At 71.4% G+C, this 113,437-nt stretch carries 108 protein-coding genes and 3 tRNA genes (2 of these 111 cut by a window edge); 39 read left to right on the top strand and 72 right to left on the bottom strand.

The window, feature by feature from the left end:
- The 6 genes from ASG53_RS08150 to ASG53_RS08125 form a co-directional block, all read left to right on the top strand.
- On the top strand, positions 1-385 hold the end of the coding sequence (locus ASG53_RS08150) for an ABC transporter substrate-binding protein (RefSeq protein ID WP_056131325.1). It extends 953 nt beyond the left edge of the window; the window shows 385 of its 1,338 coding nt (coding positions 954-1,338); its start codon lies beyond the left edge, outside the window; it ends in the stop codon at positions 383-385.
- A gap of 116 nt (positions 386-501) precedes the next feature.
- The gene (locus ASG53_RS08145; protein ID WP_056133887.1) at positions 502-1,383 is read left to right on the top strand and encodes a carbohydrate ABC transporter permease; all 882 of its coding nucleotides are present in this window, start codon (positions 502-504) and stop codon (positions 1,381-1,383) included.
- Positions 1,380-2,291 carry a carbohydrate ABC transporter permease gene (locus ASG53_RS08140; protein WP_056131322.1) on the top strand — a complete coding sequence of 304 codons (912 nt, stop codon included), beginning with the start codon at positions 1,380-1,382 and terminating at the stop codon, positions 2,289-2,291. Before ASG53_RS08145 ends, ASG53_RS08140 begins: the two co-directional genes overlap by 4 nt.
- Positions 2,288-3,307, top strand: coding sequence for a LacI family DNA-binding transcriptional regulator (locus ASG53_RS08135; protein ID WP_056131319.1), 1,020 nt, complete (start codon positions 2,288-2,290; stop codon positions 3,305-3,307). Before ASG53_RS08140 ends, ASG53_RS08135 begins: the two co-directional genes overlap by 4 nt.
- Before the next feature lie 12 nt (positions 3,308-3,319).
- Entirely contained in the window at positions 3,320-4,774 is a 1,455-nt protein-coding gene (locus ASG53_RS08130) for a glycoside hydrolase family 32 protein (RefSeq protein ID WP_056131316.1), read from the top strand.
- Between the two features lie 166 nt (positions 4,775-4,940).
- Positions 4,941-6,503, top strand: coding sequence for a glycoside hydrolase family 32 protein (locus ASG53_RS08125; protein WP_056131313.1), 1,563 nt, complete (start codon positions 4,941-4,943; stop codon positions 6,501-6,503).
- A gap of 55 nt (positions 6,504-6,558) precedes the next feature.
- On the opposite strand, the gene ASG53_RS08120 is transcribed toward ASG53_RS08125, so the two are convergent.
- The 3 genes from ASG53_RS08120 to ASG53_RS08105 all read right to left on the bottom strand — a co-directional run bounded on the left by ASG53_RS08120 (position 6,559) and on the right by ASG53_RS08105 (position 9,122).
- Positions 6,559-7,509, bottom strand: a complete 951-nt coding sequence (locus ASG53_RS08120; RefSeq protein ID WP_056131311.1) for an alpha/beta fold hydrolase — start codon at positions 7,507-7,509, stop codon at positions 6,559-6,561.
- Between the two features lie 310 nt (positions 7,510-7,819).
- Positions 7,820-8,254 carry a VOC family protein gene (locus ASG53_RS08110; protein WP_056131305.1) on the bottom strand — a complete coding sequence of 145 codons (435 nt, stop codon included), beginning with the start codon at positions 8,252-8,254 and terminating at the stop codon, positions 7,820-7,822.
- Positions 8,255-8,330: 76 nt separating this feature from the next.
- Positions 8,331-9,122 carry an SDR family NAD(P)-dependent oxidoreductase gene (locus ASG53_RS08105; RefSeq protein ID WP_156382721.1) on the bottom strand — a complete coding sequence of 264 codons (792 nt, stop codon included), beginning with the start codon at positions 9,120-9,122 and terminating at the stop codon, positions 8,331-8,333.
- Between the two features lie 91 nt (positions 9,123-9,213).
- Here ASG53_RS08105 and ASG53_RS08100 point away from each other — a divergent pair, with 91 nt between their 5' ends.
- Both ASG53_RS08100 and ASG53_RS08095 read left to right on the top strand, forming a co-directional pair.
- Complete coding sequence (locus ASG53_RS08100) at positions 9,214-9,702, top strand: MarR family winged helix-turn-helix transcriptional regulator (protein WP_056131298.1); 489 nt, start codon at positions 9,214-9,216, stop codon at positions 9,700-9,702.
- A 109-nt stretch (positions 9,703-9,811) separates the two neighbouring features.
- Positions 9,812-10,855 carry an arsenic resistance protein gene (locus ASG53_RS08095; protein ID WP_056131295.1) on the top strand — a complete coding sequence of 348 codons (1,044 nt, stop codon included), beginning with the start codon at positions 9,812-9,814 and terminating at the stop codon, positions 10,853-10,855.
- A gap of 14 nt (positions 10,856-10,869) precedes the next feature.
- On the opposite strand, the gene ASG53_RS08090 is transcribed toward ASG53_RS08095, so the two are convergent.
- On the bottom strand, positions 10,870-11,418 hold the full coding sequence (locus ASG53_RS08090; protein ID WP_056131292.1) for a TetR/AcrR family transcriptional regulator: 549 nt from the start codon (positions 11,416-11,418) through the stop codon (positions 10,870-10,872).
- A gap of 89 nt (positions 11,419-11,507) precedes the next feature.
- Between ASG53_RS08090 and ASG53_RS08085 the strand changes: the two genes are divergently transcribed.
- Complete coding sequence (locus tag ASG53_RS08085) at positions 11,508-12,464, top strand: SDR family NAD(P)-dependent oxidoreductase (RefSeq protein ID WP_056131289.1); 957 nt, start codon at positions 11,508-11,510, stop codon at positions 12,462-12,464.
- Positions 12,465-12,477: 13 nt separating this feature from the next.
- Here the strand turns inward: ASG53_RS08085 and ASG53_RS08080 are convergent, their stop codons facing one another.
- Entirely contained in the window at positions 12,478-13,509 is a 1,032-nt protein-coding gene (locus ASG53_RS08080; protein WP_056131286.1) for an aldo/keto reductase, read from the bottom strand.
- 259 nt (positions 13,510-13,768) lie between these two features.
- Between ASG53_RS08080 and ASG53_RS20510 the strand changes: the two genes are divergently transcribed.
- Positions 13,769-13,903, top strand: a complete 135-nt coding sequence (locus tag ASG53_RS20510; protein ID WP_268793419.1) for a hypothetical protein — start codon at positions 13,769-13,771, stop codon at positions 13,901-13,903.
- 58 nt (positions 13,904-13,961) lie between these two features.
- The gene (locus ASG53_RS08075) at positions 13,962-15,002 is read left to right on the top strand and encodes a DNA polymerase Y family protein (protein WP_056131284.1); all 1,041 of its coding nucleotides are present in this window, start codon (positions 13,962-13,964) and stop codon (positions 15,000-15,002) included.
- An 18-nt stretch (positions 15,003-15,020) separates the two neighbouring features.
- Here ASG53_RS08075 and ASG53_RS08070 read toward each other — a convergent pair whose 3' ends face one another.
- Both ASG53_RS08070 and ASG53_RS08065 read right to left on the bottom strand, forming a co-directional pair.
- Complete coding sequence (locus ASG53_RS08070; protein WP_056131282.1) at positions 15,021-15,203, bottom strand: hypothetical protein; 183 nt, start codon at positions 15,201-15,203, stop codon at positions 15,021-15,023.
- 68 nt (positions 15,204-15,271) lie between these two features.
- Positions 15,272-16,237, bottom strand: coding sequence for a manganese catalase family protein (locus ASG53_RS08065; protein WP_056131279.1), 966 nt, complete (start codon positions 16,235-16,237; stop codon positions 15,272-15,274).
- Between the two features lie 384 nt (positions 16,238-16,621).
- Here ASG53_RS08065 and ASG53_RS08060 point away from each other — a divergent pair, with 384 nt between their 5' ends.
- Complete coding sequence (locus ASG53_RS08060; protein ID WP_056131276.1) at positions 16,622-17,464, top strand: NAD-dependent epimerase/dehydratase family protein; 843 nt, start codon at positions 16,622-16,624, stop codon at positions 17,462-17,464.
- A 69-nt stretch (positions 17,465-17,533) separates the two neighbouring features.
- Here the strand turns inward: ASG53_RS08060 and ASG53_RS08055 are convergent, their stop codons facing one another.
- Positions 17,534-18,229, bottom strand: coding sequence for an SOS response-associated peptidase (locus ASG53_RS08055; RefSeq protein WP_056131274.1), 696 nt, complete (start codon positions 18,227-18,229; stop codon positions 17,534-17,536).
- A gap of 93 nt (positions 18,230-18,322) precedes the next feature.
- On the opposite strand from ASG53_RS08055, the gene ASG53_RS08050 reads away from it, so the two are divergent.
- Positions 18,323-18,814, top strand: coding sequence for a DUF4406 domain-containing protein (locus ASG53_RS08050; RefSeq protein WP_235533874.1), 492 nt, complete (start codon positions 18,323-18,325; stop codon positions 18,812-18,814).
- Here ASG53_RS08050 and ASG53_RS08045 read toward each other — a convergent pair.
- Entirely contained in the window at positions 18,766-19,176 is a 411-nt protein-coding gene (locus ASG53_RS08045) for an NUDIX hydrolase (protein WP_056131271.1), read from the bottom strand. The genes ASG53_RS08050 and ASG53_RS08045 overlap by 49 nt on opposite strands.
- Positions 19,177-19,464: 288 nt before the next feature.
- Here ASG53_RS08045 and ASG53_RS08040 point away from each other — a divergent pair, with 288 nt between their 5' ends.
- Positions 19,465-19,974: a CGNR zinc finger domain-containing protein gene (locus ASG53_RS08040; RefSeq protein WP_056131267.1), complete on the top strand. Its 510-nt coding sequence runs from the start codon at positions 19,465-19,467 to the stop codon at positions 19,972-19,974.
- Between the two features lie 159 nt (positions 19,975-20,133).
- Here the strand turns inward: ASG53_RS08040 and ASG53_RS08035 are convergent, their stop codons facing one another.
- The 6 genes from ASG53_RS08035 to ASG53_RS08010 all read right to left on the bottom strand — a co-directional run bounded on the left by ASG53_RS08035 (position 20,134) and on the right by ASG53_RS08010 (position 25,679).
- On the bottom strand, positions 20,134-21,621 hold the full coding sequence (locus tag ASG53_RS08035) for a PepSY-associated TM helix domain-containing protein (RefSeq protein WP_056131264.1): 1,488 nt from the start codon (positions 21,619-21,621) through the stop codon (positions 20,134-20,136).
- On the bottom strand, positions 21,618-22,877 hold the full coding sequence (locus tag ASG53_RS08030; RefSeq protein WP_056131261.1) for a Dyp-type peroxidase: 1,260 nt from the start codon (positions 22,875-22,877) through the stop codon (positions 21,618-21,620). Before ASG53_RS08030 ends, ASG53_RS08035 begins: the two co-directional genes overlap by 4 nt.
- A complete protein-coding gene (locus ASG53_RS08025) occupies positions 22,877-23,554 on the bottom strand; it encodes a copper chaperone PCu(A)C (protein WP_056131258.1) in 678 nt (225 codons plus the stop codon). The genes ASG53_RS08030 and ASG53_RS08025 overlap by 1 nt, the downstream gene beginning before the upstream one ends.
- A gap of 42 nt (positions 23,555-23,596) precedes the next feature.
- On the bottom strand, positions 23,597-24,313 hold the full coding sequence (locus tag ASG53_RS08020) for a copper resistance CopC family protein (protein WP_156382720.1): 717 nt from the start codon (positions 24,311-24,313) through the stop codon (positions 23,597-23,599).
- Positions 24,314-24,632: 319 nt separating this feature from the next.
- Entirely contained in the window at positions 24,633-25,316 is a 684-nt protein-coding gene (locus ASG53_RS08015; protein WP_056131254.1) for a hypothetical protein, read from the bottom strand.
- A 3-nt stretch (positions 25,317-25,319) separates the two neighbouring features.
- Positions 25,320-25,679, bottom strand: coding sequence for a winged helix-turn-helix transcriptional regulator (locus ASG53_RS08010; protein ID WP_235533873.1), 360 nt, complete (start codon positions 25,677-25,679; stop codon positions 25,320-25,322).
- A gap of 65 nt (positions 25,680-25,744) precedes the next feature.
- Here ASG53_RS08010 and ASG53_RS08005 point away from each other — a divergent pair, with 65 nt between their 5' ends.
- Positions 25,745-26,581: an SDR family oxidoreductase gene (locus ASG53_RS08005; protein WP_056133881.1), complete on the top strand. Its 837-nt coding sequence runs from the start codon at positions 25,745-25,747 to the stop codon at positions 26,579-26,581.
- A gap of 92 nt (positions 26,582-26,673) precedes the next feature.
- Here the strand turns inward: ASG53_RS08005 and ASG53_RS08000 are convergent, their stop codons facing one another.
- Positions 26,674-27,306, bottom strand: a complete 633-nt coding sequence (locus tag ASG53_RS08000) for an isochorismatase family protein (protein WP_056131251.1) — start codon at positions 27,304-27,306, stop codon at positions 26,674-26,676.
- 130 nt (positions 27,307-27,436) lie between these two features.
- On the opposite strand from ASG53_RS08000, the gene ASG53_RS07995 reads away from it, so the two are divergent.
- The 8 genes from ASG53_RS07995 (at position 27,437) to ASG53_RS07960 (ending at position 36,524) form a co-directional block, all read left to right on the top strand.
- Positions 27,437-28,414: a GlxA family transcriptional regulator gene (locus ASG53_RS07995; RefSeq protein WP_082543913.1), complete on the top strand. Its 978-nt coding sequence runs from the start codon at positions 27,437-27,439 to the stop codon at positions 28,412-28,414.
- A gap of 139 nt (positions 28,415-28,553) precedes the next feature.
- On the top strand, positions 28,554-29,960 hold the full coding sequence (locus ASG53_RS07990) for a TY-Chap domain-containing protein (protein ID WP_056131245.1): 1,407 nt from the start codon (positions 28,554-28,556) through the stop codon (positions 29,958-29,960).
- Between the two features lie 63 nt (positions 29,961-30,023).
- On the top strand, positions 30,024-30,476 hold the full coding sequence (locus ASG53_RS07985; protein ID WP_235533872.1) for a MarR family winged helix-turn-helix transcriptional regulator: 453 nt from the start codon (positions 30,024-30,026) through the stop codon (positions 30,474-30,476).
- Positions 30,477-30,644: 168 nt separating this feature from the next.
- On the top strand, positions 30,645-32,063 hold the full coding sequence (locus tag ASG53_RS07980; protein ID WP_056131239.1) for an MATE family efflux transporter: 1,419 nt from the start codon (positions 30,645-30,647) through the stop codon (positions 32,061-32,063).
- A gap of 141 nt (positions 32,064-32,204) precedes the next feature.
- Positions 32,205-33,716, top strand: a complete 1,512-nt coding sequence (locus tag ASG53_RS07975; protein ID WP_056131237.1) for a SpoIIE family protein phosphatase — start codon at positions 32,205-32,207, stop codon at positions 33,714-33,716.
- A gap of 298 nt (positions 33,717-34,014) precedes the next feature.
- Entirely contained in the window at positions 34,015-35,001 is a 987-nt protein-coding gene (locus tag ASG53_RS07970) for a glycosyltransferase family 2 protein (RefSeq protein ID WP_235533871.1), read from the top strand.
- Positions 35,002-35,162: 161 nt separating this feature from the next.
- Positions 35,163-35,912, top strand: coding sequence for a PAS and ANTAR domain-containing protein (locus ASG53_RS07965; RefSeq protein WP_056131234.1), 750 nt, complete (start codon positions 35,163-35,165; stop codon positions 35,910-35,912).
- Between the two features lie 153 nt (positions 35,913-36,065).
- Entirely contained in the window at positions 36,066-36,524 is a 459-nt protein-coding gene (locus tag ASG53_RS07960) for a hypothetical protein (RefSeq protein ID WP_056131230.1), read from the top strand.
- Between the two features lie 26 nt (positions 36,525-36,550).
- On the opposite strand, the gene ASG53_RS07955 is transcribed toward ASG53_RS07960, so the two are convergent.
- From ASG53_RS07955 to ASG53_RS07910, 10 genes are all read right to left on the bottom strand, one after another.
- Entirely contained in the window at positions 36,551-37,348 is a 798-nt protein-coding gene (locus ASG53_RS07955) for a GAF and ANTAR domain-containing protein (RefSeq protein ID WP_082543911.1), read from the bottom strand.
- Positions 37,349-37,494: 146 nt separating this feature from the next.
- Positions 37,495-38,190: a GAF and ANTAR domain-containing protein gene (locus ASG53_RS07950; RefSeq protein ID WP_056131227.1), complete on the bottom strand. Its 696-nt coding sequence runs from the start codon at positions 38,188-38,190 to the stop codon at positions 37,495-37,497.
- Positions 38,187-38,894, bottom strand: coding sequence for an ANTAR domain-containing protein (locus ASG53_RS07945; RefSeq protein ID WP_056131223.1), 708 nt, complete (start codon positions 38,892-38,894; stop codon positions 38,187-38,189). Before ASG53_RS07945 ends, ASG53_RS07950 begins: the two co-directional genes overlap by 4 nt.
- 538 nt (positions 38,895-39,432) lie before the next feature.
- On the bottom strand, positions 39,433-41,106 hold the full coding sequence (locus tag ASG53_RS07940) for a glycoside hydrolase family 32 protein (protein ID WP_082543910.1): 1,674 nt from the start codon (positions 41,104-41,106) through the stop codon (positions 39,433-39,435).
- On the bottom strand, positions 41,103-42,074 hold the full coding sequence (locus ASG53_RS07935; protein WP_056131222.1) for an ABC transporter ATP-binding protein: 972 nt from the start codon (positions 42,072-42,074) through the stop codon (positions 41,103-41,105). The genes ASG53_RS07940 and ASG53_RS07935 overlap by 4 nt, the downstream gene beginning before the upstream one ends.
- A complete protein-coding gene (locus tag ASG53_RS07930; protein ID WP_056131221.1) occupies positions 42,071-43,000 on the bottom strand; it encodes an ABC transporter ATP-binding protein in 930 nt (309 codons plus the stop codon). Before ASG53_RS07930 ends, ASG53_RS07935 begins: the two co-directional genes overlap by 4 nt.
- Entirely contained in the window at positions 42,997-44,058 is a 1,062-nt protein-coding gene (locus ASG53_RS07925) for an ABC transporter permease (protein ID WP_082543909.1), read from the bottom strand. The genes ASG53_RS07930 and ASG53_RS07925 overlap by 4 nt, the downstream gene beginning before the upstream one ends.
- An 18-nt stretch (positions 44,059-44,076) precedes the next feature.
- Positions 44,077-45,054: an ABC transporter permease gene (locus ASG53_RS07920; protein WP_056131218.1), complete on the bottom strand. Its 978-nt coding sequence runs from the start codon at positions 45,052-45,054 to the stop codon at positions 44,077-44,079.
- Positions 45,055-45,138: 84 nt separating this feature from the next.
- On the bottom strand, positions 45,139-46,800 hold the full coding sequence (locus tag ASG53_RS07915) for an ABC transporter substrate-binding protein (RefSeq protein WP_056131217.1): 1,662 nt from the start codon (positions 46,798-46,800) through the stop codon (positions 45,139-45,141).
- A 67-nt stretch (positions 46,801-46,867) separates the two neighbouring features.
- Positions 46,868-47,893, bottom strand: a complete 1,026-nt coding sequence (locus ASG53_RS07910) for a LacI family DNA-binding transcriptional regulator (RefSeq protein ID WP_056131216.1) — start codon at positions 47,891-47,893, stop codon at positions 46,868-46,870.
- A 210-nt stretch (positions 47,894-48,103) separates the two neighbouring features.
- On the opposite strand from ASG53_RS07910, the gene ASG53_RS07905 reads away from it, so the two are divergent.
- Positions 48,104-48,817 (top strand): HEAT repeat domain-containing protein, encoded by a 714-nt coding sequence (locus ASG53_RS07905; RefSeq protein ID WP_056131213.1) that lies wholly within the window; start codon positions 48,104-48,106, stop codon positions 48,815-48,817.
- A 157-nt stretch (positions 48,818-48,974) separates the two neighbouring features.
- Here the strand turns inward: ASG53_RS07905 and ASG53_RS07900 are convergent, their stop codons facing one another.
- The 16 genes from ASG53_RS07900 to ASG53_RS07830 all read right to left on the bottom strand — a co-directional run bounded on the left by ASG53_RS07900 (position 48,975) and on the right by ASG53_RS07830 (position 65,928).
- The gene (locus ASG53_RS07900; RefSeq protein ID WP_056131211.1) at positions 48,975-49,820 is read right to left on the bottom strand and encodes an LLM class F420-dependent oxidoreductase; all 846 of its coding nucleotides are present in this window, start codon (positions 49,818-49,820) and stop codon (positions 48,975-48,977) included.
- Between the two features lie 263 nt (positions 49,821-50,083).
- Positions 50,084-50,677, bottom strand: coding sequence for a CueP family metal-binding protein (locus ASG53_RS07895; RefSeq protein WP_056133871.1), 594 nt, complete (start codon positions 50,675-50,677; stop codon positions 50,084-50,086).
- A 100-nt stretch (positions 50,678-50,777) separates the two neighbouring features.
- The gene (locus ASG53_RS07890) at positions 50,778-52,265 is read right to left on the bottom strand and encodes an amidase (protein ID WP_056131208.1); all 1,488 of its coding nucleotides are present in this window, start codon (positions 52,263-52,265) and stop codon (positions 50,778-50,780) included.
- 129 nt (positions 52,266-52,394) lie between these two features.
- Positions 52,395-52,467: transfer RNA gene (locus ASG53_RS07885), tRNA-Ala, on the bottom strand.
- 46 nt (positions 52,468-52,513) lie between these two features.
- On the bottom strand, positions 52,514-53,194 hold the full coding sequence (locus tag ASG53_RS07880; protein ID WP_056131206.1) for a histidine phosphatase family protein: 681 nt from the start codon (positions 53,192-53,194) through the stop codon (positions 52,514-52,516).
- Entirely contained in the window at positions 53,191-53,637 is a 447-nt protein-coding gene (gene rsfS, locus ASG53_RS07875; protein ID WP_056131202.1) for a ribosome silencing factor, read from the bottom strand. The genes ASG53_RS07880 and rsfS overlap by 4 nt, the downstream gene beginning before the upstream one ends.
- Positions 53,638-53,645: 8 nt before the next feature.
- Positions 53,646-55,118 (bottom strand): hypothetical protein, encoded by a 1,473-nt coding sequence (locus ASG53_RS07870; protein ID WP_056131199.1) that lies wholly within the window; start codon positions 55,116-55,118, stop codon positions 53,646-53,648.
- The gene (gene nadD / locus ASG53_RS07865; protein ID WP_056131195.1) at positions 55,115-55,729 is read right to left on the bottom strand and encodes a nicotinate-nucleotide adenylyltransferase; all 615 of its coding nucleotides are present in this window, start codon (positions 55,727-55,729) and stop codon (positions 55,115-55,117) included. The genes ASG53_RS07870 and nadD overlap by 4 nt, the downstream gene beginning before the upstream one ends.
- A gap of 22 nt (positions 55,730-55,751) precedes the next feature.
- On the bottom strand, positions 55,752-55,904 hold the full coding sequence (locus tag ASG53_RS19815) for a hypothetical protein (RefSeq protein WP_156382718.1): 153 nt from the start codon (positions 55,902-55,904) through the stop codon (positions 55,752-55,754).
- Positions 55,905-56,084: 180 nt separating this feature from the next.
- Complete coding sequence (locus ASG53_RS07860) at positions 56,085-57,380, bottom strand: glutamate-5-semialdehyde dehydrogenase (protein ID WP_056131192.1); 1,296 nt, start codon at positions 57,378-57,380, stop codon at positions 56,085-56,087.
- Positions 57,381-57,467: 87 nt separating this feature from the next.
- Positions 57,468-58,580, bottom strand: a complete 1,113-nt coding sequence (gene proB / locus ASG53_RS07855; protein ID WP_056131191.1) for a glutamate 5-kinase — start codon at positions 58,578-58,580, stop codon at positions 57,468-57,470.
- 136 nt (positions 58,581-58,716) lie between these two features.
- On the bottom strand, positions 58,717-60,276 hold the full coding sequence (gene obgE / locus ASG53_RS07850; protein ID WP_056131187.1) for a GTPase ObgE: 1,560 nt from the start codon (positions 60,274-60,276) through the stop codon (positions 58,717-58,719).
- Between the two features lie 113 nt (positions 60,277-60,389).
- Positions 60,390-60,647 (bottom strand): 50S ribosomal protein L27, encoded by a 258-nt coding sequence (rpmA, locus tag ASG53_RS07845; protein ID WP_056131185.1) that lies wholly within the window; start codon positions 60,645-60,647, stop codon positions 60,390-60,392.
- A 76-nt stretch (positions 60,648-60,723) separates the two neighbouring features.
- A complete protein-coding gene (gene rplU, locus ASG53_RS07840) occupies positions 60,724-61,032 on the bottom strand; it encodes a 50S ribosomal protein L21 (RefSeq protein ID WP_174269741.1) in 309 nt (102 codons plus the stop codon).
- A gap of 361 nt (positions 61,033-61,393) precedes the next feature.
- Complete coding sequence (locus ASG53_RS07835; protein WP_082543908.1) at positions 61,394-62,077, bottom strand: GNAT family N-acetyltransferase; 684 nt, start codon at positions 62,075-62,077, stop codon at positions 61,394-61,396.
- Complete coding sequence (locus ASG53_RS07830) at positions 62,074-65,928, bottom strand: Rne/Rng family ribonuclease (protein ID WP_056131177.1); 3,855 nt, start codon at positions 65,926-65,928, stop codon at positions 62,074-62,076. The genes ASG53_RS07835 and ASG53_RS07830 overlap by 4 nt, the downstream gene beginning before the upstream one ends.
- A gap of 595 nt (positions 65,929-66,523) precedes the next feature.
- Here ASG53_RS07830 and ASG53_RS07825 point away from each other — a divergent pair.
- Genes ASG53_RS07825 through ASG53_RS07805 form a run of 5 tightly spaced genes read left to right on the top strand, consistent with a single transcriptional unit; the run spans position 66,524 to position 73,881 of the window.
- Positions 66,524-68,011, top strand: a complete 1,488-nt coding sequence (locus ASG53_RS07825; protein WP_056131174.1) for a cytochrome ubiquinol oxidase subunit I — start codon at positions 66,524-66,526, stop codon at positions 68,009-68,011.
- Between the two features lie 31 nt (positions 68,012-68,042).
- Complete coding sequence (gene cydB, locus ASG53_RS07820; protein WP_056131171.1) at positions 68,043-69,134, top strand: cytochrome d ubiquinol oxidase subunit II; 1,092 nt, start codon at positions 68,043-68,045, stop codon at positions 69,132-69,134.
- A 1-nt stretch (position 69,135) separates the two neighbouring features.
- Entirely contained in the window at positions 69,136-70,827 is a 1,692-nt protein-coding gene (gene cydD, locus ASG53_RS07815; RefSeq protein ID WP_056131167.1) for a thiol reductant ABC exporter subunit CydD, read from the top strand.
- Positions 70,824-72,695 carry a thiol reductant ABC exporter subunit CydC gene (cydC, locus tag ASG53_RS07810; RefSeq protein WP_056131164.1) on the top strand — a complete coding sequence of 624 codons (1,872 nt, stop codon included), beginning with the start codon at positions 70,824-70,826 and terminating at the stop codon, positions 72,693-72,695. The genes cydD and cydC overlap by 4 nt, the downstream gene beginning before the upstream one ends.
- Entirely contained in the window at positions 72,679-73,881 is a 1,203-nt protein-coding gene (locus ASG53_RS07805; protein ID WP_056131162.1) for a sensor histidine kinase, read from the top strand. Before cydC ends, ASG53_RS07805 begins: the two co-directional genes overlap by 17 nt.
- 102 nt (positions 73,882-73,983) lie before the next feature.
- Here ASG53_RS07805 and ASG53_RS07800 read toward each other — a convergent pair whose 3' ends face one another.
- From ASG53_RS07800 to ASG53_RS07780, 5 genes are all read right to left on the bottom strand, one after another.
- The gene (locus ASG53_RS07800; protein WP_056131158.1) at positions 73,984-75,207 is read right to left on the bottom strand and encodes an ABC transporter permease; all 1,224 of its coding nucleotides are present in this window, start codon (positions 75,205-75,207) and stop codon (positions 73,984-73,986) included.
- Complete coding sequence (locus tag ASG53_RS07795) at positions 75,204-75,908, bottom strand: ABC transporter ATP-binding protein (RefSeq protein WP_056131155.1); 705 nt, start codon at positions 75,906-75,908, stop codon at positions 75,204-75,206. The genes ASG53_RS07800 and ASG53_RS07795 overlap by 4 nt, the downstream gene beginning before the upstream one ends.
- Positions 75,905-77,311 carry a peptidoglycan-binding protein gene (locus ASG53_RS07790; protein WP_162246139.1) on the bottom strand — a complete coding sequence of 469 codons (1,407 nt, stop codon included), beginning with the start codon at positions 77,309-77,311 and terminating at the stop codon, positions 75,905-75,907. Before ASG53_RS07790 ends, ASG53_RS07795 begins: the two co-directional genes overlap by 4 nt.
- On the bottom strand, positions 77,308-78,282 hold the full coding sequence (locus ASG53_RS19985) for a hypothetical protein (protein WP_162246138.1): 975 nt from the start codon (positions 78,280-78,282) through the stop codon (positions 77,308-77,310). The genes ASG53_RS07790 and ASG53_RS19985 overlap by 4 nt, the downstream gene beginning before the upstream one ends.
- A 298-nt stretch (positions 78,283-78,580) precedes the next feature.
- Positions 78,581-79,207, bottom strand: coding sequence for a response regulator (locus tag ASG53_RS07780; protein WP_056133868.1), 627 nt, complete (start codon positions 79,205-79,207; stop codon positions 78,581-78,583).
- Positions 79,208-79,458: 251 nt separating this feature from the next.
- Between ASG53_RS07780 and ASG53_RS07775 the strand changes: the two genes are divergently transcribed.
- Positions 79,459-80,415, top strand: a complete 957-nt coding sequence (locus ASG53_RS07775) for a phosphoglycerate dehydrogenase (protein ID WP_056131147.1) — start codon at positions 79,459-79,461, stop codon at positions 80,413-80,415.
- 117 nt (positions 80,416-80,532) lie between these two features.
- Here the strand turns inward: ASG53_RS07775 and ASG53_RS07770 are convergent, their stop codons facing one another.
- The 7 genes from ASG53_RS07770 to coaD form a co-directional block, all read right to left on the bottom strand.
- Positions 80,533-80,934, bottom strand: a complete 402-nt coding sequence (locus ASG53_RS07770; RefSeq protein ID WP_056131143.1) for a DUF4259 domain-containing protein — start codon at positions 80,932-80,934, stop codon at positions 80,533-80,535.
- 187 nt (positions 80,935-81,121) lie between these two features.
- Positions 81,122-82,051: a bifunctional DNA-formamidopyrimidine glycosylase/DNA-(apurinic or apyrimidinic site) lyase gene (mutM, locus tag ASG53_RS07765; protein ID WP_056131140.1), complete on the bottom strand. Its 930-nt coding sequence runs from the start codon at positions 82,049-82,051 to the stop codon at positions 81,122-81,124.
- A 36-nt stretch (positions 82,052-82,087) separates the two neighbouring features.
- Positions 82,088-82,792: a ribonuclease III gene (gene rnc, locus ASG53_RS07760; RefSeq protein ID WP_056131137.1), complete on the bottom strand. Its 705-nt coding sequence runs from the start codon at positions 82,790-82,792 to the stop codon at positions 82,088-82,090.
- A 47-nt stretch (positions 82,793-82,839) separates the two neighbouring features.
- Positions 82,840-83,034 carry a 50S ribosomal protein L32 gene (gene rpmF / locus ASG53_RS07755; protein ID WP_012866141.1) on the bottom strand — a complete coding sequence of 65 codons (195 nt, stop codon included), beginning with the start codon at positions 83,032-83,034 and terminating at the stop codon, positions 82,840-82,842.
- A gap of 2 nt (positions 83,035-83,036) precedes the next feature.
- On the bottom strand, positions 83,037-83,534 hold the full coding sequence (locus ASG53_RS07750; RefSeq protein WP_218928582.1) for a YceD family protein: 498 nt from the start codon (positions 83,532-83,534) through the stop codon (positions 83,037-83,039).
- A gap of 312 nt (positions 83,535-83,846) precedes the next feature.
- A complete protein-coding gene (locus ASG53_RS07745; protein ID WP_056131131.1) occupies positions 83,847-84,368 on the bottom strand; it encodes a hypothetical protein in 522 nt (173 codons plus the stop codon).
- Positions 84,365-84,937, bottom strand: coding sequence for a pantetheine-phosphate adenylyltransferase (gene coaD / locus ASG53_RS07740; RefSeq protein ID WP_056133865.1), 573 nt, complete (start codon positions 84,935-84,937; stop codon positions 84,365-84,367). Before coaD ends, ASG53_RS07745 begins: the two co-directional genes overlap by 4 nt.
- A gap of 45 nt (positions 84,938-84,982) precedes the next feature.
- On the opposite strand from coaD, the gene ASG53_RS07735 reads away from it, so the two are divergent.
- The gene (locus ASG53_RS07735; protein ID WP_056131128.1) at positions 84,983-85,834 is read left to right on the top strand and encodes a GNAT family N-acetyltransferase; all 852 of its coding nucleotides are present in this window, start codon (positions 84,983-84,985) and stop codon (positions 85,832-85,834) included.
- Positions 85,835-85,880: 46 nt separating this feature from the next.
- On the opposite strand, the gene rsmD is transcribed toward ASG53_RS07735, so the two are convergent.
- The 3 genes from rsmD to ASG53_RS07720 form a co-directional block, all read right to left on the bottom strand.
- Positions 85,881-86,504 (bottom strand): 16S rRNA (guanine(966)-N(2))-methyltransferase RsmD, encoded by a 624-nt coding sequence (gene rsmD / locus ASG53_RS07730; protein ID WP_235533870.1) that lies wholly within the window; start codon positions 86,502-86,504, stop codon positions 85,881-85,883.
- A 151-nt stretch (positions 86,505-86,655) separates the two neighbouring features.
- Positions 86,656-88,923, bottom strand: coding sequence for an ATP-dependent DNA helicase RecG (locus ASG53_RS07725; RefSeq protein WP_056131126.1), 2,268 nt, complete (start codon positions 88,921-88,923; stop codon positions 86,656-86,658).
- Positions 88,920-91,082 carry a DAK2 domain-containing protein gene (locus ASG53_RS07720; RefSeq protein ID WP_056131123.1) on the bottom strand — a complete coding sequence of 721 codons (2,163 nt, stop codon included), beginning with the start codon at positions 91,080-91,082 and terminating at the stop codon, positions 88,920-88,922. The genes ASG53_RS07725 and ASG53_RS07720 overlap by 4 nt, the downstream gene beginning before the upstream one ends.
- 340 nt (positions 91,083-91,422) lie before the next feature.
- On the opposite strand from ASG53_RS07720, the gene rpmB reads away from it, so the two are divergent.
- Together rpmB and ASG53_RS07710 are read left to right on the top strand one after the other, a co-directional pair.
- The gene (gene rpmB, locus ASG53_RS07715) at positions 91,423-91,614 is read left to right on the top strand and encodes a 50S ribosomal protein L28 (protein WP_056131119.1); all 192 of its coding nucleotides are present in this window, start codon (positions 91,423-91,425) and stop codon (positions 91,612-91,614) included.
- Between the two features lie 117 nt (positions 91,615-91,731).
- Entirely contained in the window at positions 91,732-92,247 is a 516-nt protein-coding gene (locus ASG53_RS07710; RefSeq protein ID WP_056131117.1) for a GNAT family N-acetyltransferase, read from the top strand.
- 112 nt (positions 92,248-92,359) lie between these two features.
- Here ASG53_RS07710 and ASG53_RS07705 read toward each other — a convergent pair whose 3' ends face one another.
- Positions 92,360-93,361: a thiamine-phosphate kinase gene (locus ASG53_RS07705; protein WP_056131113.1), complete on the bottom strand. Its 1,002-nt coding sequence runs from the start codon at positions 93,359-93,361 to the stop codon at positions 92,360-92,362.
- 64 nt (positions 93,362-93,425) lie between these two features.
- Between ASG53_RS07705 and ASG53_RS07700 the strand changes: the two genes are divergently transcribed.
- Positions 93,426-93,995 (top strand): DUF3515 family protein, encoded by a 570-nt coding sequence (locus ASG53_RS07700; protein ID WP_235533869.1) that lies wholly within the window; start codon positions 93,426-93,428, stop codon positions 93,993-93,995.
- Positions 93,996-94,219: 224 nt separating this feature from the next.
- On the opposite strand, the gene ASG53_RS07695 is transcribed toward ASG53_RS07700, so the two are convergent.
- Entirely contained in the window at positions 94,220-95,404 is a 1,185-nt protein-coding gene (locus ASG53_RS07695; RefSeq protein WP_056131112.1) for a D-alanine--D-alanine ligase family protein, read from the bottom strand.
- 42 nt (positions 95,405-95,446) lie between these two features.
- Here ASG53_RS07695 and ASG53_RS07690 point away from each other — a divergent pair, with 42 nt between their 5' ends.
- The gene (locus ASG53_RS07690) at positions 95,447-96,631 is read left to right on the top strand and encodes a trans-sulfuration enzyme family protein (protein ID WP_056131108.1); all 1,185 of its coding nucleotides are present in this window, start codon (positions 95,447-95,449) and stop codon (positions 96,629-96,631) included.
- Positions 96,632-96,778: 147 nt separating this feature from the next.
- On the opposite strand, the gene ASG53_RS07685 is transcribed toward ASG53_RS07690, so the two are convergent.
- The 5 genes from ASG53_RS07685 to leuC form a co-directional block, all read right to left on the bottom strand.
- Positions 96,779-97,789 (bottom strand): NAD(P)H-dependent glycerol-3-phosphate dehydrogenase, encoded by a 1,011-nt coding sequence (locus tag ASG53_RS07685; protein WP_056131105.1) that lies wholly within the window; start codon positions 97,787-97,789, stop codon positions 96,779-96,781.
- Positions 97,786-98,763: a lysophospholipid acyltransferase family protein gene (locus tag ASG53_RS07680; RefSeq protein WP_082543906.1), complete on the bottom strand. Its 978-nt coding sequence runs from the start codon at positions 98,761-98,763 to the stop codon at positions 97,786-97,788. The genes ASG53_RS07685 and ASG53_RS07680 overlap by 4 nt, the downstream gene beginning before the upstream one ends.
- 279 nt (positions 98,764-99,042) lie before the next feature.
- Positions 99,043-100,359 carry a UDP-N-acetylglucosamine 1-carboxyvinyltransferase gene (murA, locus tag ASG53_RS07675; protein WP_056131103.1) on the bottom strand — a complete coding sequence of 439 codons (1,317 nt, stop codon included), beginning with the start codon at positions 100,357-100,359 and terminating at the stop codon, positions 99,043-99,045.
- A gap of 236 nt (positions 100,360-100,595) precedes the next feature.
- Positions 100,596-101,234 (bottom strand): 3-isopropylmalate dehydratase small subunit, encoded by a 639-nt coding sequence (leuD, locus tag ASG53_RS07670; RefSeq protein ID WP_056131100.1) that lies wholly within the window; start codon positions 101,232-101,234, stop codon positions 100,596-100,598.
- A 26-nt stretch (positions 101,235-101,260) separates the two neighbouring features.
- A complete protein-coding gene (leuC, locus tag ASG53_RS07665; RefSeq protein WP_056131097.1) occupies positions 101,261-102,700 on the bottom strand; it encodes a 3-isopropylmalate dehydratase large subunit in 1,440 nt (479 codons plus the stop codon).
- Between the two features lie 118 nt (positions 102,701-102,818).
- On the opposite strand from leuC, the gene ASG53_RS07660 reads away from it, so the two are divergent.
- The gene (locus tag ASG53_RS07660; RefSeq protein ID WP_012866122.1) at positions 102,819-103,538 is read left to right on the top strand and encodes an IclR family transcriptional regulator; all 720 of its coding nucleotides are present in this window, start codon (positions 102,819-102,821) and stop codon (positions 103,536-103,538) included.
- 228 nt (positions 103,539-103,766) lie between these two features.
- Here the strand turns inward: ASG53_RS07660 and ASG53_RS07655 are convergent.
- A tRNA-Glu gene (locus tag ASG53_RS07655) sits at positions 103,767-103,839 on the bottom strand.
- Between the two features lie 109 nt (positions 103,840-103,948).
- Positions 103,949-104,020: transfer RNA gene (locus tag ASG53_RS07650), tRNA-Gln, on the bottom strand.
- A 404-nt stretch (positions 104,021-104,424) separates the two neighbouring features.
- Here ASG53_RS07650 and ASG53_RS07645 point away from each other — a divergent pair.
- Both ASG53_RS07645 and ASG53_RS07640 read left to right on the top strand, forming a co-directional pair.
- Positions 104,425-105,063: a hypothetical protein gene (locus ASG53_RS07645; RefSeq protein WP_056131094.1), complete on the top strand. Its 639-nt coding sequence runs from the start codon at positions 104,425-104,427 to the stop codon at positions 105,061-105,063.
- 145 nt (positions 105,064-105,208) lie between these two features.
- On the top strand, positions 105,209-105,766 hold the full coding sequence (locus ASG53_RS07640) for a hypothetical protein (RefSeq protein WP_056131091.1): 558 nt from the start codon (positions 105,209-105,211) through the stop codon (positions 105,764-105,766).
- 154 nt (positions 105,767-105,920) lie between these two features.
- Here the strand turns inward: ASG53_RS07640 and ASG53_RS07635 are convergent, their stop codons facing one another.
- Entirely contained in the window at positions 105,921-107,150 is a 1,230-nt protein-coding gene (locus ASG53_RS07635) for a YeiH family protein (RefSeq protein WP_056131088.1), read from the bottom strand.
- Between the two features lie 129 nt (positions 107,151-107,279).
- Here ASG53_RS07635 and ASG53_RS07630 point away from each other — a divergent pair, with 129 nt between their 5' ends.
- Positions 107,280-108,203, top strand: coding sequence for a LysR family transcriptional regulator (locus ASG53_RS07630; RefSeq protein ID WP_056131085.1), 924 nt, complete (start codon positions 107,280-107,282; stop codon positions 108,201-108,203).
- Positions 108,204-108,344: 141 nt separating this feature from the next.
- On the opposite strand, the gene ASG53_RS07625 is transcribed toward ASG53_RS07630, so the two are convergent.
- The 5 genes from ASG53_RS07625 to gtfA all read right to left on the bottom strand — a co-directional run.
- A complete protein-coding gene (locus tag ASG53_RS07625) occupies positions 108,345-109,187 on the bottom strand; it encodes an HAD family hydrolase (RefSeq protein ID WP_235533868.1) in 843 nt (280 codons plus the stop codon).
- A gap of 23 nt (positions 109,188-109,210) precedes the next feature.
- Positions 109,211-110,740 (bottom strand): glutamate--tRNA ligase, encoded by a 1,530-nt coding sequence (gene gltX / locus ASG53_RS07620; protein WP_056131077.1) that lies wholly within the window; start codon positions 110,738-110,740, stop codon positions 109,211-109,213.
- Positions 110,741-110,844: 104 nt separating this feature from the next.
- On the bottom strand, positions 110,845-111,498 hold the full coding sequence (locus ASG53_RS07615; protein WP_056131074.1) for a PH domain-containing protein: 654 nt from the start codon (positions 111,496-111,498) through the stop codon (positions 110,845-110,847).
- Positions 111,495-112,280 carry a fumarylacetoacetate hydrolase family protein gene (locus ASG53_RS07610; protein ID WP_056131071.1) on the bottom strand — a complete coding sequence of 262 codons (786 nt, stop codon included), beginning with the start codon at positions 112,278-112,280 and terminating at the stop codon, positions 111,495-111,497. The genes ASG53_RS07615 and ASG53_RS07610 overlap by 4 nt, the downstream gene beginning before the upstream one ends.
- A gap of 157 nt (positions 112,281-112,437) precedes the next feature.
- Positions 112,438-113,437: the 3' portion of a sucrose phosphorylase gene (gene gtfA / locus ASG53_RS07605; RefSeq protein ID WP_056133855.1), read on the bottom strand. Its footprint extends 512 nt past the window's final position; only the last 1,000 of its 1,512 coding nucleotides appear in the window; the start codon falls outside the window, past its right edge; it ends in the stop codon at positions 112,438-112,440.

The following is a 113,437-nucleotide window of genomic DNA, read 5'->3' as shown; positions in this document are numbered from 1 at the left end:
AGGTGCGGTGACGGCTGAGGACGAGTACGTGACCCCCTCGGGCATCGGCATGGCGGTCAACGCGCAGACCTACGACCCGCTCGTGCGGGACTTCCTCGGCTACGCCCTCGAGCGCTACCCGGAGATCTACGCAGCCACCGGCGCGCTGTCCCCGACGACGACCGCCCAGACGACCATCCCGGCGGACGCGACAGACCTCTACTCCCGTCTGGTCACGCAGGCCGACGAGGTCGGCACAGCGATCGCGATGCCCTGGGACACCCAGCTCGACCCCGCGACCAACACCCGCCTGCAGCAAGAGCTCACCCTCCTGGTGCAGGGCGACATCACACCCGAGGAGTTCACCACGACGATGGACGCGGCCCTGGCGGAGAACCTGCGATGACCGGGCTCGCCCACGCCGGGGCGGGCGCTGCGCCCGCTGGCCCGGCGCAGGAGGCGGCGGCCGTCCGCAAGCCCGCGCCGGTCCGCTCCCGCTCGCGCACACCGATGCGGACGTCGATGCTCCCGCGCCGCTCGCGCCTGTCGGTGCTCGTCTTCCTCGTCCCGCCCCTGCTGGTCTACGCCCTGGCCGTCCTGCTGCCGATCGGGCAGTCGCTCGTCCTGAGCCTCTTCCGCTGGGACGGCATCACCGACATGTCCTTCGTCGGCATCGACAACTACGTCAAGATGCTCACCCGCGACGACGTCTTCTGGACCTCCTTCCGCAACGCTCTCGGCTACCTCGCCATCTGCCTGGTGCTCCAGCTCGGCGGCGCACTCGTGGTCGCGGGGCTGCTCACAGCGCTCCCCCGCGCCCGCGAGCTCGTCAAGACCCTCTACCTGCTGCCCGCGGTGATCTCGACGGTGGCCATCGCGCTGCTCTTCCAGCGCCTCTACTCCCTCGAGCCCGTCGGCCTGCTCAACCAGGCCCTCGCCTGGGTCGGGCTGGAGAACCTGCAGACCGCGTGGCTCTCGGACGTCAGCACGGTGCTCGCCGCCGTCTCGGTCCCCGAGGGCTGGCGCTTCACGGGGCTCTACATGCTCATCATCTACGCCGCCCTCATCGCGGTGCCGAGCGAGCTCGAGGAGGCCGCACGCCTCGACGGCGCGTCGTGGTGGCAGATCTTCTGGCGGATCCGGTTCCCGTACATCCGGCCCGTGTGGATCACCACGACCGTCATGGCCACGACCTTCGCGCTGCGCGGCTTCGACATCCCGTACCTGCTCACCAACGGTGGCCCCGGGCAGTCGTCCGAGCTCTTGACGACCTACATGTACAAGACCGCCTTCGTCCACACCGACTACGGCTACGCGAGCGCGATCTCGGTCTTCATCGTCCTCGAGTGCCTCGTCGCCGTGGGCCTGATCTTCCTCATCTTCCGTCGAAGGGACGACTCGTGACCGCGACAGTGCTCACCGCGCCAGCTGCACCCACCCCACCGGCCCAGCCCGCCCCGCGCCGGGCCCCCGCCCGCTCCTCGCGGCTGCGCGTGCAGCGCGCCCTGCTCACCGCGACGGTCGTGCTCATCGTCCTCGTCCAGGTGTACCCGCTCGTGTGGCTGCTGCTCACGAGCTTCCGCACGGCCTCCGACTTCGCCGGGGGCAACCCCTTCGCCCTGCCGTCGGACCTCACGCTCGACAACTACTCGCGCGCCTTCGCCACCGGGAACCTCGGGCTCAACGTCCTCAACAGCCTGATCGTCACGCTCGGGGCGAGCGCGCTCATCGTGGTGGCCGGCATGATGGCGGCCTTCGCCCTCCAGGTGCTCGGCTTCCGGCTCAGCGGCTTCGTGCGGGCCCTGTTCCTGCTCGGGATCATCGTGCCCGTGCAGATCGCGCTCGTGCCGCTGTTCATCGACTACTCCCGGGTGGGGCTGCTCGACACCCACCTGTCGATGATCATCCCGCTCGCCGCCTTCGCCCTGCCGATGGCCGTCTACCTGTTCTCGTCCTTCTACGAGTACATCCCGCGGGAGATGTACGAGGCGGCCTCGCTCGACGGCGCAGGCCCCTACAGGATCTTCGGGCAGATCACCCTCCCGCTGTCCCTCAACACGATCATCACCGTGGTGCTGGTCAACTCGATCTTCATCTGGAACGACTTCATCTTCGCCAACACCTTCGTCCTCTCCGACGGCCTCAAGACGATCCCGCTCGGCCTGCAGAACTACATCGGTGCGATGGGGAACACTGACTGGACGGCGACCTTCGCAGCCGTGTGCGTCACCGTGACGCCGCTGCTGCTGGTGTTCCTCGTGCTGAACAAGGCAATGATCAACGGACTCGAGAGCGGGGCGACCAAGGGATGACCACGGCAGGCAGCAGCAAGCACGGTGCGGCGGTCACGATGCGAGACGTCGCGAAGCTCTCCGGCGTCTCGGTCTCGACGGTCTCCCACGTCGTGAACGACAAGCCTGGTGCACGCATCGGCAAGGACGCCCGGCGACGGGTCCAGGAGGCCGTCGAGCAGCTCGGCTACCGCCCGAACGTTCTGGCCAAGACCCTCTCGCGCGGGACGTCGGCGTTCATCGGCCTGGTCGCCGACGAGATCGCCACGACCCCCTTCGCAGGCCAGATCATCCACGGCGCGCAGGACGAGGCGTGGAAGCACGGCTTCGTCCTGCTGGTCGCCAACACCGACGGCAACGCGGCCGTCGAGGACGACGCCATCGCGATGATGCTCGAGCACCAGGTCCGCGGGATCCTCTACTCGAGCTGGTACCACCGCGAGATCTCCGTCCCCGAGGCGCTCCACCAGACCGACACGATCTTGGTCGACTGCTACGCCGACGGCAGCGGCCTGCCCGCCGTGGTCCCGGACGAGGAGCAGGGCGGGCGGACCGCGACCGAAGAGCTCCTCGCCCACGGGCACCGGCGCATCGCCTTCCTCAACACCACCACCCCGTCCCCCGCCCAGACCGGACGTCTGGCTGGCTACAGGTCCGCGCTCGAGGCCGCAGGCATCGGGTTCGACCCGGCGCTCGTCCTCCCTGTCGCGCCCGACCAGGGCGGCGGCTACGCCGGGACGTCCCACGTCGTCGACTCCGGTGCGAGCGCGGTGTTCTGCCACAACGACCGCGTGGCGATGGGCGTGTACGACGGCCTGCGCGAGCGCGGGCTTCGCATCCCCGACGACGTCGCCGTGATCGGCTTCGACAACCAGGACGTCATCGCCGCCCACCTGCGTCCCACCCTGTCCACGGTCGCGCTGCCGCACTACGAGCTCGGCGCCGCGGGCGTGCGCATGCTCCTCGGCGTCGACCCTGCCCCGGACGACGAGCCCCGTCTCGTCGCCTGCCCGCCGGTGCTCCGGCACTCGGTCTGAGGAGAGGATCCCGTGCAGACGACGAGCACCGGCGCGCCGCGCCCCAGCTTCCACTTCACCCCACGGCAGCACTGGATGAACGACCCCAACGGGCTCGTGCACCACGGGGGCCAGTGGCACCTGTTCTTCCAGCACAACCCGGAGGGTCCCGACTGGGGCAACATGAGCTGGGGCCACGCCACCAGCCCCGACCTCGAGCACTGGACCGAGCTCCCCGTGGCGATCTCCCACAGGCCCGGTGAGCAGATCTACTCCGGCTCTGTCGTCGCGTCGCGCACGGGCGACGACGTGCTCACCGCGTACTACACGAGCGCCTACGACGACGGCCACCAGGCGCAGTCCCGCGCGACCAGCGTCGACGGGGGCCTCACCTGGGACCTGGACCCGGCCAACCCGGTCCTCGACCGGGGGACGACAGCCTTCCGGGACCCCAAGGTGATCCGCTACGACGACGACGGCACCCCGCGCTGGATCATGCTGACCGTCGAGGCCGACGACCGGCAGGTCCTGCTCTACTCCTCGACCGACCTGGTGACGTGGGAGCACCTGAGCACGACGGGCCCGCTCGGGGCCACAGGCGTCGTGTGGGAGTGCCCTGACCTGGTCAGGCTGCCGCTGGACGGGGACGCCGACGACTCCAGGTGGGTGCTGCTGCTCAGCACCAACCCCGTCGGCGAGGACCCTGATCCCGCGGGCTCGTCGATGCACTACGTCGTCGGGCACCTCGACGGGACCTCCTTCGTCCCCGACGTCCCCGAGCTCCGCAGGCTCGACCACGGGCGGGACTACTACGCGGCTGTCACCTTCGACGACGCCCCGGACGGCGAGGCCGTCACGATCGGCTGGATGAGCAACTGGCACTACGCCCGGGTGTTCCCCTCGGCACCGTGGCGGGGCGCGATGTCGCTGCCGCGCACCCTGGCGCTGCGCACGGTCGACGGGCGACCCACGCTCGTGCAGTCGCCGCCGGCCTTCGTCCGCGGGTACCTCGACCGCGTGCTGCCGACGGCGCTGCTGGTCGACGACCAGCCGGCTGATCTGCACCTCTCCGGGCACTCGCTCGTCGAGCTCCGCTGGGACCCCTCGGCCACGGGCGTGCTCAGCATCCGGCTGCGGGGTGACCAGGACGCCTTCGTGGACCTCGTGCACGACCCTCACGGCAGGACGCTGTCCCTGACCCGGGGTGGACCAGCGGCCGAGGCCGTGCACCCCGACTTCCCGTCGACGAGCACCGTCCCGCTGACCGGCGACGGCCCGGCCCGGCTGCTCCTGAGCCTCGACGGCCCGCTGCTCGAGGTCTTCGTCGGCGACGGCGAGGTGACAGCGTCCAACCTGGTCCTCCTCGGTGCCCGTGGCGTGACCCTGAGCCTCGAGGCGGCACGCCCCGCGACCCTGCACGCCACCGTGGTCGACATCAGCGCTTACCAGGAGACCAGCATGCCCGTCCCCGCCGCCGCACTCGGCTGACAACAGCCGCACTCGGCTGACCGCAGCCGCACTCGGCTCAGCGCAGCCGCTCCAGCACCCACCACGACGCCGGTCCGCCGGCCGCAGCACCCACCGCGATCCCCCTGCACAGCACCGCACCGAGGGGCCGATCCGTCGCGCCCACCACCTCCGAGAGGAACCCGCAATGATGCCGTCCATCTCACGCCGCACAGTGCTCCGAGGAGCCGGGACCGGGGCGCTCGCCCTGGCCTTCGGCAGCGCCCTCACCGGCACCGCCCGGGCAGCGCAGGGCTCGCTCCGCGCCGTCTACCACATGACCCCGCCGAGCGGCTGGCTCTGCGACCCGCAGCGCCCTGTCACCACGGGCGGCGCCTACCAGCTGTACTACCTGCACTCCGGCCAGAACAACGGACCCGGAGGCTGGGACCACGCGACCACGTCCGACGCTGTCACCTTCACCCACCACGGGACCGTGATGCCGCTGGAGCCCGACTTCCCCGTGTGGTCCGGGTCGGCTGTCGTGGACACCGCGAACACCGCCGGCTTCGGTGCCGGGGCTGTCGTCGCGCTGGCGACGCAGCCGACAGACGGCGTCCGCAGGTACCAGGAGCAGTACCTGTACTGGTCGACCGACGGCGGCTTCAGCTTCACCGCACTGCCCGACCCTGTCATCGTCAACACCGACGGGCGTGCCGCCGTCACGCCCGCCGAGATCGAGAACGCCGAGTGGTTCCGCGACCCCAAGATCCACTGGGACTCCGCCCGGGACGAGTGGGTCTGCGTGATCGGACGCCTGCGCTACGCCGCGTTCTACACCTCGCCGAACCTGCGCGACTGGACGCTGCGCCGCAACTTCGACTACCCCGACCATGCTCTCGGGGGCATCGAGTGCCCCGACCTCTTCGAGATGACGGCCGACGACGGCACCCGCCACTGGGTGCTCGGGGCCAGCATGGACGCCTACGGCGTCGGCCTGCCGATGACCTACGCCTACTGGACGGTGACCTGGGACGGCGAGCAGATGGTCGCCGACGACCTCACCCCGCAGTGGCTCGACTGGGGCTGGGACTGGTACGCGGCGGTCACCTGGCCGTCGCTCGACGAGCCCGAGACCAAGCGGCTCGCGATCGCCTGGATGAACAACTGGAAGTACGCCGCCCGTGACGTCCCGACCGACGTGAGCGACGGGTACAACGGGCAGAACTCGGTCGTCCGGGAGCTGCGGCTCGCCCGCCAGCCCGGTGGCTGGTACAGCCTGCTCAGCACCCCCGTCTCGGCGTTGCGGGACCACGTCACCGCGACCACCACCCTCCCCGACCGCACCGTCGACGGCAGCCTCGTCCTCCCGTGGGAGGGACGCGCCTACGAGCTCGAGCTCGACATCTCCTGGGACACCGCGACGAACGTGGGCGTGTCCGTCGGCCGTTCAGCCGACGGCTCGCGGCACACGAACATCGGCAAGCACGGCGCCGAGCTCTACGTGGACCGCGGGCCGTCCGACCTCGCCGGGTACTCGCTCGCGCCCTGGTCGCGAGCCGCCGCCCCGATCGACGCCGACGCGCGGTCGGTGCACCTGCGCATCCTCGTCGACACCCAGAGCGTGGAGGTCTTCGTCGACGCCGGCCACACCGTGCTCTCCCAGCAGGTCCACCTGACCGCGGCAGACACCGGCATCTCGCTCTACACGGACGGTGGCCCCGCAGCCTTCACGGGCATCACGCTGCGGTCCTTCGGCGACGTGGTCTAGCGGCGCGTGGCGGCGACGGGTCGTCTGCGTGCTCCGCAGACGACCCGTCGTCGCATCAGCGCAGCTCGGCGACCACGTCCCGGACGGCCTCGACGACGACCTCGGGCTGGTCACGCATCACCAGGTGCCCGCTCTCGGCGGCAACCACCAGCCGGCTCGCGCTCGAGAGGTCGAGGAGCCGGCGCTGCCCGTCCTGCCAGATCGCCTCGACCTCCTGCCCGGCCTCGGTGCTGAGCCCGGCCGCCGCGTAGTCCTGTGCGACGCCGCGGGCGACGACCACCAGGGGCAGTCCTCCCAGATCCTGGCCGCGGACGGCGTCCTCGGTCGAGCCGACGAGGTCCGCCTCCTCCTGGCGCACCCTGAAGAACTCCGGGTCTGCGACGACGTCGACGAACCTGTCCTGGTCCTCCGGATCGACGCTGCCGGCCAGCAGGGTCCCGGCGAAGAGCCGCATCACCCCGGTCTCGGTGAGCGCCGACAGCAACCAGACAGGTGGGTTCCCTGCGAAGCCCTCGGCCTCGAGGATCGGCGCCGTCCGGGCCGCGTCGTCCTCCGGGCGGGCGTCGACGAGCACGAGGCCCGTCACCTCGTCCGGGTAGCGCTCGGCGAAGAGCCTGGAGAACAGACCGCCCATCGAGTGCCCGACGAGGACGTACGGACCGTCGAGGCCTGCTGCCGTGAGGGCGTCGTGCAGCTCGGCGACGACCTGCTCGCCGGTCCGCGAGGTCGTGGCCGGCTCGCTCCACCCGGTGCCTGCTCTGTCGTACGAGACGACCGTCGCGACGTCGGCGAGCCCGGCCGGGACATCGCGCCACGACAGGCTGGTCTCCCCGCTGCCCGCCTCGAGCACGACGACGGGTGCCCCGGCGGGCCCCGGGGTCACCTGGAGGTGCAAGGACGTCGTCCCCACGTCGACGAGCACACCCGGAGCCGGGAACCTGTCAGCCGCCCCGGCCGAGGCGACCCGCTCGTAGACCACCCCGGCGAGGACCAGGAGGACGAGCACGACAAGAAGCCCGGTGACGGCCCTCGTGAGGCGGCGCCCGAGACTGCGGCGAAGACGGGAGGGACGGGGAGCGCGGGCAGGACGGGGAGGACGTAGGGCGTGTGAGGTCGACATCCCTCGATCGTGGTCGCCGGGGTGCCGTCCTCGCGTCGGCTGACCGGGCGACCCGACGTCGCCCGATCGGCCGACAGGCCGGCGGACCCGGCGCCCGGCAGGACCTCGGTCACCGCGACCGCGGCGCCCTCGGGCGACGATCTCGCCCCGATGCCCGCGGACTGGGGTCATGGGGTCATGAGGTCCTGCGACGACCTCAGGACTTGAGGGCCTGAGCCAGCATCACGAGGATGCCGCTCGGACCACGCAGATACGTGAGCCTGTACACGTCCTCGTAGGTGGCGACCCCGCGGAGCGGGTAGCAGCCGTGCGTCGCGGCGATCGCGAGGGCAGCGTCGAGGTCGTCGACCGAGAAGGCGACCCTGTGCATGCCGATCTGGTGCGGCAGCGTCGGCTCGGTCTCGAGAGCCACCGGGTGGATGTACTCGAAGAGCTCGAGGCGCCCCTGACCGTCGGGGGTCTCGAGCATCGCGATGCGTGCGTGGTTGCCGTCGAGCCCGACAGCGGTGTCAGCCCACTCGCCGCTGACGGTGTCCCGGCCGATCACGGTCAGGCCGAGGTCGGTGAAGAAGGCGACCGCGGCGTCCAGGTCTCGGACGGCGATCCCGACGTTCTCGAGCTTGATGGTCATAGGGGAACGCTAGCGCCGTCAGCGCGCAGCCGACAGACCCAGCCTCGGTCGCGGTCTTAGCTGCCGACGTCGGGCGTCAGAGCATCCCCGTGAGCACCCCGCCGTCCGCTCGGACCGTCGCCCCGTTCGTCGCCGACGCGAGAGGGCTCGCCAGGTAGGCGACGAGCGAGGCGATCTCGTCAGGGTCGATGAAGCGTTCGAGGAGCGTCGTCCGGTTCTGACCGATGATCGAGGCCTTGACCGCGTCTTCGGGCGCGGACTGGGCTGCTGCGACCGACCGGACCACGTCTGCGACACCGTCCGAGTAGGTCGGGCCGCCGAGGACGGTGTTGACCGTCACGGCTGTGCCGCGGGTCCGCTTGGCGAGGCCGTTGCCGAGTGCGATCATCGCGGCCTTGGTGACCCCGTAGTGGATCATGTCGGCGGGGACATTCACCCCGGACTCGCTGCTGATGAACACGATGCGGCCCCGACCGCGCTCGAGCATCCCCGGCAGCACCTGACGAGAGAGCCGGACCCCGCTCATCAGGTTGACCTCGAGGTAGCGCACCCACTCGTCGTCGGTCACCGACTCGAGCTCCGCGAGACCGAAGAGGCCGACGTTGTTGACGAGGACGTCGACGTCTCCGAGCTCGTCGACGAGCGACCTCACCGACGCAGGGTCGGCGAAGTCCGCGACGATCCCACGGTGATCAGCGCCTGGGTGCGCGCGCCGCAGATCGGCGACCACCGCGTCGACAGTCTCCTGGGTGCGCCCGTTGACGACGACCCTCGCGCCTTCGGCGGCGAGCCTCGACGCCACGGCACGGCCGATGCCCCGGGTCGACCCGCTGATGAATGCCGTCGTGCCGTGCAGCTGCAGATCCATGAGCTCTCCTCGGACGTTCCCCGACATGACTTGCCTGGGAAAGTCAGACTACGGAGAGTCACTTGCCTGAGCAAGTCCGTAGACTGGGCTCATGCCCGCCTCCCCGTCCGGTCTCAGCCGTGACCACCTCGCCGCCTGGGCCTCCCTGGCCACGGTGCTCGAACGCCTCCCGACGGCACTCGACGCCCAGCTGCGACGCGACCACGACCTGAGCCACTACGAGCACGGGCTGCTCTACGCGCTCGACAGCTCGACCGAGAGGTCGCTGCGCATGAGCACGCTCGCCGGCTACGCCAGCAGCACGCTGTCCAGGCTGTCGCGGGCGATCTCCCGGCTGGAGAAGAAGGGCTGGGTCCAGCGCTCCCCAGACCCGGACGACGGCCGCTTCACCCTCGCGATCCTCACGGACGACGGGCACGACCTCGTCGCCCGCTCGACGCCCGCGCACCACGCCCTCGTCGAGGAGCTCGTCTTCGCCCCGCTCTCCGAGGCACAGGTGCACCAGCTCGCGACCATCAGCGCGGAGATCGCGACGACCATCGACCCGACTGCCGCCTGGACGCCGCCGGAGCAGGCCTGAGGGAGGCGTCCGAGCACGCGGCACCGCGTGCGGCTCGGCGACCACGTGCAGCTCGGCGGCTGCTGGCCCTGCCACTCGGAGCGTCGCGACCTCGCGGTACGGTCTGCGGATGGCCACTCCCCCCGACGACGCGCGACGCGGCTCTCGCGTCGTCGAGCGGTGGGACCGCCAGCAGGTCCCGCTCTACCTCCTCGCCATCGCCCTGGGTGCGGCCATCGGCCTGGCCCTCCCCCAGGTGGCGTCGACGCTCGAGCAGGCGATCACCCCGGTGCTCGCGCTGCTGCTCTTCGCGACGTTCTCAGGGGTCCCACTCATCGAGGTAGGCCGGGCCTTCAGGGACATGAGGTTCCTGGTGACGGTCCTCGTCGCGAACTTCGCCGTCGTGCCCGTCGTGGTCTTCGGGCTCTCGCAGTTCGTCGCGGACGACCAGGGGCTGCTGCTCGGCGTGCTCCTCGTGCTCCTGACGCCGTGCGTCGACTACGTCATCGTCTTCACGGGGCTCGCAGGCGGGGCGCGGGCGAGGCTGCTGGCTGCCGCTCCCCTGCTGATGCTCGTCCAGATGCTCCTGCTGCCGGTGTACCTCTCTCTCTTCGCAGGTCCTGAGGTCCTCGAGGTCGTCGACGTGCGTCCCTTCGTCGAGGCCTTCGTCGTGCTGATCCTCGTCCCCCTCGCAGCGGCTGCCGGAGTCCAGGCCCTCGCCCGGGGCCGGCGGGGACAGCGTGACCGTCGGACCGTCGGGGTGACCGTCGGACGAGCGGTCGAGGGGGCATCGGCCGCAGCGATGGTCCCGCTGATGATGCTCACCCTCGTGGTCGTCGTCGGGTCGCAGGTCGCTGCTGTCGGCGCCGAGGTGCGCTCGCTCGCGCGCGTCGTGCCGCTCTACGTGGCCTTCGTCGTGGTCGCCGTGGCCGTCGGAGTCCTCGCGAGCCGCGTGGCACGCCTGGACGTCTCCGCAGCCCGTGCCGCAGTGTTCTCGGTCGCGACCCGCAACTCTCTCGTCGTCCTGCCGCTCGCGCTCGCCCTCCCGGAGAGCCTGTCGATCGCACCCCTCGCGGTCGTCACGCAGACCCTCGTCGAGCTCGTCGCGATGGTGGTCCTCGTGCGGGTCGTGCCTCTCGTGGTCCGCGAGACAGGAGCCGCGCACTCGCGCTGACGCCACCCGCCGCGTCAGCGGCTGGGCGCAGGCCTCAGCCCGTCGAGCAGCACCTGGACGAGGAGCGAGCGGTCGTCGGGCGAACCGAGACGCACAGCGTGCTCGATCCCGCAGACGAGGTGCGCGAGGTGGTCGACCGTGAGGTCGGCCCTGACGGCCCCGGCTCCACGAGCAGCCTCGAGCACGGAGGCGAAGGTCTCGAAGATCTCGCGCTTGGCCGTCCGGACGGACTCCGCCTCGTCCTCGGGCGAGAGCAGCACCGCCTGGAGACCGCCGTCCTCGAGCTGGAGTGCGAGGGCAGATCGCAGGTAGAGCGCGAGCCCTGCTCCCGGGTCAGGGTCTGCTGCCGCCCGACGAGACGTCGCGAGCATCTCGTCGAGGGTCTCGGCGGAGAGCGCCTCGACGAGGGCATGGACCGTCGGGAAGTGCCTGTAGACGGTTCCGACCCCGACTCCGGCGTCGCGGGCGACGTCGTTGAGCCGCAGGGCTGCGCGGTCGTGGGTCCGGGCGACCTCGAGGATGCGCGCCCTGCTGCGCGCGGCGTCGGAGCGGAGGGCTGACATGCGACCACCCTACTCCAAGCGGATGGCGTATCCGTTCTTGTGCTAGCGTCCAGATGGATAAGTCATCCACTTGAGAGACGAGGACTTCAATGACCTGGGACCCTGCACACCTGCCAGACCAGACCGGGCGCACCGTCGTCGTCACCGGCGCCACGGCCGGGATCGGCTACTTCGCCGCGGAGCAGCTCGCCGCGGCTGGCGCCGACGTCGTCCTCGCGTCCCGCTCGCAGGACAAGCTCCGACGCGCCGCTGACGCTGTCCGCAGCCGCGTGCCCCTCGCATCTGTGCGGACCGTCGCGCTCGAGCTCGGCTCGTCGGCCTCGGTCGACGCGGCCGCTTCAGAGCTCGCCGCGCTCCCCCGCCTGGACGCCCTCCTGCTCAACGGCGGCGTGATGAGCATGGACCGGACCGCCACGACCGAGGACGGGTTGCCGCTCATCCTCGGGACCCACGTCGCCGCGAGCGCGAGACTGCTGGGACGACTGCTGCCGTCCCTCGTCGCGACAGCCTCCGAGCACGGGAGCCTGAGCCGGGTCGTCCACACCTCGACGGGCTTCGTCCAGATGCTCCGTCTGCGCACCGACGACCTGCGGCACGTATCCAGGCTGGGGATCACGGCGTACACCAAGGCCAAGACCGCGACCGAGATCTTCGCCTTCGAGCTCGACCGCAGGCTCCGCGCCGCTGGCTCGCCCGTCGCCTCCGTGGTGACCAGGCCGGGCGTGGGGGTCGACGCGAAGACCCCCGAGCGTCCGGGGGTCCGGGATGCGACGACGCCCTACCAGCGCAACCCGTACACCCCGTGGGCGCAGGGGAAGGACACCGCTGCCTGGTCGGCGGTCAGGGCGCTCACCGACCCGCAGGTGAGCGGCGGCGAGTACTTCTCGCCGAGCGGGAGGCTGCGGGGCGCCCCCGTCTCGATCCCGCTGCCGGCCAGGACCGCCGCCCCGGCCGGCGACACCGCTGAGCGCCTGTGGCGCCAGGTCGAGGACCTCGCGGGTGTGACGATCGACGTCGCCGACCTCGCCTCACGTCCGGCTCCGTAGGCACCGCACCAGGTCAGCGCCCCCCGGTGAGCTTCCTGCTGCGCTGAGCGACCCCTGCGGTCCCGTAGGGGTAGTCGTCGACCTGCGGCACGCTCGCCTCGGTCAGCCGGGTGGTCTCGTCCTCGGTCAGCACGAGGTCGGCTGCCGCGAGGTTGTCGCTCAGCTGCTCGACGGTCCGGGCACCGAGGATCACCGAGGTGACGGCCGGCCTGTCGGCGAGCCAGGACAGCGCGACCTGGGAGGCGGAGACGTCACGGGCGTCGGCGATCTCGCGGAGCGCGTCGACCACGCGCCAGGTGCGCTCGTCGTCGTTGCGGCCCTGCCACGCCTCCATGCCGCGCTGCGGGTTCTCACCCAGACGCGTGGCACCCGAGGGCGGGACGTCACGCTCGTACTTGCCGGTGAGCCATCCGCCCGCGAGCGGCGACCAGGGCAGCAGCCCGATCCCGGCGTCGAGGGAGGCGGGCACCACCTCGTGCTCGATGTCGCGGACCAGCAGGTTGTACTGCGGCTGGAGCGTCACCGGCGCGGCCCAGCCGTGGGCGGCAGCCGTGTGCACAGCCTTGGTCAGCTGCCAGCCGAGGTAGTTGGAGAACCCGTAGTACGAGATCTTGCCGGCCGTCACGGCGTCGTCGAGGAACCTCAGCGTCTCCTCGAGCGGGGTCACGGCGTCCCAGGCGTGCATCTGGTAGAGGTCGACGTGCTCGACCCCGAGGCGCCGCAGCGACGCGTCGAGGGCGTCGCGCAGGTGGCGCCTGGAGAGGCCGAGATCGTTGGGGCCCTCTCCCATGGGGAAGCGGCCCTTCGTCGCCAGGACGACCTGCGAGGCCTCGGTCGGGTGCGCGGCGAGCCAGCGCCCGATGATCTCCTCCGAGGCGCCGCCGCTGTAGACGTCGGCGGTGTCGACGAAGGTGCCGCCAGCCTCGACGAAGGTCTCGAGGATCGCGCCGGAGGTGGCTTCGTCGGCCTCCGAGCCGAAGGTCATGGTCCCGAGGCAGTGGCTGGACACGACTGCGCCGCTGCGGCCGAGGGTGCGGTACTGCATAGAAGACTCCTGTGTCGTCGATCGTGTGGGACTCGTCCAGCCTCTCCCGCTCGTCGCAGGACCGCCAGCGGGCCGAGGTCTGCCCGCGTAGACTCGGGCGACCAGCCGCGCGCCAGCGGCCGAGAGCCGGGGGGCACGCATGGCACCACAGCAGGCACGATGACCGACTACCCACGCATCTCCACGGTCCCGGTCGAGGCCTGGACCGGCCCCGAGGACGATCCCGCGTCGGATCGCCTCCTTCGCCGTCCCCTTCGCCGTGGTCGCGCTCGTCTGGGCCTTCGTGCCGTGGGCTGCGCCGTGGGGCGTCGTCGCTGCGGTCGTCGTCGTGGCGATCGTCCAGACCGTCCGCGACGTGCGCAGGGCGCGAGGACGAGGCCGCCGCACCCCGTAGCCGCCGCGGCCCCGAGACCACCAGCGACCGCCACGTCGAACACCTGTACGATCGGTGGATGACCAGCAGACCGCTGCTGCACGCCGACGCCGACGCCTTCTTCGCCTCGGTCGCCCTGCGCGGGCGACCCGACCTCGTGGGTGTGCCTGTCGCCGTGGTCGCGCACGTCTTCGTCGCGAGCGCGAGCTATCCGGCGCGCGCTCTCGGCGTCACCAGCGGCATGCTGGCCGACGAGGCACTGCGACGACACCCCGGGCTGGTGCTGCTCGACGTGCCGCGCGCGGAGGTCGAAGAGGTCGGCGACGCCCTCTTCGACCTCTTCCACGAGTGCGCCCGGGCGGTCGAGCCCGGCTCGGTCGAGGAGGCCTTCCTCGACGTCGGGACCGACGACTGGGACGAGGCCGTCGAGGCCGGCCGCACGCTCAGGCGCCGTGCTGACCACGAGCTCGGCATCCCGGTGAGCGTCGGGGTCGGGCGCACCAAGCTCATGGCGAAGCTCGCCTCGCGTGCCGCCAAGCCCGACGGGCTGCACGTCATCAGCCCGCAGCAGGAGACGTCGCTGCGCAGCTCCCTCGCTCTCGCCGACGTCTGGGGCGTGGGGGCGACGACCCGCGAGCGCCTGACCCACCTCGGCGTCGAGCACCTGGCCGACCTCGACACCGTCCCGCGCGCCATGCTCCAGCAGTCCTGCGGCACGGCGATGGCACGCAGGCTCTGGCAGATCCGCGAGGGCACGGACGACGCGACCGTGCGCACGGTCGAGGCCAGGTCGACCCTCACCGCCGAGGGGTCGACCTCCGGCTACGGGCGCGCGGACAAGAGCACCGGGCAGGTCGTCGACGCGTGCGTCGAGAGGGTGTGCCACCGGGCCGCCCGGGCCGGCCTCGTCGCGACGGGTCTGGCTCTCGCGCTGCGGTCAGAGGGAGCCGGGGCGGCGACTGTGCTGCGACGAGGCGGCGATGCCACGGCCGACCCGAAGGTGTGGCGCGCGGTCGCCCATGATCTCCTCGGGCCTGACGACGCACCGACGGCCACGACGGTCCGAGCCACGCTCACCGGTCTCCTGCCGTCAGACCGGGTCCAGCCGACGCTCTTCTGAGCCTCGGTCAGGAGAGCGTCAGGTGACGTCTTCTCCCGTGCAGGTCCCGGCAGCCACGAAGGCCGCCTGGCCGAGAGTCTCCATCGTCTCGGTGGTGTCCTCGCCGAGCCCTGCGTCGAGGGCGAGCAGCGACAGGACGGCGAAGACGTCTGAGAGCTCCTGGGGGTCCTGTCGTCGGAGGGCGCCTCTGCCCTCAGGCACGACGAGGCCCCGACCGCGACGGTCGGGGCCTCGTCGTGCTGCGCAGACTCGCCCGCGTCGGCGAGACCTCAGGACTTCTCTGACGGCGGGATGGGTCCGTAGACCGGCTGGACCTCGGCCATCTCGATGTCGGCCGTCGCCTGGATGAGCGAGAGCAGCTCCGGGTCGAGGCCGGGTGCGAACTCTTCGAAGCGCTCCTCGGCGATCGTCGAGGGCACGCCCTCGGGGGCCTGCTCGGTCGCGTCGAGCTCGGTCCCGTCGTTCGACGGCGACATGCCGCGGAAGATCTTCCCGGCCTCGGAGAGCCCCGTGAGGTCGAAGGTGTACTGCTTGCTCTGCAGCCCGAGGTCCACGAGCTTCTTCACCTCGGGGAACTTCTCCGCGTTGGTCTTGGGGATCGGCAGCAGCTTTCCCCAGTCGACGCCGAGAGTCTCGAGGGCCTTGGCGTAGGCGTTCTCGTGGGCCTGGTCCCGGACGATGAGGTACGAGATGGTCGAGCGTGCCGTCTTGTTCTCGGTCATCTCGTAGATCCGGCACTTCTGCAGGCGACCTGTGGACTCCAGCATGAGGTTGTACAGCAGGTCGAGCACGAGGTTGCCCGAGTTGTAGACGTAGCTGCCGCTCCACGGGTTGCCCGCGGAGTCGACGGGCAGCGCGCCCTGGGCGGCGACGAGGTAGTGGTGGATGTTGCCCTCGTCGAGAGCCATCCGCAGCGGGATGTCGCCCCCGGCTCCCGGCGTGTCCAGCGGGTCGGTCTTCTTGCCGTTGTAGCGCGGGGAGCCGTCGAGCAGGCGAGAGATGGTCGTCCCGATGAGCTCGACGTGGCTGATCTCCTCGGTGCCGATCCCCTGGAGCAGGTCTCGGTACGGCTTCGCCGCAGCCCCGCGGAAGTTCATGCTCTGGAACAGGTACTGCATCATCGTCCGCATCTCGCCGAACTGGCCGCCGAGTCCCTCCTGGAGGGCGTTCGCTGCTGCCGGGTCGGGCTCGTCGGGGATGATCTCGTGGATGAGTCGCTGGACGTGCAGGTACACGGTGATTCCCTTCGTCGTGCTCCCGCGGCCTGTCGGGGGACGAGCGCACGAGGGTGCGCTCGACCACCCCGGTGGCTCGAGAGAGTCGGGGTGCTGAGGGTGGGAGAGGTGGTGCTGATCAGCGCGCTGCGTCGCGTCGCTCGGAGCCTCGCCGCCGTCATGACGAGGGATGACCGGCTGCCCTGTCCGGGTCTAGCGGGTCTTCACCCACTGTAGGACCGGCGGTGGCTCTGCGCGCGGCGAGGCCCGCGCGCACCCCTACGACGTCGCTCGTCGACGAGAGGAGCCAGGTCCGCACGGCGCGGTGACGTCGTGGCCCTGCACGGTCGGTCGCACGGACCGCTGCGCGGGTCCCGGCGGAGCAACCCGTGGGATCATGCTCGGGTGCGTATCTTCGTCGCCGGCGGGTCCGGTGTCCTCGGCCGAGCCGTCATCCCTCTGCTGGCGGGGCAGGGGCACGAGATCACCGCCACCTCCCGCTCGTCGAGCAAGGCTGGTCTGCTCCGCGGCCTCGGCGCGACCGCGGTCCCGCTCGACGCCTTCGACCGCGAGGCGACCATCGCGGCCGTCGCCGGGGCTCGCCCGGACGCGGTCCTGCACCTCATGACCGACCTCGGCACCGGAGACTCGGCGAGCAACGCCAGGCTGCGGACCGTCGGCACGAGGAACCTCGTCGACGCCGCCCGGGCGAGCGGCGTCTCCAGGTTCGTCGGCCAGAGCATCGCCTGGGTCTACCCACCTGCGGCCGACCTGGCAACCGAGACCGACCCCCTCGACCTGGACGCCGCAGAGCCTCGCCGGACGACTGTCGCCGCCGTCGCCGAGCTCGAGGGTGCGGTCCGAGAGCTGGCGGGCGGGGTGGTCCTCCGGTGCGGCCAGCTGTACGGACCGGAGACCTGGTACTCCCGCGACGGGCGGTACGGCCACGCCGTGCGTGACGGTGAGCTCGTCGCGACGGAGACCGTGACGTCCTTCGTCCACGTCTCGGACGTCGCCCAGGCCGTAGTCCTCGCCCTCGGGTGGGAGGGCGGGGTGTGGAACATCGTCGACGACGAGCCGGCAGCCGGGGTCGAGTGGGCCACGGGCTTCGCGCGCGCCCTCGGTGCGCCTGCACCTCGGCGGAGCACCTCCGGAGACGTCGGCCGCCCCGTGTCCAACGCTCGCGCCACCCGCGGCGGGCTGACCCTCGCCCATCCCTCCTGGCGCGACGGCTTCACCACTCTCTAGGCCCCGTCGCACGGCCCGGGCGGCTGGGCACGGTCTGAGGCTCGCGCGTGCCCGGGCGAATCTGGCGCGTCAGTCGATCGACTCCACGAGGCTCGGGTCCGTCGGGTCGGCCTTCTGCGTCGAGTTCACCCTGCGGTCGACACGGTGCGTGGTCATGGTCTGCGCGACCTCGTCGGAGGAGGCCGTGAGGCGGTCGGTCATCGTCTCCTTGTCGGCGAGAGCATCAGGGCTCAGCCACTCGCCCCAGAGGTCGGGGAGCAGGAACACCGGCATCCTGTCGTGGATCTCGCCCGAGGCGTCCCGGGCCTCGCGGGTGATCACTGTGTAGGTGAGCGCCCACTCCCCCGACGCCGGGTCCTTGCGGGCGGCGTAGAGCCCGGCGGCGGCGAGCGGACCGTCGGAGTGGATGTAGTGCGGCTGCTTGCCGCTCGGGGTGGTCTCCCACTCGTAGTAGCCAGTCATCGGCACGAGGCAGCGCTGGCTCGTGAACGCGGAACGGAACATGCCCGAGGTCGCTACGGTCTCGAGCCGCGCGTTGATCGGTCGTGGTCCGGAGTCCTTGGCCCACCCTGGGCGCAGACCCCAGCGGGCGTAGTCGACCTCGCGGTGCAGCTCGTCGTCGAGCAGCCGCTCCCGGACGACGGGCGCAGGGTCGCTCGGCGCAACCGAGAAGAGGCCGGCCCAGTCGTAGGCCGTACCGGGGCTCGCGTCGAAGAACGCCATGAGGTCGTCGATCGCGATGTCGCTCGCGTACCTGCCGCACATGCTCCTGAGCGTAGGGCGCACCGTGGCCGCGGTCTAGACCTCAGGCTGCACGTTCCTTAACGATGCTGCACGTTCGTGCGCTATTCTTCGAGCATGACGACCTCACTGATGATCTTGATCGCCGGCCCCTACGCCTCTGGGACCGGTGGCGACCCTGCTCTCATGCGCCGGAACCTCGACAGGCTCGAAGAGGCGGCCTGGCCCCTCTTCGAGGCGGGCCACCTGCCGATGATCGGCGAGTGGGTGGCACTCCCTGTCCTCGCCAGCGCGGGCGCGAGCGGGCCTGACCACCCGCTCGCGGCCCAGGTCATGTACCCGACGGCCGCGCGGCTGCTCGAGCGCTGCGACGCTGTGCTCAGGCTCCCGGGTGAGTCACGGGGTGCCGACCAGGACGTGGCGATCGCCCGCGAGCGCGGCATCCCCGTCTACACAGACCTCTCCGAGGTCCCCGGGGTCGGGGTCAGCCCTGCAGCGCTGTCACTCCCTGAGCCCCCGTCCCCGCAGACCGCGCTCGGACCTGGCCTGGCTGGAGGGGCTCAGGCCCGTGCAGCGAAGAAGGCGGCGAGCACGTCGTCGTCCTCGTAGGCCAGATGCATCTGCGCGACCTGCTCGGGCGTGAACCAGTCGACCCGCTGTCCTTCGGTGAGGACGATCTCGTCAGCCGGCACGTCGAGCGGGGCGGTGAAGGTGTGCTCGACGCCGTAGGACCGGACAACCGTCTCGAGGTGCACCACGACCTCCGGGGCGAGGTCGACACCCAGCTCTTCACGGACCTCGCGGACGATGCAGTCCAGAGGACTCTCGCCAGGCTCCAGCATGCCGCCGGGGACCGCCCACATGCCGGGGTACGGGATCCAGTCCTTGTCGTCCCGGAGCTGGAGCAGGACCGCACCGTCGGCGGCGACGAGGATGATCTGGCACCCTCCGCCCTCGAGAGCCTGGGACATGTCGTCTTCTCCTCGGATCTCGCCGGCGGCCCCTGACCGGGCACCGACCGTCAGTCTGCCACCTGCGGCCGGACCGTCGCCGGTCGACTCCCCCGTCCTGGCACAGCGACGACCGTCGTCGGGGTCGACTGCGGTATCAGCTCGACTCTGTGCGCACCGCAGGAGCAGCGGACGTAGACCACCAACCCCTCGCTCGTGGTGTGGGAGGACAGTCGGGACCACTCGTGGGTGTGCATGGATCCATGCTGAGGTCATGGGTCAGGGGCATTCAACCATTACAGTCGAGAGATGATCTTCGATCACGACCACCAGGTCGGTCCGCTGCTCGCAGCGGCTCTCGTCAACGCGGACGGCGAGGAGAGCCTGGAAGGGCTGCTCGTCGAGCACCGCATCCGTCGCCCCGCCCTGTCGCCGGCCGACGCTCACGAGGTCGGCAGCTGGGCGGTGCGCCTGCGGCAGGTCTTCGAGGCCGAGAGCCCCGACGACAGGTGCGACCGCGTGAACGCGCTGCTCGCCGAGATCTCGGGCGCGCTCTACCTCTCGACGCACGACAGCACCCCGCCGCACCTCCACCTCGCGCCCGACACAGACGGCATCACGGCACGGGTGCGCGCTGTCACCGCGGGAGGTCTGGCCTTCTTCATCGCCTCGGCGCACGGGCGACGCTTCGGCCTCTGCGCCCGCGAGCGCTGCGACCGTGCGTTCGTCGACGTGTCGCGCGGCGGACGCCAGCGCTACTGCAGCGCCCGCTGCGGCAACACCGACGCCGTCGCGCGGCACCGTCGAGCGCAGCGCTGAGGCAGCCGCGTCACCCTCGCAGGGCAGCGGGATGTCCTCGTCAGCCTCGCGCAGCACCGCAGCACCGCAGCACCCTCGTGCAGCGCCGAGGCCTCCTGGTCGACGGTGCCCGTCGGGCCGCACCCGTCTCTCCCGGGGACGGCCCGACGGGCCAGGCCGTCATCGCAGCGGGACGCTCCTGCGCGGCGCCCGGAGAGCTCCCACGAGCAGGTCGACGACCACGAAGGCCGCGAGAGAGAGGCCCATGAGCGGCAAGAAGACCCCGACCGCCCCGGCGCAGAGCAGCGCGAGCGCGGCACCCCACCACGGGGCGCGCCGCAGCACCCCGCGCTCGGGCGGCTTGCCGACGCGGCGGGTCCCGCGCCTGGGGCGGCGCTGCCACCACATGACGTAGCCCCACACGACCATCGCGGCGATCGCGGACCCGGCGACGAACAGCACGAGCTGGTTCACGAGCCCGAACATCGACCCCATGTGCAGGTCGATCCCCCACCGGCTGAGCTTCGCGACGAGCGAGAAGTCGTCGAAGTCCACCCTGTCGACCACGCGCATGCTCTGTCCATCGATCGCCACAGCATCCACCTCCGTGGGGTACGACCTGTGGATCTCCTGCACCACCCAGGCTGTGCCCGCCTCGGCGGGCGGGCGGATCTCCACGAGCCCGGTGTCCACGTTCACGTCCTGCGCGATCGTGAGCACCGAGTCGAAGGCACCCCGGCTGACGTCCGTGGTGGCGACCGCCCCTGCCGGTGCGCCGCCGCCGTGGTGGCCGGCGTGCTCGTCCGCAGCGCCACCCGCCCCGCTGAGGTCTGTGCTCACCGCCGGGGTCGTCCACCCCACGGCCGCGCGCAGGTCCGAGACGTTGCCGCCTCCGTGCTCGGACCAGGTGATGCCCGTCGCGGAGAGGAACAGCGCGACCCCCAGGACCCACAGGCCTGTGGTCGTGTGCCGCGATCTCGTCCTGGCGTAGCCCGGACCCGTCGCGGCCGGTCGCCGCGTCTTCTTCCGCCGGGCGCGCCAGCGCTGCGTCCCCCACAGCCCCAGGCCAGCCAGCGCCACCACTCCGAGCCAGGACGCCGCGAGCTCGCTGTAGAGCCGGCCCGGCTCTCCCAGGTGCAGCGACCTGTGCAGCTGGGTCACCCACGTCCGCACGGGCAGCGCACCCGAGGTGCCGTAGGCGGTGAGGTCACCACGGATCTCGGCCGTCGCCGGGTCGACGAAGACCGCGCGGGTCTCGCTCGCGCCGAGGTCGTCGCCCGCGTACATGACCCGCGTCGTGTCCCCGGGCTCGGGTGCCGGCCGCACGGCGACGAGCTGCTCGTCAGGCCCGACGTAGGCGTCGGCAGCGAGGATCTGCTCGCGCAGCGCGAGCTGGCTCGCCGCCGCCGGGGCGTGCAGCTCGTGGTCGTACACCGCCTGCTCGACCTGCGGGGTCAGCGCGTAGAGCGCGCCGCTCGCCGCAGCCACCAGGACGAAGGGACCGACGAAGACTCCGGCGTAGAAGTGCAGCCGCAGCAGGAGCGGCGAGAGCCAGCCCGCTCGGCGGGGCTGGCGTGCAGGGTCTGTCCCTGACGGCCGGTCTGCCGACGGTGACCCGTCGAGAAAGACCGGACCTCGAGGCTCACCGGCGTCACCGGTCGCGCTCACGAGCCGTCACCGAGCAGCGTCTCGCCGACGAACCCGCCCTCGGAGCACCCTGGCGGGATCGCGAAGACCGCCGACCCGATCGGCGTGGTCCACTCGTTGAGCAGGTCGAGCTCGTCGAGCCTGCGCTGGAGCGGGACGAACTGCGCGTCGACGTCGGCCTGGAAGGACACGAACAGCAGGCCCGAGCCCGAGATCTGGTCTCCCGTCGGGGCGTCGTCGTAGTTGTAGCCCCGACGGAAGATCCGCTCGGACGTGTCGTCCGAGCGGGCGCGCCGGACGTGCGAGAACTCGGGGATCACCGGGAAGCCGATCGCCGTGGTCGCCTCGAAGTCGGGCTCGTCGTGCTCACGGGTCCCGGTGAGCGGGGCGCCCGTCGACAAGAACCGCCCGGTCGACTGCTCCCGCCCGCTGCGGTCGAGACGGTCCCAGGCATCGAGGTCCATGCTGATCCGTCGCACGACCATGCTGGTGCCCCCCGCGAGCCACCCGTCGCCGATCCAGACCAGGTCGTCGAAGTCTGGTGTCGTCGGAGCAGGGTTGACCGTGCCGTCGACCTGCCCGAAGAGGTTGCGCATGGTGGTCCCGGACCTCTCCGAGCCGTGCGCGCGCCGGAACCCCGACTGGGTCCACCGCACGGTGGTCAGGCTCCGGGCGTCCTTGAGCAGCATCCGCTGGGCGTGGGCGACCGTGAAGGCGTCGTCGGCCCCGATCTGGAGCAGCAGGTCGCCGTCGTTCCAGGCGTCCTCGAGCCTGTCGACCCCGAAGGCGGGCAGCGGGCGCAGCCACGTGGGCATCGCCCCGGCCGAAGACCCGTCGGGCATACCCCGCCGGACCAGCTCGGGTCCGAAGCCGAAGGTGACGGTGAGGCGTGCCGGGACCTGCGCGAGCTCGGGCTCGGAGTCGGCGAGGGCTGGCGCCCCCTGGGTGAGCCTGGCCGCGTCGTCGGTGAGGATCCGCAGCAGGCGGCGCAGCCCGTCACGGTCGACCTCGGGCCGCAGGTCGAGCGCCACCAGGGTCACGTGCGCCTGGGGTGGGGTCTCGACGCCCGCCTGGTGCGTCCCGTAGAACGGGACGGTGAGCCCTCCGTGGAGGGCCTGCTCGGCTTCAGAGGTCTCAGAGCCGCGGCCGTCGCGCCGGACGAGGGTGTCGGTGCCGATCGCGGCGACGGCCCCGATCCCGGCGACAGCCCCTCCGAAGAGGAGCTGCCGCCGGGTGGGACCACCGCGACCGGGCTCGTGGGCCTGGTCGCGGCTCATCACTCGTCGCCCGCGTCGGGTGCGTCCGTGGCGCCCTGGGTCGTGGTGGCGTCACCTGAGTCGCCGTGGTCCATGCCCTCCATACCTTCCATGCCCTCCATGTCGTCGCCGCCCTCGTAGCTCTCGTTCGCGCCCGCGTAGTCCTTGGCGGGGGCCGTGAAGTCGAGGGTCGACTCGTCGGAGAAGGTCAGCGTGAAGGTCACCTCGTCGCCTGCGACGACAGGCTCGACGAGGTCCATGAGCATGATGTGGTTGCCGCCCGGCGCGAGCACGAGGTCGCCCCCGGCGGGGACCGTGAAGCCGCCGTCCTTCTCCCGCATGACCATGGAGCCGCTCTCGTTCTCGACGGTCTCGTGGAGCTCGAGCGCAGTCGAGGCAGGGGTCGTGACCGAGACGACGGTGACGTCCTGCGACCCGGAGTTGGTGATGTCGCCGAAGGCAGCCGACATGCCGCTGTCGGCCGCCTTGACCCACGGGTCGTCGACGGACACCGAGTCGGCGGCGGAGCCGCTCGTGGAAGACCCCGTCCCAGACGGTGCGGAGTCGTCGCTGCTGCACCCGGCGAGCGCGACGAGTGCCGCGACCGACAGTGCGACCGTTGGCAGGTGGCGTCGGCCGGGGGTGCCGGGACGGGTCGACGAGGAGAGACGGCGGGAGGTGAAGAGACGTGCAGACATAGGAGTTCCTTCAGTTCGATGAGAGTGAGCCGGACGGAGGCGTCAGAGCGACGCGTCGTCGGGCGGGGTGGGGCGGCGGCGCGAGGGGCGCACGGCCACCCAGAAGACGAGCGACGCGGCCAGTGCACCCAGGACGCCGACGACGACAGGCCGCACCCAGGCCGGACCGGCCGCCGGGTCCGCGGCCGAGACGGCGGCCTCGGGCTGGTCGCCAGCCGAGCCGGCTGCCGGGTCCGCAGGCGAGCCGGCTGCCGGGTCCGCAGCCGAGCCGGCTGCCGGGTCCGCAGCCGAGCCGGCAGCCGGGTCCGCAGCCGAGCTGTCGGACGGTCCCGCCGGAGGGGCCGACCCCGTCTCGGAGCCTGAGGTCGGAGCGGTGTCACCCACGGAGAAGGGGATGACCCCGGTGATGGGGTGCCCGTCGGAGGACACCACCCGCCACCGGACCTCGTACGACCCGTCAGGGACGTCGTCGGCGAGCTCGGTGACCACGTCGGGGCCGTCGAGCACAGGGTCGCCGACGGTCCAGGTGGTCCCGGCGTCGTCGGCGACGATCACCGCAGGGCCGATGGCGAGGATCTCGTCGGAGAACCTCAGCGTCACCTCGGTCGGGGCGACGTCGAGGTGCTCTCCCTCACCGGGAGAGCTGTCGAGCAGCTGGTCGTGCGCGGCTGCAGGCTGCGCAGCGACCGCGACGAAGAGCGCGAGGAGCGCTCCTGTCCCGGCCGTGCGCGAGGCAGCACGGAGTGAGCGTGCAGTCATGGGGGTTACGACCTTCGTCGAAGGTCCGCGAGCACCAGCGGGCACCCCGTCGAGCACGACGACCAGGCCCGTCGCCCGGAGGGCAGCGAGCAGCACCACCACGGCGCGAGGCGCACGGCAGTCGCCACGGAGCGAGACGCGCCGCGGTCACCGCCGTGCGGCGAGCGGCACCACCGTCGACCGTGGCCAGCACAGTGCGGGCCGCCCGTGGCAGGCAGGGAGTCGTGAGAGACGAAGAGTCCGGCAGGCAGGCGCGGAGACGTCAGGAGTCAGCACATCCCGCGCCGTCGAGGTGACGAACGGGTGCTGACAGGGGGTCTCAGGCCAGCGCGAGCGCCGGCGGACCGCGCCTGACGACGCACGACCGCACCACGGAGAGCGGCGCCGGGACCCAGACACCCTCGTCGCCCGACAGCGCGGCCCGCGGGTGGGCGGGCAGCACGGAGAGCCTGACGACGGGCAGGAGGAGGAAGGAGACGAGGCGGTCGGCCAGCCCGGTGAGCCTGGCGAGGACGATCTCACCGCGGCGGAGCGTCACGACGGTCAGGGCGGCAGCAGCGGCGTGCGCGAGCATCATCCAGAGACCGCCATGACCAGCGTGGCCCGCGTGGGTCGCAGAGCTGGCCGCGGACCCGACGGTCAGGACGACGGGATCGACACCGTGCCCGGCGTGCGGGCCGGCCCCGCCCACGACGGCGACGGTCGCGCTGCTCGCGGCACCCACGACGAAGAGCGTGTGGAACAGCAGCTGGCTCAGCGCGACGGAGACCGACAGGCGCAACCACGAGCGTCGCAGGCCGGCGAGGGCGATCGAGGCCGAGGTCGCGAAGACCAGCGGGACGAGGACGCCGAGCAGACCGGGCATCGCACCGCCCGCCAGCACGTGGGAAGCCAGGGCGACGAAGGTCGAGAAGGCTGCGGCGAGCGCGCCGCGGCCGAGGCGAGCCGGACGCGAGACGGCACGGGCGGGCACGGCTAGCACCTGCTCCCCGGTCGTCTGCATGACCTAGATCCTAGGGGACGCTCGATCTTCGGGGACGCTCGACGAGACAGGAGGGACGGAGAGCGCCCAGCTGTTCATCGCGTCGAGGACCGTCCGGAGCTGTCCGCCCACCTCGGTGAGCTCGTAGACGACCCGCGGCGGGATCTCGGCGTATGCCGTGCGGGTCACCAGCCCGTTGCGCTCGAACTGCCGGAGCCGGTTGGTAAGGGTGTGCGCGCTGATCCCGGGGAGGCGGTCTCTGATCTGGGTGAACCTGAGCGGCCCGTGCAGCAGCTCGCGCACGATGAGCGTCGCCCAGGGACCGTCGAGCAGGACGAGGAACCGGGCGACCCCGCACTCAGGGGCTTCGTCGACATCTCTCACGAGGCCGATCGTAGTCCCTCGGTGCAGTTGACGTAACCGATGCATCGTATGCACTAATGGCTCCCATGACCTACATCGTCCACGGCGCCACAGGCGCCCAGGGAACCCCCGTCGCCTCCCTCCTCTCCGCTGCCGGTCACCACGTGACCGCCGCAGTCCGCACCCCGAGCACCTACGCGGGACCCGGCACAGCCGTCGCCGTCGACCTCTCCGACACGGCCTCGCTCGTCGAGGCCTACACCGGGGCAGAGGGCGTCTTCGTCCACCTGCCGATCGGCTCCCCCGACCAGCAGGTCGCCTACGCCCGCACCATCGCCGACGCCGTCGACGCCGCCCGCCCGGGCCGCGTCGTCCTGTCGACGAGCGGGTACACCCTCGACGACCCCGCCAGCGCCGTGAGCATCCTGGCCGAGCGCCTGACCGCCTCGGGGGTGTCGAGCGCCGTCGTCCAGCCCAGGCTGTACCTCGAGAACCTCCTGCTGCCCGTCGTCGTGGGCCCGGTCCAGCAGGACGGCGTGCTCGGCTACCCGGTCCGGGAGGACTACGCGGTGTCGTGGAGCTCCCACCTCGACGTCGCCGACGTCGTGCTGCGCCTTCTGGAGGACCGGGCGATCACCGGGACCGTCGGTGTCGGCGCACTGCCCGGCCTGCTCGGGTCGGACCTGGCCGAGGGCTTCGCCGAGCACCTCGGACGCCCCGTCCGCTTCGAGGCCATCACCCCCGACGCCTTCGAGCAGCTCATCACGCCCCTCTTCGGTCCTGCCGCGTCGTCGGTCGTCGACTCCTACAGGTGGCGCGCGACACAGCCCCACGAGCTCGTCGACGAGGAGACCAGCGCGCAGCGCCGGCTCGGGATCACGCCGCGGACCGTCGCCCAGTGGCTGGGTGACATCGGCGTGTGAGCCGCGAGCGCCGAGGCGCGACGCACGAGAGCGGGGTCCTGGACCGTCGGCCCAGGACCCCGCTCTCGTCGGCTCGGCAGCCCCTGCGGGTCTCAGCCCGCGTGCTGCGCTCCGAGCATCGCCGAGGCGACGAGGTTGTCCTTCTCCAGCACGGTGCCGTCCGTGACCGCAGCCGCCCACACGTCGGTCGAGGCGACGGCCGCGAGGTTGGACTGGAAGATCGCCATGAGCGTCGTGTGCACGGTCTCGGCCGAGACCGACCCGACCGAGTTCGCGATGTGGATCGCGCCCGTCGCGTCCGAGAGCACCTCGGCGGCGAGGCCGTGCGTCTCGGTCTCGGCGACCGAGGCGAGGATGCAGTTGTTGGTCATGTACCCGGCGAAGGTCACGGTGTGGACGTCGTGCTCGCGCAGCCAGTCGACGAGGCCGGTCCCGGCGTAGACCGTGCCGTACTGCTTCGTGACGGACGTCCACGCCGGGGTCCGGCGCCGCTCGATCTCCGGGTGGATCTGGTACCCCGGGGTGGTCGGGTCGAAGACCGGCGCACCCTCACCCGCGACGTGCTGGACGGCGACCACCGGGATGCCTGCGGCAGTCGCGGCGTCGACCGCCTGGGCGATCCGGGCGAGGGAGTCCTCGCGCGGGGGGAACTGGATCTCGAGGGGGCCGTCGAAGTAGTCCTGCTGGACGTCGACGAGGACGAGTGCGCGACGAGGGGTGCTCATGGTGTCTCCTGGGTGCTGGTGGGGGTGAGGACTGGGGGCCCGGTCGGTCAGGCTGACGCGCCGGGCCGCGACACCCTCGATCCTGCCGCCCGGGACCTTCACCCACCACTGGCCCGTATGCTGACTTCCGATGAGATCAGGCCACGATCGGAGACCTCCTGTGCGCTTCGCCGTCTACGCCTTCGACGACATCACGATGTTTCACCTCGCAGTCCCCCAGATGGTCTTCGACGAGGTCACCCGGCAGGGCCTCGGCGACTGGTCGACCGTGCTGTTCTCCGAGCGCGCCGGCCGCGTGCGCACCGCCGAGGGCTACACGGTGTCCGGCATCGAGGGCATGCGCGCCGCGAGCGCGGCCGACGTGGTCGTCGTCCCCTCCTGGCTCGCCGACGGCCGCTCCCCCAGCCCGGTGCTCCTGCGGCTGCTCACCCAGGCCCATGCCCGCGGAGCCACAGTCGTCGGTCTGTGCCTCGGGTCGATGGTCGTCGCCGACTCCGGTCTCCTGGACGGCCGCAGCGCCGTCACGCACTGGCACGCCGTCGACCAGCTGGCCGCCCGGCACCCGGGCATCGCTGTCGACGCCGCGGCGCTCTACGTCGACCACGGCGACGTCCTCACCTCGGCCGGGACGGCCTCCGGGCTCGACGCCTGCCTCCATCTCGTGCGCACACGCCTGGGCGCGGCTGCAGCCAACACCGTCGCGCGGTCCCTCGTCGTCGCCCCGCACCGCGAGGGCGGGCAGTCCCAGTACATCGAACGGCCCGTCGCACCGCGCGCGGCGCCAGACCCTGTCGCGGCAGCCTGCGAGTGGGCGCTCGAGCACCTCGACGACGACCTGAGCGTCGACAACCTCGCCGCGGTCGCCCACATGAGCCGGCGCTCTTTCGTGCGGGTCTTCCGCGCCTCGACGGGCACGGCCCCGGCGGCCTGGGTCCGCTCGCGGCGTCTCGACGAGGCCCGCAGGCTCCTCGAGACGACGGACCTCGCGGTCGAGCGGGTCGCCGCGGCGTGCGGGTTCGGCAGCACTGTCACGCTCCGGCAGAACTTCGCGAGCGCCTTCGGCAGCACCCCGACCGGGTACCGCCGCCGCTTCGACGCCCGCGTGTAGCCGCCGGGACCGTCGAGCCGACGGGGTGCCCTCGACTCCCTGTCTCCAGGGGCGGTGACCAAGGGACGGTGGCGCAGAGCCTGGCTATCATCGGCCTGACGAGCGGCGACGAGCAGCGACGAGCAGCGACGGGGGCGGCATGGAGCAGGAGACGTCAGGACCCGTCCCACCCTCTGGCCTGCACGGGATCTTCGAGGGCGTCCTCTATCCGCTGCGGTTCCACAAGGGTGGCTGGGCCTTCAGGTCGGACCACCCGGCCGCGGGCTTCACGGCAGACGGCGACGTGCTCGTCCGGATGATCGCGGCAGACGACCACGTCGAGTGCTTCGGCTTCAGGCACACCGGGACGTACAGGGGTCTCGAGGTCGCCGTGCTGCCGCGCCCCGACGGCGACCTCGTGCTGGTCTCGACCGACAGGTCGGCGACCGAGCAGGGCTTCACGGCTCACGAGCTCCGACGCGGTGGCACGGACTGGCGCACGACCGTCCGAGCCGGGGACCCGGGTCTGCGCGTGACGAGCGTGCGCAGACCGCTGCCCGTACCGTGGGCCGACCACCCCGAAGAGGTCCTCCCACCCCGCGGCGGCGACCGGTCTGCAGCTGCTCCAGGAGCACGCCCGGACGGTCCCGCCCGCGGCCTGAGCCCCTCGGCGTTCCGGAAGAACGGTCTGTACGCACAGCGCGGGAGCGCCGAGTACAGGCTCGTGCGCCAGAGGGACGGATGGGTGCTGCACACAGACCGCCCCGAGGACGGCTTCACCCGTCGGCACGACCGCTACGTCCGGGCTGTCGCACCGGGCGAGCAGCTCGAGTGCTTCACCCTCGCCCACACGGGGGTCTTCCACGGGCTGGTCGTCCGCGTCGACCCCGGGAACGCCAGACTCGTCCAGCTCTCGACCCGCGACCGCCGTGCCCTCGAGGACGGGTTCATCCCCTTCGGCTTCGAGCGTCGGGAGATCCAGGAGTACGTGCGGACCGTCGCGGTCGACGACCCCGGCCTGAGCATCACGACCACCAGGACCCCGGTGCCCGCCCCGTGGATGCAGGAGGCTCCGCGATCAGCGCGGACCACGCCGCCGCCCAGCTGGGGAGCCTTCACCCACGCTCTTGCCGAGACCTTCCGTGACGTCTCCGACCGCACCTACCTCGTCGTCATGTCGGCGGCGGACCCCAGACGGTACGTCCAGGTCGCCGGCGGACCCAGCCTGCTGCACGCCGAGGCCCCCGGGACCGACGTGGTCGCCGACGCCGACGAGGACGCCCTGCACGCCGCGGACTGGGGCCCGCCCGGACCTGCGCAGCCGAGCTGGACGTGGGAGCTCGAGCAGCCAGCCGCGGGCGCCGACCTCACGGCCCTCGCCGAGCGCTGCGTCAAGGCGCTGCGCCACGCCTACGGCATCAGCGGTCCGATCGCGCTCGTGTACCGAGCCTGGCGCGACCCGGAGACCATGCTCCCCGGGGAGACGTGGTCGGCCGAGCGCATGGAGACCTACGACCGGGGTTCGAGCGCGCTCGCGCTGCCCTCCCTCGGCCTTCCGGCTGTCTGACCGGGCAGCAGCCCACCACGAATAGTTCGAGGGTTGACGGTTAGATCTCTAACTACTATTTTCATGAGCATGGACCCCGACGAGAACCGCTTCGACCGCAGCCTCGAGCTGATCCGCTGGATCGGCCTGGCGCAGCGCAAGGCGGCTGAAGAATGGATCCGCGAGCGCGACCTCAGCCATCCGCAGGGGTTCGTGCTCGGTCATCTCGCACGGTCCCCCGGGGCCATCCAGCGGGACATCGCCGCGGTCAGCCGCACGAGCGCGGCGAGCGTGTCGAGCCTGCTCCAGGGTCTCGAGCGCCGCGGTCTGGTCGAGCGCCGCTCAGAAGACGGCGACGAGCGTCGCAAGCGCGTCTACGTCACCCCAGCCGGTGAAGATCTCATCGCTGGTTTCGACGAGGCCCTGCTCGCGGCCGACGAGAAGATCTTGGCGCCGCTCGACGAGGACGAACGAACGACCCTGCACACCCTGCTGACCAAGATCACTGCCGAGCTGCCGCGCCCCACGCGCGACTGACCCCGCGGCTCTCCTAGGGCGACCGTCCTGACGGACGAGGTCGACCCTCTCTCCGGCGCGCCCTGATCCCTCGGGAGGGCGAGCCGCCGACTCACCGACCCCACATGCATCTTCGCCGCGCCGGCGCTCGTCGGCGTGCGCTCGAGCCTGCCCAGGAAGAGGCCTCTCATGAGCACCGACACCCCCACCAGCAACCGCTGGTACCTCTCGACAGCACCGGTCCTGCGTGCACTCGTGCACCTGTGCATCCCCATGGCGGCGGCGATGATCGTCAGCGCCGTCTACAACGTCGTCAACGCCGGGTTCATCGGCTCCCTGCACGACAGCGCCCTCCTCGCCGCCGTGACGCTCGGCGCCCCTGTCCTCGCACTCGTCATGGCCGTCGGCGGCGTCTTCGGCGTCGGCGGCGGAGCCCTCGTCTCGCGGCTCCTCGGGGCCGCAGAGCACGACCCGGCGAGCGCGCAGCAGATCAAGCACGTCTCGTCCTTCGCCGTCTGGGGAGCCGTCCTGACCGGGGCGGTGGTCGGTGGTCTCGGCCTGCTGCTCCTCGACCCGCTCGTCACGCTGCTCGGCGCGGACGCCACGGCCGCCCCCGCGACCCGGGCCTTCGTCGGGGTGATGCTCGCCTTCGTGCCGGTCCTCACAGCGGCCTTCTGCCTCGAACAGCTCGTCAGGGCCGAGGGCGCAGCCCGCCAGGTGATGACAGGGCTGATCCTGTCGACGCTCCTCAACGTCGTGCTCGACGTCCTCTTCATCCTCGTGCTCGACCTCGGGGTCGGCGGCGCGGCGCTCGCGACAGGCCTGTCCAACCTCGGGCTCGTCGGGTACCTCGGCCTCTGGCTGCACAGGAACAGCGAGCACACGAGCCTCGCCCCGCGCTGGTTCACGCTCTCCCCCGCAGTGCTCCGCCCGGTCTTCGGCGTCGGGGTCAGCGAGCTGTTCCAGGCGTCCTTCCTCGTGGTCACGGCCCTGGTCCTCAACAACCTCGCCTCGGCCTACGGTGACGACGCCCTCGCCGCGATGGGTGTCGCCGTGCGCATCGCGCAGGTCCCGGAGTTCCTGGTGATGGGCGTGACCCTCGGTGTGCTGCCGCTCTTCGCCTACGCCTACGGCAAGGGCGACCGCGAGCGCCTCAGGTCGGCCGTGCGAGTCTCCGCGCTGACCGTCGGCGGGCTCGTGCTCGTCGCCGCGACGGTGGCCCTCCTGCTGCGCGAGCAGCTCGTCTCCGTCTTCACCGCCGACAGGGCGGTCCTCGCGATCGGTGTCACGGTCCTCACGGCCCAGGTGGTCGCGATGATCGTCAACGGCTTCACGGGGCTGCTCACCTCGCTGTTCCAGGCGACCGGGCGGGCAGTCCCGGCGATCGTCATGTCGACGTCGCAGGGCGTGCTGTTCATCCCCGTCGTCCTGCTCGGCAACCTGTGGTTCGGGCTGCCGGGGATCATCTGGTCGCTGACGGTGTCGGAGGGGATGGTCCTCGTGCTGGGCGTCGTGCTCTGGGTGGCTTACCGCAGGTCGATCGACCGAGGCCTCGCCGAGGGCAGCGAAGAGCGCGCCGAGGCCGCGCTCGAGCAGGCCGAGGCGTAGCCGGGAACCTCCCAGCACGCACCCCCGGAGACCTCTGGCACGCGGGTTCCTGGGCCCCAGGGCGCAGGAACCCGCGTCGTCTTCGGCTCGTCCCCAGCATGCCTGCGCGGCCCAGGCCGCGGGATGTGCCACTCTTCCGGTGTGGAGAACTTCCCGGGGGCCCAGAGTCTCGAGGCGCGCGCCGAGCAGATGGTCGCGCTGTTCGGCTCGTCGGCCGTCGGTGTCGCGACGGGGTCCGTCGACAAGGTCCTCGAGGCCAACGACGAGATGCTCCGCATCTTCGGTCGCACCCGGGACGACCTCGCCGCAGGGCTCTCCTGGATGGACGCTGGCCGTCCGGCCGACGCCGAGCGCGACGCCGCGGCCTTCGAGCACCTGCGCCAGGACGGCAGCACTGTCGTCGTCAAAGAGCTCTTGCGCCCCGACGGCGTCGGCGTCCCGACGCTCGCCGTCCTCGTCGCGACAGGCCGCGGCCCGCTCCGGTGGGTCGCCGTCGTCGTCGACCTGTCGGGTGACGAGCGCCTCAAGCACCTGGCCTGGTCCGAGGCCGCGATCGTCTCGACCCTCCTCGAGGACGCCCCCGTCGGCTTCGCCTTCATCGGCACTGACCTGCGCTTCGTCCGGGTCAACCGCGAGCTCGCCGCGATGAACGGCTTCACGGTCGCCGAGCACGACGGCGCGCACGTCTTCGAGCTCCTGCCCGACCTCCGCGAGGGCGCCGAACCGCTCCTGCGCTCGGTCCTCGCGGGTGGCGAGCCCATCCGGGACGCCGAGATCGTCGGGTCCACCCCCGCCGATCCCGGCGTGGTCCACACCTGGCTCGAGTCGTTCTTCCCGGTCCGCACAGGCGACGGGCCCGTCCTCGGGGTCGCGGCCATCGCCCGTGACGTCAGCCGCCTGCGTGCGCTCCAGGACGAGCTCGCCGCCACGACGCTCAGGCTCAGCCGCGCCCTCCACGAGATGCAGGACACGCTCCAGCCGACGGTCCTGCCCTCGGCCGCCGGGTACACGGTGACGATCCGGCACCTGCCCGCCGACTCCGAGGTCGGTCTCGGCGGAGACTGGTACGACGTGACCCGCACGGCTCACGGTCAGCTCGTGGCGAGCATCGGTGACGTCGTCGGGCACGGCGTGGAGGCGATCGGTGCGATGGCTCGCGCCAGCTCGGCGCTGCGCGCCTACGTCCACGAGGGGCACTCCCCCGACCACGCGCTGGCCCACCTGGACAGGCTGCTCGGCGCCACCCGCGAGGCGATGGCCACTGCGGCCGTCGTGAGCGTCTCGGTCGAGGACGGCCTGGTCAGGTATGCGCGCGCCGGTCACCCCTACCCCTTGGTCCTCAGCCCTGACGGGACCGTCCGCACCCTCCGCGACGCCCGCGGCCCCATGCTCGGCGCCCTGCCCGACGCGACCTACAACCCTGCCGAGGTGGTACTCGAGCCCGGGCAGACCCTCTTGCTGCACACCGACGGACTCGTCGAGCGCCGCGGCGAAGACCCGGCCACGAGCGCCCGGCGGCTCGCCGACGCCCTCACCGAGGGTGCGTCCCTCGGCGTCGAGGCTCTCGCCGACCTCGTGCTCGAGCGGTGCGTGGAGCCCGGTCTGCGCCGCGACGACGCCTGCCTGCTGGTCGTCCGGCGCGACCCGGTCTAGCGTCGCCCGGCCGACGCCGCGACGAGGGCCGCCCTGACGAGTGCAGCGTCCACGAGCTGCGCCAGTCTCGGGCACACTGGTGAGGGCTCACCTCTCGCAGCCCACACCCCATCACGAAGGACGAGGACCCTCATGTGCCAGCCGGTGACGTGCGCACGCTGCGGCAAGACCACCTGGGCCGGGTGCGGCCTCCACGTCGACGAGGTCATGGAGCACGTCGCACAGGCTGACAGGTGCCCCGGGCACGACGAGCCCGGGGCCGGGCCCTCCGCGAGCGCCTGACCCGGACGGCACCCGCGTGAGCACCCCGGAGCACGACCGCGAGTCCCACCAGGGCGGTGCTCGCCTCGACCGCGCCACCCCTCTCCTGCCTGAAGAACAGGTCGGCGACGACCGCAGACGTGACGCGGCAGGACCTTCCGTCGGGGTCGTCGTCACAGCCTTCGACCAGGGACGGCAGATCTGCGAGGCTGTCGACTCGATCCTCGCCCAGACCCACACGGTCAGCGAGGTCGTGGTCGTCGACGACGGGTCGACCGACCGCGAGAGCGTCGCCGCCCTCGACGATCTCGGCGCGCAGGTGCACAGCTCGCCGAGGGTCCGGGTCCTGCGCCAGGCGAACTCCGGCGTGTCAGCCGCCCGCAACGCGGGTGTCGCAACGCTGAGCACCGAGCTCGTCGCCGTGCTCGACGGAGACGACCTGTGGGAGCCCACCTTCGTCGCGTCGACCCTCGCCGCGCTGGTCCAGGACCACGACGTCGTCGCCGCCTCGTCCTGGCTCTCGATGTTCGGGGTCGCCGCAGGGGTCGTCGAGCCTGCAGGCGGCTCCGTCGAGGCCTTCCTGCCCAGGAACGCCGCGCCGGCTTCCCTCCTGCTCCGCCGCGAGGACTGGCAGCGGGCCGGCGGGTACGACGAGACGATGACCCAGGGCTTCGAAGACTGGGACTTCTACCTCAGGCTGCTGCGCCGACCCGGCACCCGGGTCGAGGTCGTCCGCGAGCCGCTGCTGCGCTACCGCACCCACCCGACCTCCGCGAACGTGCGCAGCATGGAGGCACGCGTCGCCCGCTACGCCCAGGTGGTCGCGAACCACCGGGACACCTTCGCCGCGCACCTCGAGGCGGTGCTCCTCGGGCTCGAGGCGATCTCGACGGCGCGGCTCGCCGCGTGGGAAGACCTCGTGGTCGCCGACCCGTCCGCAGAGGTCGGCCCGGTGACCTTCGGTGACGGCGGCATGGCGTCTGCCGTCCGGATCGCGACGGCACGCGCGCGCACGACCTCCTGACCATGCTCGGTCGTGCTGCCCGGTCGTGCCACGCCCGAGCGTGCCGCGCTCGACCCCATGACCAGACCCGCAGGTCGTGGCGTCGCAGCCCTCGTCCTCGACTATGCTTGGTCACCGGTCAGGCAGTGGCCGTCAGAGTGAGAAGTCTGAGGAGCACTGTCATGCACGCCCGTCCGACCAGCAGGCGCGAGTCGCCGGACGCACCCCCCAGCACCGAGGGTCCCGTCGAGGTCCCAGCGGTCCCAGCGGCCCCAGAGACCGACCGTCAGCTCGCCGGCACGTTCCGGCTCGAGCTCCCCGCCGAGCGGTGGACGTGGTCGGACGAGGTCTACCTCATGCACGGCTTCGACCCGGGCGACGTCGTCCCGTCGACCGATCTCATCGTCTCGCACAAGCACCCCGAGGACTCAGCGCACCTTGTGGGACTGCTGCGCGAGGCCGCAGCGGGCCCCACTCCCTTCAGCTGCGTCTACAGGATGCTCGACGCCCGTGGCTCGAACCGCGTGCTGGGCATCGTCGGGAGCGGGCGGCGCGAGGGCGGCACCGACGAGGGCGGCCACGGTACGACGACGCTCGAGGGCTACTTCGTCGACCTCACCGACAGCTACCGCGAGGCCGTCCAGCGCGAGGCGACGGCGTCGATCCTCGCCTCGTCGTTGAGCCGGTCGACGATCGAGCAGGCCAAGGGCATCGTCATGGCCGCGCTCGGGGTCTCGGGCGACGAGGCCTTCGCGGTGCTGCGACGGTTCTCCAACGACTCCAATACCCCGCTGCGAGAGGTCGCCGACCACCTCGTCTCCGGGTTCCTCACGACCCCCTCGGTCCCGCTGCTCGACGACGTACGCAAGCACCTCGCCCGGGTCGACCCCAGGCGGGAGCTCGCGACGCCCGCGGGCGACCCCGACGTCTGACCGTGTCCCGGTGGTCTGTGGCGCTCTGAGCAGCACAGACACCGTCCAGCACGGCCGGGCCGCTCGCGGTGCGCCCGCGCGCGCGGGCGTGTAGCGTCAGAGCACGGGTCTAGCAGGCGGCTCGGACACCACCCTCACCGGAGGTCCGCCGTCATGCCTGTCGCCATGAACGAGTCCACCCAGCAGAACGCCCTCCAGCAAGGCCTCGCCGTCGGTTGCCGGGCCCTCGGCATCACCGAGATCACCGCAGACTGGGACAGCGTCAAGCAGTCCTTCAGGCGCGCGTGGCTCACCTGGGACCAGGCGCACACCATGCCCGCGATCCGTCACGACCTGGTCCACAGCTCCATCCGGCCGGCCCTCGTCAGGAGCAAGACCCGCCCGGGCAGCCTCATCGCCTCGTGGAGCTGCGAGGGGGCCTTGCGCCCCCTCGTCCGTGAGGACATCGCCCCGGGGGCGCTGCCCGACCTCCTGGCCCTGGTGACCGCCATCAGCCTCGAGGACTGGATCGAGCTGACCCGTTCGCTCGTCGCAGGCCTGGACGACCACGACGTCGTCCACGAGGACTACTCCCGGCAGGCGACGTCCGGCACGCCAGAACCGGCGATCTGACGAGCTCCCACCCGGAGGCGGCGCCGTCAGCTCTTCTCTGGTGCGGAGCCGCCGGGGGCGCTCGAGGACGTGTCGATGCCCGGGATGCGGCGCGTCGCGACGATCTGCTGCGCGACGTCGGCGAGCTTGGTGTTGGAGTCCTGAGAGATCCGGCTGAGCACCGAGAAGGCGTTGGGCGCGGAGAGCCCGTAACGCTCCATGATCACGCCCTGAGCCTGGCCGATGAGCGTGCGGCTCGCGACGGCCGACTCGAGCTGTTCTTCGGTCTGGGCCGCCTGGAGAGCTGCCGCGGCGACAGCGGCGAAGGTCCCCGCGAGCGCCTGGTCGGCGGCGCTGAAGGCACCTGGCTCCGTGGCGTAGAGGTTGAGCGCGCCGTGCTTGGTCTCGGTCGTGTAGAGCTGGAGGCAGAGCATGCTCCGCACCCCGAGACGCTCGGAGACGGCTGGTCCCCAGCGAGGCCAGCGTGAGTCGGCGACGACGTCGTCGGTCCGCACGACCTCTTCCGACCGCACGGCGTCGAGGCAAGGGCCCTCGTCGAGCTCGTACTGCATCTCGTCTCCGAGGCGGACCGCCTGGTCGGTCGCGGCGGCCGTGGTGATCTCGCGCCGGGTGATGAGCGAGATCCCCGCTGCGGCGCACCCGGGGACCATGCTCACGGCGAGCTCGACGATCCCGTCGAGCGTCTCCTGGACGCTCGGCTCGACCGCGAGCAACCTCGCGGCGGCGGCCACCCGGTCCGGGAGATCCACGTCGCCAGAGGTGGCTCGGTCGAAGGTGTCGTCGAGGCTCGTCGCGTCGGAGACTCTCTGGTCCTGGGTGCTCATCGGGATCCTCTCTGGCTGGCCGTCCCGGTGCACGTGCCTGGGCCACCGGAGGCCTGCGCCGGGACGGGACGTCCGTCGGACCAGCGCGAGTCTGCCCACGATACCGTCCCCGCAGCACCCCTTCCAAGAGACCGCCGTCCGGGTCCTCAGTCCCGCCGCTGCGCCTCACGGAGCACGGCGTCCGCGACCTCGCCGAGAGAGCGCGTCGCGGCCCGCTCGACGAGGGCGTCGTAGGCGGCGTCCATGTCGAGGTGCTCGGTCTGCGCGAGGACGCCCTTCGCCTGCTCGATACGCACCCTGACCTCGAGAGCCTCGCGGATCCTCGCGTGGATCGCGCTCGTCTCCCCCAGGCCCGGCCGGGCGATCGCGACCGTCGCGAGGTCGGCGAGGCTGTGGGCGACGGAGAGGTCTTCCTCGCTCCACGGGTCCTGCCCGCGGCCGAAGAGGTTGAGACCGCCGATCGCGTCCCCCCGCCAGGCGAGCGGGATGGCGTGCACGGACCTGAAGCCCGCCGCGACCACGGCCGCCCCGACCTCGGGCCACCGTCCGACGATCTCGTCTTCACCGACCGCCGTCACTGCCGTGCCCAGCTCGATGGTGTCGACGCACGGTCCGCTCTCGTGCATGGCCTGGTAGATCTCGAGCTGGGTCGCCGTGTGCGACGTCGCCGTGAGCAGCTGCAGCCCTGTCGACTGCTCGCTGACCAAGATCGCTGCAGCGTCGACCGGCAGCACGCGCAGGCACTCCTGCGTGAGCCTGGAGACCACGTCGGTGATCTCACGGTCCTGGACCAGGAGCGCCGTCATCTCGGCGAGCACCCCTGCCGATGTCGGTGCACTCATGATCGCTCTCTTCCTGTGCTGTCGTCGTCAGAGGCAAAGTTGAGCCGTCGTGAGACCAGGTCGTCGGAGACCGCCTCGATCGTGGTCCCCTGAGCGTAGGCCCTGGCCCTGATGAGGGTGAGCGCGTCCTCCGGCGACACCCGGAGCTGCGCGACCACCATCCCCGTCGCCTGGTGGACCCGCGCCCTGGCAGGCCAGGCCACGAGGTCGGTCGGGTCTGCGTCCATCGACTGCAGGAGCGCCGCCCCGACGATGTCGGCGAGGGTCTGGGCGTCCTCGGGCGGCCTGCTGAGCGCCCGGCGGCGCGAGGTGTACACGGCCAGGACACCGAGGACCTCGCCGGCCACCCGCATCGGGTACGCCGAGATGGTCACGTCTCCGGCGGCCTGACGGAGCTCGTCCATCACCAGGGACGGGGCGGCCGAGGCCGTGACGACGCTGACCTCGGCCAGGTTCGCCGTCTCCCGGGCGCTGCGGGTAGGACCTGCGTCGAAGATCTCCTGGACCGACTCGATCCTGCGCGCCACGGTATTGCTCGCAGCGAGCGGGAAGGCCGGCATGGAATCGGGCGTGAGGACGATCGACCCGCCGTCGGCCGAGAGCATCATGACCGCGGCGCGGCACAGCCTCACCGGCAGGGAGTCAGAGGGCGGGACCTGCGACATGTGCGTCGCGAGCTCGGCGAGGATGCTCACATCGTCCACTGGTGCCTCCACAGCGCCTGCCGGCCCGGTCTGTGCGCCGCGACCTGGCGCAGCGCACCGTGGGTCGCAGGACGCGCTCACCTCAGGAGGGTATCCCAGCGGGGCCTCTTCCTCGGGGCACTCCCGTGGATGCAGGCTCGAGTTCCTCGAGATGGGCTACGCCTCGGCGATGGCGTGGCGGCTGTTCCTCACCATCATCGCCGTGACCGCTGTCCAGCTCGTCGTGGCCAAGCGCCTCGTCCACTACCAGGGAGAGCGATGACCACCCCAGCGCTAGGCGACAGGTCCGGCGCCGACCAGCCGCCGGGGCAGGGCACCGGCGCAGCAGTCGTCGGCGCTCCTCCCCAGGCTCCGGTCCTCCCGCCGGCAGGGGCATCCCGCGAGCGCTCACGCCGATGCACCGGACGGATCGCGCAGCGCACCGCCGCGGTCCGACGTCTTCGACAACAGGCTGACGGGCTCGAAGGGCTGACCCGCCGCGGACGGCGGCTGCTCGGACTCGAGGCCGCCGTCCAGTCAACGGGTGCGGAGCCCCCCGTCAGCGGGGACGGAGCTCCCGCGGTCCTGACCAGATGTCGGCCATGCTCCAGGCGTCGATGCTGCTCACCTGCGCTGCCGGGCTGCTCCGGAGGACGAGGCCGTCGGCGCCCGGGTCTTCGGGGTACGAGCGGGCTGTGAGGGCACGCCCGTTCGCGAAGACCTCGATCGCCGAGCGGTCGACGAGGACCCGGAGGGTCACCGCACCGTCCTCGTGCGGGACCGGCCCGCTGCGAGGGGTGGCGTCGACCTCGGGGTCGAGGCTCGCCGCCGACCTGTCGAGCACCAGGTCGAGGTCGAGGTCGGGGTCCTGCGGCCTGTCGAAGCGGACGACGGTCTGCTCCCCCGACTCCTCGGAGACCAGCACCGCGAGCTCGACCCACGCACCGGGCGCGAGCGTCGCCGTGAGGACGAGGTCGCACTGCCGCCCGTCGACCCGGGTCGGGTCGAGCACTGTCGTCCCTGGGCGCGGCTCGACGACCACGTGGTCTCGGCGGAGCGCCTCGACCTCGCGGACGGGCGCGGAGACGAGCTCGCCGTCCGCCCCCGCGCTGACGTCGCGCGGCAGGGACATGACACCGGACCACCCGGCTGCGGCGGCCGCGTCGTCGCTGCGTCCCTCCTGGAGCCACCCGAACATCACCCGGCGGCCGTGGTCGTCCGTGGTGGACTGCGGCGCGTAGAAGTACCGGCCTCCGTAGTCGAGGCGTCGCAGCGCCGCCGGGGTGAAGGTGTCGCCCTCGTAGCGGCCGAGGAGGTAGAGCGGGTGGTGGGTCACTCCCTCGTCCCAGGCGGAGAAGACGAGCGCGTGCCCCCGCTCCGGCGGGAGCTCGGCGCGACCGGCCGGGACCTCGAAGAGGTCGACGCACTCCCACATCGTGCCCGTCCAGTCAGGTGCCCCGGGTGCTGGGTCGGAAGCGTCGCCGACCACCAGCGGGCCGACGTAGCGCCAGCTGCGCAGGTCGTCGGACTCGTAGAGCAGGGCGGTCCCGCCCTGCCCCCGCAGCCCCGAGCCGATGAGCTGTCGCCAGCGGCCGTCTTCGCGCCAGACCGAGTGGTCGCGGAAGGCGACGGTGTCGAGGTCCGCGGGCGGACCGGCGATCACGGGGTTGGCAGGATCTTTGGTCCAGGTCCGCAGGTCGGCGGACCCGACGGCGATCGCGGCGGACTCGCTCTCGCCGCGGCGCGCGGAGTAGACGATCGTCGGCACGCCGTCGTCGTCGACGAGCACACCGGACCAGCAGCCGTCGGAGTCGGGCGCGTCGGGGCCGCCCGGCTCGAGGGCGATGGGCGCGTCCTCCCACGTGACGAGGTCGGTGCTCGTCGCGTGCCCCCAGTGGATGCGGTGGTGCCGCGCCTCGACAGGGTTGTACTGGTAGAAGAGGTGGTAGACGCCGTCCCGCTGGCTCACGCCGTTGGCGTCGTTGAGCCAGCCTGCCGGCGACGTGAAGTGGAATCGGGGGCGGTGCCTGTCGGACTCGGCACGGGTGACGAGGTCTGCGCCGCTCAGGGCGATGGTCTCGGACAGCTCGGGGCTCCAGGGGGTGTCGTGGTGGTCTTCGTCGTGGTGACCGGTCTCGGCCTGCAGAGGCGGCGCGGGCGCTGAGGCCCGCAGCCCTGGAGGCGCTAGAGGTGCTGGGGGCGCAAGTGTGGCGGCGGGTGCGGGCGGTCTCATGCCAGACCGTCGACCGGCTCGGCCACCCAGTGCTGCGACGTCGCGTCGACGGTGCGTCGCACGACGGCGCGCGGTGCGTGCTCGGGGCCGAGCCACCGCTCGACCTCGCGTCGCATCTCGGCGCGGCGCACCGGGTCGTAAGACCCGCTGCGCTCCGGGTCTGGCACGGCGGAGAGCAGCAGCTGCGTGTAGGGGTGCACGGGGTCGCCGAGCAGCGCGAGCGACTCTCCGCCCTCGACCGCCCGTCCGCGGTACATGACCACGGTGCGGTCTGCGAGGTACCGCGCCGAGGCGAGGTCGTGGGTCACGTAGAGGATCGACACCCCGGTCTCGTCGCGCAGCCGGCCCAGCAGGTTGAGGATCCCGATGCGCACCGAGACGTCGAGCATCGACGTCGGCTCGTCCGCGAGGATCAGCTGTGGCTCGGCCCCGAGGGCGCGGGCGATCGAGACCCGTTGACGCTGCCCACCCGAGAGCTCGTGCGGGAACCTGTCGAGGTAGCTCGCGTCCAGGCCGACTGTCTCGAGCAGCTCAGCCGCGCGGGCCCGGGGGTCGCGCCGGGCCTCGGGCGAGCCGTGCAGCTCGACCGAGCGCGTGACGACGTACTCGATGCGGTGCACGGGGTTGAGCGAGCCGAAGGGGTCCTGGAACACCATCTGCACGCGCCCGCGGTAGGCCCGCGAGGCGCGTCGTCGCTCGGTCCGCAGCACGTCCTCGCCGTCGACCACGATGCGCCCAGACTCAGGGGCCTCGAGACGGGCGACGCACCGGGCGAGGGTGCTCTTGCCGCTGCCAGACTCCCCGACGAGCGCGACGATCTCGCCCGTGCCGATGTCGAGGTCGACGCTGTCGAGGGCTCGGACCTTGCGGCGCGAGAGCATGCCCCCGACGGTGAAGGTCTTGCTGAGCCCCTCGACGCGCAGCGCGGACTCCGCGGTCGGTGTGGTCTTCTCGGTCGTCGCGCTCATCGAAGTGCCTCCTCGGTCTGGTGCGTCGGTCCGCTGTCGGCGTCGAGCGCGACCCAGCGCCCGGGCCGCACCTCGCGGAGGTCCGGGACGTGGTCGAAGCGGACGCCCTCCGCGAGACCCGTCAGCGGGACCCGAGGTCCGCTGATCGGCGGGAAGGCGTTCATCAGCGCGTCGGTGTACGGGTGCAGCGGGTCCCGGAAGATCTCGCCGGCCGGGGCGCGCTCCACGATCCGCCCGCCGTGCATGACGCCGATGCGCTGGGAGAGCTCGATCATGAGCGACATGTCGTGCGTGATGAACAGGACGGCGAAGCCGAGCTCTTCCTGGAGACCGCGGATCTGCGCCATGATCTCCTGCTGGACCACGACGTCGAGGGCTGTGGTCGGCTCGTCGAGGATGAGCAGCGAGGGGGTGAGCGCGCAGGCCATCGCGATCACGACTCGCTGCCGCATGCCCCCCGAGAGCTGGTGCGGGTAGGACCTCAGCCGGCCCCGGTCGATGCCGACCATCTCGAGCAGACCGCCCGCCCGCCGCAGGGCGTCGCGCTTGCTGCTCCGTTCGTGGGTGGTGAACACGTCGGCCAGCTGGTCCCCGACGGTCATCACGGGGTTGAGGGAGTTCATGGCGCTCTGGAACACCATGGCGACCTCGCGCCAGCGGAACCTGCGCAGCTCCTCGGCCGACATCGCGAGGACGTCGCGGCCACGGAACACCACCCGTCCGCCGTCGATCTCTGCGGGGGGCTTGAGCAGCCGCATGATCGCGTTGGCGACCGTGGACTTGCCGCAGCCCGACTCGCCGGCGAGGCCGAAGATCTCACCTTCGCCGATGGTCACGTCGACCCTGTCGACGGCCCGGACCGTGCGCTCGGCCGTGCGGTACGTCACCGAGAGGCCCTCGATCTCGAGGACTGGTGCGCTGCTCATCGTGCGGTTCCCTTCGTGCTCCCGGCTGCGCCGGTCTCGGTGACCGCCCCAGGCCCGGTGGCCGCAGCCGTCACGGGCGTGGGGTCTGTGGCCGACCGGCGGCGGGCCGGTGTCCGCAGGCGGGGGTTGGTGATCTCGTCGACCGCGTAGTTGACGAGGGCGAGCGCCAGGGCGACGAGCGCGATGCAGGCTCCCGAGGGCACGAAGACCCACCAGGCTCCCGAGAGCAGCGCTCCGTCGTTGCTGGCCCAGTAGAGGTTGGTGCCCCAGCTCACCGTCGAGCCGTCGCCGAGACCGAGGAACTCGATCCCGGCCTGCGCGCCGATCGCCCCGATGATGCAGGCGAGCAGACCGCTCATGACGATCGAGGCCATGTTCGGCAGGATCTCGCGGAACATGATGCGGGACGGCCGCTCCCCGGTGACCACGGCCGCCGCGACGAAGTCCTTGCCGCGGATCGAGAGCGCCTGCGAGCGCAGCACGCGGGCCGAGCCTGCCCACCCGGTGATGATGAGCACCACGACGACGGTCCCGATCCCCGAGGGCAGGAAGGCCGCGAGGATGACGAGCAGCGGCAGGCTCGGGATGAGCAGGAACACGTTGGTGAGCAAAGACAGCAGGCTGTCGGTCGTCCGGCCCGCGTAGGCGGCGAGCAGCCCGACGACGACCCCGATGAGGGTCGAGGCAGCACCGGCGACAAAGCCGACGAGCAGCGAGCTGCGTGCGCCCCACGCCGTGAGGGCGAGCACGTCCTGGCCCTTGGCCGTGGTGCCGAGCAGGTGCTCGGCGCTCGGCGGCAGCGACCCTGTCGCGGTGATGTGCATCGGGTCTCCGGGGAAGACGACGGGTGCGAGGAGCGCCGTCGCGACGAAGACGAGCAGGATGACCAGCCCGGCGAGCGCCTTGCGGCTGCGCAGCAGGTAGGCGAGCAGACGGCGTCCGCCACGGGCGCGCCGGGCGGCGCCCGAGCCGTCCTGGAGCGCGTCGGGGCTGGAGGCCCCGGGGCCGTCGGGGGCGGGGACTGCTGGGGCGGCGGCGCCGCCTGTCGAGAGAGCCATGGTGTCTCTTCCTTCAGCTCAGGAGACGCGGACGCGTGGGTCGAGGCGGACGTAGACGATGTCGACGAGGAAGTTCGCGACGAGCACCGCGGCCGTGATGGTGAGGAACAGTCCCTGCATGAGCGGGTAGTCGAGGCCCTGGACCGCGGAGAGCAGCTGGTAGCCGACACCGGGGTAGGCGAAGACGACCTCGGTGAGGAGCGCACCGCCGACGATGAAGCCGAGCGAGAGCCCGAGCGACGTGACCGACGGCAGCAGCGCGTTGCGCGTCGCGTAGCGGAACATGATCCGCCCGGGGCGCAGGCCCTTGGCCTCGGCCATGAGGATGTAGTCCTCGGCCGTCGTCGAGATCATCGTGTTGCGCATGCCGAGCATCCATCCGCCGATCGACACGACGACGATGGTCAGGGCCGGCAGGAACAGGTGCACGAGGACGTCCTGGACGAAGGCCGGGGACCACTCGGGGACGAGCCCCACGGAGAAGGCGTGGTTGATGGGGAACCACCCGAGCGTCACCCCGAAGAGGTACAGCGCCCCCATGGCGAGCCAGAAGTACGGGAAGGACCCGACGAAGATGAGGATCGGCGGGAAGATCGAGTCGACCAGCCCGCCTCGACGCCAGGCGGCGACGATGCCGAGCAGGTTGCCGATCACCACGGCGACGATCAACGAGGTGCCGCCCAGCAGGATGGTCCAGCCGATCTGCCCGGCGATGACCTCGCTCACCGGGGTCGGGAACCTCGAGATCGAGACACCGAAGTCACCGTGCGCGATGTTGTTCAGGTACGACAGGTACTGCTCCCAGACCGGGCGGTCGTCGAGCCCGAAGAGCCGTCGGAGCTGCTCGATCTGGTCGGGCTCGAGGCGGGACTGCGCCCTGGAGACCATGCGGCTGACCGGGTCGCCCGGCATGACCCGCGGGAGCATGAAGTTGAGGGTCAGCGACGCCCAGAACGCGAGGACGTAGGTGCCCAGCCGACGCAGGATGAATCCCATGACGAGGACCTTTCGTAGGTGCGGTCGCCGCACCTGGGCACGCCGGACGTGCTGTCCGGCGTGCCCGGGCGCGACGCGCCACGGTCAGGAGACGACTGGCTCGAGGCTCGTGAGGACGAGCACCGTCGTGGGTGCACGGGTGGAGAGCGTCGCGTAGGGGTCGGCCTCGGTCGGCCACCCCGTGAAGCGGGTGTCCGTGTAGGCGCCCCACTCCGGGCCGGGGAACAGCGGGATCACCGGAGCGTTGTCGGCGAAGAGCTGCTGGAGCCCGTCGACGATCTCGGTCTGCTGGGCAGGGTCGGAGGTCGCGGCGAAGCGTGCCAAGAGCTCGTCGGCCTCGGGCAGCCCGAGGCGGTGGTAGTTCTCATAGGTCGTCTCGCCGACAGGCTTGACGGTCTCGGTCGACATGGTGCCGCGGTAGAACTGATACGGCGTGGGGGCGTTGTTGCTCCACACGATGCCGCTCTGGAAGTCGCCGCTCTCGTACCCTGCCGAGACCGCCGGCCAGTCGGGTGCGTCGACCGTGACGGTCACACCGATCTCGGCGAGGTTCTGCGCGATGATGTTGGCCACGGAGAGCCAGTCGGAGGACGCCGACCCGACGCTGATGTCGAAGGCGAAGGGCGATCCGTCCGCGAAGGTCCGCATCCCGTCCTCACCGAGCGGGTAGCCGGCGGCGTCGAGCATCGCTCCCGCGGCGTCGACGTCGCGGGAGGTCCAGTCGCAGGACTCGACCACGGTCTCGGAGCGCCAGGTGTCGTAGGCACCCGAGAGCCCTGTGCAGTCGGCCGGGACCGTGTAGCCGTTCATGCCGACAGCGACGATCTGCTCGCGGTCGATCGCGAGGCTGAGCGCCTTGCGCACCTCGACGTCGTCGAAGGGCGCGACCGTCGTGTTGAGCTGCCAGCTGATGGTCGAGCCTGTCGGCGGGAACCAGTAGGCCCGGTGCTCGGGGTCCTTCGCGACGAAGGTGTTCTCGATGTCTGCGATGTACTGCGGCGCCCAGTCGACCGACCCGTCGACGGCCGCGAGGTTCGCACCGTCGTTGCCTGCGAAGGCGAGCATCCGGACGCCCGCGATCTTCTGCTTCTCGGGCTGCCAGTAGTGCGGGTTCTTGCCGAGGTCGAAGGACTGCGTCTGGAAGGTCGTGACCTCCGTGTACGGACCCGTGCCGACAGGGTCCGGGTTGGTCTCGCCCGCGGGGTCGTCGATCTCGGACCAGACGTGCTCGGGGACGATCACCTGCTGGCCGATCTCGAACAGCGCGGGCGAGTACGCCCTGCTGAAGGTGAAGGTGACGGTGTCCTCGTCGGTGGCCGTCACGGAGTCGACGTACTCGAAGCCGCCGAGGATCTCCTTCTGCAGACCGAAGGTGTAGACGACGTCGTCGGCGACGAGCGGCTCCCCGTCGGACCACTGGACGTCGTCGCGGAGGGTGAAGGTCGACGTGAGGCCGTCCTCGGAGGTCTCCCACTCCGTCGCGAGCCACGGGACGGTCCCGCCGTCGGCAGGGTTGTAGACGAGCATCGACTCGTAGACCGCCTGCCCTGTCATGGGTGCGGCGTTCGGCGAGAACGGGTTGAAGTTGCGGGTGAAGGTGCCCATGTCTTCACGCGGGATGGTGAGCAGCTGGTCGCCGCTCGTGTCGGTGGCGGCTGTGCCACCCGTGCACCCTGCGAGGGCGAGCGATGCCACGGCGAGCCCGGCGACGATGCCGGTCCACCTTCTGCGGGTCGGAGATGTCATGATGGGGGTCTCTTTCCTCTCTTCATCAGTTCAGGAGAAGTGCGGTCAGGGGTGCTCGACGGGCGATTCACGGTCGCACCGACGAGCGTTCGACGAGCGGGCAGTCGACGACGACCTGCAAGGGTCCCGTCACCTGCCCGCTCGTCAGTTCCGACAGCAGGTCGACCCCGCGCGCACCCATCTCTTCGAAGGGGAGCGCGACTGTCGTCAGCGACGGTCGGAGGTATGCGGAGATGAGCTCCTGGTTGTCGAAGCCCACCACGGAGATGTCACCCGGGATCGTCAGACCCCGCTCCTTGATCGCGTCGTAGGCGCCCATCGCCATACGGTCGTTGGCGCAGAAGATCGCCGTGGGCGGCACGGGCAGGTCGAGCAGCCTGACGGCCGCGGCGTACCCGTCGGTCGCCGTCGCTCCCCCACCGACGACGAGCTCGTCGTCCAGGTCCCCGCCTGCCGCGCGGAGCGCGGAGCTGTACCCGTCACGGCGCCCAATCGCCGCAGGGATATCCGAGTCGAAGGTGATCAGCCCGATGCGCCGGTGGCCTGCGGCGAGCAGCCGCTCGGTGGCCCGGCGCCCTCCCGCGACCTCGTCAGGGACGATCGACGGGAGCACCCCGTCGGCGTCGAAGCAGTTGACGAGGACCGTCGGCACCTCGTGGGCGATGTCCGGGACCTTCACGGCGCGGTGCCAGGTCGCTGCGTAGAGCAGACCCTCGACGCGCTGCTCGAGCAGCTTCTCGACGGCCGCCTCCTCCATGTCGCCGTCGCCCTCGGAGGAGGCGATGAGCACGAAGCGGCGGTCGTGCCAGGCGCGGTCCTGGGCACCCTTGATGATGTTGACGGCGAAGGGCGCCGTGACGATCTCGGTGACCAGGCCGTACCAGTCGCTGCGGCGCGATGCGAGAGCACGCGCCCCAGCGTTGGGCCTGTACCCGAGGTCGGCGACAGCCTCGAGGATCCGCTGGCGGGTCTCGGCAGAGACGCTCGGGTGCTCGGGGTCGCTCAGGGCGAAGGACACGGCGGTCCGGGAGACCTTGGCATGGCGGGCGACGTCGCTCATGGTCACCTTGCCGGTCGCGCGGGGAGACGTCATCGTCGCAAGTCCTCGTCATCGTGAACTAGATGTAACGCGCGTTAGTTGCGCGCGTTACACACGGTATGGCGCGGATCCGCGGCTGTCAATGCCCAGCTCTCGCACGAAGCCGTCGGGCAGGTTGCTTCCGTGCGTAGGTCTCGGCGGCACGCACGCCACCGGACCGAAGGTCCCTCGCCCATGCCCCGAGACGCTCGATAGCGTCGGAGCATGGCAGAACGACGCGCATGGACGACCGACCTGGCAGCCACGCCCCGAGCAGAGCTCGACTCGTTCCTGCTCGAGCACTCCGGCCTCCCCGGGCCTCGCGCGAACCTGGCCCTCGTCGACGCCGCTGCGCGGAGCCTGCCTGGGCCGACCCTGCTCGACCTCGCCCGCTCCCCCGAGGAATACCTGCGGATGTGCGGCACGGCCGGGCTGGGACGGCTGCTCGCCGGCGGACCGGCGAGGACCGACGTCCTGACCCTGCTGCGTGAGCGCGCTGCCGATCCTCTGTGGCGGGTACGGGAGGCAGCCGCGATGGCGCTCCAGATCGTCGGCGACTCCGACGGCGCGGACCTGAGGTCCGTCGTCGCCGACTGGGTCACGGACCCCGACCCGCTCGTGCGCCGCGCTGCCGTCGCCGGCATCTGCGAACCGCGTCTGCTCACCGACCCCGCGACGGCGCGCGCCGCGCTCGAGGCGTGCCGCGCCGCGACGGACTCGATCCGCACGGTCCGCCGAGACCTGCGCACAGACCCCGACCTGCGGACCCTGCGCCAGGCGCTCGGCTACGCGTGGAGCGTCGCGATCGCCGCAGCACCTGAGGAGGGCCTGCTCGACCTCGACGCCCTCGGCACGGACGACGACCCCGACGTCGCATGGATCCTGCGCAGCAACCTCTCGAAGGCCCGGTTGTGCAAGGTCCTCGATCGGCGCTCCTGAGGCGAGGACGGCCGCCCGGCGACGGTCTGCTCGTCGGACCTCCGGCCTCGCAGCCGCACGTCGCGCCCCGCCGACCGGGCTGGACCGCGCGTGACGTGACGACGGCCCACCACGCGGGATCGCGTGATGGGCCGTCGTCGAGTCCTGGTGGGCCTGGTCAGCCCGCGTGCTCGGCGTTCTTCGCGTCGCGCCAGGCGAGCCAGTCGGCGACACCCGAGATGTCGTAGTCCGGGCCGGAGATGCCGATCGTGAAGAGGGTTGCGCCGAGGGCGTGCTGCTCCTCGACCTCCTCGACGCTGCGCTTGCCGATCTCTGTCGAGATCTCGATCTCGGTCACGTCGCGGCCGACAACACGGGCGTGCTCGGCCAGGATGCCGAGCTTGCGCTCGAGGGTCTCAGCGTCGCTGAAGCTGTGCCAGATGTCGGCGTGCTGGGCGACGATCCGGAGCGTCTTCTTCTCGCCACCACCGCCGATGAGGACGGGGATCTTGCGGGTCGGCGCCGGGTTGAGCCTCCCCCAGCGGTCGGCGATGGTCGGCAGGTCGCGGGCGAGGGCGTCGAGGCGGGTGCCTACGGTGCCGAAGTCGTAGCCGTACTCGTCGTAGTCACGCTCGAACCAGCCCGAGCCGGTCCCGAAGATGAACCGGCCCTGGCCACCCTTGGCGCTGATGTGGTCGATGGTCCGGGCCATGTCGGCCTGCAGGTTGGCGTTGCGGTAGCTGTTGCAGTTGACGAGCGCACCGATCTCGACGCGGCTCGTCTGCTCGGCGAGGGCGGCGAGCATCGTCCACGACTCGAAGTGCAGACCGTCGGGCTCACCCGACAGCGGGAAGAAGTGGTCCCAGTTGAAGAGGATGTCGACACCGAGGTCTTCGAGGGCACCCGCGGTCTCGCGGATCTTCTCGTACGAGGCGTGCTGGGGCGCGATCTGCACGCCGATGCGCACGGGACGGCGCGGGCCGCCTGTCGGCTGGGCGTTCTCGGTCGAGGATTCCGAGGTCATGGGGGCTCCGATCAGGTGGCCTGGACCACCGGGCGAGGAAGATGGCGCCAGACAGGCGTCGCAGGTCGGGACGGGTCACGGCTGCCTCGCCGTCGACCCTCGCGTCAATCTACCCCGTGCTGGTGCCGCCGGCTCAGGGATCCGTCGCCTGGCCCTGGGTCGCGCTGCGCTGTCGGCTCACGAGCCGATGTCTCGCCGGGCGGGCGCACCGGCCACGGACGGCCCCGCTCCGCGCGAGCCCTCCACCTGCGGGTTCGGACAGGTCAGGCCAGCTGCAGCCCCGTCAGGCAGGTGGCGCTGTCGGCGGTCGTGCTCAGGGGAGCCTCGACCGACCGTCCGTCGACGGTGAGGGCGACGGTCCCGGTGAGGTCGCGTGGTAGCCAGACACCGACAAATCCGTTCGCATAGGTGGTCGTGGTCTCCTCGAGCACGACCTCCCCCTGGTCGTCGCGGACGAGGATGTCGACGTCTGCGTTCATCAGCTCGCCCTGGCAGGTGGTGAGGCTGTGGAAGAAGCAGTCGTGCGTCTGGTCGACATACGGCGCCATCGAGACGTAGAGCTCGTCGGCGGGCATCGCCAGGGTGGTCTCGCGGGTCCCGTCGGACAGGACGACCTCGTCGGTCCGGATCGAGGCCATGAGGTCGGTCGGGCGCTCGTCGCCGCCCAGCCTGTCGAGGTGGTCGATCACCTCTCGGGTGTCCATGCCGTCGAGCCCGAAGTCACGCAGCAGAGACGAGGCGTCTGCCGCTGCCGGCGCACCGGTCTCGGCGTCGGAGGACGGGGTGCTGGACGACGAGCACCCTGCGAGCAGGAGGGCGACGGCGACGGGCACGGCGGCAAGGCGTCGAGAGATCATGCGTCCCATCATCACCCGCGGGCGCGCAGACCAGGGTAGGAGGAAGGTCCTGAGGCACCGTGCCTCGTCCCGGCGCCCGTACCCGTACCCGTACCCGAGGTCACCAGACGGGCGGGCGGCGGTCGGGCCAGCGCAGGCTGTCCTCGAGCTGCGCAGCGACCGCGAGGAGCGTGCGCTCCCCGCCGGGCCGGCCGACCAGCTGGATCCCCATCGGCAGACCCGCCGGAGCGTCCTGGTCGGGTGTCGTCCAGTGCGTCGGGACGGTGATCGCCGGCAGCCCGCAGACGTTGATCATCGACGTGTACGGCGTGTACTCGCACTGCTGCGCGAAGTTCCGCTCGGGGTCCGTCGCGTCGTACCAGCCGATCGGCCGCGGCGTCTGCGCCATCGCCGGGAGCAGGAGCACGTCGTAGACCTCGACGCGGGCGACCATCGTGCGCTCGAAGACCGCGAGCGCCCCGAGGGCCTCGACCAGCTCGCGAGCGGTGACGGCCCGGCCGCGCTCGACCAGCCACTGCGTCAGCGGCTCGAGCAGGGCGAGGCGCTCGGGCTCGTCGATCGGCACGGCTGCAGCACCACCCATCCACAGCGTCCTGAAGGCTGCCGCGTACGTCGGGTCAGGGTCCCAGGCAGGAGCGTCCACCACGTCGTGCCCGAGGGCTCCGAGTGCAGCGGCTCCGGCGGCGAGGGCGGTCTTGGCTTCCTCGCCGAGCGCGATGTCGTAGGCGCCGTCCCACGAGCTGAAGGTGCTCAGCCCGATGCGCAGCGGGCGACCCTCGGGCGTCTCTCCGCTCTCTGCGGCGGCCAGGTACGACCCGGCGGGCGCAGCAGGCGTCCGCAGAGTCCGCGGGTGCGGCACGTGGGCGTCTGCGGTGCGAGGCAGCATGCCCTCGAGCAGCAGCGCGGCATCGACGGCGGTGCGAGCGATCGGTCCGTGCACCACCAGGCCACCGAGCGACTCCACCCCTCCCCCGGCCGGCAGGAGACCGCGGGTCGGCTTGAGGCCGACAAGTCCGCAGGCCGCGGCAGGGATCCGGATCGACCCGCCTCCGTCAGACCCTGGCGCCACGGGCAGCAGCCCGGCGGCGACAGCGACCGCGGCACCACCGCTCGAACCCCCGGCGCCCCGGGTCAGGTCCCAGGGGTTGCGCGCGGGCGGACCGACGAGGGTCTCGGTGTACGAGGGGAAGCCGAGCTCAGGGGCGGCGGTCTTGCCGAGCGACACGACACCCGCGGTGTCGAGCACCTGGGTGATGTCGCTGCTCACCTCGGGGACGTACCGGAAAGGCCCAGAGAAGGCGCGCGACCCGAAGCCCGTCGGGACACCTGCGCGGTCGGAGAGGTCCTTGTCGCCGATCGGCAGGGCCCAGAGCGGGGCGTCGGTGACCGCTGACGGCGGACCCTGCGCCGCGAGATCCGCAGCTCGTCCCCTGGCAGCCTCGGGGGTCACGGTGACGAAGGCCCCGAGCTCCCCGTCCAGCCGGGCGATCCGACCCAGATAGTGCTCGGTCACCTCTGTCGGTGAGAGCTCGCCGGAGCGGAGCTGGCGGCTGATCTCGGTCGCGGTGCGCTCGTGCAGGCTGGTCATCGATCCAGCATAGAGACCCCTCCGGCCAGCAGGTGTGAGGCCTCTCACATCCCCGGATCTCAGGAAGCGCACGCCTTCCGCAGAACGACAAAAGACCCGGCCGTTCCCGGCCGGGTCTTTCATCTTCGGTGGAGCTGAGGGGACTCGAACCCCTGACCCCCTGCATGCCATGCAGGTGCGCTACCAGCTGCGCCACAGCCCCAAGAACTTCGGAAAGTTCCTGTCCCCGTTGCCGAGGCGTTGCTATCTTAGACCGAAGTTGGCTCCAAGTTCCAATCGGGTCCAGCGTTCCAGTGATCCAGCGGAAAACCGGCCCCGACGTTGTGCGCGAGGAGCCTCCACGGGGTCGTCGCCGCAGGTCCGGAGCGCTCGACGTGGCTCCAGTGGACGTTGTGCAGGCCGTTGAGCCCGCGCCACGCCTCCGGGTCGAGCCCGATGAGCGCGGTGACCCCGATCGTGATCGCGGCCCCGTGGGAGACGATCACGAGCGTGTCGTCAGACCCGAGGTCGGCCCCGTGCTCGTCGACCGCCGCGAGCATGCGTGCGGCGACCTCTGTGCGGGTCTCGATGCTCGCCCCGGAGGGCTGCTCGCCGCGTCGCCACTGGGCGAACTCCTCGGGCCAGCCCTCTTCGATCTCGGGACGGGTCAGGCCCTCCCAGTCACCGAAGCTGCGCTCACGGACGCGTGAGTCGATGACGAGCTCGTGCCCGCCCACCCGTGCGTAGTGCTCCGCCGTCACCCGGGCGCGCACGAGGTCGGAGGCGACCACGCGCGAGCAGGCGTGGAACGTGGCCAGAGCACGGGCGCCGTGCTCGGCCTGCCACTGCCCGACCTCGTCCAGGGGGATGTCGACCTGGCCCTGCAGACGGCCGGCCGCGTTGTACGCGGTCCGCCCGTGCCGCAGGAAGACGACGGAGCCGGCACTCATACGGTGTCGTCGCGGCTGTCGGCCGGCGAGGGGTAGCCGAAGTCGTCGGCGTCGTACTCGGGGGCGTGGCCGTCTCCACCACGAGCGTCCTCGGGGAGCTCGATGACCGGGCAGTCCTTCCACAGGCGCTCGAGGGCGTAGAACACCCTGTCCTCCTGGTGCTGGACGTGGACGACGATGTCGCCGAAGTCGATGAGGACCCAGCGCGACTCGCCCTTGCCCTCGCGCCGGATCGGCTTCACGCCGAGGCCGTGGAGCGCCTCTTCGACGGAGTCGACGATGGCCGACACCTGTCGCTCGTTGTTGCCGGAGGCGATGAGGAACACATCGGTCAGGACGAGCTGCTCGCTGACGTCCAGGGCGATGATCTCGGCCGCCTTGCGGTCAGATGCGGCTCGGGCCGCGGCGATCGCCAGCTCGACGGCACGTTCGGTTGCAGGCACAGCTCTCCTTAGAGGACTTCTTCGATGACGGTGACGCCGGAGGCGTCGTCGACGGTCCAACCAGCCTGGTCCGTCCAGGTCCCGGGGACCAGGGCTGCAGGCGCGGCTGTCGACGATGCTGAAGACGGTGCAGGCAGCGCAGATGCTGCCCCGCTCTCGCCCTCCAAGGCGACTTTCCAGAGTATCAGCCCGAGGACGAAGGCCAGGGCGACGAGGATCACGTAGTGCAACCACGTGTACTTGTGGTCCGAGTCGTCGTAGTCCTCGTCTTCGTCGTCGTCACGCTCCTCGCGGAGGGAAGGGTCGGAGGTCGTCGCTGAGCCTGCTCCGGCAGTGATCGCGTCCCACCGCGGAGCCTGAGTGAAGGACTCCGCCCCGTCGGCGAGGCCAGGCGGGACGTCACTGCCGGACGACGGCTCGGTCGTCGACCCAGCCGCACCGGCAGGCGCGGCTGCTGCGTCCGCCTCGGCAGCCGAAGAGCCCGCTGTCGAGCCGGGCTCGGCCGTCACCACGGCGTCCTCAGAGGGCTGCGTCGCAGGCGACACCGTCGGCACAGGCGCCCAGGGGACGTCCGCAGCGGCGACAGGCGCCCACGACGAGGTCCGCGAGACCGACCCCGGTCCGGCGGGGACCGAGGCAGCCTGGGCAGGGATGCCCTGGGCGGTTGGCGGCTGCGTCCGACCGTTCGCCGGCCGGGCGGACGGAGGGGCCGACGCCGCAAGGCGCTGCGAGAAGCTCATCGTCGACCCAGCGGCGTCTGCCGACGGCGCGGCTGCTGCCGGGCGCGCCGCGGGAGCTGCAGGCCTGGCGGCGCCAGGCGCCGTTCCCTGGCCCGTGGGCACGGGGCGCGAGGCGGTCAGCTCTCCGGTCTCGTCGACGGTGCGGATCTTGCCCGTCTGGTGCGGCGGGACGATCATCGTGCCCGTGTCGGTCAGACCGCCGGCCTGCTCACGCAGCGAGCGGCGCGACAGGGCTGGCTGACGCTCCTGCGCGGTCGGGCGCTGGACGGTCTGCGGGGCGGAGGCTGGCCCAGCGGCAGGCGGAGGGGTCGAGGTCTCCCCCGCGGCGGTCGGTCGAGCCGGTGCCTGCTGAGGGGCGGGGGTCCGCTGCGGTGCCGGGCTCCGCTGCGGGTCGCCGACCCGTGCTGCTGGACGCGCGGTCCCGGCAGCCTGCGCCGCCTGTGCGGGGCGTGAGGCCCCGGCGGGCGTCCCGCTCTCCGCAGGAGCAGCCGTCGCGGCGGTCGGTCCGGAGGTGGCTGATGCCGGACGGGGTGCCGAGGCCGCAGGCGGGCGAGGCGATCCCGCCTGTGCGGGTGCTTGTGCTGCACCAGCAGGACCGTCAGAGGGCTCGGGCGCCGGGGCCGCCGCGGGCTGCGCGTAGGCCGGCGGACCGGTCTGCCCGGCCTTGAGCGCGGCCTCTGCCTCGGCCCGTTCGCGGAGCTGGCGGCGCGTGAGTGGTGCGCCGTCCGCTGGGTTCGTCATGATGCCACCTTCACAGCCGACTCTCGGTACAGACGGTACTTCGTGATGTACTGCACGACGCCGTCCGGGACGAGGTACCAGACGGGGTCTCCTGCACGGGCGCGCGCCCGGCAGTCGGTCGAGGAGATCGACAGCGCCGGGATCTCCAGCAGGCTGACGTGCTCGCTCGGGAGGCCAGCGACCGACAGCACGTGCCCCGGGCGGGTGACAGCCACGAAGTGGGCCATCTCCCACAGCTCAGGGGCGTTCTTCCACGTGGCGATCTGCTCGATCGCGTCGGCGCCGGTGATGAAGAACAGGTCCGCGTCGGGACGCTGCGCGCGCAGGTCTCGGAGCGTGTCGACCGTGTACGTGAGACCAGGTCGGTCGATGTCGACACGGCTCGTGGTGAAGCGAGGGTTCGACGCGGTCGCGATGACCGTCATGAGGTAGCGGTGCTCCGCAGGGCTGACGTCCTGCCCCTGCTTGAAGCTCGGCTGCCCTGTGGGCACGAACACGACCTCGTCGAGGTCGAAGCGTGCGGCCACCTCACTCGCCGCCACGAGGTGCCCGTGGTGGATGGGGTCGAAGGTGCCACCCATGACACCGACACGCTGGCGCTCAGAGGTCATCAGCTCGAGGTCCTGACGACGGTCAGTGACGGGTCCACACGCTGCGGAAGGCGTAGGTCACCAGGAGCAGGCCGGTGAGGATCACGAAGGTCGTGATGCCGAAGGCGACGGGCGGGATCGCCAGGTGGTTGACGACCTCGTGCTCCTCTGCGGCTGCCAGCACTGTTGCGAACACGTCATCCTCCATCGGGTCGGGCATCGGCGGGTCGAGGGTGCGCCCCGCTGCTCACACGTCGTGAGCATCGCTCAGACGCCCAGTCTCTCATGTCATCCATCGGCACAGGACGTCTTGACCTTCAGCCTGGAGACGTACCAGGTTCGCACGGCAGGACGTCCGTGCAGGTCGCGCGGCGGGTCAGGAGCGGATGTGACCGTCGCCGTTGACGACCCACTTGGTGGTCGTCAGCTCGGCGAGCCCCATCGGTCCGCGCGCGTGCAGCTTCTGCGTCGAGATGCCGATCTCCGCACCCAGCCCGAACTGCCCGCCGTCGGTGAAGCGCGTGGAGGCGTTGACCATGATGGCCGCCGAGTCGAGCTCCGCGACGAAGCGCTCCGAGGACCGCAGGTCCTTCGTGACGATGGCCTCGGTGTGCCCCGAGGTCCAGGTGCGCACGTGGTCGATGGCCTCGTCGAGGTCAGCCACGACCCGCACCGCGAGATCGAGCGAGAGGTACTCCGTGGCCCAGTCCTCGTCGGTCGCCGGGACGACGGTGACACCCTCGGGGGCGAGCGCGGCGGTGAGCGGGTCGGCGTGGACCACGACGTCGGCAGCACCGAGCGCGGCGAGCACACCGGGCAGCAGCGCCTGCGCGGCGTCGGCGTGCACGAGCAGCGTCTCGGCGGCGTTGCAGACCCCGACCCTGTGCGTCTTGGAGTTGAGCACGATCGCGATCGACGTCTCGAGCTCGGCCGAGGCGTCGAGGAACACGTGGCAGTTGCCCACCCCCGTCTCGATGACGGGGACCGTCGACTCGCGGACGACGGTCTGGATGAGGTCCGCTCCCCCGCGCGGCACGAGGACGTCGACCAGGCCACGAGCATGCATGAGGGCGACAGCGCCGGGTCGCCCGTAGGCGTCGATCGACTGGACGAGGTCGGCCGGGAGCCCCTGCGCCGTGAGGGCGTCGGCGAGCACCCGCACGATCACCTCGTTCGAGCTGGCTGCGGCGCTGCCGCCGCGCAGGATCACGGCGTTGCCGCTCTTGAGCGCCAGGCCGGCAGCGTCGACGGTGACGTTCGGGCGTGCCTCGTAGATCATCCCGACCACGCCCATCGGGACGCGCTCCTGCCGCAGCCGGAGGCCGTTGGGGAGGGTCGAGCCGCGCACGACCTCGCCGACGGGGTCAGGGAGGGAGGCGAGCTCGCGCAGGGCGTCGGCGATCGCGCCGATGCGCTCGGGGGTCAGGGCGAGCCTGTCGAGCAGACCGGGCGAGGTGCCGTTGGACCGCCCCCTGTCGAGGTCGATCTCGTTCGCCGCGACGATCTCCTCGGCGTTCGCGACGAGGGCGTCGGCGAGGGCACCGAGGGCCGCGTCCTTGGTCGCACGGGTGGCCGTGGCCAGCGTCCGCGAGGCGATCTTCGCCCGGCGGGCCGTCTCGAGGACGGCCTCGGTCACGTCGTGGAGCGCTGCTGCGTCGGCTACCTGAGTCATCCCCCCAGGCTAGCCACCCGCGGTCGTGGAGTCACCCACGTCCCGCTGGGTGGTCCGGCCGAGACGGATGACCGGGCACCGACCGCGTCAGACCTTCCGCGGCCGACGGACGAGCACCAGGTCGTCGCGGTGGACCACAGCCCTGTCGTAGCCGGCCCCGAGGGCGTCGCGCAGGTCACCGGTGGTCTGGCCCATCAGGCCGGGGATCTCTGCCGCGTCGTAGGCCGACAACCCACGGGCGACCACCCGACCCTCGGTGTCGACGAGCTCGACAGGGTCGGCGGACTCGAACTCCCCCTCCACCCCCGTGATCCCCGCCGGGAGCAACGAGGCAGAACCACCGAGGACGGCGCGCACAGCGCCGTCGTCGAGCACGAGCCGGCCACGGCTCTTGGCCGCGTAGGCGAGCCAGAGACGCCGTCGCGTGGTCCGTCGCCCGGTCGCGTGGAACCAGGTGCCCACGGGCGACCCGTCGAGCGCGCCCTGGACGTTGGAGGACCTGGTGAGGACCACGGGGATCCCGGACTGCGTCGCGATCGACACCGACTCGAGCTTGGTGAGCATCCCACCCGTGCCGACCGAGCTGCCCCGACCTGTCACCTCGACGTGCTCGATGTCCGCGGGGCTGCGGACCTCAGGGATCTGGCGGGTGCCGGCCCGTGAGGGCGGTCCGTCGTACAGGCCGTCGACGTCGGTGAGGAGCACCATCGCGTCGGCGCGGACGAGGTGCGAGACGAGCGCGGCGAGGCGGTCGTTGTCGCCGAAGCGGATCTCGTCGGTCGCCACGGCGTCGTTCTCGTTGACGACGGGCACGACCCCGAGGTCGAGCAGCCGCTCGAGCGAGCGCTGGGCGTTCTTGTAGTGACCGCGCCGGACGGTGTCCTCGGCCGTGAGCAAGATCTGCCCGACCCGGATGCCGTGCGCGGCGAAGGCCTCGGTGTACCGGGCGACGAGCAGCCCCTGGCCGACCGATGCGGCAGCCTGGGCTGTCGCCAGGTCGCTCGGGCGTGAGGTCAGCCCGAGCGGGCCGAGGCCTGCGGCGATCGCGCCCGACGTCACGAGGACCACCTGGTGGCCGGCTGCGTGCCGTGCGGCGATCACCTCGACGAGGTCGCGCAGCGCCTGCACGTCGAGCCGACCGTCAGCCGCGGTGAGCGACGACGAGCCGACCTTGACCACCACGCGCCGGGCAGAACCCATGAGCGAGCGTGGCGTCACGGGGACCTCCCGAGGCGCCAGAGCCCCGCGCGGCGGGGCCGGCGGGGCTGCAGGTGCGGTCTGAAGGTCGTCGCTCGAAGTTCCGGTGTCGCTCACCGGACCATTCTCGCGCAGGCGGTCAGTCCTTGGAGGGGCTGTCCACAGGAGCGTCTGCGTCGATCTCGGGGTCGGTCCAGATGCCCTGCTCGCGCTCGGTCCACAGCTCGGCGCGGGCCTCGGCCTTGGCGTCCATGCGCTCGGTGTACTCGCGGCGCTTGTCGCCACGGGTCGGGCGGTTGGACTGCGACTCGGCGAAGCGCGCATCCGTGCCTCGCGGGCCACCGAGGAGCTCGGCGCCCGTCACGAGGGTGGGCTCCCAGTCGAAGATCACGGCGTTGTGCTCGGGGCCGATGCGCACCTCGTCACCCGCGACAGCGCCAGCCTTGAACAGCTGCTTCTCGACGCCGAGGACCGCGAGACGATCCGCGAGGTAGCCGATGGCCTCCTCGTTGGCGAAGTCCGTCTGGCGGACCCAGCGCTCGGGCTTGGTGCCGCGGATCTCGAAGTACGTCTGGCCGCCGGACTCCTTGCGCTGGACGGTGAACTCGGAGCCGTCGGCAGCCTTGGGCCGGATGATCGTGCGGGCCATGCTCGGCTTCGGGGCGAGCTTGCGGGCACGCTCGACGTACTCGGCGAGCACGTAGGTGAGCTGCTTGAGCCCTTCGTGGCTCGCTGCCGAGACCTCGAAGACCTTGACGCCGCGCGCCTCGAACTCGGGGCGGACGAGCTCGGCGAGGTCGCGTGCCTCGGGGACGTCGATCTTGTTGAGCACGACGACGCGGGGCCGCTCGTTGAGCGGGACGCGGGTGCCGTCGGACTGGAGGTCGGGCGCGTAGGCCGCGAGCTCCTGCTCGATGACCTCGAGGTCGCTCAGCGGGTCGCGGCCCGGGTCGAGGGTCGCGCAGTCGAGGACGTGCACGAGGACAGCGCAGCGCTCGATGTGACGGAGGAACTCCAGGCCGAGGCCCTTGCCCTCGCTCGCGCCCTCGATCAGCCCGGGGACGTCGGCGACCGTGTAGCGGGACGAGCCCGCCTGCACGACACCGAGGTTCGGCACCAGGGTGGTGAAGGGGTAGTCGGCGATCTTGGGCCGTGCGGCCGAGATCGCGGCGATGAGGCTGGACTTGCCGGCGCTCGGGTAGCCGACGAGCGCGACGTCGGCGATGGTCTTGAGCTCGAGGACGACGGACGCCTCCGAGCCGGGCTCTCCGAGCAGAGCGAAACCGGGAGCCTTGCGGGCCTTCGAGGCCAGCGCGTTGTTGCCGAGCCCGCCGTGCCCGCCCTCGGCGACCACGTACTCCGCGCCCATGCCGACGAGGTCGGCGAGCACGTTGCCGTCGGTGTCCTTGACGACGGTGCCGTCGGGGACCGACAGGATCATGTCTTCGCCGTTGGCGCCCTGACGGTAGTCACCCATGCCCTGGGTGCCCGAGGGGGCGCTGCGGTGCGGCAGGTGGTGGAACTCGAGGAGGGTGGTGACCTGACCGTCGACGCGCAGGATCACGCTGCCACCCATACCGCCGGCGCCGCCGTCAGGGCCGGCGAGGGGCTTGAACTTCTCGCGGCGGATCGAGGCGCAGCCGTTCCCGCCGTTGCCGCCTGTGGCGTGCAGGACTACGCGGTCTACGAACGAAGCCATCGGTCAACCAATCATCGAGCGAGCTGCCGCGAGGGCAGTGTGGGGCGTGCATGAGCAAGAGGGGCGCACCGAACCGGTGCGCCCCTCTTGCGGAAGATCTAGGAGTCTGAAGCTCAGACGCCAGCCTCGACGATGTCGATGACCTTGCGGCCACGACGGGTGCCGAACTGGACCGCACCGGCGGTCAGAGCGAAGAGCGTGTCGTCCCCGCCACGTCCGACGTTGTTGCCGGGGTGGAAGTGGGTGCCGCGCTGGCGGACGATGATCTCACCAGCGCTGACGACCTGACCGCCAAAACGCTTGACACCGAGACGCTGTGCGTTCGAGTCGCGACCGTTGCGCGAGGAGCTCGCGCCTTTCTTGTGTGCCATGGCCGAACCTGCTTTCCTGCTGAAGAGTGTCTGACGAGTTCGTTCGCAGGAGGCCAGGCCTACCGCGACGAGGAAATCACTTGATGCCGGTGACCTTCAGGCGGGTCAGCTGCTGACGGTGACCCTGACGCTTGCGGTAACCGGTCTTGTTCTTGAACTTGAGGATGGTGATCTTCGGGCCCTTCTCGTCCCGGACGATCTCCGCGGTGACCTTGACCTTGGCGAGGTCTGCTGCCTTGGTGGTCACCTTCTCCCCGTCGACCAGAAGCAGCGCGGGAAGTTCGATGGACTCGCCAGCGTCGCCGGAAAGTCGGTCGACGACGACGACGTCGCCCACGGAAACCTTCTCCTGGCGGCCACCGGCCTTGACGATCGCGTACACCACGTTGCTGCTCATCTCTCTTAGTGTCTGCGGCATGCTCATCACCTGAATCGAAGACGTGGTCGTTGACTGCGTCATGAGACTCAGGGAGCACACGGGGACCAGCGCGAATCAGTACGCGCCGACGTTCAAGATTACGGAATCTTGCGCTCAGGGTCAAATGCCACTGCTAGCACTGCCGCCAGCTCTCGGTGTCTGGCTCGCAGGTGCCTGCACGACCTGCGCACAGACGGAGCCGTCAGGCTCCGTGGACCATCATGCCCTACTCGGGGGCGAGTCTCCACCACCATGGGGCGGTCAGCCCTGTGAGACAGCACTCACCGGCGCCCGGGCTCGAGCCCAGCACCGGGCTCGACGTCTGTCGTCAGCGACCAGCTCCGCCGTCGTGGCACCACTGCGCCCACTCTTCCCGGAGCACGCCGTAGACGAGCGAGTCGTAGACCTCGCCGCGGACGACGCGCGCCTTGCGGAACCGCGCCTCGAGCGTGAACCCGAGCCTCTCGGCCACCCGGGACATCGCGTGGTTCCCCGACCACGTCGCGAGGTCGAGCCGCCGCCAGCCTGTGGCTGCGAAGAGCAGGGTGGTCCACTGCTCGATCGCGGCGGTCCCCGCTCCCCTGCCACGCACGGCCGGGTCGTGCAGGACGACACCGATCCGCGCCCACTCGGTCTCCTGGGACTCCCAGTACCAGCTCACGGTCCCCCAGAAGCTCCCGTCGGCAGCGCTCGCCACGACGAGCGACCGCGGGGGCAGGTCTGGCGTGGACGCCGCTGCCCCGTCCGTCTCGATCTCGCGAGCACGGCGGGCGACGATCTCGTCGGCCTCGTCGTCGGTGGGGCGCGCGTAGTACGGCCCGTCCCAGAGGTGCCACTCGTGGTGCGGGCGCAACCACTCCCTGTAGACAGGGAGGTCCTCCGCCTGCCACGGCCGAAGCACCACGGGAGACGCCGCAGGCGCGGACGACGGTGTCGTCCGCGCCTGCGGCGTCTGGGAGCCTGCGGGCTCACCGGTCCCCCGGTCCTGAGCCCCACGTCCCGTCTGGGTCACTGCTGGTCGGTCTGCTCTCCGCGGCCCTGGCCGGAGACCGGGCGACGCACGGAGCGCAGCTCGGCCACGACGTCGAGGACAGGACGCCGAGACTCCTGGATCTCACCGGCACCAGGCTGCTCGACGCTCTCCGAGGGCGCCTCGGTCACGCTCTCCGTGCCGTGCTGACGGACGTCGACGACCTCGGCGGTCTCGACGTCGACAGTCACGACCACACCCTGCTCGACGCCTGCGCCGTGCTCGTCGGCTCCGTGCTCGGCGCCGTCGGTGTGCTCGTCGTCGTGCTCGTGGGCGTGCGCCGCCGCTGCGGCGATCGTCGCGAGCGTGGCCTTGACGGCCTCGCGAGCCTCGGGCAGCACGGGGACCGCCGGGACGGTCTCGGTCTCCTTGGCACCCCGCTTGCGACGGGCGCGCTTGCTGTCGCCGTCGGCGGGAGCCGAGGCCGCAGCCTGCGCCGCGACCTGAGCACCCGACGGCTGGGAGCCGCCCTGGAAGTGCTTCTCGTTCGGCTCGTCGTGGACGATGAACCCGCGGCCGTTGCAGTGGTCGCAGGTCTCCGAGAACGCCTCGACGAGGCCCTGTCCGACACGCTTGCGGGTCATCTGCACGAGCCCGAGCGAGGTCACCTCGGCGACCTGGTGCTTGGTCCGGTCGCGACCGAGGCACTCGACCATGCGGCGCAGCACGAGGTCGCGGTTGGACTCGAGGACCATGTCGATGAAGTCGACGACGATGATCCCGCCGATGTCGCGCAGGCGCAGCTGCCGGACGATCTCCTCGGCCGCCTCGAGGTTGTTCCTCGTGACGGTCTCCTCGAGCGTGCCGCCCGATCCCGTGAACTTGCCGGTGTTGACGTCGACGACGGTCATCGCCTCGGTGCGGTCGATCACGAGCGAACCACCCGAGGGCAGCCAGACCTTGCGGTCCATGCCCTTGGCCAGCTGCTCGTCGATCCGCGCCTCGGCGAAGACGTCCTTCTCGCTCGTCCAGCGCTTGACGCGCCCGGCGAGGTCGGGGGCGAGGGCGTTGACGTACTCGGAGATCTCCGACCACGCGCCGTCACCCGAGATCGTCAGCGAGCTGAAGTCGTCGTTGAAGATGTCGCGCACCACGCGGATCGCGAGGTCCGGCTCGCCCTGGAGCAGAGCAGGCGCCGACGCGGTCTTGGACTTCTTCTCGATGGCCTCCCACTGCCCCTGCAGACGGGCGATGTCGGCACGCAGCTCCTCTTCGCTCGCACCCTCGGCCGCCGTGCGGACGATGACGCCGGCGGTCTCGGGGACGACCTCGCGGAGGATCTTCTTGAGGCGGGCACGCTCGGTGTCGGGGAGCTTGCGCGAGATGCCCGTCATGCCGCCGCCGGGGACGTAGACGAGATAGCGACCCGCGAGGGTCACCTGCGAGGTGAGGCGGGCCCCCTTCTGGCCGATCGGGTCCTTGGTGACCTGCACCAGGACAGAGTCGCCCGACTTGAGCGCCTGCTCGATCCGGCGCGGTGCGCCCTCGAGACCGTGGGCATCCCAGTTGACCTCACCGGCGTAGAGCACGGCGTTGCGGCCCTTGCCGACGTCGACGAAGGCGGCCTCCATGCTCGGGAGCACGTTCTGCACCCGGCCGAGGTACACGTTGCCGGCCATCGAGGCCTGCGACTGCTGCGAGACGTAGTGCTCGACGAGCACACCGTCCTCGAGCACGGCGATCTGCGTGCGACCGTTCCGCTCGCGGACGATCATGGAGCGCTCGACGGCCTCGCGGCGGGCGAGGAACTCGGCCTCGGTGATGATCGACCGGCGACGACCGGCGTCGCGGCCCTCGCGGCGACGCTGGCGCTTGGCCTCGAGGCGGGTCGAGCCCTTGAGCGCGGTGACCTCGTCGGAGCCTGTGCGACCGCTGCGGCTGCTGGTGCTGGCACCTGCGCTGCGGCCCGAGGACGCGGCTGCGGGAGCAGTCTCGCTGTCCGAGCCGCGCGACCCACGACGGCGACGACGACGGCGACGGCTCGACGCGGAGTCGTCCGAGTCGTCGTGCTCGTCGGAGTCGGTCTCCTCGTCCGAGGAGCTCTCGGAGTCGTCGTCCTGCGTGTCGGCGTCCTGGGCGGGAGTCGCACCACGGCCACGGCGACGCGAGCGCGAGCGCCCGTTCTCCGAGCGGCCGCGGGGCTCGTCGGAGCCTTCTTCCTCGTCGTCGTCCTCGTGGTCGGAGTCCTCGGAGGACTCGTCGTCCTGGCTGGCGCCACGAGAGTCTCGGGAGTCCTCGTCGCGCGAGTCCGAGCCACCACGGTTGCGGCGTCCGCGACCACCACGACGGCGGCGACGGCGCGGCTGGCCGTTGTCGTCCTCGTCCTCGGTGTCGTCGGAGTCGTCCTCGGAGGCGTCCGTGCCCTCGTCCTCGGTCGCCGGGGTCAGGGCGTCCAGGCTCGCGTCGAGCGCGAGGACGTCCTCGGTCGACTCGGCGTCTTCGTCCTCGAGCACCTCGTCTGCGGCAGCGGCAGCAGCCTCGGAGACCGCCTTGGGCGGACCTGCGGGAGTCTGCGCGCGGCGACGACGCGGACGCGCGGCCTCCGGGTCCGGAGCCTGGAACAGCAGCGCTGTCGTGCGGCGCGGTGCCTGAGTCTCCTCGGCGGGGGCCTCGTCGGCCTGGACCTGCTCAGGTGCCGCAGCGCGCTCGGCGACGGGTGCGGCGGGTGTCTCGACGGGCTCGGCAGAGCGCGAGCGACGGCTGCGCGTCTTGCGCGGGGCCTCGGCGGCCGAGCCTGCCTCCGGAGCTGTCGTGGCAGGAGCGGTCGTGGCCGCAGCGGCCACCGGGGCCTCGACGGGTGCCGAGGCCTCGGCGGCCTCAGCCTCGACGGGTGCGGGGGCGGCGGCCCTGCGGGTCGCGGCACGGCGCGGGCGGGTGACCTCGGCGTCCTCGAAGAGGGCCGGGGCTGTGGTCGTCGGCGCGGCGCTCGTGGCGCGGCGGCTCCGGCGGGCCGGTGCTGCAGGCTCAGCGGCGAGCGCCTCGATCGACGCGACGACGTCGAGGCTCGCGACCTCTTCCTCGTGGCTCGGGGTGGTCGCCGGTGCGGCGGCACGCGAGCGAGACCGGCGCGGGGCGCGGCCGCTCGTCGTGGTCGGCTCGGCAGGCTGGTCCGCCGTGGCGGCGGCCGGGGCCGCCGCTGCGGCCGGAGCAGGCTCGGCGGGCTCCTGGGCTGCCGGAGCCGTGCTGGTCGTCGGTGTCGCGCTGGTCGTGGGTGTCGCGCTCGACGCCGGACGGGTGGCGGCGCGGCGGCGCCGTGCCGGGGCAGCCGGGGCTGTCGATGCCGTGGGCTCGTCTGCGGTGGTCTGCGACGAGGTCGCCGGTTGCTGCGCCTCGGGCTGCGATGAGGCGACCGGCGTCGTCGGTGCTGCCTCGGCAACCGGGGTGGTCGTGGGCGAGAGCTCGGCGAAGACGTCGAGCTGCTCGGTCGTCTTGACGACCCTGCGCGAGCGGCGGGGTGCCTTCGCGGGTGCAGCGGGTGCAGAGTCTGCGGCAGGGGTCTCAGCAGGCGCCGTCGCGGCGGTCTGCGCTGCGGGGGCCCGCTGTGCTGCGGGGGCCTGCTCGGCTGCCGAGGTCTCGGTCGCTGCGGAGGTCTTCTTGCTCGTCGCGCGACGGCGGACGGGCTTCTCGGCGGGCTGCTCCGGGGCGGCCTGCGCGGCGGCAGGTGCCGCCTGGGTGTCTGAGGCCGCGGCCTGAGTGGCGGGAGGTGCCGCCTGGGTGGAGTCGGGGGCTGGCGTGCCTGCAGCATTTCCTGCGGCGCGGGTCACCCGGCGTCGCGCCGGCTTCTTCGCTGTCGCGTCTGTGCTGTCAGGGGTGGTCGTGTTGTCGAGCGTCACGTGGTGTGCTCCATGTGCCCTGGTAGGGCTCCGCCCCACACGTGCGGCGCCACCATGGCGGTTCAGTCGTCGTCAGCACAGGTGTGCCGCGACGGAAGTCGTCGGTGTGGATACGCGGCAGGGGCGAGCGACGGTGTGCGCCAGGCGGTCGGGCCATTCTCCCGACTGCGGCGCGACACAATCCGCGATTCGCACGTGCTGCGTTCACAAGCTCGGCATCGAAGGCGTGTGGGGCCCTTGAGCCTCGTTCAGTATCGCACAGGAGCCCTGCGGCGCCCGTCGTGCGTCCGCCCGAGGCGTGTCGGGAGCACCGGCCGACCCGGTCTGCCGCGCGGCCGCACCGGGTCTGGTGCCGGACCAGCCCGCGGGGCCAGACTGGCAGCACGTCCGAGAGCGCCCACGACGCCCTCGATACCAGGCAGCGCCGACCGTGCTCACACCACCTACGGCACCGCCCGAGACCTAGGTCACAGGACCGGGAGGCTCGTCCGCACGGAGCAGGGACCTTGGTCCCACGCCCCTACATCTTCACGGCATAACGTCATCTCGAGCCGTGCGGTGACACCCGCGCCCCCACCCACACACCAGGAGCACCGTGGACGTCTTGGACATAGCACGGTGGCAGTTCGCCATCACCACCGTCTATCACTTCTTCTACGTACCTCTGACGATCGGGCTCGCACCCCTGGTCGCCATCATGCAGACCGCCTGGGTCCGGACCGGCAACGAGCGCTGGCTCAAGCTGACCAAGTTCTTCGGCAAGCTGCTCCTCATCAACTTCGCGATCGGCGTGGTCACCGGGATCGTGCAGGAGTTCCAGTTCGGCATGAACTGGAGCGAGTACTCCCGCTTCGTCGGTGACGTCTTCGGCGCACCGCTCGCCATGGAGGCCCTCGCCGCCTTCTTCGTCGAGTCGACGTTCCTCGGGCTCTGGATCTTCGGGTGGGACAAGCTCCCCAAGAAGATCCACCTCGCGTGCATCTGGGCCGTCGCCCTGGCCACCAACCTCTCGGCCTTCTTCATCCTCGCGGCGAACTCGTGGATGCAGCACCCTGTCGGGGCGACCTTCAACGCCGAGACCGGGCGCGCCGAGATGAACGACATCTGGGCGGTGCTGACCAACAACACCCTGCTCGCCGCCTTCCCCCACACCATCACCGCAGCCTGGCTCACCGCCGGCACCTTCGTGGCAGGCATCGCCGCCTGGTGGATGGTCCGGGAGGTCCGGCGCGGACGCAAGGACGTGGCGCGCGACGTCTACCGCCCGGCAGTCATCCTCGGGCTCGTCGTCATGATCGTCTCGGGCGCCGGCATCGCCGTCTCGGGTGACGCGCAGGCGAAGCTCATGTTCGAGCAGCAGCCGATGAAGATGGCAGCCGCAGAGGCTCTCTGCGAGTCCTCGCCCGGAGGTGCGCCGTTCTCGATCCTGTCGATCGGCAACCTGGCGAACAGCTGCGAGGACGTCACGCACGTCCTCGAGATCCCTGGTCTCACCAGCTTCCTCGCCGACGGCTCCTTCACGGCGCCCCTGCCGGGCGTCAACGAGGTCCAGCAGCAGATGCAGGATCGCTACGGCGACACCGACGCCGCCGGCAACCCGATCGACTACTCGCCGAACCTCGCGCTGACCTACTGGAGCTTCCGCCTGATGATCGGCCTCGGCGTCGGGTCCGCAGCCCTGGCTCTCATGGCGCTGTGGCTCACCCGCAAGGGCCGTGTGACCGACAACCCGTGGTTGGCGCGGGTCGCGCTGATCGCGATCCCGACCCCGTTCCTCGCCTCGGCCTTCGGCTGGATCTTCACCGAGGCCGGACGTCAGCCGTGGGTCGTGGTGCCCAACCCCACGGGGATCGACCAGATCCGCATGCTCACCGAGCGGGGCGTCTCCCTCGCCCAGGGTGCCGGGGTCGTGTTCGCCTCCATGGCGATCTTCACGCTCGTCTACACGGTCCTGACGATCATCTGGGGCCGGCTCATCTGGCGCTACATGGTCGAGGGCGCTCCGGAGACCGTCCACGACGACTCACCCGAAGCCCGCTCCGACGACGACGCGGCCGACCGTCCGCTGTCCTTCGCCTACTGACCCGTCGCGCTCGCGAGAATAGGACACAGACATGGACCTCGAAACGCTCCAGGTGCTCTGGTTCGTACTGATCGCCGTCTTGTGGACGGGTTACCTCGTGCTCGAGGGCTTCGACTTCGGCGTCGGCATGCTCATGCCGATCCTCGGGCGCGAGGAGAAGGACCGCCGGGTCCTCATCAACACCATCGGCCCGGTCTGGGACGGCAACGAGGTCTGGTTGCTGACGGCTGGCGGCGCCACCTTCGCGGCCTTCCCGGAGTGGTACGCCTCGTTGTTCTCGGGGTTCTACATCCCGCTGTTCGTCATCCTCATCTGCCTCATCGTCCGCGGCATGGGCTTCGAGTACCGCTCGAAGATCAACGACGCCGCATGGCGCCGGCGGTGGGACGCCTCGGTGATCATCGGCTCGTGGCTGCCGTCGATCCTCTGGGGTGTCGCCTTCGCCAACCTCGTCCGCGGCGTCGAGATGGACGCGAACCACACGGTGACCGGCGGGTTCTTCGCGCTGCTCTCCCCCTTCGCGCTGCTCGGCGGCGTGGTGACCATGCTGCTGTTCCTCACGCACGGCGCCGTCTTCGTCGCCCTCAAGACCGAGGGCGACATCCGAGGCCGGGCTCGTCGCCTCGCCGGCACCACGTCTCTCGCGTCGGTCGTCGCCGCCGGCGGCTGGGCGCTCTGGGCCCAGCTGGCCTACGGGGCCACCTGGACCTGGGGAGCCGTCGCCGTCGCAGCAGCCGCGCTCGTCGCCGTCGTCGTCGCGAACGCCCGGGCACGAGAAGGCTGGGCCTTCCTCTTCTCGGCCGTCGCGATCCTCGCCGCCGTCGTGCTGATCTTCGGCTCGATGTACCCGGACGTCATGCCGGCCCGCAACGACCCGGCGAACTCCCTGACGATCCGCAACGCCTCGTCGACCGAGTACACCCTCACCGTCATGACGTGGGTCGCGCTGTTCCTCACCCCGCTCGTGCTGATCTACCAGTCCTGGACGTACTGGGTGTTCCGCAAGCGGATCGGGACGCACCACATCCCTGAGCCCATCGGGCTGCCGTCGCTCACACCGCCGCGCGGCGCCGAGGCACCCGGCGCCGAGCAGCAGGGCACCGAGCCGCAGGGCACGCGCTGACGTGAAGCCTCTCGACCCGAAGCTGCTCAGGTACGCGGCGCCCGCGCGCGGGTACGTGCTGCTGACCGCAGCCTTCGGCATCACCACGGCAGGTCTGGTCGTCGCCCAGGCTCTACTCATCGCTGCGACGCTCGCCCCGGTCGTCTCGGCCGGGGCGACCCTCGACGACGTCTCGGGCCACCTCCGGTGGCTCGCAGGCGTCGTCGTGGCGCGCGCCGTGGTCACCGGCCTGCAGGAGCGCTACGCGCACAGGGCGGCCACCCGGGTGGTCACGAGCCTGCGCGGTCAGGTGCTCGCGCACGCCGCAGCGATCGGCCCCCGCTGGCTCTCGACAGGACGGGGCGTCGACACCGTCACCCTCGCGACCCGCGGGCTCGACGACCTCGAGCCCTACCTGGTGCGGTACCTGCCCCAGCTGCTGCTCGCCGTGACGGTGACGCCGGCGACCCTCGTGGTGGTCCTCGGCCTCGACTGGATCTCCGCGGTCATCATCATCGTGACCATCCCGCTCGTGCCGGTCTTCATGATCCTCGTCGGACAGCTCACGCAGTCCTACTCCGAGCGGCGGCTCGCGGTCATGCAGCGGCTCGGCGCCCAGGTGCTCGACCTCCTCGCAGGGCTCCCGACCTTGCGCGCCTTCGGCCGCGAGCGCGGGCCTGTCGCCCGGGTCCGCGAGCTCGGTGACGCCTACACCCGGTCCACCATGAGCACGCTGCGGGTGGCCTTCCTGTCCGGGATGGTCCTCGAGCTGCTCACGACGCTGTCGGTCGCGCTCGTCGCCGTCGGTGTCGGGCTGCGGCTCGTCTACGGCGAGGTCGGGCTCGAGACGGCGCTCGCTGTGCTGGTCCTCGCCCCGGAGGTCTACCTCCCGATCCGGCAGATCGGTGTGCAGTTCCACGCGTCGACCGACGGCATCACCGCAGCGCAGAAGGCCTTCGACGTGATCGAGGAGCCGCTTCGTCCGCAGGGCACGGTCACTGCACCTGACCTCGCGAGGGCGACGATCACGGTCGACGGTCTCGGTGTCGACGCCCCGGGACGCGACCTCCGCGCGCCCGCAGGCCTCAGCCTGACGATCCGGCCGGGCCGGATGGTCGCACTGACGGGTCCGAGCGGCAGCGGCAAGACGACCACGGTGCTCGCACTGCTCGGTCTCGTCTCCCCCGACTCCGGGTCCGTCCGTGTCGACGGGACCGACCTGGCGGACGTCGACCTCGCGACCTGGTGGAGCCAGGTGGCGTGGCTCCCCCAGCGCAGCACCCTGCCCCCCGGCACGCTCCGCGAGGCGCTCGGCGTCGCAGAGGCCGAGCGGACGGCGAGCGTCGGCGCCCCGGCCTCCGAGGCCGTGACCCGCGCGATGCGGCTCACCGGGCTCGACACCGTCGTCAGCACGCTGCCCGACGGGCTCGACACCGTGCTCGGCCAGGGCGGGGTGGGACTGAGCGTCGGCCAGCGGCAGCGTGTCGCCCTGACAGCCGCCCTCCTCGGAGAAGAGCCTCTCGTCGTGCTCGACGAGCCCACGGCCCACCTCGACGCCCTTGCCGAGGACCAGGTCCTCGGCTCGCTCGCCGCGCTGCGCGACGCCGGGCGGACCGTCGTCGTGGTCGCCCACAGGCCGAGTCTCGTCGAGCTCGCCGACGACGTCGTCGAGGTCGCCTCCGCCCCCCGCACCCGTGACGAGGCCCTCGCATGAGCCGCACGACCGACCCGCTCCGCCGTGCCGTCAGGCTGCTCGAGGTCGACATCCGCCGGACGGCCCTCGCCCTGCTGCTCGGGGTCCTCGCCCTCGGCAGCGCGATCGCCCTGGCCGCGGTGTCCGCCTGGCTCATCTCGTACGCCTCGCAGATGCCACCGGTGATGACGCTCACCGTCGGTACTGTCGCGGTCCGCGCCTTCGGCATCTCGCGCGGTCTGTTCAGGTACCTCGAGCGGCTCGCCTCCCACACCGTCGCGCTGCGCGGCATGGCCTCGCTGCGCACCCGCATCTACGCCTCGCTCGCGGGCGGGCGTCTCGACGCCGTCGCCTCGTTGCGGCGCGGGGACCTGCTCGCCCGGGTCGGAGCGGACGTCGACGCCGTCGGCGACGTGGTGGTCCGGGCGCTGCTGCCCGCCGGTGTCGCCCTCGTGCTCGGGGTCGGCTCGGTCGCCTTCGTCGGGGTGTTCCACCTCGGCGCCGCCGCGGCGCTGGCCGCCTGCCTGGTGCTCTCTGGGATCGTCGGCCCGTGGCTCGCAGCCCGCGGTGCCTCGACGACCGAGCAGCGCACAGCCCAGGCCCGGTCCGACATGGCGTCCCTCGCCCTCGAGATCGTCGACGACGCCGCGCCCCTCACGGTCTCCGGCACGCTGACCTCCCGCACCGAGGCGCTCGCCGCAGCGGACCGCCGGCTGGCTGAGGCGACCGACGTGGGAGCCCGGACCTCGGGGCTGGCCGCCGGGATCGGCACGCTCGCGGTCGGACTGGCCGTCGTCGCCACCCTGTTCCTCGCGATCCCCTCGGTCGCCGCGGGGACTCTCGGACCGGTCCAGCTCGCGGTCGTGGTGCTCACGCCGCTCGCCGTCTTCGAGATCACCCAGACGCTGCCTGCCGCAGCGATCCAGCTGCACAGGTCCCGCCAGGCCGCCACGAGGATCATGGCGCTGCTGGACTCCGCCGAAGCCGCACCCTCGGATGCCGCGGTATCGAAGACCACCGGCGCGAGGGTCCCCGGCACGACCGCGCACAGGCCGTCCGAGGCCGAGGCGACGAGCACGACGGCGACCCGGCCCGGGTCGGCGTCCGCGCCCACCGCGTCGTCCCTGGTCGCCCACGACCTCTCCTGCGGCTGGCCTGGTGCTGCCCCCGTCGTCCAGGGCCTCGACCTCGACCTCCGCCCCGGGCGGTCGGTCGCGCTCGTGGGCCCGAGCGGGACCGGCAAGACGACGACCCTCCTCACGCTCGCCGGCCTGGTCGCGGCGCGCGCGGGCAGTCTCACGCTCGACGGGAAACCTGCCGCGGGCCAGCCGCACGAGGAGATCGCCCACCACGTCGTGCTCACGACCGAAGACGCCCACGTGTTCAGCACGACGATCCTGGAGAACCTGCGCGTCGCGCGCGGTGACGTCGACGAGCAGCAGGCTGTCGACGCGCTCGGACGGGCTGGGCTCGGGGCATGGCTGGGCGGGCTGCCGGACGGGGTCCACACCCGGCTCGGGGCCGACGGTGCGACCATCTCGGGCGGTGAGCGACGGCGTCTGCTGCTCGCCCGCGCGCTGTGCTCCCCCGCCACCTATCTGCTGGTCGACGAACCCGCCGAGCACCTCGACCCCGCGACGGCCGACGAGCTCGTCACCGACCTCTTGCGCGCCGGGCGGGACTCCGCGCAGCCTCGCGGGGTCGTCGTCGCGACCCACAGGCTCTCGGCGCTGGCGGCGGCCGACGAGGTCGTGCTGCTCGACGCCGGGGGTGTCGTCGCGCGAGGCACGCACGCATCGCTCCTGGTCACGCAGCACGGATACCGTGCGACAGTAGACCGCGAGCACGGGACCGACGAGACGACGAGGAGCCATGGTGCGACCAGGTGAGGCAGACGCTGTCGAACGAGAACGGTGGCTGAGCGCAGGCGCGCACATCACCACGATGCTCTTGTCGGGCGCGCCGGAAGAAGACGTCCTCGAGCACATCGTCTCGGTGGCCCGCGAGATCGCCGAGGCCGACGCCGCGTGCCTCGTGCTGCCCGGTCTGGGCGGTGAGCTCGTCATGGAGATCGTCCGCGGCTGGAACGCCGACGAGCTCCTCGGTCTGACCATGCCGCACGGTGGGCTGTCCTGGACGGCGCTGCGGACCGGCAAGGGCCGCCTGGTGCCGTCGCTGTCGCTCGCCCGCAACCTCCAGCTGCCCCCGATGCAGAAGTACGGCCCCGCGCTCTACGCCCCGATGGGCACGGCCGAGAAGCCCGTCGGTGTCCTCGTGCTGCTGCGCAAGGTGGGCCAGGAGGCCTTCATCGGCAAAGACCTCGAGCGCGCCTCGACCTTCGCCGACCAGGCCGCACTCGCCCTCGTGCTCGCCGAGGCTCGCCAGGCACAGGGCCTCTCCAAGCTCGTCGAGGAGCGCGAGCGCATCGCGCGCGACCTGCACGACCTCGCGATCCAGCAGCTCTTCGCGACGGGCATGCAGCTCGAGACCGTGCGTCGCCGGGCAGCGCGCGGCCTCGACAAGGCCGGGCTCATCGCGATCCTCGACGAAGCCCTCGACAACGTCGACAACTCGGTCCGTGAGATCCGGTCGATCGTGCACTCCCTGCGCGACCCCGACGCCGCGACAGGGCTCGTCGAGAGGCTGCGCCGCGAGGCGTCGCTCGCCCGCACGGGGCTCGGCTTCGCACCGTCGCTGGTGATCTCGCTCAACGACCGCAGCCTCGGTGCGATCGACGACGACGAGGAGATCGTCGACCAGCTCGTCGTGCAGTCCCTGGCCGACGACATCCTCGCCGTGGTCCGCGAGGGCCTCGCCAACGCGGCCCGGCACGCCCAGGCCTCGTCGGTGTCGGTCCGCGTCACCGTGAGCACCCTCGAGCTCGGCCCCGGCGACGTGACCGTCGAGGTCGAGGACGACGGAGTCGGGCTGGGGGCCCCCACAGGCCGCAAGTCCGGCACCTGGAACGTCGCCGCCCGCGCCCGCCAGCACGGCGGCTCGTCGAGCCTCGAGAACTCCGACAGCGGCCGCGGGACCATCCTCACGTGGTCAGCGCCGCTCACCGAGCGGGGCTGACCGCAGGAGGGCGACAGGCCCACCGAAGGAGTGCCGGGTCCGGGAGCATCACGTCGCTCTGACTCGGGAGTCACCCCTGACCGTGACCGGGATGCTGCGTGGTCAGTCGCTGCGGACGGCAAGAGCAGGGCTGATCCGGGTGGCGTTCCATGCGGGGTACGCCGAGGCGAGCAGACCGATGAAGCCGCCGAGGGCGGGCCCGACCACGAAGAACCACGGATCGATGTGAGCGGTCCACCGGTTCGCCGCAGCGACAGCCACCACAGCGACGGCACCGACTGTGCTCCCTGTGGAGCCCCCGACGAACCCGATGACCAGCCCTTCCGCCCAGAACACTGCGGACACACCGGCGCGCGAAGCACCGAGGGCTCGTCTGAGGCCGATCTCCTCGGTGCGAGCCACGACCGAGACGACCATGGAGTTGGTGATCAGCAGGCAGGTCAGCACGAAGAGGAAGGCACCGACCCATGCCGCGAGCTGGGCGAGCTGAGTGTCGACTCCTTGGCGCAACGTGCTGAGCGAGGCGACCTGCGAGCTCGTGACCCGCTCTGGATGGTCTGGGCGGACGGCAGCGCGGATCACTCCGGCCACGGGTGCTCCAGCCCCAGGTGCAGTCCGGACGGTCAGCTGGGATCTCGAGTCGCCGCGCATCGCCTCGACCGCCTTCTGGTACGGGATGACGGCGGACGTGGACAGGTCTATCCGACCGGAGTCGACGAACCCGATCACCTGGTAGGACGTCTCGCCGATCTGAACCTGGTGTCCGCTCGGGTCGTCACTGACCGGGATCGACAGCTGGGCGGCTGCCGAGGTACCCAGGATGACGACGGCTTGGCTCGTGTCGAGCAGCCACGTGCTCGTCGTCGGGCGCTGTGCCGCGTCCGCGGCCTCCATGAATCCTGACGTGGCTCCGAGCAGAGGAGTCGGGATCTCACGAGGGTCTCCGGAGCGTCGCACCGCTGTGGTCTCGTCGCGGTCCACGGAGAGACTCAGCCCGGCCGCCTCGACGAGGTCGATCGACGTCGCGCGAGCTTCGACGTCTTCCGGGAAGCCGAGAGCCAGTCCCGAGACTCTGCCCTGCTGCGTGCCGACCGACTCTCCGTCGACAGGTGCGACCTGCACGGTGAGGAGGTCGAGCGTCGAGGCTGCGAGCGACCCGGCGATCTGCTGGGACGCTGTCGTCGATATCCCGAGCGACGCGAGGAGGGCACCGGTCGACAGTGCCACAGCCACGACGACGAGCGCCGTCCGGCTGCGGCGCGCCGACAGCTCGATGACGACGTCCTCGACGACGTCGACCACACGGGACGCCTGCCGCCGGCTCATGCCGCGTGATCCGCCACGAGACGACCGCCGTCGAGGATGAGCGCGCGGTCGGCCCACCCGGCGATACGGCGGTCGTGGGTGATGACGACGACAGTGGTGCCACGGCGTGCCAGCAGGTCGAAGACGTCGAGGACAGCGGTCGAGCTGTCCGCATCGAGGTTTCCTGTGGGCTCGTCCGCCAGCAGGAGGTCTGGGTCCGAGACGACGGCTCGGGCGATGGCCACGCGTTGCCTCTCCCCGCCGGAGAGGAGCCGCCCGAGAGCCTCACGGCGATGATCCAGCCCGACCTTCTCGAGCACCTCGGTGATCCTGGCGGGCCGTTCTCGTAGCGGGGTGCGAGTGATAGCCAGCTTGAGAGCGATGTTCTCTGCGACAGTTCGGTGCCCGAGGACGTGGGAGTCCTGGAAGACGAACCCGAACCGCTCAGCGCGCAGGCGGTCGCGCTCAGCGGCAGACATCGTCGAGGTGTCACTACCTGCCAGCTCGTAGCGGCCTGACGAGCACTCGTCGAGCAACCCGAGGATGTTCAGCAGGGTCGACTTGCCTGAGCCTGAGCGCCCGACGACGGCGAGCCGCTCCCCCATCTGGACAGTCAGGTCGACGCCAGCCAGCGCCGTGACAGGCGGCCGGGTCGGGTAGGTCTTGGTGATGCCGGTCAGCTGGAGGACCGGTGACGCGGTGACACGACGGGGATGACTCATGGCGCCCCGCTGATGAGGACGCTGTCTCCGTCGTGGAGGTCGTCGCTGCTGACCAGCGCGAAGCCGTCCGAGCTCATGTGCATGGTGATGTCGATCGAGCGGGTCGTGTCGCCGGTGACGACGACCAGATAGGCCTGTGCGCCGTCGGTACGGACGGCGACCAACGGGACAGCCAGACCAGCACGCGTCGCGGTGGCGCCAGCGGGCCGGACGAGGACCGCCGCCCCGTCGTCCAGACCGGTGGTGTCGGGTGGGAATGCCACGGTGAGGTCGAACCCTGGGAGCTGACCCTCGTCACCGGCTCCCTGGAAGTCGCCGACAGTCGAGATCACGCCTCCGACGTCTGGTCCGCCTGTCGTGGGCGTGACGGTGACTGCCGCGTCGACGAGGAAGGCCTCGGCGTCGTCGACCCCGACTCGTGCTGTGGCCGACAGGCTCCCCAGACGGAGTGTCGCCACAGGGGTCTCCTCTCCCGTCAGGGACGTGCCGACGGGCGCGACCTCGAGAACATCGACGCCAGGAGCGGGGACCCTGATGATCTCGGCCATGGGGAGCGGGGTGTCGGCTGCCAGGCGAGCCTCGTCCACGACTCGCTGACGCTCCGCCAGCTCTGCGGACGTGTCGGTGGCTGCCCCGCCCGTGCCGCTCCCGGTTCCCGCACTCTGCTCTGCGCCCTCGTCAGCTCCGCCTGGTGCTGAGACGTCTGAGCCGTCGTCGAGGTCTGGTGTCACAGCAGGAGCGGCGTCGTCAGAGGCGGTCGACAGGCCCGGCGGTGCCTGTTCGTGAGAGGTGCGGAGGCTCGCATCACGCAGGTCGGTGAGCGCGCTGTCGAGCGCGGCACGACTGTCGGTAGACGGCTCCGGAGAAGCCAGGGCGCTCTGAGCGTAGAGGGCTCGTATCGCGGCACTCGTGCGCGGCCCGAAGGTCCCGTCGACCGCGCCCGTGCTCAGCCCCGCGTCGGCGAGGGCCTGCTGAAGGGCCTCGACGTCCGGACCGCTGTCTCCGGGAGCGAGATCACGATAGAGGTCGAAGGGCAGAGCAAGGGCGACCAGAGGCCGACCAGAGATGTCCGCCAGTGCGTGCCCGGGGCGCAGGACCGAACCGGCTGACGCGTGGACCGCTGTGACGACAGCGCGGCCAGAGGCCGGTGGGATCGGCACGACGTCGGCCGTGACGCCCGCAGAGGCAGTCCCGGTCGCCGTGGCGACAGTGTCCGAGAACTCACGGGTGCTGACCTGCGCTGTCACCGCAGGATCGGCACTCGAGTTGAGCACCGCACCCTCCCACGGCGAGCGCATCAGCCCGCCGACGACGAAGGCGACGAGCCCGATCACGCAGGACGTCGCCACCCAGCCGACGAGGAAGCGCTTCGGCCTGCCGGGCCTGGGAGGAGAATCCGTCACAAGGAGACACCATGGTCGGCGAGAAGTGCCCGGGCCTCTGCGACGACAGCGTCCACACTGGCCCTGTAGGCAACGAGATCGGTGGCGTACTCGTCGATCACGGGGGCTTGGAACGCTGAGACCAGACCGGCGAGGCGATCCACGAGCATGACGTCGTCCTTGCACCCCACGACCTCCAGAGCGAGAGAGATCTGCTCTGCGTCGATCGCGTACAGGTCTTGACCCACGACAGCGAGCTCGTCGTCGGGATCCGGAGCGATGCCCTTGTCGGACAGGCATCCCCGGTACTCGTCGACCGCGTCGTCCCACTCTTGCGTCTGGCGTGCCGCGTCGAACGCGCTGTCCAAGTCCGCCTGCCACGGCCCCGCTGTCAGTGCCAGCTGATCAAAACGTGCAGCCCCGTCCGCAGACGAGCATGCCGCGATGACAGCCTGAGCCTCCTCCGAGCCGAGGTCGTTCGACCTCCATGCCGCAGGAGGTTCCGACGACTCCGGCACCGGCTCGCCGTCGACCATCACGTCGTTGGCCCGCATGTCAGCCGATGTCATCGGGCTGACGAACCCGAAACGTTCAGCGACAGGGACCGTCCACACACCGAAATAGCTGGAGACGTCGTAGAGCGGGTCCCAGGCGTCCACGGGCGGCGAGAAGCTGATCCCGTGGTCGTTGATGCAGTCCTTCACCACGTAGCCAGAAGCTGCAGCTAGGAGTACAGCTTCCGCATTCGTCACGTCGAACCTGTCCCCCGGGAAGACGATGGCGCCAGACTCACGGTCGAGAGTCGGTGAGACGTCCAGACCGCTCGTGCTCGCCTCTGTCGGAGGCGCCACGCGAGAATCTTCGTTGGTACTGCACCCGGCCAGCACCAGGGCGACGACGCCCGCGAAGACCGCCGACCTCGCCCCCCGGCCGCTTGACGCCGTCAGCATCCGCTGTACTTGTAGCACATCTCCCCGGTCGGCTGTGGCCAACAGGGAAGCGGCCTGTACGTTCGCGGACCGACCTGGAGATTGACCGATGATCTACCTGGGCCGATCACGATTCATGCTGCCGTGACTTCAGGCCTTCTCGCGACCTCACCCCTGCGCGAGTAGCACCAAACTACCCCTTGCGCACGTTATGGGCAACGGGTGGAAACGGGACATCTGTGAGGGTCTCGATGGGCGCACGCGGCACGCCTCCTGACGTCCGGCCGATACCGACGCAAGGTCGGCCTGTCGACCACGCCCGTGTGAGGCCGTCACGCGACGGCCCCACACGTCTGACGACCTAGCGCTGCGAGTCCTGCGCCCAGGCGTGGTGCTTGCGGGCTGCGACCCAGGCGGCGACCTGGGTGCGACGCTGCAGGCCCATCTTGGCCAGGAGCGAGGTGATGTGGTTCTTGACGGTCTTCTCGGCGATGCTCAGGCGCTCTGCGATCTCACGGTTCGACAGCCCTTCGCCGATGAGGTCGACGACGCGCACCTCGCTCGGGGTGAGGTCTTCGGTGGGGTCGTCGTGCTCACGCCGGCGGCGTGTGATGGTGCGCTCGTCGAGCAGCACCCGCCCGGCGGCGACCGCGCGGACGACGTCGGCGATCTCCGCGCCGCGCACGCTCTTGAGCACGTAGGCGGCGGCGCCGACCTCGAGAGCCGCAGCGAGCGCGGAGTCGTCGTCGAAGGACGTGAGGACGATCGCACGGGTGTCGGGCTGGGTCGCACGGACCGCACGCATGAGGTCGATCCCGGTGCCGTCGGGCAGCTGCAGGTCGACGAGCATCACCTGCGGGTGGACCAGGCTCGCCCGTCGCACACCCTCGGCGACGCTGCCGGCCTCGGCGACCACGCTCATCCCCTCGGAGCGGTCGATGACCTCGGCGATCCCTCGTCGGACCACCTCGTGGTCGTCGACGATCATGACGCTGATCTTGTCGTCGGGCTGGGGGGTCTCGCGTGTCGTGTCCACGACCACATCCTATCCGGGCGGCACCCCGCCAGACCGGTGGACGCGGCGGGAGATCTGGTCGGAGAGCAGCGGTCTTCCCTGAGGACAGACCACCCGGACCTGACAGGGCTGCACCGGACCGTCCTCCGGCGTCGCGAGCCCTCGCCGAGGCTCACCCCGGGGGCCCGTCGGGCGCTGGTCTGGATCTTTGGCACAGTGGAGGCATGAAGATCCTCCTCCCCACCAGCATCAGCCTCGACCTCCCCCTCGACGAGACCGTCGACGGCGTCGAGCACGTCTCCTACGACCCGACGCTCCCCGTGCCGCAGGAGCACACCGACGCCGACGCGCTCGTCGTGTGGGGCAACCCGGCCGACCAGCTCGCCGACGCCGCGCGCCGCCTCACCTCCGTGCGCTGGGTGCAGGCGCTCGCCGCCGGCCCGGACGCTGTCGTCGCAGCAGGCTTCTCCCCGGACGTCGTCATCACCTCGGGCCGCTCGCTCCACGACGGCCCGGTCTCCGAGCACACGCTCGCCCTCGCGCTGACGGCAGCCCGGCGCCTCGACCTCATGCTCGACGCCCAGCGGGAGTCCAGGTGGGCCGAGGAGCTCGGGGGGTCGCAGTCGGCCGACAGGTCGACGTACCCGGGCCTGGGCACCCTGGCCGGCGCCTCGGTGACAGTCTGGGGCTTCGGCTCGATCGGCCAGGCCCTGGCACCGCTGCTGAGCATGCTGGGCGCAGACGTCGTCGGGGTCGCCACGACCCCCGGGGAGCGCAACGGCTTCCCGGTCATCACCGAGGACGACCTTCCCGCACGCCTCGCCGAGACCGACCTGCTGGTCGCGATCCTCCCCGCGACGCCCGCCACCGAGAAGGTGATCTCCCAGGAGGTCTTCGACGCGCTGCCCCCGCACGCCTGGGTGGTCAACGTCGGCCGTGGCTCGACGCTCGACGAGGTCGCGCTCGAGAAGGTCTTGCGTGCCGGCACGCTCGGCGGGGCTGCGCTCGACGTCACCGCTGTCGAACCGCTCCCGGGGGACTCTTCGCTCTGGACGACCCCGAACGTCGTCATCACACCGCACGCCGCGGGTGGCCGTCCTCAGGGCGCCGGACGTCTGGTGGCCGAGAACCTCGCAGCGTTCCGGTCCGGTGACGAGCTCCGGAACGTCGTCTCGCGCTGACCGGCCGAGCGGCGCGCCTGCCGCGCAGGAGCCCCGGGATCAGTGGTCCACCGGGCCCGGCGGCCCGGGAGCCCCGCAGCCGAGGACGGAGGCCGCCTCAGACTGGCAGCTCAGGGCTCAGGTGAGGGTCGCGCGCAGACGGTCGAGGGACTCGACGGATGGCGTGCGCCACTCGTCGAGGCTGCCCGCCTCTTCCCAGAGCTCGTAGAGCTCCGAGGACTCGCTGTCGGTCAGGGCGCGGTCTGCCATCTCGACGATCCACCGGATCTTGTCCTCGGTGAACAGCGGGGCGACCTTCGACAGGTCCACGTCCGCGAGAGCCGGGTGCGCGGGCTCTGTCCCCTGCACCACGAGGGCGATCTCGACGAGAGCGATCGCGTACTGACCGCCGTCCACCTCGAGGTAGTCGTCCTCGAAGGCCCATCCGAGCCCTTCGAAGCTGAACTCCCCGTGCTGGATGTCTGCGACGAGGTCACCTGCTCCGTCGTTGCCGAACGGCTCGCTGCTCCACGCACCCATATGGCATTCCTTCGTCTCGTCCTGTGCCCCCGTCGGGCTGCGCGACACGCCCCTGTCGGGCCGCGCGGCACGTGTGCTGCTCCTCCGCCACCCAGACGCGCCGCTGCGTCCAGGCTGCGGTCGCCATCTTCCTGACGTGAGGCCCGCCTGAGCACCCTAGTCCCACAGGGCTCCCAGGTGAAGCCCGTCAGCGGGTGGCACTGCGCGGCCGTGGCTGGCAGACCGGACAGCTGAAGGACGAACGGTTCATGAACTCGTCCCGTCGGATCGTCGCCCCGCAGCGTCGGCAGGGCTTCCCGGCCTGCCCGTAGGCCGCCAACGACCTGTCGAAGTAGCCCGACGCGCCGTTGACGTTGACGTAGAGGGCGTCGAAGCTCGTCCCGCCCTGGCTGAGCGCCTCACGCATCACCTGCTCTGCCGCAGCGAGCACCGCACCTGCCTGCGCGCGCGACATCCCGGCGGTCCCGCGGGCATAGTGCGTCGAGGCACGCCACAGCGCCTCGTCGGCGTAGATGTTCCCGATCCCGGAGACGACGGTCTGGTCGAGCAGAGCGCGCTTGATCCCCGTGCGCCGGCCACGGATCCTGTCGACGAGCGCAGCCCGGCCAGGTGTCCCCTCGGCGACGGCGGGGTCGAGCAGGTCACGGGCGATGTGGCTGACGGGTTCGGGCACGAGCGGCATGTCGGTGCCCAGACCTCCGGGGAGGCCGTCGGGAGTGCTGGTGAGCTCGGCGACGCTGAGGTGGCCGAAGGTCCGCTGGTCGACGAAGTCGAGGGCGAGCGGCTCACCGTCGGCGGCGGTGAGGTGGAGGCGCACCCTGAGGTGGCTCGACTCGGTGGCCAGGGTGTCCCCCGAGCGCACGAGCAGCTGACCGCTCATGCCGAGGTGACCCAGGAGCGCGAGGCCGGGCTCGTCGAGGGTGAGCCACAGGTACTTGCCGCGCCGTGCCGCCTCGACGAGGCGACGGCCGGGCAGGCGGGCTGCGAAGTCGACGGGTCCGCCCTCGTGCCTGCGGACGCTGTAGTCGCGGCGGACCTCGGCACGGTCGATGCGCGCGCCCAGCACGTGGCGGGCGAGACCGTCGCGGACGGTCTCGACCTCGGGGAGCTCAGGCACGGTGCGCCTCGGCGACGGCGTCTACGCGCACAGGGCTCAGCGACCGGTGAGGGCTGCGTAGGCCTGCTGCGCGGCGATCTGCTCGGCGTGCTTCTTGGCTGTGCCCTGGCCTGTGCCCATGACTGTGCCGTCGATGATCACGTGCGCGGTGAACAGGCGGGCGTGGTCGGGCCCTTCGCCCTCGCTCGTGTACTCGGGGGCGCCGACCTCGTGCTCGGCGGCGGCCTCCTGGAGCGAGGTCTTCCAGTCGAGGCCGGCACCGAGGTCGGCGGCGGCGTCGAGGGTGCTGTCCAGGAGCCTGTGGACAAAGCTGCGGGCCTCTTCGAGCCCGTGGCTCAGGTAGACGGCGCCGATGAGCGACTCGACGGTGTCCGACAAGATCGAGTCCTTGTCGAAGCCGCGGGTCTGCGACTCCCCCTTACCGAGCAAGATGTAGTCGCCGAGGGACAGCCTGCGGGCCACGGCCGCGAGGGCGCGCTGCGACACGGAGGCCGCACGCATCTTGGCGAGGTCGCCCTCGGGGCGGTCCGGGTGACGCTCGAACAGCGCCTCGGCCGAGACCAGGCCGAGCACGGCGTCCCCGAGGAACTCGAGGCGCTCGTTGGTCGGGATGCCTCCAGCCTCGTGGGCGAAAGACCTGTGCGTCAGGGAAAGCACGAGGAGCTCGGGGTCCAGATGGACCCCGAGCTCCTCGAGAAGGCTAGAAGCCGGTGAGACCTGACGACGTGCGTGTGATGCCACCGGAACTTCTCCTTCGACCGACTCGTGACGCCAGCAGCGCCGGCGAATCAGTTAGCGTGCTCGGTGCGCAGCGCCTCGGCGTACTGACGACCCTTGTAGGTGCCGCACGTCGGGCACGCAGCGTGCGACAGCTTGTCGCCCTTGCACTGCGGGCACGTGGTGAGGTTCGCGGCGGTCGTCTTCCACTGCGAACGGCGCGCACGGGTGTTGCTGCGCGACATCTTGCGCTTCGGAACAGCCACGGCTAGCTCTCTTTCGTCTCGTCGATAATGCTCTTGAGTGTCGACCACCGGGGGTCGAGCAGTTCGTGCTGGTGATCAGGATCGTCCGCCAGGTGGGCACCGCACTCGGAGCACAGCCCCGGGCAGTCGGGCGAACACAACGGTTGGAATGGTAGTGCAAGCACCACCGAATCCCTAAGCACGGGTTCGAGGTCGATCATATCGTCCTCGAGCTCGTGCACCTCTTCTTCTTCGTCGTCGTCGCCCGCGTCCTCGGCGGCCTTGGCACGCTCGGGGTACACGAACAGCTCCGTGACGGAGAAGTCGACGTCGTCGACCACCTCGTCCAGGCACCGGACGCACTCGCCGACCGACTGGCCTGCGACGGTTCCGGAGACCAGGACACCCTCCATCACGGCTTCGAGCCTCAGGTCGAGGCTGATGTCGCTACCTTCGGGGATCCCGATGACGACGGTCCCGAGGTCCACCGGCGCCGGGACCGTGAGCGTGACCTCACGCATCGAGCCAGGACGCCTGCTGAGCTCACGAGTGTCGAGAACGAGAGGCGAACGAGGATCGAGAGTGATGAGGTGCTCCACGGTGTGTCCGAAGGTGATGGGTGCTGGGATCGTCGGCTGGCCACCGACGTGAGCCGGGGATCAGCAGCCCCGCCGTCACCAGCAGGGCCAACAGACAATACTACGCCATCGAGGGCTGTGCCCAGACCCCTGGAGAGCCAGACCTGCGGAGACCGGTGAGACCCTTCTCACCCTCGTGGCGAGCAGCGACCGACGCCGCAGCGGGCGCCCGCCAGAGCGGTCGTGCCGCCCTGCCTACCTCTGGTCCTGCCGCTGGCCTGCCTCGTCGAGGCGCTCCGCGAGCCTGTCGCGGCCCGCGTGCACCTGGGCGAGGACCTTGCCCAGGTCGATCTCGAACTCGGCGAGCCGACGGTCGCAGTAGTCGTCCGCCTCGCGGCGCAGCTTGGCCGCGGTCGCCTCGGCCTCGGCGACGAGCTCGCGGGCCTGGACCTGGCCCTGCAGCACCACCTGCTCGGAGGCGACGAGCTCGGCGGCACGGCGACGAGCCGTCTCGATGAGCTCTTCGGCCTGGGCGTGGGCGTCGTTGAGCACCTGGTCGGCGTCGGAGAGCACCTCGTCGGCGCGGGTCAGCTGGGTCGGCAGCGCCTCGCGGAGCTCGTCGAGGAGGTCGAGAGCCTCGTTCCGGTTGACGAGGACCGACGACGACATGGGCATCGTCCGGGCGCGCTCGACGAGGTCGGTCAGCGCGTCGAGGATCGCGGGCACACCGGCGCTCTCCCCCTCGACGAAGGTCTCGTGGTCGTCCTGCGGGCTCATGAGGCTCCTTGGTTCGGGTGGTCGGCGGGGCCGGGAGGGGTGACCCCGCCGGGAAGAGGTGTGGTTGGCGAGCCGGGCTGCGCGCCGGTCGGGACGACACCGAGGGCTCGTCGCACGGCGTCTGCGACACCCGCAGGGACGAGGTCGTCGACCTGCCCGCCGTGTCGGGCGACGTCCTTGACCATCGACGAGGCGATGTGGGCGTAGCGCGGGTCTGCGGTGAGGAACACCGACTCGACGCCCGAGAGGTGGCGGTTCATGAGCGCCATCGGCTGCTCGGCGTCGTAGTCCGCTCCCCCGCGCAGCCCCTTGACGACGGCGACGGCGCCCAGCTCGCGGCAGAGGTCGACCAGGAGCCCCGGCACCTCGACCACCCGGACGGAGGGGAGGTCGGCGCACGCAGCGCGGGCGAGAGCGACACGCGAGCCGACGTCGAGCAGCCCAGACTTCGAGGCGTTGCGGGCGACGCCGACGACGACCTCGTCGAAGAGCAGCGTCGCCCGACGGACGACGTCCAGGTGCCCCAGGGTGATCGGGTCGAAGGATCCCGGGCAGACGGCAAGAGTCACCCGCTCACGGTAGTACACCCCCACCTCGTGTCCCATGATTGAGCCATGACGTCCGAGAACGAGCAGCCGGCCCCTGACCCCGCTCCCTCGACGACGGACGGTCCAGGCACCGTCCCGGGGTCCACCGCCCGACCTGGGATCGACCTCGAGCCGTTGGTCACCGCCGCCGACCTGGAAGAGCTCCACACCGGTGTGCTGAGCCCGTCCTTCCCGCCCGAGGAGCTCGAGAGCCTCGCGTCGCTCGTGGAGGGCTGCACGAGCGGCCGGACCCGTGCGCTCGGCGTCCGGCGCGACGGCCGGATCGTGGCGGGTGCTGTCGCCGCGGGCTCCGGGGTGCCCGGCGACGTGATGCTGCTGGTCTACCTCGCGATCGCCCCGGGCCAGCGCGGCGGCGGCATCGGGGGCGCGCTGCTCGACGCCGCGGTCCAGACGTGGGTGGCCGAGTCCTCCCCAGGCCTGCTGCTCGCCGAGGTCGAGCACCCGGACCACCACGAGGCCAGCGAGGCGCACGGGGACCCCGCAGCACGGCTGCGCTTCTACGCCCGCCACGGGGCACGGGTCCTCGCGGTGCCGTACTTCCAGCCCGGGCTGGGGGCTTCCGGGGCTCGCGTGCCTGCGCTGCTCCTCACCACGCTGCACGTCGCGCCCGAGGTCGTCGCCGAGGGACCTGCCGACGCGCCGACAGCGGTGGTGGCCGGTCCGCTCCGTGAGTTCCTCGAGGCGTACCTCGTCGGCTCCGAGGGGTCGGTGCGTGACGACGCCGACACCCGGGCGCTGCTGGGCTCGGTGAGCGGCCCGACCGTCGGGCTCGTCGACCCCGCGAACCTCGCGAGCGTGCCTGTCGGCATGGCCTGGGCCACCGAGGGCCTGCAGGCGTCGGACGGAGACGACAGCTGACCTGAGCGAGCCGCAGACCGGCGCTGGAGGGCTGCCGCTGCCCTGGTCAGTCGGTCGGGTGCTGGTCGGCCGAGCTCTCGTCGTCGGGCGAGCCAGCGCTCGAGAGGTCGGCGTCGTCGTCCGCACCGGGCTCCGCGTAGTGCACCAGCGTCTCCCCGTAGGGCTTGGTGACGATGAGCCTCCACGACGCCGGCCAGCTCGGCTCGGGGGTGCGTGACGACCGCTCGACCACGATCACCGCGTCGTCCGACACGTGCCCCTCGAGGGCGAGGAGCAGAGCGGCGACGTCGTCGTCGCTCATGTCGTACGGCGGGTCGAGGAACACGAGGTCCCACGGCTGGGTGGGCGGCTGGGCGACGAAGCGCTCGGCGCGGTCCGTGACCACCCGAACCCCGGGGAGCCCGAGGGAGTCGACGTTCTTCTGGCACACCTGGGCGGCGACCCTGCCCGCCTCGACGAGCACGACGGTCGAGGCCCCGCGACTCGCGGCCTCGAGACCGAGCGCCCCCGACCCCGCACACAGGTCCAGCACGCGCGCGCCGTCGAGCACCTCGTAGTGCTCGAGCCTGGAGAAGATCGCCTCGCGCACCTTGTCGCTCGTGGGGCGCGTGCCCTTCGGTGGGACGGCGAGGCTCCTGCCGCCGACGAGCCCTGCCACGATCCGAGTCACCGGACCAGCGTAGCGATCACCGAGCCGTGGTCGGGCCAGCCCGCAGCCGCGCGGGCCGCGAGCGAGGTCCGAGCCGGTCTCGCAGTGCCCGACCGTCCGAGCGGTCCGAGCCGTCCGAGCGGTCCGGCGGGCTCTAGGAGGGCGGGGCACCTCACGACCTGTCGAGGTACTCGGCCCGCTCCCCCGTGACCCGCTCGGTGATCTCGGCGAGCAGCAAGGGATGACCGGCGAGGGTCGGGTCGGCAGCGACGAGGGCCGCGGCGTCTTCGCGCGCCTGCTCGATGACAGCTGTGTCCCGCACCACGCGCAGCAGCTGGAGCGACGTGGACCTGCCCGACTGGGCAGCCCCGAGGACGTCGCCCTCGCTGCGCATCTCGAGGTCCGCCGCAGCGAGCTCGAAGCCGTCGGTGGTCGAGGCGAGGGTCTTGAGGCGGGTGCTCGCCGGCGCTGCCTCGGCCATCTCAGAGACGAGGAAGCACAGACCTGCGTCGGCGCCACGCCCGACCCGGCCGCGCAGCTGGTGCAGCTGGGAGAGCCCGAAACGGTCGGCGTCGAGCACGACCATCGCTGTCGCGCGAGGCACGTCGACCCCGACCTCGATCACCGTCGTCGAGACGAGCAGGTCCACGTCACCGGCGGTGAAGGCGGCCATCGCCGCCTCTTTCTCGGCAGGGGGCATCTGGCCGTGCAGGATCCCGATCCGCACACCGCGGAGCACCTCGAGGTCGGCGAGCTCCTCGGCCACCTCGAGGACCGCGCGCAGGGGACGGCGGTTCGTCGTGGGGGGCGCGGCTGGCGCGCCAGCTCGCACGTCGAGGCCGAGCGTCCCGTCGTCGGCGCCCGGCTCCTCGGCCCCGTCGGCCTCGTCGGTGTCGCCTGTGATGCGCGGGCACACCACGTAGGCCTGCCGCCCGGCGTCGATCTCCTCCCGGACCTTCGCCCAGGTCCTGGCGATCCACGCCGGCTTCTGCGCCGGGACGACGTGCGTGGTGATCCCCGAGCGGCCAGCCGGGATCTCGCGCAGCGTCGAGGTCTCGAGGTCCCCGAAGACCGTCATCGCCACGGTGCGCGGGATCGGCGTCGCAGTCATGACGAGCAGGTGCGGGACCGTGCGGGCCTTCGCGCGGAGCATGTCGCGCTGCTCGACACCGAAGCGGTGCTGCTCGTCGACGACGACGAGCCCGAGCTCTGCGAACTGGACGCCGGCGCTGAGCAGTGCGTGGGTGCCGACGACGATCCCGGCGGCTCCCGAGGCGGCGTCGAGCAGGTTCTTCTTCTTGACGGCGGCAGGCTGCGACCCGGTGACGAGGGCGACACGGGTGCCGTGGGACGCACCGCCGAGCATGCCACCGGCCGCGAGGTCGCCGAGCAGACCGGAGAGCGTCCGGGCGTGCTGGGCTGCGAGGACCTCGGTCGGGGCCAGGAGCGCGGCCTGCCCGCCGGCGTCGACCACCTGGAGCATGGCCCGCAGGGCGACCACGGTCTTGCCGGAGCCGACCTCACCCTGGAGCAACCTCTGCATGGGGTGCGGGGCAGCGAGCTCGGCCGCGATCTCGGCGCCGACCTCCCGCTGGCCAGCGGTGAGCGTGAACGGCAACGAGGCGTCGAAGTCGCTCAGCAGCGACGGGCCGTCGGTGCGCAGCGGTCGGGCTGTCGCCTCGAGCGCTGCGGCCTCGGAGCGACGCAGCGCGAGGGCGGTCTGCAGGACGAAGGCCTCTTCGTAGCGCAACCTCTTCTGCCCGCGACGCCACTCGTGCTCTTCGGCCGGGACGTGGATGTCGCGGAAGGCCTGGTGCAGGCTCTCCAGCCCGCGACGCTCGAGCACCTCGGCGGGGATCGGGTCGGGGATGTCCGCAGGGGTCAACGGGTCGAGGACGGTCCGGACGGTCTGGTGGAGCTTCCACGTCGGCATGGCGGCGCTGGCCGGGTAGATCGGGGTGAGCAGGCTGGCCTCGACCAGCCCCGCCTCCGCGCTGTCGACGTCGACCCCGTGCAGCAGGTAGTCGGGGTGGGTCAGCTGGCGCTCGTTGCGGTACTCGGAGACGACGCCTGTGAATAACCCGGTGCGGCCAGGCTTGAGGCGCGCCTCGTGGGTGCGCAGCGCACCCTTGTGCTTGGCGAAGAACGTGAGGGAGAGCCTGTCGGTGCCGTCAGAGACCACGGCCTGGAGCATCGCCCCGCCGCGGCTGCGCATCTCGCGGACCGTCGCGCTGACGACCTCGGCGACGACAGTCACGTGCTCCCCGACCACGAGGATCGAGATCTCGGTCATGGTGCCGGGATCGGCGTAGCGCCGCGGGTAGTGACGGAGCAGGTCGCCGGTGGTCTCCAGGCCGAGCTTCGCGAGCGGCGCCGCGGGGCGCTTCCCGAGGAGCCTGTCGAGGCGTTCGTCGAGGCTGAAGGGGCTGTCGATGCTCACTGCTGCTCTGCTCCGATCACGAGGGCGGTCGACCGGCGGCCTGAGGGCAGCACGACGACCTCGACACCGGGCACGAGGTGCTCGGCGCGGGAGACGAGGTCGTCGACCACCTGCCCGGGGACGAGCTCCCCGACGAGGACGGTGAGGACGGTCAGGGCTGGCGAGGACGCGTCGCCGGTCCGGCGGTCCGGCTCAGCCGGCGCGAGGTCAGGACCGGTGGCTGCCGCACCAGCAGCAGGGCCAGGTGCTGCGGAGGCGCTGAGGAGACTGTCGATCCCGTCGCGCACCCGCGCAGGCCGCGAGGCGTCGAGCCGGACGGCGCGGACAGCACCGACGGCGTCGACGACTGGGGCGAGCGCCGCAGCCAGGTCGGCTGGTGGGGCTGGGGTGCCGACGACCCAGGCGGACAGGGCGGCCACCACGTGCAGGTCGCTCGTCGAGCCGACCACGGTCGTCTGCGGGTGCGAGAGATCAGACAGCCCGCCCGCCACGGCCAGGGTCTGCTCGTCGGCCGGCAGCACGACGACGTGCTCGGCGTCGGTCTCGTGGACAGCCCTCAGGAGGTCCGAGCGCTCGATCTCACCGTCGCCGCGCAGCACCACGACGGCCCCCGACCGGGCGAGGTCCATGACCAGTCCCGGCGAGGCCGTGCACGCCACGACACCCACGGGCGCGGAGGTCCCAGCGGCACGGGTCGAGACTGCGGAGACCTGGTGGGACAGGCAGCGGACGACGACCGGGCCGACGTCCCAGCGGTCCAGCACGCGCAGGGCCTCGAGGGGATGGTCGGTGTGGACGTGGACCTGCCAGAGCCCGTGGAGGTCACCTGACGCGTCCGCGACCTCGTGGTCTGCGCCGCCGACCACGACGACTGAGTCACCGACCTGCTGGAGCCCGGACCGCAGCACCGGGGCCACAGCGGCGAGCGCGTCGGAGCCGTCGAGACCGCCGACGCCGTCGGAGACTCCGAGACTGTCGATGCCATCGATGCCATCGATGCCGTCGACACTGCCGGATGGGCGCTCGAGAGCAGCGGGCGCAACCGCAGGGTCTCCCGAGGCGGGCGTCGGCGAGCGTCGCACAGCGTGACGGACGACGCACATGAGCTCGAACTCGCCGTCGACGGCGTGGTGCTCGCCGTGGTTCGTGTGGTTGCTCGTGTTCTCCCGGTTCCCGTGGCCCTCGCGCTCGCGCTCGCCCGGGCGGCCGTCGCGCTCCTGGTCGTCAGGAGACGTCCTGGATCCGTGGAGGTCGTCGCCCCCGGGGGCTCGAGCGCCCGTGCCGCTTCCCGTGCCGGCTGAGGTCCCTGACCCCGCAGGGGCGTCGGCGACGGCCAGAGAGTCCATGAGCACGATCGTGCCGTGCCCCACCGACACGCGGTCGGCCGCGCTCTCCAGGTCCGGACCGAGAGCTGCGGCGAGGGCGTCGAGGACGAGCACGAAGCCGTAGGCCCCGGCGTCGAGCACCCCGGCCGCGCGCAGGACGTCCAGCTCGTCGACGCTCCGCCGGAGCGCCTGAGACGCCCCAGAGCGTGCGCTCTCGACGGTCTGGACGAGGTCTGCACCACCCGCAGCCGCATCGAGGGCCGCGTCTGCCGCACCGCGCGCCGCAGTGAGCATGGTGCCCGGGCGAGGGTCGACCACAGCCGCGACAGCGCGTCGCGCCCCGCGGTCGAGCGCTCGGGCCAGACGGGTCGCGTCGGTCACCGTGCCCGTCGCCCCGGTGCCGGACGGCGCCGCCCCGGCAAGACCACGGAGGAACTCGCTCAAGATCACACCAGAGCTGCCCCGCGCGCCCACGAGGGCACCCCGGGCGAAGGCCTGCAGGACCCGGTCTGCTGACGGAGCGTCCGACGCGGCCGAGGCGACCGCTGCGTCGCGAGCCGCACGGAGGGTGGCGGCGAGGTTGGTCCCGGTGTCGGCGTCGGGCACGGGGAAGACGTTGGCCCTGTCGAGGACGGGACGAGCGCGTTCGAGGACCGCGACGGCCCCGTCCGCCCACCGCAGCACCACCTCGAGACCGACGACGTCACCTGGACGGTCTGTGCTCAGAGGCGCGACCGGACCAGCAGGGCTGGCGTCGCCTGCGGCGTCGCGAGGGCTGGCGTCGTCGCCGGCGGGGTCGCGGAGCCCGTCAGCACCACTGCCTCTCGTGCCCACGCCCCACTCCCCTCTCGACCGTCCGACGTCATATGATGTCGCACATCGTCTCGTGCCACACTGGCCGGGGCCTCAGGGACCGGCTCTCGCAGCCGATCCCGGCAGAGCACGCGGGAACCTCCTGGGAGCCGTGCGTGCTCCTGCGTCCGCAGGCAATTTGGGTAGCGCGTCGAGGATCGGCTACTCTATCGAGGTTGCCCGCACACACCAGGGCATGCGCGAACCGCGACACCACCCTCCCGCAGACCTCTCGAGGCCTCGGCGCGGGTTCACTGCGGCTCCGCATCCACAGACCATTGAAGTCGCCGCACAGCGGCGTGCATGACGATCAGGAGAGACCGTGGCTGCCAACTGCGACGTCTGCGCAAAGAGCCCGAGCTTCGGGCACAGCATCTCGCACTCGCACGTGCGCACGAAGCGCCGCTGGAACCCGAACATCCAGCGTGTTCGCGCAATCGTCAACGGCGCTCCCAAGCGCCTCAACGTGTGCACCTCTTGCCTCAAGGCAGGCAAGGTCACGCGTCACATCTGAGACTCCCCTCGCGGAAGTTCTCTCGCACAGCCCGTCGGACCTCGGTCCGGCGGGCTGTCGGTGTTGGACCACCGAAACCCTTGGCCCTGACGCAGGTGACGTGCGACCCTGGCTGGCATGGACATCGAGCGTGACGACCTGACCATCCGTCCGGCCACGGCGGCCGACGCCCCGGCGATCGCCCGCATCCACGTCGCCTCCTGGCGCGAGGCCTACGCGGGGATCGTCCCGACCGCCTATCTCGAAGGGCTCGACGTCGACGCCCGAGAGCAGTGGTGGGTCGAGCTCCTCGACAGACCGGCGGGCCGGACGCTGGTCTCCGTCCTCGACCAGAGGACCGTGGGATTCGCGCACCTGGGGCCCGCGAGCGACGAGGACGCCGAGCCGGGCGACCTCCAGCTGTACTCGATCTACCTCGACCCCGAGACCTGGGGGCGCGGCGTCGCGCGCGACCTCCTGCGAGCGGTGCTCGACGGAGTCCCCGCGGACTCCGACGTCACCCTGTGGGTCCTCTCCGACAACGAACGGGCCCGCCGCTTCTACAGGCGCCACGGCTTCGAGCCGGACGGCGTCGAGAAGATCGAGGAGATCGGCGGGGCTCCGCTCACCGAGGTGCGCTACCGCCGACGCTGACAGCCCGACGACCGGTGCCCCGGCCTGCACTCTCGAGGCACGACGCACCTCAGTTCCCCAGGTCTCCGGAACTCCAGGTCAAGAGGTCCCGAGGGGTCAGGATCTCTGCGGGTCAGTCTCGCGGGTGCCCATGCCCCGCGAAGTGGTCCCAGCCCTCGTCGCCCTCGGGCGCGGCTCCTTGCACGGTGACGGACGGCGACCGGTCGGCCGTCGCAGCCACGACCCGGCCGATCACCCGGAACTCTGAGGGCAGCTCGGCATCAGGCGGGAACGTCGCGAGCAGCCCGTGGTCTTCTCCGCCTGTCAGGACCCAGCGTGACGGGTCCACGTCGAGCACGCGGCCGGCCTGCGCCAGGGCGGCGAGGTCGGTCTGCAGGGCGAGCGACGGTGGGTCGAGGTCGAGGACGACCCCGCTGGCCCTGGCGATCCGGCCGCCGTCGCGCAGGAGCCCGTCCGAGACGTCGAGCATGGCGGTCGCCCCCGCGAGGCGGGCTCGGGTCCCCGAGCCGATCGGCGGGTCGGGGCGCAGGTAGGCGGCGACGAGGTCGGGGTAGGCGTCGGTCTCCTCGGCGTCCGTCAGCAGGTCCAGCCCGGCGGCAGACCGCCCGAGGACCCCGGCGTGCGCGACGACGTCGCCCGGCCGCGCACCAGACCGCAGCACAGGGTCCCCACCGTCGAGGTCGCCGTGGACCGTGACGGCGACGACGATCGCGTCCCCGCTCGACAGGTCTCCCCCGACGACCCCCGCGCCGTAGGGAGCGCACGCCTCGGCGAGCCCGCGGGCGAGGTCGAGCACCCACTGCACCTCTTCGGTGCGGGGCAGCACGAGCGAGACCACCAAGGAGGTGGGCCGGGCGCCCATCGCGGCGATGTCGGCGAGGTTCTGCACGGCGGCGCGCCACCCGACGTCGTAGCCCGTCGACCAGTCGCGGATGAAGTGGCGGTCCTGGACGAGGACGTCCGTCGAGACGACGAAGCGTCCGTCAGGTGCGGAGATCACCGCAGCGTCGTCGCCGGGGCCCACCAGGGTCGCGGCGGTCGCGGGCAGCAGCGGGAAGATCCGCGCGAGCAGCTGCTCCTCGGCCAGGTCGCAGACACGCTCAGAGTCACTCACGCGGCCACCCTAGCCCAGGCCGGCTCCCGGGCTGACGTCCAGGCAGCGGCACTAGAGTGTCGGGGTGCTCACGAGTCTCCGCCACCGCCGCTCCGGCCTGCAAAGCCCTTCACCCGCGCCTCTGACGCCTGTGGTCCGCCGCCCGTCGGCGCGAGCAGCCCGGCGCACGGTCGCGGCGTCGCTGGGCGTGGCCGCCGTGACGGTCGGCCTGACAGCCTGCACCCCGACGATCAACGTCCCCGCAGGCGTCGATGCCGCGGAACCGATCTGCGCCACGGTCGTGCTCATGCTCCCTGACGAGGTCGGTGGCCAGAGCAAGGTGCGGGCGTCGAGCCAGGCGACGGCGGCCTGGGGTGAGCCCGGACGCGCGATCACGCTGCGCTGCGGCGTCGAGCCGCCGGCCCCGACCACGCAGGACTGCCAGTCGGTCGACCCCGGCATCCCCGGGCTCGGCACCTTCGACTGGATCACCACCCAGGACGACAACGGCTGGACCTTCACCACCTACGGCCGCGAGCCCGCAGTCTCCGTCCAGGTGCCCACAGAGCTCGGCGGCAGCCAGCCGACGGCGTCGCTCATCGACGTCGCCCGAGCCGTCTCCGAGATCCCCACCACCTCCCACGCCTGCCGCTGACGCCCGCCCGGCGAGCGGCAGCGGCAGCGGCAGCGGCAGCGGCAGCGGCAGCGGCAGCGGCAGCGGCAGCGGCAGCGGCAGCGGCAGCGGCAGCGGCAGCGAGATCGTGATGTCGGAGCGGGATCGACCCTTGCAGGTCACGATCTCGCTCCGAAGTCACGATCTCGACAGTCGGCCGACTACCCCGGCCGTCGGTCAGCAGACAGGCGGCCGACCGCTGACAGTCAGCGCAGGCCGGTCTCGCGCTCGAGGGCGAGCTCGACGAGCTCGGTGATGAGGTCCGCGTAGCCGATCCCGCTCTTCTCCCACATCCGCGGGTACATCGAGAAGGGCGTGAAGCCGGGCATCGTGTTGATCTCGTTGACGATGACCTCGCCGGCCTCCGTGACGAACACGTCGACCCTGGACAGCCCCTCACCGGAGACCGCCTCGAAGGTGCGGATCGCGACGTCCTGGACCTGGGCCACGAGCTCAGGGCTGAGGTCCGCCGGGCAGCTGAGCTCGACGCTCTGCTCGCTGAGGTACTTCGCCTCGAAGTCGTAGAAGGCGTGAGCCTCGTCGGTCACCTGGATCTCACCGGGCAGCGAGGCGCGGGCACGCTCGCCGCGGCGTCCACCGAGGACGGCGCACTCGATCTCGCGGCCGACGATCCCGGCCTCGACGATCACCTTCGGGTCGTGCCGACGCGCCTCCGCGACGGCCGCAGGCAGGTCGGCGAGGTCGTCGACCTTGCTGATGCCCAGGCTCGACCCGGCACGGGCAGGCTTGACGAAGACCGGCAGCCCGAGGTCTGCGACGCGCGCTGTCGCACCCTGCTCGTCACGGTCCCACTCACCCGGTGCGATCACCGTGTACGGACCGACGGGAAGCCCCTGTCCGGCGAGCACGAGCTTCATGAAGTGCTTGTCCATGCCGACGGCCGAGGCGAGGACGCCTGCACCGACGTAGCGGACGTCGGCGAGCTCGAGCATGCCCTGGAGGGTGCCGTCCTCGCCGAAGGGCCCGTGCAGCAGCGGGAAGACGACGTCGACGTCTCCGAGGATGCGTGGCATCTCACCGGCCTCGAGGACGCGCAGGGCGTTCTGCCCCACGGCGAGCGGCAGCAGCACCTCGGTGCCCGTCGCGTCGACCTCGGGCAGACGGCCCTCGGTGATGGCCCAGCGGTCGGGGTCGTCCTCGACGAGCACCCACTGACCGGTGCGCGTGATGCCGACCGGGACCACGTCGAAACGGTCGCGGTCGATCGCCCGCATGACGCCGGCAGCTGTCGCGCACGAGATGACGTGCTCTCCGGAGCGTCCGCCGAAGAGCAGGACCACGCGAGGGCGGCCGACGGTCTCGCCGGGTGCGACCGGGGCCACCGCGCCGAGAGCAGGGGTGGGGGTCTGGGATTCTGAGACTGTAGCCATCGCGTGCGACTTTACCGGAGGTGACGGCTTAGTCTCGGACGCATGGACGACGCGTCGACGACCCCTGAGCCCACCTCTCCCCGCACCGGCCACGGCCCGGTCTCACCCGCGACGGTCGCCGTCACGGCCGGGCGCCCGCCCCGGGTCCAGGGCGGGCCCGTCAACCCCCCTGTCGTGCTGTCCTCGACCTACGTCTCGGCCGGCGTCCCCTCCCCCGAGGACAAGCTCTACACCCGGTCCGGCACCGAGACCTGGGAGCCCTTCGAGGACGCTCTCGCCCAGCTCGAGGGGGCCACGCAGAGCGGTGTGGTCTTCGCATCCGGCATGGCGGCGATCGCCTCGGTCCTCGCGATGGTCCCGGACGGCGGCACGGTCGTCGTCCCGCAGCACGCGTACCAGGTGACCCTCGGGTTTGTCGACGACATGGCGCAGCGGCACAGGGTCACGGTCCGTCGGGTCGACATCGCGGACACCGAGGCGTCGGCCGCTGCCTTCGCCGGGGCCGACCTCGTGTGGATCGAGTCTCCGACCAACCCCATGCTCGAGGTCGCCGACCTGCCGGTCCTCGTCGACGCGGCCCACCGCGCCGGGGCTCTCGTCGCGGTCGACAACACCTTCGCGACGCCGCTGGTCCAGCGGCCGCTCGAGTCTGGCGCCGATCTCGTGGTGCACTCGGTGACCAAGTACCTCGCCGGACACTCCGACGTGGTCCTCGGGGCCGTCGTCACCAGCTCGGAGCACCTGGAGCGCTCGGTGCGTGCCTACCGCACGCTGCACGGTGCGATCGCCGGCCCGTGGGAGGTGTGGCTCGCGCTGCGCGGCATGCGCACCCTCGCGCTGCGGGTCGAGCGTGCCCAGGCGAACGCCGCCGAGATCGCCCTGCGCCTCTCCGCGCACCCGGGCGTCGCGCAGGTCCGGCACCCGTCCCTGCCGGACGACCCGGGCCACGAGGTCGCGACCCGGGTCATGGACGGCTACGGCGCGATCATCGGTCTGCGGCCCGTCGGCGGTATCGAGGCGGCCGATGCTGTGGTCGACGCCCTCGACCTGTGGGTCCCCGCGACGAGCCTCGGTGGGGTCGAGTCGACCCTCGAGCGTCGCCGCCGCTTCTCGACCGAGTCCCTGACGGTCCCGGAGGACCTGCTCCGCCTGAGCGTCGGGATCGAAGACGTCGAGGACCTCTGGGCCGACCTGGACCGTGCGCTGCGCCTCGTCACCGGAGCCTGAACGGCCTCGGCGGCTGGTCCCTGCGGCGGCTGTGCGCGCAGGGCACCAGCCGCGGCTCCTGCTCGGTCACGAGCCTGCCGCCGTCGGAGCTCAGCCGCCGGGACAGCGTGGTCGGCTACGAGCTGGTGGGTCACGAGCCTGCAGCAGTCACGCGTCTCCGCGCACGCCCTCGGAGCGCTGGGGGCGTGCGAGCAGCCCGCGGGCGATGTCGTCCACGGGCAGACCACCGTGCAGCACCCCGACGACGGCCTCGGTGATCGGCATCTCGACACCGACAGACCGGGCGAGCTCGAGGACCGAGCGGCACGACTTCACACCCTCGGCGGTCCCGCCCGTCGCGGTGATCGCGTCGTCGAGGGTCATGCCCTGGCCCACGTGCTTGCCGAGCGTGTGGTTGCGTGACGAGGGTGAGGCGCACGTCGCCATGAGGTCGCCCATCCCGGCGAGCCCGGGGAAGGTCTCCGCGTCGGCTCCGAGCGCGAGGCCCAGGCGGCTGATCTCGGCGAGGCCACGCGTGATGACCGTCGCCGTGGTGTTGTAGCCGAAGCCGCGGCCCTGGGCCATGCCCACGGCGAGCGCGATGACGTTCTTGACAGCGCCGCAGAGCTCGACACCGACGACGTCGGCGTTGGTGTACGGCCTGAAGTAGCCGGAGGAGCAGGCCTTCGCGACGAGTGCCGCGGTCTGCGGGTCGGAGGAGGACACGACAGTCGCCGTCGGCTGACGACGCGCGATCTCGCCTGCGAGGTTGGGCCCAGAGACGACGGCGACCCGGCTGGCGTCGATCGCGAGGGCCTCGGCGACCACCTCGCTCATGCGACGGTCTGTGCTGAGCTCGACGCCCTTCATGAGGGAGACCGCGACGGCGGTCGGCGGCACGAGGTCGCGCAGGGGTTCGAGGGTCGCGCGAGCGCTCTGCGACGGGATGGCGACGACCACGAGGTCGACCCCGTCGAGGGCCGCGGCGACGTCTGTCGTCGCGGAGATCGACTCGGGCAGCACGACGCCCGGCAGGTACTTCCCGTTGACGTGCTCGGTCGTGATCTGCTGCGCGACGTCGGCGTTGCGGCCCCACAGACGCACCGTGCAGCCCGCGTCGGCGAGCACCTGCGCGAAGGTGGTCCCCCAGGCACCCGAGCCGAGGACCGCGGCGATCACCTGCGTCCCTCGTCGGTCGTGGGCTGGTCGGGCTCGGAGACGTCGGAGGTGCCGTCGACCGGCTCGTCGCCAGGACCGGTGCTGCGGCCGGTCCCCTCGACGGGCAAGGTGCCTCCCGTCGGCTCGACGTCTGGGACGAGCTCGCTCGTGGCCTGCTCAGCGTCCGCGACCGTCCCCGGAGCGGCGTCAATGTCGGGCTCCCCAGCCGGGACCTCCGCCGAAGCAGCGGCAGCGGCCTGCTGGGCGCGGGCCGCCTTGCGCATGTCGTAGCGGACTGCAGGGGCCTTCTCGCCGCGGATCTCCTCGAGCAGGGCCGTGATGGCGGCCATGATGCGCTCGGTGGCCTCCGTGAGGACGGCGGCGTCCTGGGGGCGGTCGAGGAGGTCGGAGAGGTCGACAGGCGGTCCAGCGTGGACCGAGACCTTCTTGCGCGGGAAGGGGTGCAGACGCTTGGAGTACTGCGGGAGGATCAGCTGCGGTCCCCACTGGGCGACCGGGATCACCGGGACGCCGCTGCTGAGCGCGAGGCGGGCCGCCCCGGTCTTGCCGACCATCGGCCACAGGTCCGGGTCGCGGGTGAGGGTTCCCTCGGGGAACACGGCGACGCACTCCCCCGACTCGAGCTGGCGGACCGCGTCGGCGAGCGAGGACGCGGCTCCTGCGGTCCCCCGGTGCACGGGGATCATGCCTGTGCGGACCAGGACACCCTTGAGCACGGGGACCTTCCACAGGGACGCCTTCGCGAGGATCCGCGGCGGGCGGGACGAGTCGTAGAGGAAGTGCGCGAAGGTCAGGGGGTCGAGATTCGTGATGTGGTTGGCCACGGCGAGGTATCCGCCTGTCGTCGGCAGGTGCTCGGTGCCCTGCCAGTCCTTGACGCCCATCGCCACCAGGACGGGCTTGAGGATCCCGGCGGCCAACCTGTACGTGAAGGACCTGCCACTGCCTGTGGACGTGCTCGACTCAGATGTCACCGGGCAAGGCTACCGCCAGGGGTCGGCTGCGTCCCGCACGCGGTCGCGCGTTCACGCGTTCACGCGTTCACGCGTTCACGCGTTCACGCGTTCACGCGTTCACGCGGACACGATGCCGCGAGGGCTTGAGGCCACCAGGGCCCAAGGCCCAGGGCCGACCCGGCATCAGACGCACGACGCCCCGCGACCGTCGAGGGACGGTGCGGGGCGTCGTGCGCGGTGGCACCCGAGCGGCGCCAGGCCGGGTCGGTCAGCCAGAGCGTCGCGAGGCTGCCTCGGTCAGCTGCGGGAGAACTCCGCACCGAGGGCCTCGAGCTTCTCGGTGAAGCGCTCGTAGCCACGGTCGATGAGCGTGATGCCACGGACCTTGGAGGTGCCCTTCGCGGCGAGCGCGGCGATGAGGTGGCTGAAGCCTCCACGGAGGTCGGGGACCTCGATCTCGGCCGCGGCGAGCGGGGTCGGACCGGAGATCACGGCGGAGTGGTAGAAGTTGCGCTGGCCGAAGCGGCACGGCCGCCCGCCGAGGCACTCCTTGTACACCTGGATGTTGGCGCCCATGCCCCGCAGGGCGTCGGTGAAGCCGAAACGGTTCTCGTAGACCGTCTCGTGGACGATCGACAGCCCGGTGGCCTGGGTGAGCGCCACGACGAGCGGCTGCTGCCAGTCGGTCATGAACCCGGGGTGCACGTCGGTCTCGAGGACGATCGACTTGAGCTCGCCGCCCGGGTGGTAGAACCGGATGCCGTCGTCCTCAACCTCGAACTCGCCGCCGACCTTGCGGAAGGTGTTGAGGAAGGCCGTCATCTCGGGCTGCGTCGCGCCCTTGACGAAGATGTCACCCTGCGTGGCGAGCGCGGCCGAGGCCCACGACGACGCCTCGATACGGTCTCCGAGGGCTGTGTGGCGGTAGCCAGACAGCTTGGCGACGCCCTCGATGCGGATCACGCGGTCGGTGTCGACCGAGATGATCGCGCCCATCTTCTGCAGGACGTTGATGAGGTCCATGATCTCGGGCTCGATGGCCGCGTTCGAGAGCTCGGTGATGCCCTCCGCGCGCACGGCGGTGAGCAGCAGCTGCTCGGTCGCCCCCACGCTCGGGTAGGGCAGCGAGATCTTGGTGCCGCGCAGACCGTTCGGGGCGGTGAGGTGGATACCCTGCTCGCGCTTGTCCACCTGGGCGCCGAACTGCCGCAGGATGTCGAGGTGGTAGTTGATCGGCCTGTCACCGATGCGGCAGCCGCCGAGGTCGGGGATGAAGGCCTCGCCGAGCCTGTGCAGCAGCGGGCCGCAGAAGAGGATGGGGATCCGGCTCGACCCGGCGTGCGCGTCGATGTCGGCCACGTGGGCGGACTCGACGTTGCTCGGGTCGAGGCGCAGCACGCCTGCGGGTACGTCGTAGTCGACCGAGACACCGTGCAGCTCGAGGAGACCGGAGACGACCTTGACGTCGCGGATCTCGGGCACGTTGCGCAGCTCGCTCGGGCCCTCGCCCAGGAGCGAGGCGACCATGGCCTTGGAGACGAAGTTCTTCGCACCGCGCACGGTGATGGTGCCGTTCAGCGGGTTCCCGCCGTCGACGGAGAGCAGATCTGTCATGACGCTATGGTCGCCTATCGTTCGGCACTGCTCCTAACGGAGCGGTGGACATGCACGGTGTCTTCACTCAACCGGACGCTGCGTCTGACGGTCCGCCTGGCGATCCGTCGCGCGCGCCGGGGCCGCGGGGCACGGCGGTGCACAGCGCCCACGTCGTGCAACACGACGGAGGGGCCACCTGTTCCTCCAGGTGACCCCTCCGTGGTGATCGTCCGGGCGCTCGCCCGCGGCTCTCGTCAGGAGACGGGACGAGCCGCCTCGATCTCGACGGGCGGCAGGTGCTTGGCCGGCAGCGTCTTCGGACGCCACGCGGCGCGCGACGCCTCGAACTCGGTGATCTCGGCCTCGTGCTGGAGGGTCAGGCCGATGTCGTCGAGGCCCTCCATGAGGCGCCAGCGGGTGTAGTCGTCGACCTGGAAGGGCACGACCACGTCATCGGCGGACGCTGTCCGGTCGACGAGGTTGACGGTCACCTCGGTGCCCGGCTTGGTCTCGAGGACCTTCCAGAGCAGCTCGATGTCTTCCTGGGCGAGCTGCGCGGCGAGCAGACCCTGCTTGCCGGAGTTGCCGCGGAAGATGTCGGCGAAGCGTGCGGACAGCACGGCCTTGAAGCCGTAGTCCTTGAGCGCCCACACGGCGTGCTCACGCGACGAGCCCGTGCCGAAGTCCGGACCGGCCACGAGGACGGAGCCGCTCGTGTACGCGGGCTGGTTGAGGACGAAGGACTCGTCACCGCGCCAGGCGGCGAAGAGCGCATCCTCGAAGCCCGTGCGGGTCACACGCTTGAGGTAGACGGCGGGGATGATCTGGTCGGTGTCGACGTTGCTGCGGCGCAGCGGGACGCCCACACCTGTGTGCGTTGCGAACTTCTCCATGATGACTCCAGAAACCTTCGGGGCGGTCAGGCGGGCTGCAGGGCGTCGGCGCCGGCCGCGTCCTGGGCGAGGTCGGACGGCGAGGACAGCGTCCCGCGGATCGCGGTGGCTGCCGCGACGAGCGGCGAGACGAGGTGCGTGCGTCCGCCCTTGCCCTGACGACCCTCGAAGTTGCGGTTGGAGGTCGACGCAGAACGCTCTCCGGGGGCCAGCTGGTCCGGGTTCATGCCCAGGCACATCGAGCAGCCGGCGTTGCGCCACTCCGCACCGAAGTCGAGGAACACCTTGTCCAGGCCCTCGGCCTCGGCCTGCAGGCGCACGCGCGCCGAGCCGGGGACGACGAGCACGCGGAGCGTGTCGGCCTTCTTCTTGCCCTCGATGATCTCGGCGACGGCACGCAGGTCTTCGATGCGCCCGTTGGTGCACGAGCCGATGAACACCGTGTCGATCGCGATGTCGCGCAGCGGGGTCCCGGGGTTGAGGCCCATGTACTCGATCGCGCGCTCGGCGGTGACGCGCTCGTTCTCGTCGGCGATCTCGGACGGGACAGGCACGTTGGCCGAGAGCGGGAGGCCCTGGCCGGGGTTCGTGCCCCAGGTGACGAAGGGCTCGAGGTCGGCGGCCTCGAGAACCACCTCGGTGTCGAAGGTCGCGTCGTCGTCGGTGCGCAGGGTCTTCCAGTACTCGACAGCAGCGTCCCAGTCGGCGCCCTCAGGGGCGTGGGGGCGGCCCTTGAGGTACTCGAAGGTGGTCTCGTCGGGGGCGATCATGCCGGCGCGGGCGCCTGCCTCGATCGACATGTTGCAGATGGTCATGCGGCCCTCCATCGAGAGGGACCGGATGGCCTCGCCGCGGTACTCGAGCACGTAGCCCTGCCCGCCGCCGGTGCCGATCTTCGCGATGACCGCGAGGATGATGTCCTTCGCCGTGCTGCCCTCGGGCAGCGAGCCGTCCACGGTGATCGCCATCGTCTTGAACGGTGCGAGCGGGAGGGTCTGCGTGGCGAGGACGTGCTCGACCTCGCTCGTGCCGATGCCGAAGGCGAGTGCACCGAAGGCGCCGTGCGTCGAGGTGTGCGAGTCCCCGCAGACCACGGTGAGGCCGGGCATGGTCAGCCCGAGCTGGGGGCCGACCACGTGCACGATCCCCTGGTCGGCGTCGCCGAGCGAGTGGATGCGGACGCCGAACTCCTTCGCGTTGTTGCGCAGGGTCTGGATCTGCGTGCGGCTCGTGAGGTCCGCGATCGGCAGGTCGATGTTCAGCGTCGGGGTGTTGTGGTCCTCGGTCGCGATCGTGAGGTCCGGGCGACGGACCGGACGCCCGGCGAGACGCAGACCCTCGAAGGCCTGCGGGCTCGTGACCTCGTGGACGAGGTGCAGGTCGATGTAGAGGAGGTCAGGCGCTCCATCGCTTCCTCGACGCACCAGATGGGCGTCCCAAACCTTCTCCGCCAGCGTGCCGGCCATCACAGTTCCTCTCGTGCTCACGTCGCGCCGGTCTGCACCGGCCGGGTGACGCGTGCGTCTTTGGGGGCTTTCGGTCAGGCCGCTTGCATCTCAGCCTGCGAGACTGCAATATCGACCTATGGACAATTCTAGCGGAGTCGGAGTGCTCGACAAGGCAGCATCCGTTTTGGGTGCTCTCGAGGCAGGCCCGGCCACCCTCGCACAGCTCGTCGCAGCCACCCGGCTGGCCCGCCCCACCGCTCATCGCCTCGCCGTGGCGCTCGAGCACCACCGTCTGGTCACCCGCGACATGCAGGGCAGGTTCGTCCTCGGACCCCGCCTCAACGAGCTCGCCACGGCCGCCGGCGAAGACCGCCTGCTCGCCGCCGCGAACCCCGTGCTCACCGCGCTGCGCGACCACACGGGCGAGAGCGCCCAGCTGTACCGCCGCCAGGGCGACCAGCGCATCTGCGTCGCGGCCGCCGAGCGTCCTGTCGGTCTGCGCGACTCGATCCCCGTGGGCGCGACCCTGACCATGCACGCCGGCTCGGCCGCGCAGATCCTCCTCGCGTGGGAGGAGCCAGACCGCCTGCACCGCGGTCTCCAGGGCGCCAAATTCACCGCGACCATCTTGTCCGGTGTCCGTCGTCGCGGGTGGGCCCAGTCGGTCTCCGAGCGCGAGGTCGGCGTCGCGTCGGTCTCCGCCCCGGTCCGCGGACCGTCGGGTCGCATCGTCGCCGCGGTCTCGATCTCGGGTCCGGTCGAGCGCCTGAGCCGCCAGCCCGGACGCCTGCACGCAGGATCCGTGGTCGCCGCCGCGAACCGCCTCACCGAGGTCCTGCGCCGCTCCGGCGAGTAGCACCGCCCCCTCCCCCTCCTCCCCCTGCACCTGAGGCCCGGCCCGCACAGCGCGCCGGGCCTCGGTGCGTCCGGGGGCGCACCTTTCCCCGCCAGGTCGTGGCGACGGTCACACCTGCAGACGCCACTCGCTCCCGCCTCCTCGAGGGACGGTGGCGCGAGCGTGTCGGCAGCCGACCCCGAGAACGACAAAGGCCCGGTCAGGTTTCCCTGACCGGGCCTTGCGTTGTACCCCCAACGGGATTTGAACCCGTGTTACCGCCGTGAGAGGGCGGCGTCCTAGGCCGCTAGACGATGGGGGCCTAAGAAGCGTTTCCGCAGGTCTTGCGACCGGCGTCTGTACTTCCGAGTGAGAACTCTACCGCATGTTCTGAGTGCTTGTGACACCCGATCATGTGATCGAACTCTGCGCTGGGCTACCAGGACTCGAACCTAGAATGTCGGTACCAGAAACCGATGTGTTGCCAATTACACCATAGCCCAATGGAGAAGTGACCCGGTCTGACATCCCGCTCTCGCGTTCTGTCCCCGTGGGCTCCGCCGATCCAGAACATTACCCGACCTCAGGGGTAACGCCAAACCGCCACCTCAGCGCTCCGCACGAGCCCCGGTTTCCCGCGGTTCGCGCCTTCCCACGCTCGTCCTGCGCGCGTCGTGGACGTCGAGCAGACGGCTCTGGACCGAGGATCGCGCTCAGCCACGCACGCCAGAGACCTCCGAGACCTGCGTCACCCTCGGCACCGACCACACCCACCGCACCCACCGCACCGAGCGCACCCGCCAGACACGACCCCACGACGCGAGCCGGGCACGACCACCCGACCCGCGCACGACAGCGCGAGGCATTCCGATAGACCGCTCCACGCTTCCGTGGCACGGTCGTGGCCATGGACGCCATGATCAGCACCCGCACCAGCGACGCGCAGGACATCCTCGACTCCGCACGGTGGTTCACCGACCTCCTGCTCACCGCCACCCCCGAAGAGCTCGACGTCCCGGCGGGCGACGTCGAGTGGTCGTGCTGGCGCACGGCCGAGCACGTCGGCGACGACATGCTCGCCTACGCACTCCAGCTCGCCGCGCAGGCTCCTGACGACTATCTGCCGCTCACGGCCGCCGACGGCGGCGACGACGTGGTCCGCGTCGCCGCGACCGCAGGCACGCAGGGGCTCGCCACCACGGTCCAGGCGCTCGCCGCGCTGCTGGCGACCCAGGTGAGCACAGCGGGTCCGGACGCTCGTGCCTTCCACCCGCACGGGGTCTCGGACCCGACGGGCTTCGCGGCGATGGGCGTGGTCGAGATCCTCGTCCACGGCTACGACGTCGCCCAGGGGCTCGGTATCGACATCGGACCGGGGCGCCCGCACGCACTCCCGGCCGGACCCGCCGAGCGCGCGGTGGACAGGCTCTTCGACGACGCACCGGCGACCCGTCCCGAGGCGTCGCTCCTGTGGTGCACAGGTCGCATCGCGCTGCCGGGCGTGCCCCGCCGGTCCCGGTGGCGCTGGGACTCGAGCGTCCGCTGAGTCCAGGTGAGTCGAGGTGTGACCAGGACAGTGGTGCTCACGTACCAGAAAAGACGGGTCACAGCCTCGCCGCGTTGGTAGGTTGGTGGGTCGACGCAGCCCGCGACGTCAGCGAGCGACCGCGGCCCCTCCGAGCCGAGAGCCCATGGACCAGACCCGCGACACCACCACGCAGCCCGCCCCGACCGACGAGACGCCCGGGCGTCGCTGGGTCGTGCCCGCGGGCAGGCGCCTCGTCGTCCTGTCGCTCGCGCTGGCCGTCGTGACGGCCGGCAGCCTGTGGGTGACCCTGCAGACGGCCTCGTCGGCGGAGAAGGCTGGCGACGGCGTCCGCAGGACAGACATCACCTCGCTCACCGACCGCATGCCCGCTCTCGCGATCGGGCGGACTGCCGTCTGGTACAGCGGTTGGATGGACGGGCAGAAGGCCGCCGACGAGCCCGTGCCCACGTGGATGGACGCCGTGGTGACGCTGCCCGAGGGCCGCGCCGCTGACCTCGCGTCCGCGTACAGCACGGCTCCGGCGACCCGCTCCCCCGAGGTCGTCGACGACCTCGCGGGCGACGTGCCGACAGGAGAGCTGCAGTCGAGCGTCGCGCTCGACAACGCTTTGAGCACCCCGTACTGGCACGCCTCGGCGTACCTGAGCGTCGAGACCGACGAGATCGTCCTGGTCGTGGAAGGCCGTCACTCGGCCCGGTGAGCTGTCGCCCTCTCGACGCTGCGAGCCCGCTCACCAGAGCGCACCGTCGTCGGCCGCGCTCCTGACCGTCCAGCCCTCGCCTCAGCAGACGACATCCCTCTCCCCAGACGGTGTCGCTCACGGCAGGCGATGGCGCAGGCCTCCTCGCCCTAGATCATGCGAGGAGCAGCGTCCCGAGCAGCGCGACCCCGGCCGCCACGACTGTCGCGACAGCACCGAGACCGAGGGACCGCCCGCCGCTGCGGACCAGCCTGCGCAGGTCGACGCTCGTGCCGAGCGCGACCATCGCCGCCGTGAGCAGCACCCGCTGGAGGACGTCTGCGGCGGACAGCAGCGCGTCGGGCAGCACCCCGGTCGACCTCACGAGGACGGCACCGAGGAAGGCCAGCACGAAGGCCGGCACGAGAGGGGCCGCGCGCCTCGCCCCTGCCGCGGCAGGTCCACGGTCCTCCCCGGCAGGGCCGTCGACAGTCCCGGCAGGTCCGTCAGCCGTGCCGTCGTCGCAGCCGCGGACTGCGCCGTCGGCAGCACGAGCGGTCCGCCGACCGTGCGCGGCGACCAGTGCTGTGAGCGGTGCGAGCAGCACGACGCGCGCGAGCTTCGCGACGGTCGCTGCAGCGAGAGCCGGAGCAGAGACAGCGCCGGCGGCGGCGACGACCTGGCCGACCTCCTGGACGCTCGACCCGATGAAGAGACCGGCCTGCGCGTCCGAGAGGCCCAGCGCCGAGACGACCCAGGGCAGGACGAGCACAGCGAGGGTCCCGTAGAGCGTGACGAGTGCGAGCGCAGTGCCGACGGCGTCCCCGTCGCCTGGCACGTCCGGGCCTGGGTCGCCGTCGACCGTCGCCCCAGGCTCCTTGGCGCCCCGCCCGGGGACGGGCTGGCCAGCCGGCCCTCGGGCGCCGCCGACTGTCGCGCTCATCGCGGCGATCGCGGCCGCACCGCAGATCGAGAACCCTGTCGCGACGTAGAGGCGGGTGAGCGGGTCGACGCCCATCCAGCGGCCGAGCCGGAGCGTGAGCAGGAAGGTGCAGACCACGGTGACGAGCACGACGGTGACCCCGCGCCACCCGAGCCCCGCGAGCTGGCCGAGCGAGAGCTGGAGCCCGAGGAGCACGATCCCGGCACGCAGCACGTGCTTGCCAGCCCACGCCACCCCAGGTGCGGCAGCCCGCGGCACGGCGCGCAGCGTCCCGAGCACAGCCCCGATCCCCAGGGCGACGACGAGCGGAGACACCGCTGCCCCGGTGGCCGAGACGAGCAGGTCGGCGAGCGCCAGGCTCGCGGCAGCAGCACCAGCGACCAGCAGGAGCCCAGGGAGCGTCGGGACGACTGCGGCACGGCGGGTCGGGCGCAGGTCGGGCGGGAGAGTCGCGCGGCGCATGCGCCCGGGAGCTGAACGGTCACGAGGTGGGGTCACAGGATCCACCCTGCGCGGTCGGCCCGCCTGCCGGAACACCCGCTTCCCTCTCGCGACATAGCCCGAGGCTATGGCCAGCCGTAGGATCGACGGGTGGAACACACCGCTCCGACCCCGCGCACCTCTCTCGCCGCTCTCGACGTGCTCGTCGCGACCGACACCCATGGCTCGATCAGCGCGGCCGCCCGCTCCCTCGGCATCTCGCAGCCGAGCGCGTCGTCGACGCTCCGCAGGCTCGAGAGGTCGCTCGGCCTCGAGATCGTGGCCCGGTCCACCCGCGGCAGCCACCTCACCGAGGAGGGCCGTGCCGTCGCTGTGTGGGCACGGACCGTGCTCGACGCCTCGGACGCTCTCGAGAGGGCCGCAGCAGCCTTGCGCGAGGGTCCTGCGCACAGGGTCCGGGTCGCGGCGAGCATGACGATCGCCGAGCACCTCGTCCCACGATGGCTGGCACGCCTGACGGCTGCCGAAGACCGCGGGAGGCCTGAGGTCGAGCTCATCGTCCGCAACTCCCAGGACGTCATGGACCTGGTGCTCTCAGGAGCCGCAGACCTCGGCTTCGTCGAGGGCTCGACGGTGCGGCGCGGACTGCGCAGCCGGACCGTGCAGCGGGACAGCCTCGCAGTGGTCGTCGGACGACAGCACCCGTGGGCCCGGCGTCGCGGGCACAGCGTGAGCGTCGACGAGCTGCTCGCCGCACGCCTGGTCGTCCGCGAGTCCGGCTCAGGCACCCGGGACATCCTCGAGCGGGCCCTCGCCCGGGCCGGGTCACGCCTGCCCGACCACCTGCCGAGCCTTGGCTCGACGGCCGCGCTCGTCGCGAGCGTCCGCATCTCCGACTCGGTCACGGTGCTCTCCGAGCTGGCCGTCGCCGACGACGTCGAGCGCGGGACGCTCGTCCGCCTCGACGTCCCCGAGCTGGACCTCAGCCGGCGACTGCGCATGGTGTGGCGCGACGGGACCGAGATGACGGCACCGGTCCGCACGATCGCGGCACTGGTCTCCGCCCGGACCTGAGAGGCGGGACATCGCTGGACACCGCCTGCCGAGGTCTGCCGGACCACGCTGTCCGCCGCCGTCGGACGGCGACACCCTCTCGACGGGCCGCAGCCCGCGTCAGGCTGCCTGGTCTGCGCTGTCTGCGCTGCGCAGGCCAGGTCAGCCTTCCGTCAGGTACCCCGTCAGCTGGTCGAGGCCCGACAGGACCACCACCCCGTCGGCCGACGCCGCGGCCGGGTCTTCCTGGTGCACTCCCCCACGCCGGGTGCCCGGGCGGTCGAGCCAGGCGCCGTAGAGCCCGGCCCGGACAGCGGCGCGAGCGTCGAGGTCGAGCTCGTCGCCGACGTACAGGGTCCGTGACGGGTCCGTCCCGAGGCGTGTGCAGGCCTCGAGGAACACCCGCGGGTCGGGCTTGCCGAAGCCGAGGGTGTCGAGGCCGACGAGCATCGGGACGTGCCCGAGCCCCGTCGCCTCGAGCTTGGGCAGCTGGTGCTCGGTCGTCGCGTTCGACAGCGCCCCGACCCGCAGGCCGAGGGCCGACACCGCCGCGACGGTCTCGAGGGCGTCCTCGTGAGCCACCCAGCCGGCCCTGTACGACGCCTCGAAGACCTCGTCCCAGGCGACGAACTCGTCTTCGGTGAGCGGCTCGGCCCCGAAGGCCGTCTGGAGCTGGTTGGCCCGCAGGCGCCGCTGCTCCTCGAGGGAGATCTCTCCGCGGGTGTAGGCGCGGTAGTGACCGTCAGGGTCACGGCGCCAGAGCGCCAAGACCTCCCCGAGACGGTCTTCCGGCAGGTGCGAGAGGTAGACCCGGGCGATCCCGTCCATCGCCGCGCCGAAGGCCGCGCGCGTGTTGACCAGGGTGTCGTCGATGTCGAAGAGGACGCCGTCGAGGGCTCCGCGACCGTCGAAGACGACCTGGCCGGTCGTGGCCAGCACGCTCTCCGGCGCGCGCTCGCCCGTGGTCACGGCAGCACCAGCGAGGACGCCCGTCGCGGATGCCACCCCGGTCACGCCCGGGTCACCCGTCACAGAGAGGCCCGCAGCGCCCGCAGGCGGACGAGGGAACGCTCCTTGCCGAGGATCTCCATCGACTCGAAGAGCGGCGGCGACACGCGGCGACCCGTGATCGCGACGCGCAGCGGGGCGAAGGCGAACTTCGGCTTGACGCCCATGGCCTCGACGAGCTCGGCCTTGAGGGCGTCCTGCTGGGACGTCGGGCTGAAGTCCTCGAGGGCCTCGAGCGTCGCGATCGAGCGGTCGAGCACCTCGGCGGCCTCCTCGCGCAGGGCGGAGCGTGCAGCCTCCTCGACCACCACGGCGTCGTCGGCCACGAAGAGGAAGCCGAGCATGCCCGGGGCCTCGCCGAGCAGCGTCATGCGCTCCTGGACGAGCGGGGCACCCGCGTCGAGCAGCGCCTGGACCTCGGGGGCGAGGTCGGCGTAGGAGTCGGCCGGGACGAGGCCGGCGGCGTGCAGGTACGGGACGAGGCGCCCGCGGAAGTCGTCGCCGTCGAGGCGGCGCAGGTGCGTGGCGTTGATCGCCTCGGCCTTCTTGACGTCGAAGCGCGCCGGGTTGGGCAGCACGTCGGCGATGTCGAAGGCGGCGACGAGCTCGTCGACCGTGAAGATGTCGTTGTCGGCCGCGATGCTCCACCCGAGCAGAGCGAGGTAGTTGAGCAGGCCCTCGGGCGTGAAGCCGCGCTCGCGGTGCAGGAACAGGTTCGACTCGGGGTCGCGCTTCGACAGCTTCTTGTTGCCCTCGCCCATGACGTACGGGAGGTGGCCGAAGGCCGGCATGACCTTCGCGACGCCGATGTCGAGCAGGGCGCGGTACAGCACCACCTGGCGGGGCGTGGAGGACAGCAGGTCCTCGCCGCGGAGCACGTGCGTGATCTCCATGAGCGCGTCGTCGACGGGGTTGACCAGCGTGTAGAGCGGCTGGCCGTTGGCGCGGACGATGACGAAGTCGGGCACGGTCCCGGCCTTGAAGGTGACGTCGCCACGGACGAGGTCGGTGAAGGTCACGTCCTCGTCGGGCATGCGCAGACGGAGCACGGGCTCGCGGCCCTCGGCGCGGAAGGCGGCCTTCTGCTCGTCGGTGAGGTCACGGTCGAAGCCGTCGTATCCCATGACCTTCGGGCGGCCGGCGGCGACGTTGCGCGCCTCGGTCTCCTCGGGGGTCGAGAAGGACTCGTAGGCGTAGCCGCCCTCGACGAGCCTGCGGATGACGTCCTGGTAGATGTCCCCGCGCTGCGACTGGCGGTAGGGCTCGTGCGGGCCGCCGACCTCGATGCCCTCGTCCCAGTCGAGGCCGAGCCAGCGCAGCGCGTCGAGGAGCTGGGTGTAGCTCTCCTCAGAGTCTCGCTCGGCGTCGGTGTCCTCGATGCGGAACACGAAGGTCCCGCCGGTGTGCCGCGCGTACGCCCAGTTGAACAGCGCCGTGCGGATCAGCCCGACGTGCGGGGTCCCTGTCGGCGACGGGCAGAAGCGGACGCGGACGTCGCTGCCGGTGGGCGTGGCGACGGCTGCGGGGGTGGTCTCGACGGACACGTACACACCTGGGTTTCAGATCGGGGAGCTGGGGTCGCGTGGCGACGGTCCCAGCCTACCCAGTCCTCGGCCGAGGCAGGCTCGTCCAGGGCGGTAGGACTGCCCTGCCGTCAGCGCCGTCGGCTCCCGAACCAGCGCTTCTCGACGCTCGCCCCGCGGTAGAGCGGACCGGCCGCCGTGGCCAAGGCCTGCTGGAGCTCGGGGAGGTGACGCTCGATCCCGGCCCGCGGGAGGAACGGTCCGGTCCCCACGTCGATGCCGTGGGTGAACCCCTCGGCTGTCGTCCCCGTCGAACGGAGCCGCCGCAAGGCCGGGAGCGCCCTCTCGGCCGCGTCGGGGTCGCGGAAGGCGATCTCGAGGCGCGGATAGGACTGGCGGTCGACGAGGTCGAGCGGGGTGACGGCCCTGTCGAGGTAGACGCGGAACCGCACCGCCGCGATCTGCGACCACGGGAGGTGGATGGTCTCGCGCCCGACGCCGACGTCGATCCCGGCGGGACCCACGTCGACACCCAGCTGACGCGGCCGGCGCGCCGTCACCAGCAGCCACAGCGCACCGACCGCGAGCACAGCCCCGGCGAGGCCGAAGACGACGCGCAGCGGCACAGGCTGCGGCTCGACGCCGCGGCCGAGCGCCAGCAGCACGAGCATCACCGCCGTGCCGAGCCCGACGAGCGCCGCGCCGACGAGCAGCCCGGTCACCCGTTTCGGCGCGTAGCTGAAGGTGGCCCCCTGCGGCCCTGGCGCTGCCGGCTGGTAGCTCACACGCCTCGACGGACGACGGGGTTGCTCAGCACCCCGATGCCCTCGACCTCGCACTCGACGCGGTCGCCCTCGACGATCGGGCCCACGCCTGCCGGGGTCCCGGTGAGGATGAGGTCACCGGGGAGCAGCGTGAAGGCCTCGGAGATGTACGAGACGAGGAAGGCGATGTCGAAGACGAGGTCGCGGGTGTTGCCGTCCTGACGGGTCTCCCCGTTGACACGCGACGAGACACCGAGCGCCTCGGTGTCGAGCTCGGTCTCGATCCACGGGCCGATCGGGCACGAGGTGTCGAAGCCCTTGGCACGGGCCCACTGGCCGTCGGTCCGCTGGGCGTCCCGGGCGGTGACGTCGTTGGCGACGGTGTAGCCGAGCACGTGGTCGAGCGCACGCTCGGGCGTGACGTCCTTGGTGATGCGGCCGATGACCACGGCGAGCTCGGACTCGTAGCTGGCCTCGGAGGTGAAGTCGGGCAGCACGATCGGGTCGTCGGGGCCGATCACCGCGGTGTTCGGCTTGAAGAACAGCAGCGGGCTCGTCGGGACCTCGTTGCCCATCTCCTTGGCGTGGTCCGCGTAGTTGCGACCCACACCGATGATCTTGGAGCGCGGGATCACGGGGGCGAGCAGGCGCACGCCGTCGCCGATCTCGATGCGCTCGCCCGTGGGCGTGACCGGCATGTAGAGCGGGTCTCCGTTGACGACGGCGAGGAAGTCCTTGCCGTTCTCGGTCTGGACAAAGCCGAAGCGGGGGTCGTCACCTGTGGTGAATCTCGCGATACGCACGACGTCACCTTATCGCTGGAGCACGCTGTCGTCCTCGCCAGGTCCAGGTCGAGGTCGAGGCGAGAGCGCGGTTCAGGTCCACAGCCGGGCTCAGGTCCGGGCCTGGCCCGGGTCCTAGACCTGGACACCTGGTTCGAACCAGGTCCAGGTCCGGCACTCAGCGCGGTCCGGTCACCGGCGCGTCGGCGAGGAGGTCCTCCGTGCGACCAGATCCTGACGGGCCGTCCCACTCGAGCTGCACCGCCCCGCTCGACAGGTCGACCTCGAGCCGAGCCACGGCGTCGGGCACCTGCACACCACGCCTGACGAGCCGTAGCACAGACCCCTCCGACGAGACCTCGACGTCCCCGTCGAAGGCCGGCAGCGCGTTGCGGAAGCGGCAGAGGTCGAGCAGCGCTCGCACGACGGGGCGGTCGAGCGCGGCGCTGACCTCGTCGGCCGTGTACGAGTGCCTGTTGACGTCACGCCCCACGCCCGTCCGCTCGAGCAGCTCGACGTCGTTGTGCCCGGCGAGCGCACCCACGTAGTAGACCTGCGGGATCCCGGGGGTGCAGAGCTGGATCACCCGCGCCGCGAGGTAGCGGACGTCGTCCCGGCCCAGCGCGTCGTAGAAGGTCGAGTTCACCTGGTAGAGGTCGAGGTTCGAGGCGGCGGCGCCTGTCGCCGCCTCCGAGGCGCCGAGAGTCCGGGCATGGATCCCCTCGACCAGCTCGTCGATCTGCGCCGGGGTGAGCAGCCCGGGCCGCTCGGCCTCACCGGGACCGACGGTCTGGTCGGGCCCGACGTCGATCACGCCGATCCCGTCGTGGGTGTCCAGGACCGTCACGGCGTTGCGGGGCCTGGCCCGGAGCCAGTCGACGAGAGCGTCCGGGTCGCCCGTGTAGAGCGCGTGCAGCACGAGCGGCGGCAGGGCGAAGTCGTAGACGAGGTCGACCGAGCGGCCGATCTCGACCTGACGCTCGTAGTGCGAGTGCACCTCGACGAGCACGTCGACCCCGCGGCTGCGGGCTGCGGCCGTGAACTCTTCGATGAACGCGAAGGTCTCCGGGGTCATGAACGACGTGGTGCCGGGCGTCTTGACCGCATAGCCGACGGCGTCGAGCCGCACCAGACTGACTCCCGCCGAGGCGACGGCGTCCAGCACCGCGGCGAGGTAG

The sequence above is a fragment of the Sanguibacter sp. Leaf3 genome (genome assembly GCF_001425965.1).
GTDB lineage: Bacteria > Actinomycetota > Actinomycetes > Actinomycetales > Cellulomonadaceae > Sanguibacter > Sanguibacter inulinus.
This window is presented reverse-complemented; position numbering and strand designations above follow the sequence as displayed.

Bases quoted from the DNA above. Each gene is read 5' to 3' on its own strand.
- ASG53_RS08075 (WP_056131284.1), top strand. From the start codon at position 13,962: ATGACCAGCAGACCGCTGCTGCACGCCGACGCCGACGCCTTCTTCGCC.
- ASG53_RS08045 (WP_056131271.1), bottom strand. From the start codon at position 19,176: ATGTCCCAGGCTCTCGAGGGCGGAGGGTGCCAGATCATCCTCGTCGCC.
- ASG53_RS08030 (WP_056131261.1), bottom strand. From the start codon at position 22,877: ATGAGCCGCGACCAGGCCCACGAGCCCGGTCGCGGTGGTCCCACCCGG.
- ASG53_RS08080 (WP_056131286.1), bottom strand. From the start codon at position 13,509: ATGCAGTACCGCACCCTCGGCCGCAGCGGCGCAGTCGTGTCCAGCCAC.
- ASG53_RS07775 (WP_056131147.1), top strand. From the start codon at position 79,459: ATGAAGATCCTCCTCCCCACCAGCATCAGCCTCGACCTCCCCCTCGAC.
- ASG53_RS07695 (WP_056131112.1), bottom strand. From the start codon at position 95,404: ATGGCTACAGTCTCAGAATCCCAGACCCCCACCCCTGCTCTCGGCGCG.
- ASG53_RS08005 (WP_056133881.1), top strand. From the start codon at position 25,745: ATGACCTACATCGTCCACGGCGCCACAGGCGCCCAGGGAACCCCCGTC.
- ASG53_RS07805 (WP_056131162.1), top strand. From the start codon at position 72,679: ATGGTGCGACCAGGTGAGGCAGACGCTGTCGAACGAGAACGGTGGCTG.
- ASG53_RS08095 (WP_056131295.1), top strand. From the start codon at position 9,812: ATGGCCACTCCCCCCGACGACGCGCGACGCGGCTCTCGCGTCGTCGAG.
- ASG53_RS07660 (WP_012866122.1), top strand. From the start codon at position 102,819: ATGGACAATTCTAGCGGAGTCGGAGTGCTCGACAAGGCAGCATCCGTT.
- ASG53_RS07795 (WP_056131155.1), bottom strand. From the start codon at position 75,908: ATGAGTCATCCCCGTCGTGTCACCGCGTCACCGGTCCTCCAGCTGACC.
- nadD (WP_056131195.1), bottom strand. From the start codon at position 55,729: ATGACCTCTGAGCGCCAGCGTGTCGGTGTCATGGGTGGCACCTTCGAC.
- ASG53_RS07710 (WP_056131117.1), top strand. From the start codon at position 91,732: ATGGACATCGAGCGTGACGACCTGACCATCCGTCCGGCCACGGCGGCC.
- ASG53_RS07915 (WP_056131217.1), bottom strand. From the start codon at position 46,800: ATGACATCTCCGACCCGCAGAAGGTGGACCGGCATCGTCGCCGGGCTC.
- ASG53_RS07960 (WP_056131230.1), top strand. From the start codon at position 36,066: ATGCCTGTCGCCATGAACGAGTCCACCCAGCAGAACGCCCTCCAGCAA.
- ASG53_RS07940 (WP_082543910.1), bottom strand. From the start codon at position 41,106: ATGAGACCGCCCGCACCCGCCGCCACACTTGCGCCCCCAGCACCTCTA.
- cydC (WP_056131164.1), top strand. From the start codon at position 70,824: ATGAGCCGCACGACCGACCCGCTCCGCCGTGCCGTCAGGCTGCTCGAG.
- ASG53_RS07640 (WP_056131091.1), top strand. From the start codon at position 105,209: ATGGACCAGACCCGCGACACCACCACGCAGCCCGCCCCGACCGACGAG.
- ASG53_RS07750 (WP_218928582.1), bottom strand. From the start codon at position 83,534: ATGCGTGAGGTCACGCTCACGGTCCCGGCGCCGGTGGACCTCGGGACC.
- leuD (WP_056131100.1), bottom strand. From the start codon at position 101,234: ATGGAGAAGTTCGCAACGCACACAGGTGTGGGCGTCCCGCTGCGCCGC.
- ASG53_RS07910 (WP_056131216.1), bottom strand. From the start codon at position 47,893: ATGACGTCTCCCCGCGCGACCGGCAAGGTGACCATGAGCGACGTCGCC.
- ASG53_RS07745 (WP_056131131.1), bottom strand. From the start codon at position 84,368: ATGAGCCCGCAGGACGACCACGAGACCTTCGTCGAGGGGGAGAGCGCC.
- ASG53_RS08105 (WP_156382721.1), bottom strand. From the start codon at position 9,122: ATGGATCTGCAGCTGCACGGCACGACGGCATTCATCAGCGGGTCGACC.
- ASG53_RS08110 (WP_056131305.1), bottom strand. From the start codon at position 8,254: ATGACCATCAAGCTCGAGAACGTCGGGATCGCCGTCCGAGACCTGGAC.
- ASG53_RS07735 (WP_056131128.1), top strand. From the start codon at position 84,983: ATGACGTCCGAGAACGAGCAGCCGGCCCCTGACCCCGCTCCCTCGACG.
- ASG53_RS07905 (WP_056131213.1), top strand. From the start codon at position 48,104: ATGGCAGAACGACGCGCATGGACGACCGACCTGGCAGCCACGCCCCGA.
- ASG53_RS07965 (WP_056131234.1), top strand. From the start codon at position 35,163: ATGCACGCCCGTCCGACCAGCAGGCGCGAGTCGCCGGACGCACCCCCC.
- ASG53_RS07955 (WP_082543911.1), bottom strand. From the start codon at position 37,348: ATGAGCACCCAGGACCAGAGAGTCTCCGACGCGACGAGCCTCGACGAC.
- obgE (WP_056131187.1), bottom strand. From the start codon at position 60,276: ATGGCTTCGTTCGTAGACCGCGTAGTCCTGCACGCCACAGGCGGCAAC.
- ASG53_RS08145 (WP_056133887.1), top strand. From the start codon at position 502: ATGCTCCCGCGCCGCTCGCGCCTGTCGGTGCTCGTCTTCCTCGTCCCG.
- ASG53_RS08085 (WP_056131289.1), top strand. From the start codon at position 11,508: ATGACCTGGGACCCTGCACACCTGCCAGACCAGACCGGGCGCACCGTC.
- ASG53_RS07895 (WP_056133871.1), bottom strand. From the start codon at position 50,677: ATGATCTCTCGACGCCTTGCCGCCGTGCCCGTCGCCGTCGCCCTCCTG.
- ASG53_RS08025 (WP_056131258.1), bottom strand. From the start codon at position 23,554: ATGTCTGCACGTCTCTTCACCTCCCGCCGTCTCTCCTCGTCGACCCGT.
- ASG53_RS08020 (WP_156382720.1), bottom strand. From the start codon at position 24,313: ATGACTGCACGCTCACTCCGTGCTGCCTCGCGCACGGCCGGGACAGGA.
- ASG53_RS07995 (WP_082543913.1), top strand. From the start codon at position 27,437: ATGAGATCAGGCCACGATCGGAGACCTCCTGTGCGCTTCGCCGTCTAC.
- cydB (WP_056131171.1), top strand. From the start codon at position 68,043: ATGGACCTCGAAACGCTCCAGGTGCTCTGGTTCGTACTGATCGCCGTC.
- ASG53_RS07800 (WP_056131158.1), bottom strand. From the start codon at position 75,207: ATGAGCCGGCGGCAGGCGTCCCGTGTGGTCGACGTCGTCGAGGACGTC.
- ASG53_RS07645 (WP_056131094.1), top strand. From the start codon at position 104,425: ATGGACGCCATGATCAGCACCCGCACCAGCGACGCGCAGGACATCCTC.
- ASG53_RS07930 (WP_056131221.1), bottom strand. From the start codon at position 43,000: ATGAGCAGCGCACCAGTCCTCGAGATCGAGGGCCTCTCGGTGACGTAC.
- leuC (WP_056131097.1), bottom strand. From the start codon at position 102,700: ATGGCCGGCACGCTGGCGGAGAAGGTTTGGGACGCCCATCTGGTGCGT.
- ASG53_RS07980 (WP_056131239.1), top strand. From the start codon at position 30,645: ATGAGCACCGACACCCCCACCAGCAACCGCTGGTACCTCTCGACAGCA.
- ASG53_RS08000 (WP_056131251.1), bottom strand. From the start codon at position 27,306: ATGAGCACCCCTCGTCGCGCACTCGTCCTCGTCGACGTCCAGCAGGAC.
- ASG53_RS07950 (WP_056131227.1), bottom strand. From the start codon at position 38,190: ATGAGTGCACCGACATCGGCAGGGGTGCTCGCCGAGATGACGGCGCTC.
- ASG53_RS07635 (WP_056131088.1), bottom strand. From the start codon at position 107,150: ATGCGCCGCGCGACTCTCCCGCCCGACCTGCGCCCGACCCGCCGTGCC.
- ASG53_RS08125 (WP_056131313.1), top strand. From the start codon at position 4,941: ATGATGCCGTCCATCTCACGCCGCACAGTGCTCCGAGGAGCCGGGACC.
- ASG53_RS07860 (WP_056131192.1), bottom strand. From the start codon at position 57,380: ATGACTCAGGTAGCCGACGCAGCAGCGCTCCACGACGTGACCGAGGCC.
- ASG53_RS07690 (WP_056131108.1), top strand. From the start codon at position 95,447: ATGGACGACGCGTCGACGACCCCTGAGCCCACCTCTCCCCGCACCGGC.
- rpmA (WP_056131185.1), bottom strand. From the start codon at position 60,647: ATGGCACACAAGAAAGGCGCGAGCTCCTCGCGCAACGGTCGCGACTCG.
- ASG53_RS07935 (WP_056131222.1), bottom strand. From the start codon at position 42,074: ATGAGCGCGACGACCGAGAAGACCACACCGACCGCGGAGTCCGCGCTG.
- ASG53_RS07780 (WP_056133868.1), bottom strand. From the start codon at position 79,207: ATGATCGTCGACGACCACGAGGTGGTCCGACGAGGGATCGCCGAGGTC.
- ASG53_RS08050 (WP_235533874.1), top strand. From the start codon at position 18,323: ATGACGACCTCACTGATGATCTTGATCGCCGGCCCCTACGCCTCTGGG.
- ASG53_RS07900 (WP_056131211.1), bottom strand. From the start codon at position 49,820: ATGACCTCGGAATCCTCGACCGAGAACGCCCAGCCGACAGGCGGCCCG.
- ASG53_RS07880 (WP_056131206.1), bottom strand. From the start codon at position 53,194: ATGAGTGCCGGCTCCGTCGTCTTCCTGCGGCACGGGCGGACCGCGTAC.
- ASG53_RS08135 (WP_056131319.1), top strand. From the start codon at position 2,288: ATGACCACGGCAGGCAGCAGCAAGCACGGTGCGGCGGTCACGATGCGA.
- ASG53_RS07870 (WP_056131199.1), bottom strand. From the start codon at position 55,118: ATGACGAACCCAGCGGACGGCGCACCACTCACGCGCCGCCAGCTCCGC.
- ASG53_RS08040 (WP_056131267.1), top strand. From the start codon at position 19,465: ATGATCTTCGATCACGACCACCAGGTCGGTCCGCTGCTCGCAGCGGCT.
- ASG53_RS07985 (WP_235533872.1), top strand. From the start codon at position 30,024: ATGAGCATGGACCCCGACGAGAACCGCTTCGACCGCAGCCTCGAGCTG.
- ASG53_RS07990 (WP_056131245.1), top strand. From the start codon at position 28,554: ATGGAGCAGGAGACGTCAGGACCCGTCCCACCCTCTGGCCTGCACGGG.
- ASG53_RS07925 (WP_082543909.1), bottom strand. From the start codon at position 44,058: ATGGCTCTCTCGACAGGCGGCGCCGCCGCCCCAGCAGTCCCCGCCCCC.
- murA (WP_056131103.1), bottom strand. From the start codon at position 100,359: ATGACAGATCTGCTCTCCGTCGACGGCGGGAACCCGCTGAACGGCACC.
- ASG53_RS07890 (WP_056131208.1), bottom strand. From the start codon at position 52,265: ATGACCAGCCTGCACGAGCGCACCGCGACCGAGATCAGCCGCCAGCTC.
- ASG53_RS08015 (WP_056131254.1), bottom strand. From the start codon at position 25,316: ATGCAGACGACCGGGGAGCAGGTGCTAGCCGTGCCCGCCCGTGCCGTC.
- ASG53_RS07920 (WP_056131218.1), bottom strand. From the start codon at position 45,054: ATGGGATTCATCCTGCGTCGGCTGGGCACCTACGTCCTCGCGTTCTGG.
- ASG53_RS08090 (WP_056131292.1), bottom strand. From the start codon at position 11,418: ATGTCAGCCCTCCGCTCCGACGCCGCGCGCAGCAGGGCGCGCATCCTC.
- proB (WP_056131191.1), bottom strand. From the start codon at position 58,580: ATGGGTTCTGCCCGGCGCGTGGTGGTCAAGGTCGGCTCGTCGTCGCTC.
- ASG53_RS07770 (WP_056131143.1), bottom strand. From the start codon at position 80,934: ATGGGTGCGTGGAGCAGCGAGCCGTTCGGCAACGACGGAGCAGGTGAC.
- ASG53_RS08055 (WP_056131274.1), bottom strand. From the start codon at position 18,229: ATGTGCGGCAGGTACGCGAGCGACATCGCGATCGACGACCTCATGGCG.
- ASG53_RS08100 (WP_056131298.1), top strand. From the start codon at position 9,214: ATGCCCGCCTCCCCGTCCGGTCTCAGCCGTGACCACCTCGCCGCCTGG.